General features: G+C 59.5%; 102 protein-coding genes and 1 pseudogene (1 of these 103 running past the window's edge). 69 read left to right on the forward strand and 34 right to left on the reverse strand.

The genetic code is table 11. The features are described from left to right. Positions 1-105: 105 nt before the first annotated feature. Positions 106-2,643 carry a DNA ligase D gene (gene ligD, locus AC07V0_RS19570; protein WP_086944955.1) on the reverse strand — a complete coding sequence of 846 codons (2,538 nt, stop codon included), beginning with the start codon at positions 2,641-2,643 and terminating at the stop codon, positions 106-108. 433 nt (positions 2,644-3,076) lie between these two features. Between ligD and AC07V0_RS19575 the strand changes: the two genes are divergently transcribed. The 10 genes and pseudogenes from AC07V0_RS19575 (at position 3,077) to AC07V0_RS19620 (ending at position 16,984) form a co-directional block, all read left to right on the forward strand. Beyond that, positions 3,077-3,592, forward strand: coding sequence for an Hcp family type VI secretion system effector (locus AC07V0_RS19575; RefSeq protein ID WP_007900657.1), 516 nt, complete (start codon positions 3,077-3,079; stop codon positions 3,590-3,592). Between the two features lie 132 nt (positions 3,593-3,724). Further along, positions 3,725-6,031 carry a type VI secretion system Vgr family protein gene (locus AC07V0_RS19580; RefSeq protein WP_086944956.1) on the forward strand — a complete coding sequence of 769 codons (2,307 nt, stop codon included), beginning with the start codon at positions 3,725-3,727 and terminating at the stop codon, positions 6,029-6,031. Continuing rightward, positions 5,973-6,563, forward strand: coding sequence for a hypothetical protein (locus AC07V0_RS19585; RefSeq protein WP_086944957.1), 591 nt, complete (start codon positions 5,973-5,975; stop codon positions 6,561-6,563). Before AC07V0_RS19580 ends, AC07V0_RS19585 begins: the two co-directional genes overlap by 59 nt. Beyond that, entirely contained in the window at positions 6,523-7,314 is a 792-nt protein-coding gene (locus tag AC07V0_RS19590; protein WP_225609294.1) for a hypothetical protein, read from the forward strand. The genes AC07V0_RS19585 and AC07V0_RS19590 overlap by 41 nt, the downstream gene beginning before the upstream one ends. A gap of 24 nt (positions 7,315-7,338) precedes the next feature. Continuing rightward, a complete protein-coding gene (locus tag AC07V0_RS19595; RefSeq protein WP_086944958.1) occupies positions 7,339-8,076 on the forward strand; it encodes a DUF4123 domain-containing protein in 738 nt (245 codons plus the stop codon). Further along, a complete protein-coding gene (locus AC07V0_RS19600; RefSeq protein WP_086944959.1) occupies positions 8,076-12,734 on the forward strand; it encodes an RHS repeat-associated core domain-containing protein in 4,659 nt (1,552 codons plus the stop codon). Before AC07V0_RS19595 ends, AC07V0_RS19600 begins: the two co-directional genes overlap by 1 nt. Continuing rightward, entirely contained in the window at positions 12,735-13,040 is a 306-nt protein-coding gene (locus AC07V0_RS19605) for a hypothetical protein (RefSeq protein WP_018925589.1), read from the forward strand. 667 nt (positions 13,041-13,707) lie between these two features. After that, positions 13,708-14,112: an Imm50 family immunity protein gene (locus tag AC07V0_RS19610; RefSeq protein WP_064618725.1), complete on the forward strand. Its 405-nt coding sequence runs from the start codon at positions 13,708-13,710 to the stop codon at positions 14,110-14,112. A gap of 228 nt (positions 14,113-14,340) precedes the next feature. Beyond that, positions 14,341-14,579: pseudogene (locus AC07V0_RS19615) on the forward strand (DUF6124 family protein); the annotation flags it as partial. Positions 14,580-15,097: 518 nt separating this feature from the next. After that, on the forward strand, positions 15,098-16,984 hold the full coding sequence (locus AC07V0_RS19620) for an ATP-binding protein (protein ID WP_086944960.1): 1,887 nt from the start codon (positions 15,098-15,100) through the stop codon (positions 16,982-16,984). 7 nt (positions 16,985-16,991) lie between these two features. Here AC07V0_RS19620 and AC07V0_RS19625 read toward each other — a convergent pair whose 3' ends face one another. The 5 genes from AC07V0_RS19625 to AC07V0_RS19645 all read right to left on the reverse strand — a co-directional run bounded on the left by AC07V0_RS19625 (position 16,992) and on the right by AC07V0_RS19645 (position 24,535). Continuing rightward, on the reverse strand, positions 16,992-17,834 hold the full coding sequence (locus AC07V0_RS19625) for a cyclase family protein (protein WP_225609293.1): 843 nt from the start codon (positions 17,832-17,834) through the stop codon (positions 16,992-16,994). A gap of 690 nt (positions 17,835-18,524) precedes the next feature. Beyond that, positions 18,525-19,595 carry a lipocalin-like domain-containing protein gene (locus AC07V0_RS19630; protein ID WP_086944961.1) on the reverse strand — a complete coding sequence of 357 codons (1,071 nt, stop codon included), beginning with the start codon at positions 19,593-19,595 and terminating at the stop codon, positions 18,525-18,527. After that, the gene (locus AC07V0_RS19635) at positions 19,585-22,056 is read right to left on the reverse strand and encodes an ABC transporter permease (RefSeq protein WP_086945148.1); all 2,472 of its coding nucleotides are present in this window, start codon (positions 22,054-22,056) and stop codon (positions 19,585-19,587) included. The genes AC07V0_RS19630 and AC07V0_RS19635 overlap by 11 nt, the downstream gene beginning before the upstream one ends. Position 22,057: 1 nt before the next feature. After that, positions 22,058-22,726: an ABC transporter ATP-binding protein gene (locus AC07V0_RS19640; protein ID WP_018925581.1), complete on the reverse strand. Its 669-nt coding sequence runs from the start codon at positions 22,724-22,726 to the stop codon at positions 22,058-22,060. Positions 22,727-22,837: 111 nt separating this feature from the next. Beyond that, entirely contained in the window at positions 22,838-24,535 is a 1,698-nt protein-coding gene (locus tag AC07V0_RS19645) for a sulfatase-like hydrolase/transferase (protein ID WP_018925580.1), read from the reverse strand. Positions 24,536-25,003: 468 nt separating this feature from the next. Between AC07V0_RS19645 and AC07V0_RS19650 the strand changes: the two genes are divergently transcribed. From AC07V0_RS19650 to AC07V0_RS19725, 16 genes are all read left to right on the forward strand, one after another. Then, on the forward strand, positions 25,004-26,047 hold the full coding sequence (locus tag AC07V0_RS19650) for an NAD-dependent epimerase (RefSeq protein ID WP_086944962.1): 1,044 nt from the start codon (positions 25,004-25,006) through the stop codon (positions 26,045-26,047). Positions 26,048-26,058: 11 nt separating this feature from the next. Continuing rightward, positions 26,059-26,805, forward strand: a complete 747-nt coding sequence (locus tag AC07V0_RS19655; protein ID WP_018925578.1) for a sugar transferase — start codon at positions 26,059-26,061, stop codon at positions 26,803-26,805. After that, positions 26,806-27,450, forward strand: a complete 645-nt coding sequence (locus tag AC07V0_RS19660) for a CpsD/CapB family tyrosine-protein kinase (protein ID WP_064618731.1) — start codon at positions 26,806-26,808, stop codon at positions 27,448-27,450. It begins immediately after the preceding gene. 23 nt (positions 27,451-27,473) lie between these two features. Beyond that, on the forward strand, positions 27,474-28,502 hold the full coding sequence (locus AC07V0_RS19665) for a polysaccharide biosynthesis/export family protein (protein WP_086944963.1): 1,029 nt from the start codon (positions 27,474-27,476) through the stop codon (positions 28,500-28,502). A gap of 17 nt (positions 28,503-28,519) precedes the next feature. Next, complete coding sequence (locus AC07V0_RS19670) at positions 28,520-30,115, forward strand: GumC family protein (RefSeq protein WP_018925575.1); 1,596 nt, start codon at positions 28,520-28,522, stop codon at positions 30,113-30,115. 32 nt (positions 30,116-30,147) lie between these two features. Next, on the forward strand, positions 30,148-31,203 hold the full coding sequence (locus tag AC07V0_RS19675) for a glycosyltransferase family 4 protein (protein WP_086945149.1): 1,056 nt from the start codon (positions 30,148-30,150) through the stop codon (positions 31,201-31,203). After that, entirely contained in the window at positions 31,200-32,567 is a 1,368-nt protein-coding gene (locus AC07V0_RS19680) for an O-antigen ligase family protein (protein WP_019648516.1), read from the forward strand. The genes AC07V0_RS19675 and AC07V0_RS19680 overlap by 4 nt, the downstream gene beginning before the upstream one ends. Further along, on the forward strand, positions 32,564-33,532 hold the full coding sequence (locus AC07V0_RS19685) for a glycosyltransferase family 2 protein (protein WP_018925572.1): 969 nt from the start codon (positions 32,564-32,566) through the stop codon (positions 33,530-33,532). The genes AC07V0_RS19680 and AC07V0_RS19685 overlap by 4 nt, the downstream gene beginning before the upstream one ends. Further along, positions 33,525-34,661 (forward strand): glycosyltransferase, encoded by a 1,137-nt coding sequence (locus AC07V0_RS19690; protein ID WP_086944964.1) that lies wholly within the window; start codon positions 33,525-33,527, stop codon positions 34,659-34,661. The genes AC07V0_RS19685 and AC07V0_RS19690 overlap by 8 nt, the downstream gene beginning before the upstream one ends. A gap of 12 nt (positions 34,662-34,673) precedes the next feature. Beyond that, positions 34,674-35,675 (forward strand): polysaccharide deacetylase family protein, encoded by a 1,002-nt coding sequence (locus AC07V0_RS19695; RefSeq protein WP_086944965.1) that lies wholly within the window; start codon positions 34,674-34,676, stop codon positions 35,673-35,675. Next, positions 35,672-36,976, forward strand: a complete 1,305-nt coding sequence (locus tag AC07V0_RS19700; protein ID WP_064618743.1) for an oligosaccharide flippase family protein — start codon at positions 35,672-35,674, stop codon at positions 36,974-36,976. Before AC07V0_RS19695 ends, AC07V0_RS19700 begins: the two co-directional genes overlap by 4 nt. Then, positions 36,973-38,892, forward strand: coding sequence for a hypothetical protein (locus AC07V0_RS19705; RefSeq protein ID WP_086944966.1), 1,920 nt, complete (start codon positions 36,973-36,975; stop codon positions 38,890-38,892). The genes AC07V0_RS19700 and AC07V0_RS19705 overlap by 4 nt, the downstream gene beginning before the upstream one ends. Positions 38,893-38,923: 31 nt before the next feature. Continuing rightward, positions 38,924-40,147, forward strand: a complete 1,224-nt coding sequence (locus AC07V0_RS19710; protein ID WP_086945150.1) for a GNAT family N-acetyltransferase — start codon at positions 38,924-38,926, stop codon at positions 40,145-40,147. Next, positions 40,119-40,931, forward strand: a complete 813-nt coding sequence (locus AC07V0_RS19715) for a ChbG/HpnK family deacetylase (RefSeq protein ID WP_086944967.1) — start codon at positions 40,119-40,121, stop codon at positions 40,929-40,931. The genes AC07V0_RS19710 and AC07V0_RS19715 overlap by 29 nt, the downstream gene beginning before the upstream one ends. Before the next feature lie 56 nt (positions 40,932-40,987). Next, entirely contained in the window at positions 40,988-41,677 is a 690-nt protein-coding gene (locus AC07V0_RS19720) for an N-acetyltransferase (RefSeq protein WP_086944968.1), read from the forward strand. Between the two features lie 387 nt (positions 41,678-42,064). Beyond that, entirely contained in the window at positions 42,065-42,373 is a 309-nt protein-coding gene (locus AC07V0_RS19725; protein WP_086944969.1) for an addiction module antidote protein, read from the forward strand. Between the two features lie 14 nt (positions 42,374-42,387). Here the strand turns inward: AC07V0_RS19725 and AC07V0_RS19730 are convergent, their stop codons facing one another. Beyond that, on the reverse strand, positions 42,388-43,200 hold the full coding sequence (locus tag AC07V0_RS19730; protein ID WP_086944970.1) for a class I SAM-dependent methyltransferase: 813 nt from the start codon (positions 43,198-43,200) through the stop codon (positions 42,388-42,390). Between the two features lie 116 nt (positions 43,201-43,316). After that, the gene (locus AC07V0_RS19735; RefSeq protein WP_086944971.1) at positions 43,317-44,201 is read right to left on the reverse strand and encodes a LysR family transcriptional regulator; all 885 of its coding nucleotides are present in this window, start codon (positions 44,199-44,201) and stop codon (positions 43,317-43,319) included. A gap of 160 nt (positions 44,202-44,361) precedes the next feature. On the opposite strand from AC07V0_RS19735, the gene AC07V0_RS19740 reads away from it, so the two are divergent. Beyond that, entirely contained in the window at positions 44,362-45,378 is a 1,017-nt protein-coding gene (locus AC07V0_RS19740; RefSeq protein WP_018925560.1) for an alpha/beta hydrolase, read from the forward strand. 63 nt (positions 45,379-45,441) lie between these two features. Beyond that, positions 45,442-46,869 (forward strand): mechanosensitive ion channel family protein, encoded by a 1,428-nt coding sequence (locus tag AC07V0_RS19745; RefSeq protein ID WP_086944972.1) that lies wholly within the window; start codon positions 45,442-45,444, stop codon positions 46,867-46,869. A 64-nt stretch (positions 46,870-46,933) separates the two neighbouring features. Here AC07V0_RS19745 and ycaC read toward each other — a convergent pair whose 3' ends face one another. The 8 genes from ycaC to AC07V0_RS19785 form a co-directional block, all read right to left on the reverse strand. Further along, positions 46,934-47,560 (reverse strand): isochorismate family cysteine hydrolase YcaC, encoded by a 627-nt coding sequence (ycaC, locus tag AC07V0_RS19750; protein ID WP_028941293.1) that lies wholly within the window; start codon positions 47,558-47,560, stop codon positions 46,934-46,936. Positions 47,561-47,627: 67 nt separating this feature from the next. After that, the gene (locus AC07V0_RS19755) at positions 47,628-49,466 is read right to left on the reverse strand and encodes an amidohydrolase (RefSeq protein WP_018925557.1); all 1,839 of its coding nucleotides are present in this window, start codon (positions 49,464-49,466) and stop codon (positions 47,628-47,630) included. 45 nt (positions 49,467-49,511) lie between these two features. Beyond that, complete coding sequence (locus AC07V0_RS19760; protein ID WP_018925556.1) at positions 49,512-50,138, reverse strand: antibiotic biosynthesis monooxygenase; 627 nt, start codon at positions 50,136-50,138, stop codon at positions 49,512-49,514. After that, entirely contained in the window at positions 50,131-50,547 is a 417-nt protein-coding gene (locus AC07V0_RS19765; protein ID WP_064618759.1) for a DoxX family protein, read from the reverse strand. The genes AC07V0_RS19760 and AC07V0_RS19765 overlap by 8 nt, the downstream gene beginning before the upstream one ends. Before the next feature lie 246 nt (positions 50,548-50,793). Beyond that, a complete protein-coding gene (locus tag AC07V0_RS19770; RefSeq protein WP_086944973.1) occupies positions 50,794-51,162 on the reverse strand; it encodes a DUF6124 family protein in 369 nt (122 codons plus the stop codon). A 369-nt stretch (positions 51,163-51,531) separates the two neighbouring features. Continuing rightward, positions 51,532-53,301 (reverse strand): hypothetical protein, encoded by a 1,770-nt coding sequence (locus tag AC07V0_RS19775; RefSeq protein ID WP_173861171.1) that lies wholly within the window; start codon positions 53,299-53,301, stop codon positions 51,532-51,534. A gap of 138 nt (positions 53,302-53,439) precedes the next feature. After that, a complete protein-coding gene (locus AC07V0_RS19780) occupies positions 53,440-54,363 on the reverse strand; it encodes a LysR family transcriptional regulator (RefSeq protein ID WP_018925552.1) in 924 nt (307 codons plus the stop codon). A gap of 47 nt (positions 54,364-54,410) precedes the next feature. Then, positions 54,411-55,406 (reverse strand): MBL fold metallo-hydrolase, encoded by a 996-nt coding sequence (locus AC07V0_RS19785; protein ID WP_018925551.1) that lies wholly within the window; start codon positions 55,404-55,406, stop codon positions 54,411-54,413. Between the two features lie 279 nt (positions 55,407-55,685). Here AC07V0_RS19785 and AC07V0_RS19790 point away from each other — a divergent pair, with 279 nt between their 5' ends. Continuing rightward, entirely contained in the window at positions 55,686-56,150 is a 465-nt protein-coding gene (locus AC07V0_RS19790; protein ID WP_086944974.1) for a helix-turn-helix domain-containing protein, read from the forward strand. Positions 56,151-56,172: 22 nt separating this feature from the next. Here the strand turns inward: AC07V0_RS19790 and AC07V0_RS19795 are convergent, their stop codons facing one another. Next, positions 56,173-56,997, reverse strand: a complete 825-nt coding sequence (locus tag AC07V0_RS19795; RefSeq protein ID WP_064618763.1) for an alpha/beta fold hydrolase — start codon at positions 56,995-56,997, stop codon at positions 56,173-56,175. A gap of 32 nt (positions 56,998-57,029) precedes the next feature. After that, positions 57,030-57,605 (reverse strand): flavodoxin family protein, encoded by a 576-nt coding sequence (locus AC07V0_RS19800; protein ID WP_018925548.1) that lies wholly within the window; start codon positions 57,603-57,605, stop codon positions 57,030-57,032. Between the two features lie 343 nt (positions 57,606-57,948). Here AC07V0_RS19800 and AC07V0_RS19805 point away from each other — a divergent pair, with 343 nt between their 5' ends. Further along, a complete protein-coding gene (locus AC07V0_RS19805) occupies positions 57,949-60,753 on the forward strand; it encodes an ATP-binding protein (RefSeq protein WP_192351565.1) in 2,805 nt (934 codons plus the stop codon). On the opposite strand, the gene AC07V0_RS19810 is transcribed toward AC07V0_RS19805, so the two are convergent. Together AC07V0_RS19810 and AC07V0_RS19815 are read right to left on the reverse strand one after the other, a co-directional pair. After that, entirely contained in the window at positions 60,718-62,196 is a 1,479-nt protein-coding gene (locus tag AC07V0_RS19810) for an ATP-binding protein (RefSeq protein ID WP_086944976.1), read from the reverse strand. The genes AC07V0_RS19805 and AC07V0_RS19810 overlap by 36 nt on opposite strands. Before the next feature lie 184 nt (positions 62,197-62,380). After that, a complete protein-coding gene (locus tag AC07V0_RS19815; protein ID WP_018925545.1) occupies positions 62,381-63,331 on the reverse strand; it encodes a GlxA family transcriptional regulator in 951 nt (316 codons plus the stop codon). Between the two features lie 226 nt (positions 63,332-63,557). On the opposite strand from AC07V0_RS19815, the gene AC07V0_RS19820 reads away from it, so the two are divergent. Further along, entirely contained in the window at positions 63,558-64,280 is a 723-nt protein-coding gene (locus AC07V0_RS19820) for a pirin family protein (protein ID WP_018925544.1), read from the forward strand. 171 nt (positions 64,281-64,451) lie between these two features. Here AC07V0_RS19820 and AC07V0_RS19825 read toward each other — a convergent pair whose 3' ends face one another. The 4 genes from AC07V0_RS19825 to AC07V0_RS19840 all read right to left on the reverse strand — a co-directional run bounded on the left by AC07V0_RS19825 (position 64,452) and on the right by AC07V0_RS19840 (position 67,156). After that, complete coding sequence (locus tag AC07V0_RS19825) at positions 64,452-65,270, reverse strand: helix-turn-helix transcriptional regulator (protein ID WP_086944977.1); 819 nt, start codon at positions 65,268-65,270, stop codon at positions 64,452-64,454. A gap of 5 nt (positions 65,271-65,275) precedes the next feature. Continuing rightward, positions 65,276-65,815, reverse strand: coding sequence for a kinase inhibitor (locus tag AC07V0_RS19830; RefSeq protein ID WP_086944978.1), 540 nt, complete (start codon positions 65,813-65,815; stop codon positions 65,276-65,278). Between the two features lie 122 nt (positions 65,816-65,937). Beyond that, entirely contained in the window at positions 65,938-66,531 is a 594-nt protein-coding gene (locus AC07V0_RS19835) for an NUDIX domain-containing protein (RefSeq protein WP_018925541.1), read from the reverse strand. Between the two features lie 187 nt (positions 66,532-66,718). Further along, positions 66,719-67,156 carry a hemerythrin domain-containing protein gene (locus AC07V0_RS19840; RefSeq protein WP_018925540.1) on the reverse strand — a complete coding sequence of 146 codons (438 nt, stop codon included), beginning with the start codon at positions 67,154-67,156 and terminating at the stop codon, positions 66,719-66,721. Positions 67,157-67,277: 121 nt separating this feature from the next. On the opposite strand from AC07V0_RS19840, the gene AC07V0_RS19845 reads away from it, so the two are divergent. Further along, positions 67,278-67,703, forward strand: coding sequence for a GNAT family N-acetyltransferase (locus AC07V0_RS19845; RefSeq protein WP_064618773.1), 426 nt, complete (start codon positions 67,278-67,280; stop codon positions 67,701-67,703). A 61-nt stretch (positions 67,704-67,764) separates the two neighbouring features. On the opposite strand, the gene AC07V0_RS19850 is transcribed toward AC07V0_RS19845, so the two are convergent. Continuing rightward, positions 67,765-68,115 (reverse strand): hypothetical protein, encoded by a 351-nt coding sequence (locus tag AC07V0_RS19850; RefSeq protein WP_086944979.1) that lies wholly within the window; start codon positions 68,113-68,115, stop codon positions 67,765-67,767. A 147-nt stretch (positions 68,116-68,262) separates the two neighbouring features. Here AC07V0_RS19850 and AC07V0_RS19855 point away from each other — a divergent pair, with 147 nt between their 5' ends. The 8 genes from AC07V0_RS19855 to AC07V0_RS19890 all read left to right on the forward strand — a co-directional run bounded on the left by AC07V0_RS19855 (position 68,263) and on the right by AC07V0_RS19890 (position 72,429). Continuing rightward, positions 68,263-68,511, forward strand: a complete 249-nt coding sequence (locus AC07V0_RS19855; RefSeq protein ID WP_007941139.1) for a hypothetical protein — start codon at positions 68,263-68,265, stop codon at positions 68,509-68,511. 18 nt (positions 68,512-68,529) lie between these two features. After that, positions 68,530-68,859 carry a DUF6388 family protein gene (locus AC07V0_RS19860; protein WP_086944980.1) on the forward strand — a complete coding sequence of 110 codons (330 nt, stop codon included), beginning with the start codon at positions 68,530-68,532 and terminating at the stop codon, positions 68,857-68,859. Between the two features lie 98 nt (positions 68,860-68,957). Then, positions 68,958-69,350, forward strand: a complete 393-nt coding sequence (tusD, locus tag AC07V0_RS19865; RefSeq protein WP_026345734.1) for a sulfurtransferase complex subunit TusD — start codon at positions 68,958-68,960, stop codon at positions 69,348-69,350. Position 69,351: 1 nt separating this feature from the next. Further along, complete coding sequence (tusC, locus tag AC07V0_RS19870; RefSeq protein ID WP_018925536.1) at positions 69,352-69,714, forward strand: sulfurtransferase complex subunit TusC; 363 nt, start codon at positions 69,352-69,354, stop codon at positions 69,712-69,714. Then, positions 69,714-70,007 (forward strand): sulfurtransferase complex subunit TusB, encoded by a 294-nt coding sequence (gene tusB, locus AC07V0_RS19875; protein WP_086944981.1) that lies wholly within the window; start codon positions 69,714-69,716, stop codon positions 70,005-70,007. Before tusC ends, tusB begins: the two co-directional genes overlap by 1 nt. Beyond that, on the forward strand, positions 70,004-70,339 hold the full coding sequence (locus AC07V0_RS19880) for a TusE/DsrC/DsvC family sulfur relay protein (RefSeq protein ID WP_018925534.1): 336 nt from the start codon (positions 70,004-70,006) through the stop codon (positions 70,337-70,339). Before tusB ends, AC07V0_RS19880 begins: the two co-directional genes overlap by 4 nt. Continuing rightward, on the forward strand, positions 70,336-71,337 hold the full coding sequence (locus AC07V0_RS19885) for a glycosyl transferase family protein (RefSeq protein WP_086944982.1): 1,002 nt from the start codon (positions 70,336-70,338) through the stop codon (positions 71,335-71,337). The genes AC07V0_RS19880 and AC07V0_RS19885 overlap by 4 nt, the downstream gene beginning before the upstream one ends. A 90-nt stretch (positions 71,338-71,427) precedes the next feature. Next, positions 71,428-72,429, forward strand: a complete 1,002-nt coding sequence (locus AC07V0_RS19890) for a glutathione S-transferase family protein (RefSeq protein WP_086944983.1) — start codon at positions 71,428-71,430, stop codon at positions 72,427-72,429. 64 nt (positions 72,430-72,493) lie between these two features. On the opposite strand, the gene cysG is transcribed toward AC07V0_RS19890, so the two are convergent. The 6 genes from cysG to AC07V0_RS19920 all read right to left on the reverse strand — a co-directional run bounded on the left by cysG (position 72,494) and on the right by AC07V0_RS19920 (position 80,073). Next, the gene (gene cysG, locus AC07V0_RS19895) at positions 72,494-73,888 is read right to left on the reverse strand and encodes a siroheme synthase CysG (RefSeq protein WP_018925531.1); all 1,395 of its coding nucleotides are present in this window, start codon (positions 73,886-73,888) and stop codon (positions 72,494-72,496) included. Beyond that, positions 73,889-75,169, reverse strand: coding sequence for a serine--tRNA ligase (serS, locus tag AC07V0_RS19900; protein WP_495019824.1), 1,281 nt, complete (start codon positions 75,167-75,169; stop codon positions 73,889-73,891). A gap of 15 nt (positions 75,170-75,184) precedes the next feature. Further along, positions 75,185-75,559 (reverse strand): fluoride efflux transporter CrcB, encoded by a 375-nt coding sequence (gene crcB, locus AC07V0_RS19905; RefSeq protein WP_007941127.1) that lies wholly within the window; start codon positions 75,557-75,559, stop codon positions 75,185-75,187. Then, on the reverse strand, positions 75,559-76,881 hold the full coding sequence (locus AC07V0_RS19910) for a replication-associated recombination protein A (protein ID WP_064618782.1): 1,323 nt from the start codon (positions 76,879-76,881) through the stop codon (positions 75,559-75,561). Before AC07V0_RS19910 ends, crcB begins: the two co-directional genes overlap by 1 nt. Positions 76,882-76,975: 94 nt before the next feature. Then, complete coding sequence (gene lolA / locus AC07V0_RS19915; protein WP_018925528.1) at positions 76,976-77,599, reverse strand: outer membrane lipoprotein periplasmic chaperone LolA; 624 nt, start codon at positions 77,597-77,599, stop codon at positions 76,976-76,978. A gap of 68 nt (positions 77,600-77,667) precedes the next feature. Next, positions 77,668-80,073 (reverse strand): DNA translocase FtsK, encoded by a 2,406-nt coding sequence (locus AC07V0_RS19920; protein ID WP_086944984.1) that lies wholly within the window; start codon positions 80,071-80,073, stop codon positions 77,668-77,670. A 306-nt stretch (positions 80,074-80,379) separates the two neighbouring features. Between AC07V0_RS19920 and trxB the strand changes: the two genes are divergently transcribed. The 4 genes from trxB (at position 80,380) to infA (ending at position 83,201) form a co-directional block, all read left to right on the forward strand. Then, positions 80,380-81,339: a thioredoxin-disulfide reductase gene (gene trxB, locus AC07V0_RS19925; protein WP_018925527.1), complete on the forward strand. Its 960-nt coding sequence runs from the start codon at positions 80,380-80,382 to the stop codon at positions 81,337-81,339. A 67-nt stretch (positions 81,340-81,406) separates the two neighbouring features. After that, positions 81,407-82,087, forward strand: coding sequence for a leucyl/phenylalanyl-tRNA--protein transferase (gene aat / locus AC07V0_RS19930; RefSeq protein ID WP_018925526.1), 681 nt, complete (start codon positions 81,407-81,409; stop codon positions 82,085-82,087). An 87-nt stretch (positions 82,088-82,174) separates the two neighbouring features. Continuing rightward, complete coding sequence (locus AC07V0_RS19935; RefSeq protein WP_018925525.1) at positions 82,175-82,882, forward strand: arginyltransferase; 708 nt, start codon at positions 82,175-82,177, stop codon at positions 82,880-82,882. Positions 82,883-82,982: 100 nt separating this feature from the next. Next, positions 82,983-83,201 (forward strand): translation initiation factor IF-1, encoded by a 219-nt coding sequence (infA, locus tag AC07V0_RS19940; RefSeq protein ID WP_002553999.1) that lies wholly within the window; start codon positions 82,983-82,985, stop codon positions 83,199-83,201. A gap of 143 nt (positions 83,202-83,344) precedes the next feature. Here the strand turns inward: infA and clpA are convergent, their stop codons facing one another. Together clpA and clpS are read right to left on the reverse strand one after the other, a co-directional pair. Beyond that, on the reverse strand, positions 83,345-85,615 hold the full coding sequence (gene clpA / locus AC07V0_RS19945; RefSeq protein WP_018925524.1) for an ATP-dependent Clp protease ATP-binding subunit ClpA: 2,271 nt from the start codon (positions 85,613-85,615) through the stop codon (positions 83,345-83,347). A gap of 30 nt (positions 85,616-85,645) precedes the next feature. After that, entirely contained in the window at positions 85,646-86,008 is a 363-nt protein-coding gene (gene clpS / locus AC07V0_RS19950) for an ATP-dependent Clp protease adapter ClpS (RefSeq protein WP_015094394.1), read from the reverse strand. Positions 86,009-86,232: 224 nt separating this feature from the next. Between clpS and AC07V0_RS19955 the strand changes: the two genes are divergently transcribed. Further along, a complete protein-coding gene (locus tag AC07V0_RS19955) occupies positions 86,233-86,520 on the forward strand; it encodes a cold shock domain-containing protein (protein WP_086944985.1) in 288 nt (95 codons plus the stop codon). Between the two features lie 86 nt (positions 86,521-86,606). Here the strand turns inward: AC07V0_RS19955 and icd are convergent, their stop codons facing one another. Further along, a complete protein-coding gene (icd, locus tag AC07V0_RS19960) occupies positions 86,607-87,863 on the reverse strand; it encodes an NADP-dependent isocitrate dehydrogenase (protein ID WP_019580084.1) in 1,257 nt (418 codons plus the stop codon). Positions 87,864-88,369: 506 nt separating this feature from the next. On the opposite strand from icd, the gene AC07V0_RS19965 reads away from it, so the two are divergent. The 24 genes from AC07V0_RS19965 to AC07V0_RS20080 form a co-directional block, all read left to right on the forward strand. Continuing rightward, a complete protein-coding gene (locus tag AC07V0_RS19965; RefSeq protein ID WP_018925521.1) occupies positions 88,370-90,595 on the forward strand; it encodes an NADP-dependent isocitrate dehydrogenase in 2,226 nt (741 codons plus the stop codon). Between the two features lie 127 nt (positions 90,596-90,722). Beyond that, complete coding sequence (locus AC07V0_RS19970) at positions 90,723-91,169, forward strand: NUDIX hydrolase (protein WP_018925520.1); 447 nt, start codon at positions 90,723-90,725, stop codon at positions 91,167-91,169. Between the two features lie 59 nt (positions 91,170-91,228). Continuing rightward, positions 91,229-92,359: a tRNA 2-thiouridine(34) synthase MnmA gene (mnmA, locus tag AC07V0_RS19975; RefSeq protein WP_026286365.1), complete on the forward strand. Its 1,131-nt coding sequence runs from the start codon at positions 91,229-91,231 to the stop codon at positions 92,357-92,359. Next, the gene (hflD, locus tag AC07V0_RS19980; protein ID WP_007940860.1) at positions 92,356-92,979 is read left to right on the forward strand and encodes a high frequency lysogenization protein HflD; all 624 of its coding nucleotides are present in this window, start codon (positions 92,356-92,358) and stop codon (positions 92,977-92,979) included. The genes mnmA and hflD overlap by 4 nt, the downstream gene beginning before the upstream one ends. Before the next feature lie 128 nt (positions 92,980-93,107). After that, positions 93,108-94,478: an adenylosuccinate lyase gene (gene purB / locus AC07V0_RS19985; RefSeq protein WP_086944986.1), complete on the forward strand. Its 1,371-nt coding sequence runs from the start codon at positions 93,108-93,110 to the stop codon at positions 94,476-94,478. A gap of 86 nt (positions 94,479-94,564) precedes the next feature. Further along, the gene (locus AC07V0_RS19990; RefSeq protein WP_018925517.1) at positions 94,565-95,734 is read left to right on the forward strand and encodes a ribosomal protein uL16 3-hydroxylase; all 1,170 of its coding nucleotides are present in this window, start codon (positions 94,565-94,567) and stop codon (positions 95,732-95,734) included. Then, complete coding sequence (locus AC07V0_RS19995; protein WP_019580080.1) at positions 95,727-96,152, forward strand: GNAT family N-acetyltransferase; 426 nt, start codon at positions 95,727-95,729, stop codon at positions 96,150-96,152. Before AC07V0_RS19990 ends, AC07V0_RS19995 begins: the two co-directional genes overlap by 8 nt. Positions 96,153-96,386: 234 nt before the next feature. After that, entirely contained in the window at positions 96,387-97,148 is a 762-nt protein-coding gene (locus AC07V0_RS20000; RefSeq protein WP_018925515.1) for a secretin N-terminal domain-containing protein, read from the forward strand. A gap of 515 nt (positions 97,149-97,663) precedes the next feature. Next, positions 97,664-98,989: an isocitrate lyase gene (gene aceA / locus AC07V0_RS20005; protein ID WP_018925513.1), complete on the forward strand. Its 1,326-nt coding sequence runs from the start codon at positions 97,664-97,666 to the stop codon at positions 98,987-98,989. 538 nt (positions 98,990-99,527) lie between these two features. Beyond that, entirely contained in the window at positions 99,528-99,941 is a 414-nt protein-coding gene (locus AC07V0_RS20010; protein WP_007940868.1) for an NADH-quinone oxidoreductase subunit A, read from the forward strand. 10 nt (positions 99,942-99,951) lie between these two features. Beyond that, complete coding sequence (locus AC07V0_RS20015; protein WP_007940869.1) at positions 99,952-100,626, forward strand: NuoB/complex I 20 kDa subunit family protein; 675 nt, start codon at positions 99,952-99,954, stop codon at positions 100,624-100,626. A 72-nt stretch (positions 100,627-100,698) separates the two neighbouring features. Then, positions 100,699-102,483, forward strand: coding sequence for an NADH-quinone oxidoreductase subunit C/D (nuoC, locus tag AC07V0_RS20020; RefSeq protein ID WP_018925512.1), 1,785 nt, complete (start codon positions 100,699-100,701; stop codon positions 102,481-102,483). A 2-nt stretch (positions 102,484-102,485) separates the two neighbouring features. Next, the gene (nuoE, locus tag AC07V0_RS20025; RefSeq protein ID WP_007905058.1) at positions 102,486-102,983 is read left to right on the forward strand and encodes an NADH-quinone oxidoreductase subunit NuoE; all 498 of its coding nucleotides are present in this window, start codon (positions 102,486-102,488) and stop codon (positions 102,981-102,983) included. Then, a complete protein-coding gene (gene nuoF / locus AC07V0_RS20030; RefSeq protein ID WP_018925511.1) occupies positions 102,980-104,335 on the forward strand; it encodes an NADH-quinone oxidoreductase subunit NuoF in 1,356 nt (451 codons plus the stop codon). Before nuoE ends, nuoF begins: the two co-directional genes overlap by 4 nt. Before the next feature lie 137 nt (positions 104,336-104,472). Next, positions 104,473-107,187, forward strand: a complete 2,715-nt coding sequence (gene nuoG, locus AC07V0_RS20035; protein WP_018925510.1) for an NADH-quinone oxidoreductase subunit NuoG — start codon at positions 104,473-104,475, stop codon at positions 107,185-107,187. Next, entirely contained in the window at positions 107,184-108,191 is a 1,008-nt protein-coding gene (gene nuoH / locus AC07V0_RS20040; RefSeq protein ID WP_018925509.1) for an NADH-quinone oxidoreductase subunit NuoH, read from the forward strand. The genes nuoG and nuoH overlap by 4 nt, the downstream gene beginning before the upstream one ends. A 12-nt stretch (positions 108,192-108,203) precedes the next feature. After that, the gene (nuoI, locus tag AC07V0_RS20045) at positions 108,204-108,749 is read left to right on the forward strand and encodes an NADH-quinone oxidoreductase subunit NuoI (RefSeq protein ID WP_007940875.1); all 546 of its coding nucleotides are present in this window, start codon (positions 108,204-108,206) and stop codon (positions 108,747-108,749) included. Positions 108,750-108,758: 9 nt separating this feature from the next. Beyond that, positions 108,759-109,262: an NADH-quinone oxidoreductase subunit J gene (gene nuoJ, locus AC07V0_RS20050; RefSeq protein ID WP_018925508.1), complete on the forward strand. Its 504-nt coding sequence runs from the start codon at positions 108,759-108,761 to the stop codon at positions 109,260-109,262. A gap of 2 nt (positions 109,263-109,264) precedes the next feature. Then, positions 109,265-109,573 carry an NADH-quinone oxidoreductase subunit NuoK gene (nuoK, locus tag AC07V0_RS20055; protein WP_007940879.1) on the forward strand — a complete coding sequence of 103 codons (309 nt, stop codon included), beginning with the start codon at positions 109,265-109,267 and terminating at the stop codon, positions 109,571-109,573. Next, the gene (nuoL, locus tag AC07V0_RS20060; protein WP_064618791.1) at positions 109,570-111,423 is read left to right on the forward strand and encodes an NADH-quinone oxidoreductase subunit L; all 1,854 of its coding nucleotides are present in this window, start codon (positions 109,570-109,572) and stop codon (positions 111,421-111,423) included. The genes nuoK and nuoL overlap by 4 nt, the downstream gene beginning before the upstream one ends. 40 nt (positions 111,424-111,463) lie before the next feature. Beyond that, positions 111,464-112,996, forward strand: a complete 1,533-nt coding sequence (gene nuoM / locus AC07V0_RS20065) for an NADH-quinone oxidoreductase subunit M (protein WP_018925506.1) — start codon at positions 111,464-111,466, stop codon at positions 112,994-112,996. Between the two features lie 7 nt (positions 112,997-113,003). After that, positions 113,004-114,467, forward strand: a complete 1,464-nt coding sequence (nuoN, locus tag AC07V0_RS20070; RefSeq protein ID WP_018925505.1) for an NADH-quinone oxidoreductase subunit NuoN — start codon at positions 113,004-113,006, stop codon at positions 114,465-114,467. A 208-nt stretch (positions 114,468-114,675) separates the two neighbouring features. Further along, on the forward strand, positions 114,676-115,107 hold the full coding sequence (locus AC07V0_RS20075; RefSeq protein ID WP_086944987.1) for a type II toxin-antitoxin system Phd/YefM family antitoxin: 432 nt from the start codon (positions 114,676-114,678) through the stop codon (positions 115,105-115,107). Then, positions 115,104-115,343 carry the 5' portion of a type II toxin-antitoxin system VapC family toxin gene (locus tag AC07V0_RS20080; RefSeq protein ID WP_086944988.1) on the forward strand. Its footprint extends 138 nt past the window's final position, so the window shows 240 of its 378 coding nt (coding positions 1-240); its start codon is at positions 115,104-115,106; its stop codon lies beyond the right edge, outside the window. The genes AC07V0_RS20075 and AC07V0_RS20080 overlap by 4 nt, the downstream gene beginning before the upstream one ends.

The raw sequence follows: 115,343 nt of genomic DNA on the forward strand, positions 1-115,343 counted from the left end.
CGCACCCCCCCCCCCCCCCCCCCCCCCCCCCCCCCCTCTCCCCCCCCCCCCCCCCCCCCCCCCCCCCCCCCCCCCCCCCCCCCCCCCCCCCCCCACCCCTGGCTCCTACATCCCGATCCGTCGCCGCATATCGGCGGTAATCGTCTGCCGGGTTTTCTTCAGCTCGGCCCAGGGTTCATCGCCCACCTCGGCCAGGCGCTCATGCACGGTGTGCAGGTTCCATTGATTGGCGCCCTTGAGCTCAGCCACTTCTTCGCGAAAGATCGGTACCGACACTGGCAACCCTTCGCGGCTGCGTACGGCATAAGCGCAGATCGTGGTGGCGCCGAGACCGTTGCGCAGGTAATCGATGAAGATGCGCCCAACCCGGTTTTTCGGCCCCGACACTGCGGAAAATCGTTCCGGCAGCAGCTTGGCCATGTGACTGACAATCGCGTGGCTGAAGTCCTTGACCTCGTCCCAACCGTGTTTGCGGGTCAGCGGTACGACCAGGTGAATCCCCTTGCCGCCGCTGGTCTTGAGAAACGCCTTGAGCCCCAGCTCATCCAGCACCGTGAGGATCAGCCGGGTCGCTTCGACCATGCTCCTCCAGGGCAACGCCGGATCCGGGTCGAGGTCGAGGACGAAGCGGTCGGGTTTGTCCAGATCGACCGACGTGGCGTTCCAGGTGTGCAGCTCCACGGTACTCATCTGCACTGCGCCAATCAGGGCCTCGGCATTGTTGATAACCATCATCGGTTGGCCGGTCAGTGCCTTGTCCAGAGTGATAATGCCGGGTATGGCCAGATTCTCGGCGTTCTTCTGAAAGAACAGTTCGCCGGTGATACCGTCCGGTGCGCGCACCAGCGCCACCGGCCGGTCCTTGAGTTGCGGCAGAATCCACTCGGCGACGCTGGCGTAATACTCCGCCAATTGCATCTTGGTGGTGCCGCTGCTGGCATCGATCACCCGATCTGGATGCGTGATGCGCACCTTGCCCTGCTCCAGGCCGACTTGTGACGGTGTCGCTTGGGAGGTTTTAGTTTTAGTGGTTGAGGTTTTCACGGTTGTCGGACGCTCCTCGGTGATGTCGGTGGCAGGCTTGTCCTCGCGCAGCCCATGGAACACGGCCTGGCGCACCGAGCCGTCCTTGGTCATCTCGGCAAACGCCACTTCCGCCAGCAGAACGGGTTTGAGCCAATGCACACCCTTGGCTTCAACACCGGTGGGCGGGTTCACCACCGGAGGCTTTTTCGCCTGCAGCGGTTTCAGTTGTTCGTAAAGACGCTTGAGGCTCGCCTCGCTGAATCCGGTGCCGACCTTGCCCGCATAGCGCAATTCCCCGCTGTCACGGTCGTGCAGCCCCAGCAGCAACGCGCCAAAGGCACTGCGCGAGCCTTTGGGATCGGTGAAGCCGACCACGATGAATTCCTGCCGATGCTTGCACTTTAGTTTGATCCAGTCACTGCTGCGCCGGGACACGTAAGGCGAGCCCAGGCGTTTGCCAATCAACCCTTCCATGTGCATTTTGCAGACACTGTCGAGTAACGCCTCCGGGGACTCGTTGAACGTGTCGGAGAACCGCAACAGAGGGTTTTCATTGGGCTTGAGCACAGTCGCCAGCGCCGCCCTGCGCGCTTCGACAGGAACTTCGCGCAGGTCCACGCCGTTGAGGTAAGGCAAATCGAACAGGTAGTAAACGATGCTGGCACTACGACCGGCATCGAAGGCGTTTTGCAGCGCCTGAAAGTCCGGAACACCCTGCTCGTCCGCCACCACCATTTCGCCGTCGAGCCAGGCCGATTCCAAGCCTAACGCCGCTAGCGCTGCAGCCTGCTCCGGCAATTTGTGAGTCCAGTCGTGACCGTTGCGGGTGAAGAGTTTGACCTCATCATGGTCGATGCGCGCCATGACCCGGTAGCCGTCGAACTTGATCTCATAGCTCCATTCGCCGTCCGGCGCGGACTCCACCAGTGTCGCCAATTCGGGTTTGAGCAGCTCCGGCAGTCTGGCTTTACGAGCGCCTGTCAGCTGTGATGAACGCTCTCTGCGCGCCCTCGCCGCTGGCTTTTTTACGGGACTGGGTTTCGATTTGGCGACAATGGTGCGATCGCTGAGTACGCTGTCGGGCTCGGCGGCGACCACGTCGTAATCGCTTTCGGGCCTGGCCGCGCCGTCCTGATGCTTGATCAGAAACCATTGCTCCTGCTTGCCCGGCATGTGCGTGCGCACGAGGTTCCACAGGCCGCCGAGCTTCTCCCCTTGCAACTCGAATTTCAGCCGGCCCTTGGCGTACGCCTTGGCCGGGTCGTCCTGGGGAATCCATACCCCACGGTCCCAAACGATCACCTCGCCGGCGCCGTAATGCCCTTCGGGAATGGTGCCCTCAAACGTGGCGTAATCGAGCGGATGGTCTTCGACGTGGATTGCCAGTCGCTTGACCTTGGGGTCCAGCGACGGGCCTTTCGGCACGGCCCAACTTTTCAGCGCGCCATCGAGCTCCAGGCGAAAGTCATAGTGCAGCTGCGAGGCGTCATGTTTCTGAATGCAGAATTGCAGCGCATGATCCTTCACCGCTTTTTTGCCCGAACGCTTGGCGGCGGCCGGTTCCGGAGTCGCCACAAAGTCACGCATGCGGTTGTAATCGTCCAGGGTCTTGTTCATGGCTTACCGGGTGCTCGCTGGCGGACGCTGAATCGGCACGTCTCTACATCAGCAGAGCGACAGGTCCGGAAAAAAATTCCATCGCCACTGGAATTGCCCGGACAGACGGCTGGGTCTATCGGGATGATCGCTCGTAGCCTTGATGCGCAACTTCTTGCGCAGTTATTCGTCCCAAATACACCTCAACATCGCTGAACGCCAGGTGGATCAAGCCCTCCAGCCGAGTGCGCAACTTCTTGCGCACCACTGCGCAAGAAGTTGCGCACTTTTTCAGGTGATCTCTGCCGAACAACCTCTCCACGTTTAAAAAATATCCTCAACCACCTGATTTATATGACAAAAAACATTTATGGCACGCTCCTTGATAACAGTCAGGCACCCACCGGGCGATACCGCCTCCCGGGCACCCTAACTTTTAGCAAGGAGCACATCCATGGCTACACCAGCGTACATGTCCGTTACCGGCGAAAAACAAGGCCTGATCACTGCCGGCGCCTTCACCGCCGACTCCGTTGGCAACACCTACCAGGAAGGTCACGAAGACCAGGTCATGGTTCAGGCGTTCAGCCACGACGTGATCATCCCGCGTGACCCACAGTCCGGCCAACCGACCGGTCAGCGTGTACACAAGCCAGTCGTGATCACCAAGGTCTACGACAAGTCTTCGCCACTGCTGCAAGCCGCCCTGACTTCCGGCGAGCGCATGAGCGAAATCGTTATCCAGTGGTACCGCACTTCGGCTCAAGGTACCCAAGAGCACTACTACACCACCAAACTGGAAGACGCGATCATCGTCGCCATCAACAACAAAATGCACAACTGCCAGGATCCGTCGAACTCGCACTTCACGCATCTGGAAGAAGTGCAATTCACCTACCGCAAAATCACCTGGACCCACGAAGTATCCGGTACTTCGGGTTCCGATGACTGGCGTGTTCCAGTCGCTTAATCGCGGCTGACGGTTCCAAACATCGGCCAGCTCTGCTGGTCGATGTCATTTGCGCCTTCCAGGAATTTTCGCGTCCGTTGATCCGGCTTTCGGGTGTCAACGCGCGCCGCAGCACTGCACGAGGAACAAGGGATGTTCGCGCCGGCCAATCAGACTCACTTTGCCCTGACTGTCGAAGGTCTGGAAAACGATCTCCAGGTCCTTGCCCTGCAAGGTCGGGAAGCCATCAGCCAACCTTTTGTGTTTGAGGTGGAGCTGGTCAGTGAGCAGCCGTCCCTGGACCTCGAAACGCTATTGCACAAACCGGCCTTTTTGCAGCTCTCGCCTGACGGCAGCGGCATTCATGGCCAGATCTACCGCGCCGCCCAGGGCGATTCGGGCAAACGCCTGACCCGCTACGCCGTGACCTTGCGCCCGCAGCTGTCCTACCTGGCGCACCGCATCAACCAACGCATCTTCCAGAACCTCACTGTGCCGAAAATCATCGGGATGGTCCTCGAAGAGCACGGCATCCAGAGCAATGCCTACGAATTCGAAGTCGGGGCGATTTATCCCGAGCGCATTTACTGCGTTCAGTACGATGAATCGGACCTGCAGTTCATCCAGCGCCTGTGCGAGGAAGAAGGTATTCACTACCACTTCCAGCACAGCGCCACGGCCCACAAGCTGGTGTTCGGCGATGACCAGACGGTGTTCCCGAAACTCGCGCCCGTGGCCTACCAGCAAGACTCCGGCATGGTCGCCAACGACCCGGTAATCAAGCGCTTCGACCTGCGCCTGGAAACCCGCACCAGCCGCACCACCCGCCGCGATTACGACTTCGAAAAACCGCGCCTGAAACTGGAAAGCGAGAACCGTGGCGACGCCCTGCCCGACCTCGAAGACTACGACTACCCCGGTCGCTTCATCGACCGCGAACGCGGCAAGCACCTGGCCAAACGCGCCCTCGAACGTCACCGCAGCGACTTCCAGTTGGCCGAAGGCCGAAGCGATCAGCCGTTGCTGGTCAGCGGCCACTTCCTGGCCCTGACCCAACACCCCAAGGCCAAGTGGAACGACCTGTGGCTGCTGACCGAAATCCTCCACGAAGGCAAACAGCCGCAAGTGCTGGAAGAGTCGGTGACCAGCAACACCACCAATCTGAAAGACGATTTCCACCAGGGCTACCGCAACCGCTTCCAGGCCACCCCCTGGGACGTGCCGAACCGTCCGCCGCTGAACCACCCCAAGCCACGGATCCTCGGCAGCCAGAGCGCCGTGGTCACCGGGCCAAAAGGTGAAGAGATCCACTGCGACCAATACGGCCGCGTCAAAGTGCAATTCCATTGGGACCGCGAAGGTCAGGCCGACGACAAGACCAGCTGCTGGCTGCGCGTCTCCTCCGCCTGGGCCGGCGCCCATTACGGCGGCATCGCCATTCCACGCATCGGCATGCAAGTGCTGGTCAGCTTTCTCGAAGGTGACCCCGACCAACCGCTAATCAGCGGCTGCCTGTACCACAAGGAAAACGTCGTCCCGTACGCCCTGCCGGCGAACAAGACCCGCAGCACCTTCAAAACCCTGAGCTCTCCGGGCGGCGGCGGATTCAACGAGCTGCGTATCGAAGACAAAAAGGGCCAGGAGCAGATCTTCCTGCACGCCCAGCGCGACTGGGACGAGAACGTCGAGCACGACCAGAAAATCCGCGTCGGCAACGAACGCCACGACACCGTTGAGCAAAACAGCTACAGCGAATTCAAGGCCGAAGAACACCACACCGTCTATGCCGATCGCAAAGTCGAAGCCCGCGCCAACGACCACCTCACCGTGGGCGTCAACCAGCACATCAAGGTCGGCACCGGCCAATTCATCGAAGCCGGCCAGGAAATCCACCTGAGCAGCGGCATGAAAGTCGTGCTCGAAGCCGGCAGCGAACTCACCCTCAAGGCCGGCGGCAGCTTCATCAAGATCGACGCCAGCGGCGTGACGCTGAGCGGACCGGTGATCAACATGAACTCCGGCGGCAGCCCCGGCAGCGGAACCGGGGCGGCACCGCTGATGCCCGGCGCGCTGAAACAGGCTGATGCCGACAAGGCTGGCGCGGTACTGACGCCGGCGCAGATCAACACCCTGAAACGCAACGCGCCGTTCTGTGAAGAGTGCGAGAGGTGTAAGGCGGGTGTATGCGATATAGCAAAACCTGCCCAAGACACTGAAAAAACCAGCCACGACTTAGTATTTTTAGTCAATGATGAAAAAACGGGTAAACCGAAGCAGAATATTCCCTATCGAATAACGCTTGAATCCGGGATTATTGTTGATGGTGTCACTGACAACAAGGGGATGACCCAAAAAGTCTCATCTAACAAAGCTGAAAAAGCCACTATCGAGGCCCCGTATTATGGCAACACAACAAGCGACGCTCACCCCAACCACGGATCAGACACCTGTAACTGTTAGCATCCCGACCAAGGAGCTAAGCGGTACGCAATGGGTTGCACGATTTCCGACCAGTACAAGTGTGGGCGATCTCACGACTGAGTTCGAAGCCAGTGTGAACAAATTTATTGCAGCGATAAAAGAAGCCGGGGGCAGTGTTTCAATTTCGGCAACTTATCGGCCCAAAGAGCGTGCTTATCTGATGCACTATTCCTCAGCAATATCTAAAGGAATCATTGCACCAGAAGACGTACCTGAAATGGACGGTGTAAATATCGAGTGGGTTCATAGCACCTCAGCGCAATCAATCAGTGCTGCGACCAGCATGGCGTCGGGCTACGGAATTGTGTATCCGCCGGCACTTACAAGTCGCCATACACAGCGAAAAGCCATAGACATGACAATATCCAACATATCTGGAAAAACAATTGTAAATGCTTCTGGCGCCTCCGTTTTGATCACTCACTTAAGCGACTTGAATCCAGTAGGTACTACATATGGAGTTAAAAAGCTTGTTTCCGACCCTCCACATTGGTCAACCGATGGACATTAAACATACACTTTTCTTCATTCTGACTATTTGCTCAGGGTCAGTATTTGCCCAAGACACTGGATTTGGATTCGTTAAAAATAATCCAGACGGGCAAACTTATTTATATACAACCCAGAATATTTCAAGCAACGAAGTCATTTCGGTCCAATTCCCTCAGGATGGAACCGTTGCTTGCTGCAAGTTAACAAAGACAACTGGGGGAAAACAGCAGCAGGGCGATGCAATGGATCTGCTCAACGAATCCGACATGCACATTTATGGGCTTGACATTCAATACTCTGCGCCTTTCATCGGCATAGCTGTAGTTGGTAAAAATGCAACCGGAAACGGCGTCTCAGCCGTTGAGGTCAAGGATCAAGCTACAACTATCAGCACCTGTTTGAGTCAAGAAGGCGTTCATCTCTTCTCGAGAAAAAATGGGAGCTTGAACGGTCATCTCTATTTGAGCCTAGGTTACGATGTAGAGCCAACGTCAAATTCTTGCGAAACGGAAAGTTCTGAGTCCGTTCCGACCGACGTCTCCGGCTACATCAAAAATAGAGACAACTGTGATTCTTTGCGCGGAGATATTCCTGAACGGGACCCCGCCGACCCGAAAATTCTCGATCGTGTCATCAGCGATATAAATAAATATTGCAAGGGCACCGACCAGCAGCTGAAGCAGTTGAAAGAAAAATACTCCGGAAACGAAAACGTTGAGAAGTTGCTCTCGACTTACGAAGAAAACATTGAAGCTGATATGAGTTTTTAGATTCACTCATCAAGGACGGCTGTTGTGACATCTGAAAACACCAATCCACAGGTCTGGTTATCCGAAACCCCGCTACTGCCGGGTGAACGCCTCTACCTGATCATCAGCGCCGCCAGTGATGCCGAAGCGCTCAAGTCGCTTTACCAAAACGAACCCACAACCCAGGCGACCCCGATTTGGGGCGGCACACCTTACGCGGCTTGGCAGCCGGTGATGCCCTACCTCATCGAGCTGAAACCCAACTCAAGTTTTCTAACGTGGATTGCCGATACGGATGCTCAGGACTGGGGCTGGATGGCGGTTTCAACCAGCACACCGGATGTGGTGTTCGAACATCTGCGCAGCCTGACTCAAGTGCGGATGCCGGATGGGACGCAAGTGTTTTTCCGTTTTTGGGATGGACGGCATATCTATCCGATTCTGGAAGGTCTCGGCGATGCCGCCGGTGAGGTACTGCCGGTGTTTGATCGGTATCTGATTAATGGGAAGAGCCTGGAGGTGGGGCCGAGGGTGGTGCCGCCGGCAAAAGACTGGCCGTGGTGGGAGGTGCCGCAGAAACTGCTCGACAGCCTGGCGAAGCAAAACCCGTCGACCCTGATCGGCAACCTGATGCAATGGCTGGAAGAGGAACGTCCAGACATCTACGCCGCTTACCCCGAGAGCAATCTGAAGCTGAAAATCGCACGTTTCGTGAGCCGGCCCGATGCTCCGAAAAACCTTAATGAAGCACTGTTAAACCACCTGATTCTGGAGCAAGGCTGATGGATCGCGTTGCCTACGTTGACAACCAACTGAGCACGTTCAAGGACAGCTTGAAGCTGTATCAAGAACAGACCAAAACCTGGTACGCGAAAGCCGCCGACAAAGGCAGTCGAGCCGCAGACCTGCCCTCCCTGCTGGGCATGGAGCGCGTGATAAAGGTCGGTAACACCAGCAAATCGGTGAGCATGACCGATGGCGACTTCGCCTCGAACGTTGCCCAGTGCCCGCTCAAGGGGCCACTGCTGATCGAGAGCAAATTCGAATCGGTGTATGACATCCCATTGGGTGACATCGAAGTTGAAATCGTTGCGGTGGAAGGCGGCGCAGTCAGCAAAGTCAAACTCGACGCCCAGGGCAAAGCCAGCTGGACGGAGGGTGTTCCCGGCAAGTTCTACAAGATCCGTGTTCACCACGAAGTGACGCCGGCTCAGATCGATACCTTGTTCAAATCCTATGAAGGCCTGACCGGTCAACTGGAAGGTTTCCTGCGCAAGGAATGGGCCGGTTTCAAACCGCAATGGTCGAACATATCCGCCTTGGGAACGGCCTCGGCAATTGGCAACGGCATCCTTGAAGGCGGTTGGGAAGCGATCAAAGGGGTTTGGGACGGTATCAGCCTGGTGCTCGATATCCTGCAAGACCCGAGCAAGTTTGCCAAAGACCTCGGTGCCGGAACCCAAAAACTGATAGCACTGGCAAAAGAAACGCCAGACGTCATGAAGAAGGCCATGCTGCTGGCCAGCGACGAGGCCGCTCTGTTCCTGATGGTACGCAGTGCCGTGATCTGGCTGGCCGGTTTGCCACCGATGAAGATGGCCGGTGACGCTGCAAAAATGACCACGGCAGCGGTAGTCGGCATCGCGATCGACATCGTGATTTCGATCGTGCTGACCGTTGCTGCCGAGGGTACCGGTGTCATCTACCTCGCCGCGCGCTTGAAAAAGTACGGCGAAATCGTCATCAAGGCCGTGACCGGCTTTGTGGAGTCGGTGTTCAAGATCATCAAAGGCTTCATGGAATACGTCGCGAAGTACACCGCGGTAGCGGCTCGTGGTGTGACGGCTCAGGTAAAGAAAGGGATTGCACAGGTTCGTTTTGACGGGAAGCGAGTGACTACCGTAGAAACGCCGAAAGTCCACCACGATGCACCCGCTCAGTCCAAGACTCCCGACGAAAAAAGTGCTAACTGCGCCAAAAACACCTGCACCAATGGCTGTCCGGTTTCGATGGTGACGGGTGAAGAACTGTTGACCCTGACCGATGGTGAACTCGGTGGAATACTGCCCTTCAGTTGGACCCGCCTCTATCGCACCAGCGCCGCGGAAGTCGATTGCGGCCTCGGCTACGGATGGAGTCACGCACTGGCGCAAAGGGTGGACATCAACGGTGATGAGGTGGTCTGGACCGACCACGAAAACCGCATTACGACCTTCCCATTGCCGAGTATGCAACGACCGGCGATTACCAACAGTTTGTCCGAAGCGGCGATTTTCCTCGGTGAGGATCCTTCCGAGCTGATCCTCACTCAAGCTGGCGACCGTTCCCAGTTCTATCATTTTCGCTACAACAGCAAAGGCGCGACGCTGATCGCCATTAGCGACACCTACAACAACCACCTGCACATCACCCGCGACATTCACGGCCGGATCAAACGTGTCGACAATGGCGCCGGTCGCGCCCTGCTCCTGCGTTATGACCGCAAACACATCGTCGCCGTCGATTACCAGCAGTTCAGTCCGGCAGACAATCTGGAAGATGCCTGGGGCACCGTCCAGACCCTGGTCACCTATAGCTATGACACTCAACACCGCCTGATCGAAGCCAAAAACCCGGCGGGCGAAGCCGAGCGCTACACCTACGACGAGCAGAACGTCATTCTTGAGCGCCAACTGGCCGGTGGCGCCAGTTTCTACTGGGAATGGGAAAAAGAAGGCAAATCGGCACGCTGCATCCATCACTGGGCAAGCTTCTCGCAGATGGACGCGCACTACGCCTGGGATGACAAGGGTAGCGTTACTGTCACCAATGCGGACGGCAGCGAAGAGATCTACACCCACGACGATCAGGCTCGACTGATCGCCAAAATTGACCCGGATGGTGCTGAGCACCTCAAGGCCTACGATGACAAGGGTCGCTTGATTGCAGAACAGGATCCGCTTGGCGCAATCACGGAGTATCACTACAACGAAACCGGTCACATGGTGGCGGTTGTTCCACCGGAAGACCAACCTACCGGCTACGAATACAGCAATGGATTCGTAAGCAAAGTAAGTCGCGGCAAGGCGACCTGGAAGTATCAACGCAACGATCAGGGCGATATCACTCAGCAGATCGACCCGGATGGCAACTCCACACATTACAGCTATGACCGCCAGGGTCGCCTGCTGGAGATCCGCCATCCGGACGGCAGTCGCCACAAGCTGGGCTGGAACAACCTCGGCCAATTGCTTGAAGAGCAACTGCCCGACGGCGGTCAGCGCAAGTACCGCTACGACGCCTTAGGCCGCCAGATCACCCGTCAGGAAGAAAACGGCGCCATCACCCAGTACCAGTGGGACGCCGCCAACCGCCTCGCACAAATTACCCTGCCCGGCGGCGCAACCCGTGCGTTCACCTACAACCCTTATGGCCGCGTCACAGCAGAGCGCGATGAACTGGGCCGCATCACCCGATACGAATACGCCGATGGTCTGCATCTGGTTAGCCGTCGTATCAACCCTGATGGCAGCCAACTTCGCTACCGCTACGACAACTCGCGTCTGCTGCTCAGCGACATCGAAAACGAACGTGGCGAGCACTACCACCTCGATTACTACCCCAACGGCCTGATCCAGCAGGAAATAGGGTTCGACGGTCGCCGGACTGCCTACGAATACGACCTCAACAGCCAACTGCTGAAGAAAACCGAATTCGGCGAAGACGGCAGTGAGTTGGTCACCGAATACCAGCGCGATGCCGCCGGCCGCTTGCTGGTGAAAACCCTGGCCGATGGCGAGGAAATTCACTACAGCTATGACGCCCTAGGCCGCCTCGTCAACGTCGACGACGGCCACTGGCCCCTCGCCTACGAATACGACCTGCAGGATCGCCTGATCACCGAACACCAAGGCTGGGGCACTTTACGTTACGAGTACGACAACCTGGGCCAGTTGAGTCATTGCCGCCTTCCCGACGGCAGTAAACTCGACTACCGCTACCAACCCGGCGGACGCCTGAGCAGCATCGACCTCAACGGCTCGCGCCTCACCACCCACCAGTTCAGCGCCGGTCGCGAACAACAGCGCCAACAAGGCCTGCTGCTCAGCCAATACCAGTACGACGAACAAGGCCGACTGCAAGCCCACACCGTCAGTCAGCAAGACCGCAACCTGTTCCGTCGCCGCTACGCCTACGATGCCAACGGCAACCTCGCGGGTATCGATGACAGCCGCAAAGGCAACCGCAGCTACCATTACGATCCGCTCGATCGCCTGATCAACGTCCGTGGCACCACACCGGAAAGCTTCGCCCACGACCCGGCGGGCAACCTCCTGGGCCAAGGCGACCAACCGACCGCGAATCTCGCCAACGTCAAAGGCAACCGCCTGCTGATGCAAGGCGACCGCCATTATGGCTACGACGCCCACGGCAACCTGATCCGCGAACGTCGTGGCGCCGGGCAGAAACTCGTCACCGAGTATCGCTACGACTGCCAACATCGCCTGATCGGCGTCAGCCTGCCCGGCGGCAGCATCGCAAACTACAAGTACGACGCCTTCGGCCGACGCATCGCCAAAACCGTCGATGGTCAAACCACCGAATTCTTGTGGCAAGGCGAACGCCTCATCGCTGAAAGCGCCGACAATCGCTATCGCACTTACATTTATGAACCCGGCAGCTTCCGCCCATTGGCGATGCTCGATGGCGAAGGCCCGCTGAACGCTACGCCTTTCTATTACCAACTCGATCATCTCGGCACGCCACAGGAACTCACCGACTACAGCGGCGAGATTATGTGGTCGGCGAAATACCGGGCCTACGGCAACCTCGCCACCCTCGACGTTGCAGAAGTCGACAACCCGCTGCGCTTCCAGGGTCAGTACTTCGACGCGGAGACAGGCTTACATTACAACCGGCATCGCTACTACAATCCGGGGACTGGACGGTTTTTGACGCCGGATCCGATCAAGCTTGCGGGCGGGTTGAACAACTACCAGTACGTGCCTAACCCTACGGGGTGGGTGGATCCGTTGGGGTTGAATAGCGAATGTCCGGGGGGAGCGAGCTGCAAGCCTGGAACGGTTGAAGATCCGGCGAGTAAGGCCAAGGTAAATGAGGGGACATCAGGAGCACCTGATGTTCAATGGACGAATCACGGTAACAAGCACGTAGCCCCCAAGGCCCCCTGGCCAAATGTTGTTAAATCAACGGCAAATGGAGGCGCGGCAAGGTATTTACCTGGGACAGACATCGAAGCACTCGAGCGGCATGCATTTAAAAATGGCCAAGATGTTAACAACGGAAAGCCTTGGAAAGTTATTGATATGGGCAAGACTATTGGCGCCAACGATGGTAAAGAAACACGCTTCATGAGGGTTGAACTAAGCGCAAACACTATCCACGGCCACCCTATTTCCGAAGAAGCATTTAAAAAACTCACAAAAGCGAAGAAAAACTGAATGGACACTAAAAAAATTATAGAACTTGGCGGAACAGTCACATTTGATGACATCTCCCACCTCAACCAGCTTATTGACACTTCGATGATCGTTGATGACTTAAAGGAGGATCTATTCCAAGCCGTCTTCCCACATGATCAACTTATTGACATAGGTTGGTACCCTGAATTCTGTGAAAACGGCACATTTAGAGTTTCTTTAATTAAAGCCTATGACTGGGAGCACCCAGCTTTCAGCGAAAAAGCAAAAAGCTGGACAGAATTAAACAAGGCAATTTCCAATGCTTTAAACAAACTAGAAAAATGATCGCCCGAGCGCTCAAAAAAAAAAGCCACCTCATTTTGGCCTTTCAGAAGAAAATGCTAGACGCAAATAAAAGAATCATAATCCCCGGAGAGTCGAGAGAAAAGGGGACAGATTTATTTTTCATGCCATAAAATAAATTTGTCCCCTTTTGGCTATCATTACGTGTTTGAGCAATCTAAAATGTGGACATCATCAATATCGAATAAAAAACAGTGAGCTTCTATTTTTGGAGAAGATTACTCCCCTACCAGCATGCGCACTTCTTACGTCATGCTGGACGGAAACTCTACATGCTTAAAACTATACAGCCAAGTAGAACAAGCAGTCACCCCTAAGAAATGGCTGAAAAAAGATTATAACGAGTACGAATTCCAGCCTTACATAATAAATATAGAAAATTTCAATTTCAGCGGCCCTACTACTATAACCGTCACCCAACACGACTCAAACTACAAAGTCACACTTAGATTACCATAGCAAATATTAAGGCATACCATAACTATGGTGTAGCGTAGCAAAAGAACATCCAAATCAGATCACAGCAAGAGAACCTCCTAAAAAATTAACGAAACTCACCTCAACGCTTCAAAGCAAAAATGGGCGTCCCCTTTTGGCTCTTTTGGCTTGGCTAAGGGGTGGTCCCTTTTGACTGTTTCAAGGAGTAAAAATGAAATTCTGGAACGATATCGATGGCAGCATTTTTTTCAACCAGGTTTTCAAGACTTCCGTAGTGATTGGCCTCGTTGAACTTTTCACAGTAAGTATCGACAACAACAGACCAACGATAATACTGGAGTTTGACATCGAAGAACTCCCGGACGCCCCTCCCGCAAAGTGGAAAAAGGCTGAATTCAACACATGCCGCATCTGTTTAAACTGCAGCGAAATCAGCAACCCGACGATCAAAAACATACCTACAAAAGAAAAACTCAATATAACAATCACTCAGAGCGAAAACATTTTCACGATTCATGCTTCGAACAGCAGCTCGATAATTGAATTCTCAACAAAATCCCCGCTACTTTGTGGCCCCTCAGTTTATATGAACGACAAAAAGCCCGTACTCACTTAAAAAATCTAACTCATTTTTCTGCCCTTTGAGTCGTCTGACAAAAGCATCGGACATTTCCCGCAACTCCCATCACCATCCATGAACTTGTACCCCCCCTTCTCCCCAGATAACCTCCCCCAGTCACTGCAACCCCAGCGACCGGTTTTGGCAGACCGAACACGATCAAGGCATGCAAATGCCGCTTTGCGGCTCCGTTGATTCAGGAGCTTCACGATGAAAAAGTTTCCACCCGAGTCTCTCGACCCCATCAGCCACGTCGTCACCCTCCCCCCAACATCCGCACCGAAACCCTGCTAAGCCACGCCTGCGAAACCCTCGCTTCGCTCAACGTCCTGAACACCGACCTTGCCTGTGAACTCGAAGGCTCGCACCGCAGCCTGGCGCTATCGATTCAGCAATTGGCTGTACCGGGTAAGTTGTTGGTAAACCGGGTGCTGGACAACCTCGACCCACCCGGTGGGGCGTCCGACACTCGGGAGTGTTCAACCATGACTCGATACATGTCGATTACCGGCATCGACTGCACGATCCCTTCCCTCCCGATCGACACCGCAGCGCCTGTCGATGTGCTGCAGGACACGGCCGCATATCGCATTCGTTGTGTCACTCAACTGTTGGAAGAGAGCTGTCTCCGGGCGACGTGCTGGATGTGGTCGGGTGGCGGTTACGGGCCCAGCTTTAATTCAGCCAATAAAAATGGGCGACTCCAGGGTCGCCCATTTTTATATCCGACGTTTAATATCATCCCTCAATTTTATACACAGAGCATTTGGCAAGAGGCTGCTAAAACTTCGCCCGCAAATTTCTTGATATAGGAGCAAAATTCTTCCAACTTCCACTATGGTGGGCTCTTCCGCAAAATCGCGACCTTCCCAAAAACCCAGAAAAACTGGCTACTCGGTCAAGTAACTTCCTCACTGATAAACAATGGTTTTCAACCAGTCTTCAATCTATGCTTGGGCTGACAGTATGGAGGCTGTGATGAATGTTCAAACTCAGACGGAAAACATGGGCTTTACTTTTGGTCTACATCGTAGGTGTCAGTGGCTATATCTACTACCTCTACGTCGAGACTCAGGGAATTCTCACTGACAACATTAATAACAAGCTGCTGCATGCCGCGCTGGGCGCGTCAGCCATCCTCGGCGACCGCTACCATGACAATCTGATCGACAAACAGTCGAAAACGGAAGCGCAAGACTGGGATACCATTCAGCGGCTTTCCAGATTCAACGAGTCCATGGGCACCGCCTTTGTCTACAGCGTGGTCAAACGCGATGGGGAAGCCTATCTGATCAGCTCCAGCGCCTCGAAAAAAGAGATTCAAGAGCAGAATTACGTACGCTTTTTCGATCCTTATCCAGATGCCAGTCAGGCCCTGCTCGACAGTTTTGAGCGTACCGAGCCCACCTGGATCGATTACTCGGATCACTGGGGAGACTTTCGCGCCGTCTTCGTCCCAATGAAATCCCAGGACGGGACGGTTTATGTGGCAGGTGCGGAGATGACGTTGGCGAACTACAACCAACAACTTAATCAGGACTCTCTGCACCATATCATCCTTGCCATTCTGGTATTTCTCGCCTTCAGTCTTTTGTTCGTGATCGACTTATTGCGCATGCGTGCTCATCTTCAGCAACTGCAAATAAACGAACAGGTATTGAGTCAGGCAAAAGATGCCGCCGAAGACGCGGATCGTTCCAAGACCCGTTTTTTAGCCACCATGAGTCATGAAATCCGCACCCCCATGTACGGTGTCATCGGTGCGACCGAGTTACTGGCCGGCTCCGCCCTGAATCCCGAGCAAAGCGCTCTGGTCAATACGATTCATACCAGCGGACGAACCCTGCTGTCGCTTATCGACAACATTCTCGACCTGGCAAAGATCGAAGCGGGCAAACTTGAATTGAGGCCTCGTGTATTCGAAGTGAGAGCATTGGTTTCATCCAGTATTGAAATGATCCGGCAAAACACTCAGGGCAAACCAATCATCATTGAGGCTCAGGTATCACCGGATGTACCGCACTGGGTCAAAACCGATACCGATTGCCTTCGCCAGATACTGATCAACTTGTTGGGTAATGCGGTCAAGTTCACCGAAACCGGAACAGTATCGCTCGTGGTCAAAACGAGCGGTGACAGCCCTCGAGCCCGACTCGAGTTCTCCATACGCGATACCGGCATAGGTATCCCTTTGGCGCGGCAAGACAGCCTGTTCAAGCCCTTTGTTCAGTTCAAAGGGCCAGCCAGTCAACGCTTTACCGGAAGTGGGCTAGGTCTTTCAATTTGCAAGAATCTGGTCGAGGCGCAACAGGGGACTTTATCCTTTACCAGTCAGCCTGGTATCGGATCGACGTTTTCCTTCTCACTCCCCATGGAGCCTTTTTCCGTCTCGGAAATCCCCCTCGGGGACGATCATGCAACGGTTGGTTTCGACTCATCTTTTGCCGGGGATTACCCGCTCGATATCCTGTTGGTGGAGAACCATCCCATTAGTCAGAAAGTTGCCTTGGCGATGTTACAGGCGTTGGGTTATACACCCGCCCTTGCGTCAGATGGTCTGGAGGCGATCAACGAGTGCATGACGTCGATTCCAGATATCATTTTCATGGATATCAATATGCCTGTTATGGATGGGCTGGCGGCCATCCGTAACATCCGCGAACTACCACTGGGCGATACGTGCTACATCGTTGCGTTCACCGCGAGCGCTTTTTCGAGCGAGATAGAACGTTTCAGGGCCGCCGGTGCCAATGACATTTTGACCAAACCGGCAAACTTCCAGGCCTTGACCCAAGTACTTCAGCGTGCAGCCAACTACCGGCGACAGCTCCAGGCCAGTACTCCGGTAGTGGATGCAATTTCAAGTTGAAATGGGCTCAGGGTACAAACGCCATTACGGAAACAGGAGAACCCGACCCCTCTTTGAGTCGAAGCACGCCAATGACCAGTGTCGTGCCTTTCGCAGGTAGCTGATCGAGATTAGTCAGGCACTCCAGGACAATGCCATCTTTGGCCAGAATCTGGCTGTTGGTGGCATAAACCGTATCCTGACCTGGATCAGCGCCATGTGTATCGATACCGACACCAGCGATTTGGCGTTCTTCAAGCAGAAACTGGGTCGTAGCAGCGCCCACACCGGGAAAGTGTGGGCCTTTCGCGTCTTCATTGATAAAGCGCTTGGGATCGTTCCACAAGGCTTGCCATCCCGTATAAAACAGCACAACAGAGCCTTGGGCGATGCGCCCATTAGCCTGTTCCCATTTTTCGATGTCCTGGACGCCAATCACATAATCCGGGTTATCCCGAGCCTGGGTTCGTATATCAATCACAACGGCCGGGCGCACCAGGGACTCTGGTTTATAGGCATCAATCCCGATGGCATTGGGGTGAAAACTATTGGGCGCGTTCATATGGGTAGCGCTGTGCTCGCCGATGCTGAAACGCCGCAGGTAATAACCGTCTTTTTCCTGTGAAGCCACCACGTCGAATGTCACTGGAGGGTCGTTAGGCCACAGTGGAATCGTCGTGCTAATGACATGGCTGAGGTCAATGACCTTTCGAAACTGAATACTCTGCATTCCTTTGACTTCCTTATCCTCTGCGAAACTTTTAGCGACGCCGACCGACAGCAAAGCGGCCAGTACGCCGATGGATACCCGTTTAAAACAGCTCTTGTTTTGCTTTGATCTCGCCATAACGATTGGCTCCCCTTTGATCATTAAGGACTCCTACCCTCGAGCCCAGCTGTGGCTCCAGCCATTCTCTACTCCCTGTTCGTTGATCCTGAAGAGGTTTGTGTATTGGAGAGTATCAATATTGATCGTTTCAATGCATCACCGTAACCGTCCAGGCGCCCCACTATGCATCGACTCGCGGCACTTTACGCGGGTTGGCCATCCCGTTGCAGGACGGTTGCGATTTGATGGATGTGGTCGGACAGCGCTTGCGGAAGCAGCTTTAGATCTTCCAATAAAAATGGGCGACCCCAAGGTCGCCCATTTTTATATCCGAAACTTTTAAACAGCACCTCCCAAAGAAGGTGTTCGCCCAGTGTAATGGCCTTGGCAATCCATGCACCGGTAAAGAGCCCTGACACCGGGCGAACGGGAAGGATTTTAATAGAATTTGGCAGATATGTCCTCGTATACAAACATGAAATTTATGCACGTAATATTTCGTAAGGCCCCGCTTACACAACGTCTACAAACTTCTTAAAATCACCAGTTCGACCATTAAAATTGATTGTTCTTATACAGCTATCCGCACAAGAACAATCAATACGTACAAGTAATGATCAGCTTGGGTGCCGGCTGGTCACTTTCAGCACATCGTTACAGGTCAGCACAACGCTCTGCCCTGCTTTCAGATCTTTCAATTTCACCAAATAGTGTCGCGCCGAGAACTCCAACTCAATACCCGGTCATCTCCAGATACCCCTGCCCCCCATGACTGCCGCTCAGCCGCACCGGCCCTTCCCAATAAGGAATGCGCAAGTCCATCCAGGCCTTGGGGTTGAGGGCATCGATGGTGATTTCGAGGTGCTTGCCCGGGATGTTGATCGACCAGCGCACAGGCATCGAACGCCCGGCAACCTTGGCGGTGTCTTGTGGTGTGAGTTGGATGTCGTCGGCGTGCAGCAGCTGTGCCTGCCCTTGAGCGTCGATCCAGGTGCCGGTGAGGTATGGCGCGCCGTCCTTTTGCCGCATGCGGTAGAGCATCACCTGCGCGCCGCTGTCCAGGTGCAGGGAGAACCAGTCCCAACCGGTCTGGTTGGCGGTCAGCGGTTGGCTGCTCCACTCGCGGTCGAGCCAGGCCGGACCGCTGACGGTGTAGGTTTTGCCGTCGATTTCGAGGGTGCCGCTGGCCTGGAAAAACGGTTGGCTGTAGTAGTACGACGCCTGGCCTTGTTCGGATTTCTGGCTGAAGCCTTTGTCTCCTTGAAGTACCAGTGGCCGGGTTGAGGTCAGTCGAAGCTGGTAGCTGAACACCTTGTCGCGGGCACTGAGTTGCAGGTCTGCCAGCGGGTTTGCGTCGGTGGCCTGACTGCTGAAACGCCAGTCATCGATCCATGCGTTGAACGGCTTAAGGATCACTCCGGCCTGGCCGACGCCACCTCGGGCGTAGCGTTCGGCGGCATGGTGTGCGGTGGCGGATGTCACGGCCGCATGACCCAGCCAGATAGTCTGATTGGCCCAGCCAGGTTGCTCGGGCGTCGCTTTCAAGGCGCTGCGAAACAGCGTCCATTGCGCACCGAACTCGCGCCCCTGATCGTCCTTGAGGTTGGCGGTGACGTACCACCATTCGATGCGAAAGCCATCGTGGGCGCCGTGGTCCGCCGGGAAACTGAATTCTCGCCCGGGCACCACCGGGGTAAATGCGGAGGCCTGATGGCCGAGGCCGGCGAAGCCTTTTTCCGGCGCAGGCGTGTTGTCGCAGCCGCTCAGCAACGCCAGCAGCAACACGCAGATCTTAATCTTCATGAGCAAACGTCCGCAGCAGATCCGCCGGTTGCGTGCGATACAGCGAGTACAACGGCCACGCCGACGCGAGCAACGTGGCGAGCAAGGCCAGGCCCATCAACTGCAACAGTTGCAGTGGAAACACCCGTAGCGGCAAGCGCCAGCCGAAGGCCTGCACGTTGATCACCGTGTCCAGGCACCACGCCAATGCGATGCCCAACGGCAATGCCAGCACCAATGTCAGCACCGCGAGCAACCAGGTCTGCCCGAGGTTGAGCAGCATCAACTGTCGCCGCGTCACGCCCAGCGCCCACAACGGCGCGAGTTGTCCGAGGCGACTCTGGCTCTGGGTCAGCAGGCTGATGAACAGCGCCACGCCCGCGACGCAAAGCGTCAGGCTGTTGAGTGCGGCGGTGGCGGCGAAGGTACGCTCGAACACTTGTGTGGACCAACCCTTGAGCCGGGCCTGATCGACGATGCGGCTGTCGTCCAGGGCGAAGCGCGCTTGCAGCGCGGCCAGGAACGCGGGAATCGACGCGGGCTCGATGCGCAGGTTGAAACGGCTGGGTGTCAGCTGCGGCCAGCCGCGCAGCAGGTGATTGATGTTGACCAGCAGATGGCCCTTGGGATTGCCGTAGTCGGCGTAGATCCCGACGATCCGTGGCGACCATGGACCGTTGGGCGTGGCAATGGTCATGTGATCACCCAGGCGCACCTTCAACCGCCGGGCCAGTTGTTCGCTGAGCATCAGCGCGTCGTCCTTGGCCAGTCGTTCCCAGGGGTCGTCGCCCAAGGCTTCCAGCAACGGCCAGTGCTGGCGATAGGTCGGGTGATCGATCACGCCGAAGACATCCGCCGGCCAGCCCTGTAACTGAATCGACACTTGCCAGTTGGGTAGCACCGCGCTGACTTGGGGTTGTTGTTTGAGCCATGTGTAAAGCTCTCGGGCCTGGGCCGGATTTTGCGGATTGACATACAACTCGGCGGTCAGGCGTTGTTCGAGCCAGTTGTTGAAGGTCTGGCGGAAACCGGCGGTCATGCTGCCGGCGCCGATGTTCGCCGCCAGCGCCAATAACAGCGCCATCAAGGCCAGGCTCAGGGCCGGCAACTGCTGACGGCAATCGGCGACAAACCATTGGCCGAGCACCGAGCGACTGCGCCGCAGCACCCGGTTGAGCACGCTGTTCAACACCACCGGCAAGGCCAGTGCGGCGCCGATCAACAACGCGGCCATCAGCACGAAACCACTGCTCAGGCTGTCGCCGAACATCAACGCCAATACCGCGATCAGCGCAGCCATCGCCGCGACCCAGCCCTGGCGCCGCAACCAGCGCGCGTGGGCCTGATGCCAGGCTTGCGGATCGGCCAGCGCCAGCAACGGCAAACGCGCCGCTCGCAGCAAACTGTTGGCACCGGCCAGCAACGCGCCGAGCAGGCTCAGACCGATGCCGCTGAACCACCACAGCGGGCTGAGGCTCAAATGTCCCGGCACTTCGGCGCCGTACAAGCCGCGCAAACTGGCGGCGACGTCCGGCAACAGCACGCCGGCCAGCAAGTAGCCGCTGACCACGCCAGCGACACCACCGATCAACGCCAGACCACCCAGCTCGACGGCGAGGCCGGCAATCAACATTCGCGCACTGACGCCACAGGCGCGCAGGGTTCTGAGCAAGCCTCGACGTTGCTCCAGCGCCAGACCGATCGCCGCGTGGACGATGAACAGGCCAACCACGAACGACAGAAAGCCCAAGGCATCGAGGTTCAGATGGAAGCTCTCGGTCAGGCGTGCAAGATTGTTTTCTTCGCCGCTGCTGATGAGCTGGAGTTGGCCCTTGAACTGATCAGGCAGGGTCGCGGTGAAATCCTTGGGCAGCAACAGACGTGACAGTTGATCGGGCAATTGCAGAATTTGCTGGGCGAAGCCGATGTCCACCAGCAACACACCGGGGGCCATGTCGGGTTGGGCACGCAGTGGCGGCAAGGCGATGCCGCTCTCGGCCGTCGGTGTTTCACCTTCGTGCAAGCCCAACGCCTGCAAGGTCTGCGGCGAAATCCAGGTGCTGCCCGGCACCGTGAAGAACTCGACGACCTGCTCGATCGGCAACGACCGGCCGGCCACTGCGGAACCGGCCGGCAGCGACACCGGTTCAATGCCCATCAACTGCAAGCGCTGGTCTTCATGGCCCTTGAGCGTCACCCGGCCTCGCAACACGGGCGATACCGGCCAACCTGCGCGACGCAGGTCGATAAACAATTGCTGAGGGAACACCCCGCCGCCGGGTGCGCTCAGGCTGGCTTGAGGTTCGCCACCGATCAACTGACTGGCCCGTGCGTAGCTTTCCCGTGCCTGACTGTTCAGCGCTTGCACGCCGGTCAGCAGGCTGGTGGCGAGCCAGAGCCCGGTCAGCACACTGAAAAATTGCACCGGATGTTGCCGCCAATGGCTGAGCAGCGCCCGCAATGTCTCGCGAAAAACCCGCACTTCAGCGCTCGTCCGCGCCAGCCAGACGGCCATTGTGCAGCACCACTTTTTCCGCCAGCCGCGCGGCGACCCTGGGGCTGTGGGTGACCATCAACAACGTCGTCGGGCTGTCGTCGAGCAACTCCAGCAGCAACTTCAACACCTCATCGCTGGTGGCTTCATCGAGGCTGCCGGTGGGTTCGTCGGCCAGCAGCAGTTTCGGTTGCGAGGCCAACGCCCTGCCAAGCGCAACTCGTTGCTGTTGCCCGCCAGACAGTTGTTCCGGATAGCGCTGCAACAGATCCACCAACCCAAGACGCTGCACCAGATGCGCTTGCCAGCGCGGGTCGTGGCGCCCGGCCAGACGCGCCTGAAACGCCAGATTGTCCTCGACCCGCAAACTGCCGATCAGGTTGAACTGCTGAAACACCAGGCCGATTTCGGTGCGCCGCCAGTGGGCCAATTGGCCTTCGTTCATCTGTTCCAGCCGATGCTCGCCACTGCGAATGCTGCCGCGATCGACCTTGTCCAGGCCGGCGATCAGGTGCAGCAAGGTACTTTTGCCACTGCCCGACTCGCCCATCAACGCCAGGCTGCTGCCGGGTTTCAACGTGAGGTCGACGCCTTGTAATACCGGCAATGGGCCTTGGGGGGTGGCGTAGCTTTTGAAGACGCCCTGGACCGAAAGCATGAGAGGAGGCTCGTTGAAGGCAGTTGGCCTAGGATAGCGGACGGCAGCAAGACCGCGTTATCGTTTATCGCGAGCCTGCTCGCGATAAGGCCAGGCCATTTCATCAAAATCTCACTGCCCCACCGCCACACTCGGCACCACCGGCCCCGGCGTCACAATGCTCTTCAGATCGATGTACTTCCACGCAGGCACAGCACCGAGCCGCGCATTGAAGCGATAGTTGAAAGTGAAGTCATCCGCCGTCGACACGCTCAACGGTTTGCCATACACCGCCTCGATCCCCGCCAGGTCATAGCCCATCAACTGCAACAACGTCGGGAAGATGTTGTAGTGACTGGAGCGGTCCTTGTTGGCCGGCAACTGCGCCTGCCAGTCCATCGTCTTCAAATCGCTGCCCGAGATCACCACCAACGGCACCAACCCCTCTTCCTCCACCGGGTCACTGCCACAGTGGGTGTTGAGCCCCGGGTTACCGCGCTCATGCAGATCCTGCCCGTGGTCCGAGGTGTAGATCATCAGCGCATTACGCATATCCGCCTGGGCGAAAACCCGTGAGAAGAACTCGCCGACATTCCACAGCACCGTGTTTTTGTAGGCATTGCGGTACAACACCCAATCGTTCGGCTGCCCATTGAAACCCTCGCGCGTGCCCGTGTCCGCCACCTCGACAAACTGCCCCCGAGGCAAGGTCGGGCGATACGCCATAAACGCGTCCGGGTATTTGTCGTGTACCGGGAAATGCGCGCCGACCTTGTTGATCACCACCAGCTCCGGTATGCCGTCGTTGAGCAGATCGATCAGCTTGGCCGCCGCAGCCATGTCTCGCTCACGCACGCTGGTCTGGTCGAATTGCACGAACTCGTCGATGTCCTGTTTCTCGGCATTGCTCATCAGATTCTGCAAGTTGCCGCCCGTGCGCTGGGCATCGATGTAAACCGTGCGCAGCCCGGCTTTTTTCGCGTACTGCCAGATCGACGGCAGTGTGGTGTTGATCCGCATGTAATCGCCACGGGTGCCGCCATAGCGCAACGTGACGTTGGTGTCGGCGCTGCAATTGGCGATGGACGCGGCGTAGCCGTAATTGAAGATGTCCACGCCCGGGTGTGCTTCCTTGAGGTTGCTGTGCACACCGAATGGCGTGTTGATGTCCAGGTAATTACCGGAAATGCTCTCGTCGATGATCAGTACGATGTCGTAACCCACCGGCCGATCGATGCGCGCCAGGCTCACCGGCTCGCGCGGGCCGACGGTGTTGTGCAACGCTTCATAGGTAAACAGATTCAGATAGGCCAACGGCGTGTACATGATCGGCAAGCCACGGGCGCCCTCGCCGGCCCGCACGAACAGCACGACACTGAGCAGCAGCACGCCGAGCACCGGTGCCGCCGCCAACAACGCCCCCGGCAACGGCAACCGTCGACGCGGCTTGAGCCCGATACCCAACAGCAGCAACAAGCCACTGACCGTCGCACTGATGATCGCATCGCGGTACTGGTAAGCCGCTTCCTGAATGAACCCACCGGAATACACCAGCGACACAAAGCTGCTGTAGGTCAGGTAACTGGCGGTCACGTGCGTATACACGTCAAAGAAAATCGCCGAGCCAAACAGCGCCAACGCAAACAAATGACGGACCAGTGTCTGACGAATATAGGCGGTCATGAACAGCGCGATCGTCAGCACAACGAACATCCCGCCATACAGCAACATCGGCAAACCGATGCCCAATGCCTCGAGACGATCGAGGTAATAGTCGTAGCTTTTGAGTAAATACAGAACCAGCAACAGTTCCTTGAAGTATCGGATCATGGTGGATGCAGTACCTCCATGGCTGCCATTGGCAAATGGAAACCAATGATTATCAGCCATTTTCTGACACTAGCACCGAGCCATGAAAGCGCAAGAAATGCCGGTTTTTTGCCAAAAGCGTCAAAAAAACATTAACTCAAATCTGACGCTTCAAAACGCCTGTAACCCTTGTAATACAGGCCTTTCGACCGTTTATCGTTTTCTTGAAACCCCTCAAAACCGCGACAAATCCAGCAACGGCAAGCACTTGATACCAAATAGCCCATGAAATCAGGGTTTCCAGCCCGCGCTACCCGTCATTTTGCTGACACGCTTTCCCAAGGCTGGGCTATACCCCTTTTGACAGTCTCATTTCAGTTACATCCACCGTCTTACGAGGCACGCCAATATGGACGTGAACGTATTGGGTACGTGTTGCGTCGGCCTCATCCAAGCTGCGGCATTGGCAGCTCCAGAGGCGCCACGATCATGAAGATACTCGTCACTGGAGCCGCCGGCTTCATTGGTGCCCATTGTGTGTTGCGGCTTTTGAGCGACGGGCATCAGGTGTGCGGGCTGGACAACTTCAATGACTACTACGACCCGCAACTCAAACATGACCGCGTGGATTGGGTACGCGAGCAGGTCGGCGATTTCCCCCTCGCGAAAGTCGACCTGGCCGATGCCGAGGCCCTCGACGCACTGTTTGAGTGTGAACAACCGCAAGTGGTGATTCACCTCGCGGCGCAGGCCGGGGTGCGTTACTCCCTGGAAAATCCTCGGGCCTACCTCGACAGCAATCTGAGCGGGTTCCTCAACATTCTCGAAAGCTGCCGTCACCACCCGGTCAGGCACTTGATCTATGCCTCGTCCAGTTCGGTGTACGGCGCCAACCAGCACACGCCATATTCAGTCAAAGACAACGTCGACCATCCGTTGTCGCTGTACGCCGCGACCAAAAAAGCCAACGAGTCGATGGCCCACAGCTACAGCCATCTGTTCGGCATTCCCTGCACCGGTTTGCGTTTTTTCACCGTGTACGGCCCCTGGGGCCGGCCCGACATGTCGCCGATCCAGTTCGCCCGGGCGATTGCCGAAGGGCAGCCGTTGAAGCTGTTCAACTACGGCCAGCACCAGCGGGATTTCACCTACATCGACGACATCATCGAGAGCATCGCCCGCCTGGTCGAGCGCGCGCCGCAGCCGGCACCGGACTGGAGCCGCGAGCAACCGGACCCGGCCAGCAGCATGGCGCCATGGTGCATTTACAACATTGGCGGACAGCAGCCGGTAGCGCTCAAGGACTACCTGGCACTGCTAGAAAAGCACCTGGGGCAAAAGGCCCTCGTCGAGTTGCTGCCCCTGCAACCGGGCGACGTGCTCAACACCTGCGCCGATGCCAGCGATCTGGCACTGGCCACCGGTTTCCAGCCACGGATAGAGCTGGATGAAGGACTCGGACGATTCATCGCCTGGTTCCGTGACTACTACCCACTGCGTAGCGCCCACTCGCCATTCATGGCCGGGCTTTAGCGGAGGACTCTATGACTGGACATGAAAAAGGCATGTTGCTCGATCACATGCAGCATGATAACCGCCTGGATCCCGAGCACCGGATGCGCCTCGACAAGGCGATCCACGTGCAGGGTCACGGCTGGGTGACCGGCCGCAACGGCGGTCGGCCCTGGACCCTGTCGCGCACCAATCGGGTGCTCGCCTGCCTCGGTGCACTGGTGATCTTGCTGTTGATTTCCCCGGTACTGCTGGGGCTGGCACTGGCGATCAAGTTCAGCAGCCCGGGGCCGGTGATGTTCGTGCAACAACGCACCGGCTACCGCGGCCGCATGTTCGGCATGTACAAGTTCCGCACCATGGTGGCCAACGCCGAGGAGCTCAAGGAGTCCCTGCGGCATCTGAACAAGCACGGCGCCGACGCCATCGACTTCAAGATCGACAACGACCCGCGGATTACCCCCATCGGCAGCTTCCTGCGGCGCAGCAGCCTCGATGAATTACCCAACCTGATCAATGTGGTGAGCGGCGACATGCGCCTGGTAGGTCCACGACCCACCTCGTTCAATGCCCGTCGTTACAAGGACAGCCACCTTGCACGCCTGAGCATCTACCCCGGCATGACCGGTCTGTGGCAGATCTCCGGGCGCAGCAATATCGACTTCGACCAGCGCGTTGAGTTGGACCTCACGTACATCGCCGAGCAGAGCCTGTTGCTTGATCTGAAGATTCTGTTGAAAACCCCCTTCATCGTGTTCAACGGCCACGGAGCGAGTTAAATGGACGGTTCATCGAATAACAGCCTGACCATCGCCAGCCCGAGCGAGTCCAACCTGACCTCGACCGTGCTCGACCTGGATCTGCGGATCCTTTTTCTGACCGCTGCCAACGCAGGCACGGGCACCACCACCAGTGCCCTGGCGCTGGCCACCCAATTGGCGTCAATGAGCAGCGGCCAAGTGCTGCTGGTGGACGCCAGCCAGTCGGCGAGCAACCTCACGCATCAGCTGGGGTTGAGCAAAGAGCGCGGCTTTCGCGATCTGCTGTTCAACGACTCCCCGCCGCTGCTGCAGGACTGCCTGGTGACCGTCTCCAGCCTGCCCTTCCACATCCTGCCGAACGGGCGGCACATCCGCGGCACCGAGCACCTGACCCGCGAACAACTGAGCCCGTTGCTCGAGCAACTGGGCGATCGGTATCGCTTCGTGGTGATCGACGGCGATGCGGTGTATGAGGCCGTCGACACCCTGGTCATCAGCACTTTGGTGGACGGCGTGATCATGGTGGTGCGCGCGGAAGACACCCGCTGGGAAGTGGCCCAGGCCGCGGCCCAGCGCCTGACCCAGGCCGGCGCGAAACTGGTGGGCAGCGTCTTCAACCGGCGCAAGTACTACATGCCCAAATGGCTCTACAAAAACCTGTAAGCACCCACCTGAAGGATGAAGTCATGAATGCCAAAGTGCTTGTCCTGCTGTTGCTACCGCTTGCAGGTTGCTCCAGCACCAGTGAAACCCAGAACATGCCGGTGCAGATCCTCACGGCCGAGCCGGCCAACGCCCAGGCCACCGATATGCCCAAGGTCGAACAGACCTTGCGGCCCAAGGACGTGCTGGACGTGATCTTCCACGTCAGCACCAGTGGCTCGGAGGCTTACCGCATTCAGTCCGGCGACCAGGTCGCGCTGAACTTCACTGCGGCCAGCCAGCTCAACGGCACGCAACTGGTGCTGCCCGATGGCACCATCGAACTGCCGGGGGCCAACACCTCAGTGAAAATCGCCGGGATGACCTCGGTCCAGGCCCGGGAGGAAATCCAGCGCGCCTATAACCGCAAATCCCTGTTCCAGCCCAATCGCAACCAGTTGACCGTGCAGGTCACCAGCCCGCTGAGCAACGAGCAAAACCTCAAGAGCGCCTTGAACCACCCCGCTACCGGCATGAGCCGGGAGATCACCGTGGGCAACGACGGCTATGCGAGTTTTCCGGAAATCGGCTCCGTGCCGCTGCAAGGCATGACCGTCAACCAGCTCGAAACGTTCCTCAATCAACGCTACGCGCAATTGCCGGGACGGATGACAGTCGACGTCATGCTCAAATCCACGTCGGGCAACGAAATCTATGTGCTGGGTGAAGTCGGGCAGCCGGGCTCCTACCCGATTCGCCGCCCGGTCTCGGTGCTCGAAGCGTTGACCCTGGCCCGTGGCACCAGCATCAAGGCCCGGCTCGATTCGGTGGTGATCATGCGCCGCAACGGCAACCAGGTGCAGGCTGTGCACTACGACGTGGAGAAAGCCTTGTCCGGTGACGCGTCGCAGATTGCTTACCTGCAACCGGACGACATGCTCTATGTGCCCAAGACCAAACTGGCCAGCGCCGGTGAGCTCGCACGGCAGCTGGCGGACGTGGTGCTGTTTCAGGGGGTGGGCTTCAGTTTCGCCTACCGCGTCGACAACAAAGGCAGCAACCGCAGCAACTAACTCTCAGGTGACCCATCATGAATCCAAAGGAAAACTACCTGCATGAGTTCTTCAGGATCTTCTTCGCCAACAAGCGGTTGGTGAAGCGAATCTTCCTGATCTTTGCAGTGATCGCCCTGCTCCTGCCACTGGTGCTCAAACAGAGCTTCGATATCACCGCGCAGGTGCTCGTGCAGTCCAAAAAACTCTCTCAGGGCGACGCCACCACATCCCTGACCCAAGGCGATGCCTCTTTCATTCCGCCATCACTGGCGGATATGGAAACCGAGAGCAATATCCTGCGCTCGCCGGCCCTGATCCGTCAGACCATCAGTGACCTTCAGGCCAAAGGCGAATACACGCCCAACCCCGGGGCCTTCAACAAACTGGTGACCGTACCGATCCAGCGTTTCGTGACCAACCCCTTGCGTGAATACGTGATCAACCCGGTGCGCGGCGCGCTCGGGCTTGCAATCGATCCGGTGCGGGACACCTCCCTGGATACCTTCACCCAGGAGGCCATCGATAACCTGAAGATCGACACCCTGCCCGGCTCCAACGTGATTTCCATTATCTACAGCTCAAGCGATCCGGCCCAAGGCACCCGGTTTGTCGCAACGATGTTGCAAAACTACCTGGCCAGCCGTCAGGAACTGCAATCGATCGATCTGCCACAGAGCTTCTACGAAACCAAGAAGAAGCAGTATCAGGTGCGGCTCGATGGCCTGGAAGGCACTCGACTGGCGTTGCTCGAAAAGATCGGTGCGTCCGATCCGAAGGAAGAAATCACCTTCCGCCTCAACGCCATCAACACCGAGGAAGAGAACCTGAACCAGTATCAGGATCGCTTGCTGCAAAGCCAGCGCTGGCTCGACTACCTGAAAACCGCGCTGGCGGCGGCCAACAATACCTCTCGGCTCAACGACTACACCTTCCCCTTCACCTTCACCACCACGGTGGACAACATTGCCTTCGAAGACCGGGAGATCCGGCAGATCGGTGAGCAACTGACGACTCAAGTCAGTCGCTACATGAATGACCTGGCGGTGTTCCAGCCGGGCAGCGAACCGATGCTGCTGGCCCGTGAGCAAATTACCCGCACCCGTCAGCAGTTCCTGAAAATCGTCAGCAACCGGATTCAGGAACGCACCAGCGACCTGGCGATTGTCACCTCGGTGATCAACCAGAAAACCGCGCGCATCGCCGAGTTCAAGAACCGTATCCACCAGTTGCAAGTGGCGCAGAGCAAGTTGCAGCAGATGGATACCGAGATCAATGCCTTGCACGCGGCGTTCTCCACCTACGCCCAGCGCTTTGCCGAAAGCAGCACCGCCCGCGCGCTGGACAGCGATTTGTCCAACGCCCGGGTGCTCAGCCCGCCGTTCGAACCGTCCGAGGTGGCGTTTCCCAAACCGCTGCTGATCATTCCGTTCGGCATGCTGACCGGTCTGCTGCTGGCGATTGCCTTCGTCTACGTGCGTGAGTTCTTCGATCACAGCTTCAAACATCCAGCGCAAATCACCCATGAACTGGGCTTGCCGGTGCTGTTGGTGATCAACGATCAGGACGTCCTGCCGAACAACCCGCACAAGAACTGGACCGTGCCTAGCTTCATGTATTGGGTGCGCCATTGAACGGGCCGCTCAACGCCAGCGCGCTGCCGATCATGCATTTGATCAGCAGCGGCGGCTTTTATGGCGCTGAGCGGATGTTGCTGGACCATTGCCTGGCGACGCCAGGGCACCACCAGGTGCTGTTTCTGGATGCGCCGCCGGCCCTGATCGACCGGTTCCGCGAGGCCGGGGTCGATTGCCGCGCTTTCGCGGGACTGGGGCAATTGCTGGGTCATTTACGTTATCGGCGGGCTGAACATCCGCTGATCAATACGCACAATTTCAAAGGCCTGGTGTTTGGCTGGGTCGGCGCGACATTGTTTGACTTGCCATTGGTGATTACCCAGCACGGTTTCACCCCGCGCAGTCGCAAGCAACGCTTCTACGGCTGGCTGAGCCTGCAACTGTGCCGCACCGCGTCGGTGAATCGGGTGGTGTGCGTGGCCGAAAGCATCGCAGCGCTGCACCGCAAGGCCAGTGTTCGGAAGGAGAAGCTGCAAGTGATTCCCAATGGTCTGCCAACCGCCAACGGCCTGCTGCCCCACAACGCCAGACACCCACGCTGGCTGGCGGGCTACGTCGGTCGGCTGACCCATGAAAAAGGCCCGGACCTGTTTCTCGATGCGCTGATTGCGCTGTGTCAGCGACATCCGCAACTGGACGCGGTGATGCTCGGCGATGGCCCGGAACGGGAAACCCTGCTGGCGCGAATTGCCGCCGCCGGCTTGCACAACCGCATCACCCTGCCGGGTTACCAGACCGACATGAACCGCTGGTGGCCGCAACTCGATGCGCTGGTGATCAGCTCGCGCACCGAGGGCACGCCGATGATTTTGCTCGAAGCAATGCAGGCCGGAGTGCCAGTGGTGGCATTCAGCGTCGGCGGAATTCCCGATGTGCTGGAGGATCGGCACAACGGTCTGCTAGCGCCCCCCACCGACAGCGTCGCCCTCGCCCGGCAGCTCGACACGCTGCTGAGTGAGCCGGTACTGGCTCGCGAACTGATCGACAACGCAAGACGTACGCAACAGGACCGTTACGACCTGAAGGCCTTGGCCGAACGCTGGTCGCAGCTTTATATCCGTACTGCACGGGAGGCACGCGCGTGATCTTTCCGCTCTCGATCGTCAGTCTGCTCGCCCTGGTCTGCCTCGGTTTGCTGGCCAGCCCTTACCCCTATCTGGCGCCCGGCGCGGTACTGGGCATGGTCGCTGTCGGTGTGCTCTACCGAAAACCCGCCTGGGGGTTATTGGGCATCGCGGCGCTGGTGCCGTTCGAAGGTTTCTTCAAGGGCAACGCGCTGTCGGGCACCAAATTCATCGGTGCGTCACTGGCACTGGTCCTGATGTTGCAACTGGCCATTCACCAGATTCCGTCCGAGCGCCTGCGCAGCAACATCTGGCGCTACCTGATCGGATTCATGGTGTTGTACGGGTTGAGTATGATCAATACCGACAGCATGGACATGTCCCAAAGTCATCTACGGGATTTGAGCGTCGGCCTGGTGCTGTTTGTGATCACCTTGCTGATTGGCCGTGATTTGAACCTCGATCTGTTCGCCCGGCTGGTGACCCTCAGCGTCGCCGCAACCTCTGTGCTGGCCATGTTCTCCACCAAGTATCAGGACCAGGGCCGTGCCGCCGGGCTGCTGGAAGACGCGAATTCGTTTGCCCTGCTGATCGCCTTCGCCGTGCCGTTGGCCCTGCTGCTGGTGATCCGCGGCCCGAACCTGTTGCACCGATTGTTCTGGGGCGGCTGCTGCATTTTGCTGCTGGGCGGCATGACCAAAACCGATTCCCGTTCCGGGCTGGTAGTCCTGTTCCTGAGCTTGATGATCGGCGCCTGGCACTACCGCGCGCAGTTGCCACGCATCCGGCCGCGCCACTTGGGTTTTGCCATGCTCAGCCTTGCGCTCGTGATCCCGGTGGGGATTTATTCGATGCCGGCCGGTTACCTCAAGCGCATCCAGTCCTTGAGCGTCTTGAAAGAAGGCGCCAAAAGCCAGGACGAATCCCTCGGCCGCCGCACGTCATACCTTGTGGTCGGCAGCCAGATCATTCGTGAACACCCGTTACTCGGCTCCGGCCCCGGTACCTTCCCGCTGCACTACGCCACCTCCGGTTACGCCAAGGTGTTTTCCGCCAACCGCAAACCCGGCGACTTGTACCGCCGTGCTCACAACACGTACATGGAAATCTTCAGTGAACTGGGGATTCCCGCCGGGCTGTTGTTCGTCGGCATGCTCGGCCTTGGGATGTACAACCTGGTCCGCGCCCGTCAAGCCTGGATGCTGCGACGGGATTGGGAACAGGCCGACCTGATCACCCACCTGGGCATCAGTTATCTGTCGTTGACACTGTTTTTGATGTTCCTCAGCGCACCGAATCACAAGTACCTGTGGATCATGCTCGCCCTGACCTGGGTGTTGCGCCTCAAGGCGGAAGAACGTCCGCCGACGGAGGCCAGGGCATGAACCGCATCAGCATTGCCATCCCGATGTACAACGAGGCCAGACACATCGGCCGCACCTTGCTTGCCGCGAAAAAAGCCGCGCAGGCTGCCGGGATGGAATGCGAGCTGATCGTGGTCGATAACGGCTCCAACGATCAGGGCCCGCACATCGCTCGCCAGCTCGGGGCGCAGGTGCTGGTGCTGCCCGGGCTGCTGATCGGCGCCCTGCGCAATCGCGGGGCGGCGATGGCGACAGGCGAATGGCTGGGCTTCATCGATGCCGATATCGAGATGCCCGAGGACTGGCTCACGCTGTTGTTGAGCATCCAACACGCGGTTCAGGTCGACGTCCTGGGACTGGACCTGCACACCCCGGCCGAAGCCCCGTGGTATGCCAATGCCTGGCAACGCCGCACGTTGCGCCCGAACGATGAAACCATGAAAGCAGTGCGATGGCTGCCCAGTTCCAACCTGTTGATGCGTCGTCCATGGTTCGACAAGGTCGGCGGCTTCAACGAAAACCTGCGCACCGGCGAAGACAAAGATTTCACCATGCGCCTTTCCCACTCTGGCGCACGCCTGCTGGCCGTCAACCAGAGCGTTGCCCTGCATTGGGGTTACGAGAGCAGTTGGCGCGAATGGATGGGCAAGGAGTTCTGGCGTCAGGGCAGTCACCTGCAATTACTGCGCAGCCACGGCATGAATCTGCGTTTACTGCGTTTCCCGATGCTGTCGATCATCGCCTGGGTGTTGGATTTCATGGCGCTATCCGCCCTGCTCAACGGTTTCCCCCTACTGGCGCTATTCATGCTGTTCGTCACCAGCCTGCCAGCGCTCGCCCAAAGTCTGCGCCAGAGCCTGATACACCGCGACCTGCGCCTGATGCTGCAACTCTGGGGCCTGCATTGGGTGCGTCTGCACCTGGCGGGTGCCGCGCTCATCCTGAGCCTTTGTCGCTGGAATGCCAGGAGACCCGCCCGTGGCTGAATTCATTTTCTGGTGGTGCCTGTTATTGCCGGTGTACGCCTGGTTCGGCTACCCGCTGCTGCTGACGCTGCTCGCACCGTTATTTCCCGCGCGGCGTCATGGGCCGGCACAGCCGATGAACGTGAGCATCGTCATCGCCGCGCACAACGAGGCCCAGTACATCGAAGAAAAGTTGCGCATCCTGCTCGCCCAGGATTATCAGGCGCGCTCGCTACAGATCATTCTGGCCAGCGACGGCTCCACCGACGACACCGTGGCCTGCGCCCGCAAGGTCATCGACCCGCGCATCAGCGTGCTCGACCTGCCCCGTCAGGGCAAGGCAGCCACCTTGAATGCCGCCGTTGCCCTGAGCACGGGCGAGATTCTGGTGTTCACCGATGCCGACAACCAATGGTCGACAGACACCCTCGGCCAATTGCTCGCGCCCCTGGCCGATCCACAGGTCGGGGCCTGCGCCGGGCACATGTTGATCCCGGTGGCGGGCCAGGGCCTGAGCCTGGGCGACAGCCTTTATCGGCACTACGAAGGTTGGCTGCGCATGGTGGAAAATCGTACCGGCTGCATGGTCTCCGCCGACGGCGCCCTGCTCGCCCTGCGTCGCGAGTTGTTCCAGAACGTGCCGTCGGAGGTCAACGATGATTTCTTTATCAGTACCTGCGCGCCGGTGGCGCACAAACGCATTGTCTATGTGCCCACAGCCCGGGTGATCGACCAGGGCGTCGATGAGATCGACAAACAATGGCGCCGTCGTCTGCGCGTCACCGTCGGTGGTTTGCAGAGCCTGGCCCAGCGCCGGGAACTGTTGAACCCATGGCGCCATGGCTTGTATGCGATTGCGCTGATCAGCCACAAACTGATTCGACGCCTGGCACCGATCCTGTTACTGCCGTTGTTGCTGAGCAACTTCTGGCTGTGGAACGTCCATGGCTTCTATCGCCTGAGCCTGGTCGCGCAACTGCTCGGTTATGCGGTGGCCATCGCCGGCCTGCTGGATGTGCAACACCGTTTGCCCAAACCCTTTCGCCTCGCCGGCTTCTTTCTGGTGACCCTTGCCGGGATGAGTATCGGTCTGTGGCAGTTCCTGCGTGGACAGCGGTACGCGCAGTGGAACCCCGAGCAAAATCGTTGAAAGGACCGCGTCATGGCGATCAGACAATTATTAAAACGCACCAGTGGCTGGCTCTATCTCAACTCGCCGGTAGGCCGCCACCAACTGCACGGTGCCGGGGTGATCCTGATGCTGCACCGGGTGCTGCCCAATGACCGCGCCGCCGACCTGCCTCATCGAAATGAACTGTGCGTGGGGCCGAAGGCCTTTGCCCATCTGCTGCTCTGGTTGAAAAAACACTTCGACTGCGTGCCGCTGATGGAAATTCTGCAACCCGGCACCGCCATGTCGGAGCGCCCCAAAGTCGCACTGACCTTCGACGATGGCTGGCGCGACAACGCGCTGAATGCCTTTCCGTTGTTGAAAAGGTATCAGATGCCGGCGAGTATTTTTCTCTCCACCGATTTCATCGGCAGCCGGCAACGCTTCTGGTGGGAAAGCCTGGGGGAAACCCTGTGGCACAGCCATGGTGAAAAAGCCCGGACGCACTTGATTGAATGCCTGCGACAGATCGGGCGACCGTTACCGGTGCTGCTCGATGACCTGGATGTGCAGCGCCGTAGCCTGGCGCTTTTGCATTTTCTGCAAAGCCTGAAAAACCTGCCGCCGGGCGAACTGAACCGGCTCACCAATCAATGCCCTGAAGTGTCGTTGCCCCAGGCCCTGGACTGGCATCAAGTGCGCGCGCTGGAAGCCAGCGGGTTGATCCGCTTTGGCCCTCACGGCGCCAGCCACACGCTACTCACCGAGCTTGACGATCAACACCTGGATGAAGAGTTGAGCCGCAGCCGCAATGCACTGTTGAACGGCTGCATCCGGCCGCTGCCGGTCTATTGCTACCCCAATGGCGACCACGATGCGCGGGTGCGCGAGCATGTGGCCGACCACGATTTTGCGTTTGCCCTGGGCACCGCCAGCGGGATTTACCGTGGCGTCGAAGATCCATTGGCCTTACCACGGATCGGCATCAGCCAGCGCACGGCACGCAACCCGGAGTTGCTGTCGTGGCGCATCTACCGCGGAGCCCGGCCATGAGTCGCAGCCACTACCTCAAACACCTGGCCCTGAGCATGGGCACCAAACTGGCGATGATCGGCCTGCGCCTGCTGCGTAACGTATTGCTGGCGCGGATTCTGGGGCCCAGCGAGCGCGGCCTGTTTGCGCTGCTCAGTACCCTGCCCGATTTGATCAGCGCCGCCACCAGCGGCGGGCTGAATTCGGCGGTGGGTTATCAGGCGGCCAAGCAACGGCCCATGGGTTTGCTGCTGAGTCAGGTGCTGGTATTCGGTTGCCTGCTGGCGGGTTTGCTGACGTTGCTGGTGGTGGCGCTGACCCGCGAGTTCGGCAGCGAACTCGACATCACCACACAACTGGGATTGCTCGCCTGGCTGTTGCTGCTGGCGGTGCCGTTGACCGTGCTCAAGAGCGGCCTGCTGACCTTGCACAACGCGTCGGGCGGTGTGGTGGCGTTCAATGCCTTGCGGCTGGTGGAGTCGCTGGCGCCACTGCTGCTGTTTATCGCCTTGTTCTGGATGTGGAAAGACGCCGCGCTGGAAGCGGCGCTGATCAGTTGGCTGGCCGGCATCAGCCTGGTGGTGCTGGCTGGCTGGGTCTGGCTCAACCGTGCGCAACCCCTGACGTTGCAATGGGACCGCGCCAGCCAGAAAGAACTGTTGCGCTACAGCGCCCGTAGCCATCCCGATTTGTTGTTCCAGCAAGTCATTCTGCGCTCCGACTACCTGTTCATCGGTGCCTTGCTCGGCAGTACGGCATTGGGTCATTACGCCATGGCCAGCGCTGCCGCCGAGTTGCTGCTGATCGTCCCGGAAGCGGTGACCACACCCCTGATGAAACGCCTGCTGCAACAGGACGAAGGCATGGAACGCCTGACGCCGTTGGCCTTGCGCCTGACCGCCACGGTGATGCTCGGTGCCTGCCTGACCATGGCCGTGATCGGGCAATGGCTGATCGTCACCCTGTTCGGCATTGCCTATCAACCGGCCTACCCGGCCTTGCTGGCCCTGCTGCCGGGGCTGCTCGGTCTTTGCTATGCGAGCATCCTGCGCCTGGACTTGCTGGGCAAAAATCGACCCGGCACGGTTTCGCTGCTGGTGGGCCTCGGCGCGCTGCTGAACCTGGCCCTGAACCTGTTGCTGATCCCGCTGTATGGCATCGTCGGTGCTGCGGCGGCATCGTCCATCGCCTACCTGGCGGTGACCGTCGCGCTGCTGGTGATGTACTGCCGGTTGAGCGGCGTACCCTTCTGGCAAACCCTGATCATCCTGCCCAGTGATGTGGCACCGATGCTTCAGATACTGCAACGGAAATCAGCATGAAACCCCTGGTGCTGCTGTTGAGCCTGGGCCTTGGTTTGAGTGCTCAGGCGGCGCCCATGCGCTGGACCGACATTCGCGACGGCAGCCTGTACCTGCAAGCGGATCGCCCCGACACGTTGACCATCCAGTGGGTCCCGGCGTGGCAGGCCGATGCCAACGAAGAACACCTGTACCTACTCGACGGCAACGGCAACCTGAAGGGTGATCGCCGGATCGCCGCCAGTGAAACACGCGGCAAGCAGAGCTGGCCGCTGGCGCCGGGTGCCGCCAGTTATCGACTGGAAATTCCGGGCTACAGCTTCCGCCGCTACACCGTCGAACATGACGAACACACCGTGGCGTTATTCGCCCCGGCCAAGGTGCATTTCAGCGCCGAAGCCCGTGGCGGCGATGAGCTGTATTTCAAAATCGCACCGGGGGAACACGCGGTACTGGCCGGCAAGTTTCATGGTGGAGTCGGCGCCCTGCAGGCGCAGCGTGTGGGTGATAACAAACAAGTGTCGCTGATGCTCAAGCCCTATCGCGCCTATTGGCAATTCGATCAGCTCGAACTGCCCGTCACCCAGGACGAACAAGTCTGGCGCCTGCGCCTGCAAGGCAGCGGCAAGGTCGCGTTCTGGCTCGATGGCACGGCAAACCTGTTCGCCCAGAACCCGCAGCAACTCAAGCCGCTGCGCGAGGACGCTGGCCAGACCCGGCTGACCCTGCATAAAGAGACGCTCGGCCCGACCCCGAACCTGGGCATTTATTTGCCCTACGTGCTGCCGCCGCAATCCAGTTTCGCGGCGCTCGACGCCCTCAAGCCTCAGGCGGGTTCCTACTACAGTTTCGTCGACGTCACGGCGCAAAATCCGCACCACGAAGATGCGTTCCGCCAGCTCTATCAGAACCGCTTCGGCATTACGCAGGACATTACGCTGTTGGCCGGCAGCCAGCGTCAGGCCGATCTGCGCGCCGACACCGTGAGCAACGCCGGCCTCGACGCCTGGCTCGCCGCCACCCGTGCCCTCGGTGGTGGCGGCACTCACTACATCGCGTTCGCCGACGAGCCGAATCTCAACTACTCGAGCTACGCCAACTACCAGGCGATCTTCAACAGCATGGCCCGGCAAGTGCGCAGCGATCCGGCCAACGCCAAGGCCGGCATTCGCATTGCCATGCCCGCCAGTTCACGCTTCGTCAACGGCCCGTTCACCGACGATGCTGCCGACAAGCGCGGTATCGACTGGGCACGGCGCCTGCTGGCTGAATCCGGCGAGCAGATCGACGCCCTCGCCTGGCATGAATGGATGGTTCGCGACCTGCTGGCGACCCGGGTCTACCGCGACAGCGTGCGCCGCGCCGCCCAGCTGGTGGGCCTCGATGCCAAGGGCCGGCCACGCAAGGCCTTGCTGCTGGACCAGACCAACCTGTCCAGCGGCTCAAGCCTGAGCCCCTACGATCAGGAAACCCATTTCGCTTCGCTGTGGTGGGCCTCGGTGGTCATCAACTCGGCGCAGGACGGCTTGCTGGACATGCTCAACTGGTTCCAGGCCGCCGACGAACCGAACTACCCCAAAGGCATGGTGCGGGTGCTGGGCGGCGATCGTTTCGAGCTCAAACCGGTGGGCCTGGCCCAACAATTCATCCGGCAGCACTGGCTGAAAAACGTCATGCGCCTGGACAACGACGCCTTCGAAGTCGACGTGCTGGCGATGGCCACCGAACACCAACGCAGCCTGTTGGGCGTCAATAAGGGCGCGCGCTTGCAGCGTGTCGATCTGGCCGGGGCGACCTGCCCGCTGACCAAGGGAGCGCTGGTGTATTTTGGTGCCGACAGCCGCAGTCGCGAAGGCAAATTCAACTGTCAGGACGGTCGCGTCAGCTTCGACCTGCCAGGGCAAACCCTGTTCGCCCTGAGCTGGAGCGCCTCATGAACGTCCATGAGTTATGCGGCGGTCTGAACCTATGATGGCTCGATTCGAATGGCGCACGTCGTTGTGCGCTCCGGACTTTCCAACAGCCGCTTATGAGGGGTTGCGCTGGCGCGTGACGGACAATACGCCGTTCAACACCCTCGCCTGGCTGCGCGCATCGGAACAGGCACTGCTTGCCGGGGAACGCTTGCACGTTCTGCTCGGCTGGCACGGCGATGAATTGGCCTTGTGCCTGCCGCTGGTGGTGTCCGTGGAGCGCTTTGGCGGGCTACCGTTTCGAGTCCTGCATCACCTCGGTTACCCCCTCACCGATCGCCTGGCCCTGCTCAGTTGCCTCGATGCCGAGAGCATGCGCAAGGCGCTGGTGATCATCCGCCGTCGCGTGCCCCATGCGATGCTGCAACTCAATGAATTGTGCGAACCCATCGGCGAAGAAAGTGCACTGACCACCTGGATGGCCCACAGCTCGACCGGCGAGCGCCGCCTCAGCTGTCGGGTGCCGGTGCACCTGATCAGCGAGGCCGACCATCAGGAAGTGTCCGGCGACCCCCGCTACAAACTGCGCCGTGCACGTAAACGCATCGCGGCTTGCGGTGCCGAGATCCGACGGATAACCCCCGACGCCGCCACCATCAGGCCACTGTTGCGGACCCTCGGCAAAGTCGAAGCGCTGAGCTGGAAAGGCCTTCAAGGCGTTGGGATTTTCACCAATGACCGCTACCGGCAATGGATCGAGCAAGCCTTCACCGCCCTCGCCGAAGAAGGACTAGTGCGGGTGGTGGTGCTGGAACTGGACGGGCGTTGCATCAGCTACCGCATCGGCTTGCTGGAACAGGGTCGGCTGTACGACTACAACCTGGCGTTCCTGCCGCAACACGCTGATCTGGGCAGCGGTCGTGTGCTGCTTGAAGAGTGGATCCACTGGGGGCTGGACGACAACTGGCACTGGGTCGATGCCTCGCGGATCAGCCTGGAAAACTCCAGTCATCAACTCCTGGAGCGCATGACCGGCCAACTGGAGCACTGGCGCTGGAGTTTCTACTCCTGGCGCCCCAGCGGCCTCGCCCTGGGGCTGGCCCTGCGACTCTGGCACCGAATCAAACCCGGGTTAAAAAAGTGGCAGGCCAGGCGTGCAGCAACGCTGGTTGCTCCTACGCTTACACCTATACAGGCACCTATTGTCGCCAAAGACGCTGCACCCACCGAACAAGAAAGAGAGGGCAGCCATGCCTCGCCAAGTCATAGTCAACGCTGACGATTTCGGCCTCAGCCCGAGTGAAAATGCGGTGATACTGGGTGCCTTCCACGCTGGAGTCATCAGCTCCGCAACCGCCATGGCCAACATGCCGGCCTTCGAAGCGGCCTGCGTCCTGGCCCGGCAACCATTGCTCAAGGGGCGGATCGGGCTGCACTTCAACCTCACATACGGCCGGCCGTTGAGCCTGTCGATTCGCGCGCGCTCGACATTTTGCGACAGCCAGGGTGAGTTCGACCTCAGCCTGCCCCGCCACAGCCTCTGGCTCAACCGCCTGGATCGCGACGCGGTGCTGGAGGAACTCGAAGCCCAATGGCAACGCTGCCTGGACAACGGCCTGCACCCCAGCCACCTCGATTCCCATCAGCACGTGCACAACATCTGGCCCATCGGTGAAATCGTCGCGCGGTTTGCTGCCCGCCAAGGGGTGCCCGTGCGACTGGCGCGCGATCTGGGAAGTAACCTGAGCGTGCCCAAGCGAGTGTTCAAGACGTTGCTCAACCATCGCCTGAACAGCCTGTCCGGAGCGACCGCCCAGAACGTCTGCACCCCGGTCGACCTGCGCACCGTGGCGATGCCAATCGACGGCCTGCTGGAAATCGTCGTCCATCCGATCCATATCGGCGCCGATTTTGGCGATGCCTACCTAGACCCGGGCGAGTCGCTGAGCCTTGTGCTGGATCAGCGTCTCGGGGGTGTTCCGAGGGTGTCCTATGCCGTGGTGCCAAGGGCATCCAAAGAGGAGCCGCACTACCCGACCGAACTGCACCCGTTGAAATCCTGATTTTCGCCATCGAAAACGTTACCCACCACACCCAGGCTTCAGCCTCGGAGGACTTCATGAGCGCCATCGACAAGATTCGCGAACGCATCAAACAAAAAGGCCTGCTCCACACGCTCCAGTCGCTCTGGAAGCGCTACGTGTATTTCCATAGGGAGCTGCTGTGGCTGGGGCGCGACCTGGTGACCCCGGTGGCGCCGCAAAATCTGCGGCCCTATTCGGGCCTGCGCCTGGTGATCATCACCCCGGAAAACGCCACCGCGTTCACCAAGTACTACGGCAATCGCGTCAAGGCCATGGCCGAAATCGCCGCCGAGGGTCACACCGGACACATGTACGTGAACGAGGAAGGTGATGCCATCGGATTCATCTGGGGCAGTGCCAGGGACTACTTCGACCGGCACTATTACGGCTGCTGGTTCCGGATCAACCCTGGTGAGTTTTTCGAGTTCGGCGGTGAAATGATCCCTCAATACTTCGGCACCAGCCTGTCGATGGACGCCCAGTTCAAGCTCTGGGACGCGATGCGGGCCAAAGGGTGCAACAAGATCGTCGACGTCTGCGATACCCGCAACATCCAGGCGATGAAAATGCACATCCGCATGGACTACCAGGAGCAAGGGCGCATCACCCACGTCTACGACCTGTTCGGCCGCTGGCGCTTCTTCCGCGAAACCTACTACACCGGCTCGCGGCTGACGGCACTGCGCAAACCGGAACAACGGCCGGTGACGGCGGCGCAGGCGTGATTGGCTTCCGCTCCCACATTTGGCCGCATCTCCCTGTGGGAGCGGGCTTGCCCTAATGCCAGTCAGTTAAACAATTTCAGCCGCGACGCACTCCTTGTAGCAGCTGGCGAAGCCTGCGTTCGGCTGCGCAGCAGTCGTAAAACCAGAGATTGTGGTGCATCAGGCTGACCGCGTTAGTCCGACTCACGACTGCTGAGCAGCCGAACGCAGGCTTCGCCAGCTGCTACAGATTGCATTACGGCTTAACTGACTGACATTAGGGCTTTCCCGCGATGGGGTCAGTTGCCTACACAGTTCAGGGAAAAATACACCCATCATAAAAGAACCAACTGACTCCTCATGCCTGCGCTAACAGATACATTCGCACAGGAACGAGGAGCCAGAAGCATGAATCACAAACTAACAAACTTCGACATGGCGGCACTGCTCGACAGTGACGAAGCCATCAGCGAATACCTCTCTCAGGTATTGGCAGACGGCGACAACGAAGAGTTTCTTCGTGCTATCGGCTACGTGGTAAAGGCTCGCGGCATGACACAAATTGCCAAAGATTCCGGAATGGGGCGCGAAAGCCTGTACAAGGCCTTCGCACCCGGGGCGAAACCACGTTTTGATACTGTTCTAAAGGTCATTCATGCCTTGGGCATTGATCTCTGCGCGCAACCAGGGCACGCGGCAAATCACTCAACGCTCTGAAAATACCCCAGGCACTACGTCGCTCGCTTCACCGCCACCAACGTGTAACACAACGGCAACTGCGCCTTTTGCTGCTGATACTTGTCGTAGAGTTCTTCGCGATTGGAATGCGGGTACTCCTTGAAATGGCATATCTGCAACCCCGCTTCGACGGCACCGGTGAAGATCGCGCCCAGGGTGTGGACGAACCAGTAGGACGCCGAGGCCTGCTGTTCGACTTTGCCTTCGTAGACGATCGGTTGGTCCTGGACGAAAGGCTCACTGCGAAAATACGAGCTGTCCGGGCGATAGGGATCGGCTGACTCGGGGTCGAACATTTCCAGGAACGGGTGGGTTTCGTAAATCACCAGGCTGCCGCCGGGCTTGAGGGTTTGCGCGGCATGGCGCAAGAACTCGCCGATGTCCGGCATCCAGTTCAATACGCCGATGGTGATCAGCGCCACGTCGAAGCGTTGGTGCAGCTCTGTCGGCAGGTGATGGATATCAGCCTCGATGAATTCGGGCTGATGAGGCGAACGGGATGCCAGCTCCCGGGCCTGATCGAGAAAGGCCCCGGACTGGTCGACGCCCACTGCGCTGCGGGCCCCCAGCGCAAACAGTGAAAGGCTTTCCCGGCCATTGTTACAGCCCAGTTGCACCACATCCTTGCCGTCGACACCGACCTGTTGGAGCAACCTAGTGAGGGTGTCATCCAGGCAGGAAAAATCGCCATGGCTCACCGCACTCAAACGGGCCTGCCATTCGGGGGTGTCTTTGTGGTGTTGGGCGGAGTCATTCCATGCATCGCGATTGCTGGCGATGGCTTTTTCTTTTGTCGGCATTTCCATTGCACGCTCCAGATTCCGGGCCTTTGATTGACCGGCACGAGTCTAGATCAGCGTCAGGAAAAACCACATCAGGGGTTTGTTGCGATCTTGTAATCAACGATACCGCTACTAACCCCTTATTGTTGATTCAACCGCTCACGCAAGAACTCGATCAACGCCTGCACCGGTCGCGAGGCCTGACGGTGCTGCGGGTAGACCGCCGATAAGGTCAGCGGCTCGGGGCGGAAATCATCCAGCACCGGCACCAGCCGACCGTCCTCCAGGGCCGAATCGACGATGAAGGTCGGCAAGTACGTGATGCCCATGCCGGCGATGGCCGCGTCCTTGAGCAGTTCACCGTTGTTGACCCGCATCCGCCCGGTGACATTGACGGTCAGCGGTTTGCCCCGCCCTTCGAACCGCCATTGCACCTGGCGGCCATGGCCGTACGGCAGGCAATCGTGGCTGTGCAACTCCTCGGGTTCAAGCGGCGTGCCACGTTCGGCCAGATACGCCGGGCTGGCGCAGTACACCCGCTCGATGACGGCAATGCGCCGGGCGATCAGTGTCGAGTCTTCCAGCACGCCGATGCGCAAGGCCAAATCGTATCCCTCACCGAGCAAGTCCACCGGCCGATCACTCAGGTCGACCTCGACGGTGACGTCGCGATAACGCTGCAAAAATACTGGCAGCAAGCAGCCCAAATGCGCCACGGCAAACGACAACGGTGCACTCAGGCGAATGGTCCCGCGAGGCTCGATGGTCTGGCCGGCGATGCCCTGCTCCACTTGCTCGACTTCACTGAGCAGGCGCAGGGCCGATTCGTAATAACTCTGCCCCAGCGGGGTGACGTCCAGCCGTCGGGTGGAGCGATTGAGCAGGCGCACACCGAGGCGCTCTTCGAGTTGCATCAGCCGACGGCTGACGAACTGCTTGGACAGGCCCAACTGATCGGCCGCCGCCGTGAAGCTGCCGGAGTCCATGACCTGGCAAAAAATACGCATGTCTTCGAACGGGTTCATTGTCACTCTCTGGTTGACAGTTAATCGCTTTATAGCCGCTTTTTCGCTTTCAGACATCTTATTAATCTGTGCTCACGGTGTTGCTGAGGCCTGAACCCCAGCGCCACAGCAGCCCGATCCCAAGGCATAAAAACTCAAACGATTTAAAAAGGATTTGCACATGAACATCAAGAAAACCCTCGCCACTTCCGTCCTCGCCCTGTCCATCGGCAACGCATTCGCCGCCGGCAGCCCCGGTGTCGAACACAACACCCAGGCCTTCCTCGATGCCCTCGCCGCCGGCGGTGGCAAACCGCTGGAACAACTGAGCCCGAAAGACGCCCGCGCGGTGCTGACCGGTGCCCAGGCTTCGGTGAAGGTAGATCTGTCGGGTGTTGAAGTCAGCGACAAGGCGATCAAGGTCGACGGCCAGACCATCAACCTGAAAGTGGTGCGTCCGGCCAAGGTCAAGGGCGAGTTGCCGGTGTTCATGTTCTTCCACGGTGGCGGCTGGGTATTGGGCGACTTCCCGACTCACCAACGCCTGATCCGTGACCTGGTGGTGGGCTCCGGCGCAGTCGCGGTATACGTCGACTACACGCCGTCGCCCGAAGCGCACTACCCGACCGCCATCAACCAGGCCTACACCGCGACCAAATGGGTGGCCGAGCATGGCAAAGAGATCGGTGTCGACGGCAAGCGACTGGCGGTGGCCGGCAACAGCGTCGGCGGCAACATGGCGGCAGTCGTGGCGCTGATGGCCAAGGAACAGAAAACCCCTGCCCTGCGCTTCCAGCTGTTGATGTGGCCGGTGACCAACGCACAGTTCGACGACGGCTCGTACCAGCAATTCGCCGAAGGGCACTTCCTCACCAAAGGGATGATGCAGTGGTTCTGGGACAACTACACCACCAACCCGGCCGAGCGTGCGCAGATCCATGCCTCGCCGCTGAATGCCAGCGCCGAACAACTCAAGGGCCTGCCTGCGGCACTGGTGCAGACCGCCGAATTCGACGTGCTGCGTGACGAAGGCGAAGGCTACGCCCGCCACCTCGATGCGGCCGGTGTGCCGGTGACCTCGGTGCGCTACAACGGGATGATTCATGACTTTGGCCTGCTCAATCCGCTGAATCAGATTCCGGAAGTCAAAGCGGCGGTACGTCAGGCCGCGGCTGAGCTCAAGACGCATCTGAACTAAGCCCAACCTCTCGCCACACCTCAGGGTGTGGCGAGTTTTTTTGTGCCCGCTGGAGTGCAATCCATGAGCCTTTTCTCTGCCCACCTGTTGCCTTGGAGCGCCCTGCTGCTGGTGCTCGACGCCCTGCTCTGGCACCTCGTCCCGTTCAAGCATCGCGCGCCAAAGGTCGGTGTGCGGCTGGTGCTGTTTCTGGCGTTCAGCGCGCTGATTATCAACGCTGGCGTCAGCCCGTTGCAGACACCGTTGGTTGCCGATGACCCGGTGGCGCAACTCGGTGCAACGGCGCTGGGGATTATCTGGTGGTTGTACGCCGCACGAGTGCTCACCGAGGTGTTCGGTCTGGTGCTGATGCGTCGCATAGGTCACAGCGGCCGTTTGCTGCAGGACGTGATCGGTGCGCTGGTGTTTCTGGCCTCTATCGTCGCGGCCGCCGGTTATGTGCTCGATCTGCCGGTCAAGGGTCTGCTGGCGACTTCCGGCGTGTTCGCCATCGTGGTCGGTCTGGCGCTGCAAAGTACGTTGGCTGACGTGTTCTCCGGCATTGTGCTCAACACCACCAAACCCTATCAGGTGGACGACTTTGTGGTGATCGATGGCGTCGAAGGCAAAGTGCTGGACATTAACTGGCGCGCCACGCACCTGTTGAGCAGCGCCGGCACGATGGCCGTGGTGCCGAACTCGGTGGCGGCCAAGGCCAAGATCGTCAACCTCAGCCGCCCGAACAACCTGCACGGGGTGTCGATCAGCATCAAGGTGGCGAACCACATCCGCCCACGCCGGGTGCTCGACGCCCTCGACCGCACGCTGCAAGGCAGCAGCAGTCTGTTGCTCTCGCCCGCGCCAAAAGCGGTGCTCAAAGAGGCTGGCGAAGAGATGTCCGAATACGTGGCCAGCGGGTTCATCGCCGAACTGGGCAAAAAGAGCGACGTGCGCAATCAACTGTTCGACCTCGCCCATCGCCATCTGGAAGCGGCCGGCATCTCGCGACACCCCGACGGCGTGATCGAGCCCTCGACCCGCGCCCGCGCACTGCTCGATGAAGTGAAGATTTTCCGCTCGCTGAGCCATGAGGAACGCGACCGCCTCGCCGAATCGATGGTCGCGCAACAATACGCCGCCGGTGAGGTGGTGCTGGATCTGGCTGAAGTGCCGGACAGCCTGTTCGTGATCGCCACTGGCGTCGTCAGCGCCAGCGTGCCGGACGGCAATGGTTTCACCGAGGCCGGTCGCATGGGGCCAAGCGAAGTCATGGGCGAACAGAGCATCCTGGCCGATACGCCGTCGCAGGCAACGTTCACCGCGCTGACATCTTCGATCATCTACCGTCTGGACAAGAACCTGACCCGCCAGTGCATGGAACAACGCAGCGAAGTGGGCCGGGCGTTGAACAAGTTGCAGGCGGTGCGCCAGCAAAACAGTCGGCTGGCGTTGATGGCCAAACCGGTGCCGATCAGGAAAGGTGGGTTTCTGGGATGGTTGCAGAAGCGCTGATGCAGAGGACATTCGAGCAGTACAAAAAAATGCCCGCACATCGCGGGCATTTTTCTTCAATGCCTTACTTGGCAGTGAACTTGGTGTAGCTGTTGATCAGGTTGCGGTAGTTCGGCAGACGCTGGGACAACAGGTTGGCCAGGCCTTCCATGTCGTTGCGCCAGTCGCCTTGCAGCTCGCAGGCCACGGCGAACCAGTTCAGCAGGTGTGCACCCGCCGCCGACATGCGTGCCCACGCCGCTTGTTGCACGGTGGTGTTGAAGGTACCGGAAGAGTCGGTTACCACGAATACTTCAAAGCCTTCGGCAATGGCCGACAGGGTTGGGAACGCCACGCAGACGTCAGTCACCACGCCAGCGATGATCAGTTGCTTGCGACCGGTGGCCTTGATGGCTTTGACGAAGTCTTCGTTGTCCCAGGCGTTGATCTGGCCTGGACGCTGAATGAACGGCGCGTCCGGGAATTGCTCGCGCAGTTCAGGCACGATCGGGCCGTTCGGGCCTGCGTCGAAACTGGTGGTGAGGATGGTCGGCAGGTTGAAGAATTTGGCGATGTCGCCCAGGGCCAGCACGTTGTTCTTGAATTCGTTGGGCGAGAAATCCTGCACCAGAGAGATCAGGCCGGTCTGGTGATCGACCAGCAGCACAACGGCGTCATCTTTGTTCAGACGTTTGTAAGGAACGTTGCTCATGTGAAACTCCTCGGAGGGTGGTGAGTGAAGCGTCGACCACACATGGCCGACGCTTTTGTTGCAAGACTCAGAACGCGAAGCAGGAACAGCCGAAGGCGCCCCAGAAACCGGCGAAGTCACTCACCGGCACGTTCGACATACGGGCCTTCTCATGGCTGTGGGTATGCACGGCGCACGGGCCGCTGCACTGGTGCACCTGCGCCTGCATCGGCGCGTTCGGCCGCCAGTGTCCCGGAACCTTCGCCACCGGCGACCAGTCCGGCAGCACCGGCAGGCTGACAGGTCCGAGTTTTTCGAAGTCGCCGGCGGCGTACACCACCTTGCCGCCGACCACGGTCAATACCGACTCGATCCACTTGATCGCTTCTTCCTCGACGCTGAAGAAGTCCGCGCTCAGTGCTACCAGGTCCGCCAGTTGCCCGACCTTGATCTGGCCTTTCTTGCCTTGTTCCGACGAGAACCAGGCGCTGCCGTGGGTGAACAGTTCCAGTGCAGTGGTGCGCGGCAAACCTTCCTCATACAGCGCCAGACCACCGACGGTACGGCCGCTGACCATCCAGTACAGCGAGGTCCATGGATTGTAGCTGGACACTCGCGTGGCATCGGTGCCGGCGCCGACCGGTACACCCTCGGCCAGCATGCGCTTGATCGGTGGCGTAGATTCGGCAGCCTGCTTGCCGTAGCGGTCGACAAAATATTCACCCTGGAACGCCATGCGGTCCTGGATCGCAATGCCACCGCCCAGCGCCCTTACCCGCTCGATGTTCTGTGGGGTGATGGTTTCAGCGTGGTCGAAGAACCATGGCAGGCCGTTGAACGGAATGTCGCGGTTGACCTTCTCGAACACGTCGAGCATGCGGCTGATCGATTCGTTGTAAGTGGCGTGCAAACGGAACGGCCAGCGCTGTTCCACCAGGTGGCGAACCACCGGCTCCAGCTCCTGCTCCATGGTCTGCGGCAGGTCCGGACGCGGTTCGAGGAAGTCCTCGAAGTCCGCCGCCGAGAACACCAGCATCTCGCCGGCGCCGTTGTGCCGCAGGTAGTCGTCGCCCTGGTGCAACTTGACGCTGCCAGTCCAGTTCTGGAAATCGGTCAGCTCTTCTTTCGGCTTCTGGGTAAACAGGTTGTAGGCGATACGCACGGTCAGTTGATCATCTTTCGCCAACTGCTCGATCACCTGGTAATCGTCCGGGTAATTCTGGAAACCACCGCCGGCATCGATCGCGCTGGTCAGACCGAGGCGGTTGAGCTCACGCATGAACTGGCGGGTCGAGTTGACCTGATATTCCAGCGGCAGCTTCGGCCCCTTGGCCAGGGTCGAGTAGAGGATCATCGCGTTCGGCCTTGCGACCAACATGCCGGTCGGATTGCCGTTGGCATCACGCACGATTTCGCCACCCGGCGGGTTCGGCGTGTCGCGGGTGTAACCGGCAACCCGCAATGCAGCGCGGTTGAGCAAGGCGCGGTCGTACAAATGCAGCACGAACACCGGGGTGTCCGGCGCCGCCTGGTTGAGCTCTTCCAGGGTCGGCATGCGCTTCTCGGCAAACTGGAATTCGTTCCAGCCACCGACTACCCGTACCCATTGCGGCGTTGGTGTGCGGTCGGCTTGCTCCTTGAGCATGCGCAACGCATCAGCCAGGGACGGCACGCCTTCCCAGCGCAGTTCGAGGTTGTAGTTCAAACCGCCACGGATCAGGTGCAGGTGCGAGTCGTTGAGGCCAGGGATGACACAGCGACCCTTGAGGTCGATCACCTGGGTGCCCGAGCCGCGCAGGGCCATGGCTTCGGCGTCGGTGCCGACCGCGACGAAGCGGCCGCCCTTGATCGCCACGGCGCTGGCGAGGGGCTTTTCGCGGTCTACGGTATGAAATTGACCATTGAACAGAATCAGATCGGCGTTCATCGCAGTTCCTTCGTCATCAGTGAAATGAAGCAAAAAAGCGCCGGTTCAGCGCGGCGAATTTGCGTTGGATTCGAGGTGCTCCCGTGGCTGACTGGCCGTCAGCCACGGCGCAAACAAGCGAGTCGCGGCCGGCATGCACACGTACACCACCGACACCACGATGGTCAGGGTGATCAGGAACGTGGCGACCAGGTAGTTGGAGAGAAAAGCGTTGAGTTTGAGCAGCGGCCCCCAGAGCAGCGGCACCAGCAAGGTGTGCGGCAGAATCACCAGCAACGACACCACGGCCTGCTTCCAGCGCGGTGGCGGTGAGGCGGCATCGGCCAGCGGCGCGAACCAGAATTCGTTGACCGGGTTGACCTCGGTCTGGTCGCCGTCGGCCAGCATCGGCGCGGCTTCATCGATCAACGACTGACGTTGCGGCGAATCGAGCCAGTGCTGCATGGCCTCGGTGGAGCAAAAGCGCAGCACGCAGGTGAACATGTCCAGGCCCGCGTTCTTGCCGCGGATCACGTCCACGCCCAGATGCCCTTCCGTGCGCCCCGCTACGCTGACGATGTTGCGCAGCCAGGCTTCATAGGCTGCTTCGAAACCGGCCTTGACCCGGTGCTTGACGATCAGCGTCACGATCTCATCGGACCCCGGCGCTTTTTGAGTTTGGGCTTCAGACATAACGGAGCACTCCGGGCAAACGAACATTGAGCGCCAGCCGTCCAGGCCCGGCGATAAACACAGAGGTGAAGATGATCAACAACAGCCAGCCGAACTGCCCTTCGGCCACACTCCATTGCGGGTGCACGACCAGCAGCGCCACCAGCAGCACAAACAGAATAGGCAAGCACGCCAGACGCGCCAGAACACCAGCGACAATCAGCAGCGGGCACAGCACTTCGGCGAAAATCGCCAGGCTGAGGGTGAGGTGGGCACCGAGGTGGAACGGGTCTTCGATCAGTTGCAGTTGCGCACTGAAGTCCAGCAGCTTGGGCAAGCCGTGAACCCACAGCAGAAACAGACCACCGCTGACCCGCAGAAACAGCAGCCCGACATCCCGCGCCTGTTCATCCCTTTGCGAAGCGTTCATGACTCACCCCTGTTCAATCATTGGATTGAATAGTGCCGCCAAGGGGTAGGGAAAAATTGAATGTACGTGCTCTCTTTGTACCGCGGGAATTGTGGCGAGGGAGCTTGCTCCCGCTGGGCTGCGAAGCAGCCCCAAAACCATTCGACCCAATTGCATCAGGTAGACCGCATGTACAGGGTTTACGACTGCTGCGCAGCCGAGCGGGAGCCAGCTCCCTCGCCACAGGGGTCAGCGTTTGACCTCAGGTCATAGGGCCGGGTTGGCCTTCAGCTCCAGACTGTCCAGCGCCCGACTCACCGCCAACTCGCCGAACATGATGAGCTGCGCGACGCCCAGTATCGTATTGCGCTGCGGCCCCTCCAGAAATCCGGCGCAGTCACTGGCGATCACCTTGGCCGAGGCAAAGGACTCGCAGGCATTGGTCAGCAGCTCTTCGATGTTGATGTCCGGGGCGACGGTGTAAATCGTGCTCGGTTTGCGTGGGGACTTGGTGTCAGACGGTTTGAGGTAGTGATCGAGGGCGCGTTCGGCGGCTTCGTTGAGTTTTTTGGGATCGAGGGGATCGTAGGGGGAAACGTCATCGGTTGCTGGCGGATTAGGTGTGGCTTTGAACATGGTGAATCTCCGTTATACCTGATGGAACCACCAGTACCTGTCGCTAAACAAGTAAGGGTGGCGGCTGTACGCAGGTTAGCGAACCGAGAGGTATAAGACCCGGCAGACCCGAGGGCCTCCCGCGCACAGCCACCATATCGAAACTGCAGACATGGAATGCCTGCAATATGACGGAGCGTTGTTGCGCTTATACCTGTTCAGGTCGCTAAACCCGATCGCTGATTGGCAGCGATACGGAAACGATAAAGACCAGGCCCAAAGCGCACAAGCCGGCGGATTCTGGCGCAGTCGTAGGCAACGGCGCAAGGATCTGTAGCTTTCATCAAGTAACGATAAACGCCGTTAAACACACCTCCCGCCAGCCCTTCTTCAAGGAATGGCCCGAATGGTGTACTGACGTGCGGCGAAGACCACCGCCGTCGCCGGATTCGGGACCTGATCCAAATTGACCCTGAAGTGAATGGACAACAGGCTGCCTTCCGCCAGATCCTTCAAATAACTGTACAAAACGGTAACGCTGTAGCGGCCGTTCAACACCCAACTTCGATGGACTGCGAAGTTGGGGCCCGTCCACATGGTGAGATTGTGGCTGCCCCCACTGGCGTTCTGGCCCTCAAAATCCAGCCAGATCGGCTGACCGGAGGCAATAAGCGGCCAACCGCCAAACAGGAGCGTTGCCCCGGCTTGCACATTGGCCAGATTCAGCACCGTCGTACCGTTCGCCTGGGTGATTACCGGAGGGACGAACCAGTTTGCCGGAATAGTCCCGATGTTCAGGACAAGCGGCCGTGAAACCACCGGGAGTGCTGTTCCGCGATCATATTCGAAGCTCACCGTCACCCGTTTGCCCAAGCTGAAAGCCAACAGCGAAACGGGCAGCTGGATTATCCTGGGTCGGATGGTAGTGCCGGCCTGAACGGTATTGGTGGTGTGTGAGCCCGCAGCGGGTGTTCCTGGCGCAGCAGTCCAGATGACCCTGATCCTGTCATCGGCCTGCATGTTGTAATCCAGGACAGCCGTCAGCCTCGTCAATGCCGCAATAGGATCCAGATTGCCGTTATCAGGCGCCTCTGCAATCGTCAGCTCCAGGTTTTGCAGCACAACGTTGATTGTCCATGGGCTGGACGCCCCTCCACTGCCATCCGCCAGCTTAACCGTGAAAACGTGCAAGCCGCCCGTCAATACAGCCACCTTATACGTCCAGGCGCTACCAACAGCTATGACCGTGCCTTGGGGGGTTGGCCCATCAAAAATTTCCACTTCACCGCCAGCCCCGGCACTGCCGCTTAACGTAACGCTAGTGTGAGGGGTGTCTGCGCCATCGGCGATGTCCTGGCCGTCGGGACCGGTGACCGACAAGATCGCGGGCGGGGTCGCTGCGTTTGTCAGGACGATATAGTTTCGATGGGCAAACGGCTGGGCAAGGGACTCATCCGGGCTCCCTTGCAGCCCCACCATCAACTTCAGGGTCAGTACGCTGCGGTCCTTGAGCCCTTGCAAGGCATTGGCGGAGTGGCTTCGCTCGTAAAAACCGAAACGGATGAATTCGTCAGTGATGACATTGCTCGGCGCACTCCAGTACCTCATACGGAAATCGCTGCCGTCGGCGTTCTTGCCCTCAAGCCACAACCAAAGGAATTGACCCCGAGCGCTCAAGGGCCACGCGTTGATACGCAGGGTAATGTCGGTCAGGCCATTGATGTCCAGTATCGGACCTTCCCCGGACTGTTCTGCCTGGGTGATGAAGGGACGAGGCAAATCGCGTTGCGCCAGAGGCAGCACGTACACGACCTGTGGCTCTGAAGTCACGGGTGCAGCGGTGCCGCGAATGATGGTGTAAGTCACCGTCACCGTCTGGCTCAGATTGAAGAGTACTAGCGAAACCGGGATTCGAATCACCAGCGGCCGAGTGTTACCGGCGTTGATGAAAGCCGTAGTGAGAGAGCCGTTTGCTCCGGAGCCCGGTGCACCTGTCCAGGCCACACTCACCTGGTCGGTGGGCTGCAACGTCGGATCGGTCACCTCGATCGTGAGGGTATTCCTCACGTCCACCGGATTGAGGAGGGACTGATTGGCGCTTTCCTGGATGACAGGAGGCGGTGGGCTGCCGGCGTTCACTGTGGCGGTAGCGATGTTCATTGTTCTGTCCCTGTGCATGATCGATCCGGCCCCCGAAAGAGCATTGAATGAATCACACACCGACGCGCGGGCACGCGCTACTGTCAGAACTTATAGGTGTGCGGCTGTTTCGGACGAACGGCGCGGCGCGGTTTCGCCTTACACAGCCGGAATATCCAGCGAGGCCGACATGAACTGGCTGATCCGCGACCGCAGCCATTTCTCGGCAGGATCGTTGTCATGCACCCCGCTCCAGGCCATCGACAGTTGCGCCGCGTCGATGGGGAACGGCGGATCTTCAGCCCGCAACGCACAGCCTTCCACCAACGCGCACGCGGCATAGTCCGGGACAGTGGCAATCATTTCCGTGCCAGCGAGCAACGCGCGCAAACCACTGAATTGCGGTACGCCGAGCACCACGCGGCGGGTGCGGCCGACCTTGGCCAAATCGACGTCGATGTTGCCGCTCAAGTCGCCGGAGAACGACACCATCGCATGGGGTCGTGTGCAGTAATCGTCGAGGGTCAGCGGCTCCGGGCGGTCATCGCCGCGCAGGACTTTGCAGGGAATGTCGCGCAGTTTTTTGCGTTTGGCATTGGCCGGCAGATCCGTGGTGTAACTCACCCCCACCGAGATTTCCCCCGACGCCAGCAACGTCGGCATCAACAGATAATTGGCACGGCGTACCACAACCACGATCCCCGGTGCCTCTTCCTGCAACTGGCGCAGCAACGGCGGAAACAGCCCGAACTCGGCGTCGTCCGACAGCCCGATACGAAACACATCGCAGCTGCTGGCCGGGTCGAATTCCTTGGCCCGGCTGACCGCCCCCGAGATGGTGTCCATCGCTGGTTGCAGCTCCTTGAGAATCGCCAGCGCCCGCGCCGTCGGCTCCATGCCGCGACCGTTGCGCAGCAACAACGGATCGTCGAACAAATCACGCAACCGGCCCAGTGCCGCGCTCACCGCCGGTTGGCCCATGAACAGTTTTTCGGCGACGCGGGTCAGGTTCTTTTCGAACATCAGCGCTTCGAAAATCACCAGCAGGTTCATGTCGACACGGCGCAGATCGTTACGGTTCATGGGCACGGTTCCCTTTTGTGTTCAGCCAGGCGCAAGTGTGTCGGACTTTACTCGATCATCGGCACTTTCGCCGCTCGTTTGTAAGGCCCGTACTCGATCGGTACCCACTGGAAATGCTTGTCCACCGCGGTGATATGGCCGACACCCGGAAACGGCAAATGCGCCGCCGTGACCCAGATCTTGCTGGCCGCCGCATCGCTGAACACCTTGGCGCGGCTCTTGATCGCCTGCTGATTGTCGACGTCGAAACGAATTGACACCTCAGGATGCTCGAACTGCACCGCCAGGTTATGCACCAGATCGCCCATGAACAGAATGCTCTGACCTTGGGAGTTGAACCGATACGTGGTACTGCCCGGTGTGTGCCCGGCCTCCAGCTCGGCATCGACAACGCCCGGCACTGGCGACTGCCCGGCAGTAAAGGTTTTGAAACGGCCCGCCGCGATATACGGCGCGGTTGAGTCCTGGGCGATCTTGAAGAATTCCCTGGCACCGGCCGGTGCCTTGGCCATGGCCTGGGGATCAAGCCAGTAATCGGCTTCTGCCTTGGCCGCGTACACCGTTGCGTTGGCGAACACGGGCTTTTGCTGCCCATCCACCAACCCGCACACATGATCCAGATGCAGGTGAGTGAGCAGGATGGTATCGACCTGTTCCGGCTGGTAACCGGCGGCTTTCATGTTCGCCGACAGTTGGCCCGCCGTGGCACCGATGCACTGCCCTGCTCCGGTATCCACCAGAATCAATTGTTTGCCGGTATTCACCAGAAACGCATTGAACGCGGTTTGCACCCCCGGCGTTTCAATCGAACGACGAGCCAGCAACGCGCGGATCTGGTCTTGGGTCAGCCCCTCGAGCAGTTTGGGCGACAGGTCGTTGTAGCCATCGAACAACGCCGTCACCTCGTAGTCGCCCACCGCGAGCCGGTAATAACCGGGCACCTGAGTGTTCACCTGAGCCGGTGCCTGGGCCAGGCTGATGCCAGACATCAGCGCCAATGCCAGGCCAAGTCCGCCAAGTGTGCAAACGCGGGATTGCTTCATGAGATCACCCTTGATCGAGCCAGAAAAAGCGGCCCAGTCCAGGCCGCTACACGTCGCCCATCTTGCATGACCGTGCATCGGCGCGAATTGCAGTGATGTGCTCAGTTGGCGCATTTTCACCCTTAAGCCTGACTGCGGAATTAACAACGTTTAACTCGCAAGCCAAAGTCCTCGCGGCCAAGAATGAAGCCTTCTGCGCAGACTTGTTTTTCAGACAAGGGAACGTGCTGACCCACCGTGCAGTGCATCCGCGCGCGCCCATCGACACGGACATTGGCCATGGCTCTCATTCAGCAAAACGCGATCAAGGCGTGTGCCATTGAAACGCAAAAAAAAACCACGGGGGGCCTTAGCCCCTGGCGCGAAACTCTGGTCAAGCAACTGATCCTCGACCACCTCGACGACACCCTGGAAGTGACCGAACTGGCACGGGTCTGTGCCCTGTCGCGCAGTCATTTTTCCCGTGCGTTCAAATGCAGCACCGGTGTTTCGCCGCAGGACTGGATCCGACAGCAACGCATTGCCCGAGCCAAACAATTGATCCAGAACACCGACCTGACCCTGACGCAAATCAGCCTGGAATGTGGCTTCTGCGACCAGGCGCATTTCTCCCATATCTTCACCCGCAGCGAAGGCATCACACCGTTTGCCTGGCGCTGCCGTGCCATGCGTACTCTTCCCTCTCACAACAGCAAAAGATCGCAGCCTTCGCCAGCGCCTACAGGTGCTCACATGTCCCTGTAGGCGCCGGCGCCTTTGATTTTGATCAGCCCTTGATGAACGCCAGCAGATCTTCGTTGAGTTGATCCTTGTGGGTATCGGTCAGGCCGTGTGGAGCTCCCGGATAGACTTTCAATGTGGAGCCCTTGACCAGTTTTGCCGAGGCGATGCCCGAGGCTTCAATCGGCACCACCTGATCGTCGTCGCCATGCACCACGAGGGTCGGCACGTCGAACTTCTTCAGGTCTTCGGTGAAGTCGGTTTCAGAGAACGCCTTGATGCAGTCGTACGCATTCTTGTGGCCGGAAGCCATGCCCTGCAGCCAGAACCAGTCGATCATGCCTTGCGAAGGTTTGGCACCCGGCCGGTTGAAACCGAAGAACGGACCGCTGGCCAGATCCTTGTACAACTGCGAACGGTCGACCAAAGACGCCTGACGAATACCGTCGAACACTTCCATCGGCAGGCCGCCCGGGTTGGCCTCGGTCTTGAGCATCTGCGGCGGCACCGATGAAATCAGCCCGGCCTTGGCCACGCGTCCAGTACCGTAGCGACCGATGTAGCGCGCCACTTCGCCACCGCCAGTGGAGAAACCGAACAACACAGCGTTTTGCAGATCCAGATGCTCGATCAACTGCGCCAGGTCATCGGCGTAAGTATCCATTTCGTTGCCGAACCATGGCTGGCTCGAACGACCGTGACCACGGCGGTCATGGGCGATGACCCGGTAGCCTTTGGAGGCCAGGAAGATCATCTGCGACTCCCAACTGTCGGCGTTTAACGGCCAACCGTGGCTGAAGACGATCGGCTGACCGGTGCCCCAGTCCTTGTAGTAAATCTCGGTGCCGTCTCGGGTAGTAAAGGTGCTCATTACGACTCTCCTGATGCATGGGTTTACGACGATTAACAAGAGGTTTGAGCCAGGCGTTCGGCCAGGCGCGCCACCCGCTCGCCCAAATGTGCGGCGGTGCGGCGGTCTTCCAGGGGCGGAGCAAATTCGGGGGATTGCTCGACGTTCGATTGGGCCATCGCCCCCAGCGAACTGCCGAGCCGGTTCAACTGCCCGTCGAACAGGCCGAGGCTGCTGCGCGCCGGCAGCAGGTCGAGGCCGACCCAGATCATCGAGTGCTGGGCGGCGAACACCGCCATCTGCAGCAAGGTATTGAGCTTGTCGCCACACAGGCATCCGGAGTTGGTAAACCCGGCAGCGAGCTTGTCGCGCCAGGGCTGGGCCAGGTAGAACGAGGCGGTGGCCTCCATGAAACCCTTGAAGGCTGCCGAGGCGCTGCCCATGTAGGTGGGGGCGCCGAAGATGATTGCATCGGCACGGTGCAAGCGCTCCCAGTGATCGTCCACTTCCTCCACCGGAATCAGCCGACAGGTGCTGCCCAAGTGTCGTTCCACCCCCAGGCCCACGGCTTCGGCCATGACCCGGGTGTGCCCGTAACCACTGTGATAGACCACCACCACGTTGCTCATTCCGGCTCCTCCAGAAGTGTTCGTCCTTTTTGCGGCACGCTTTTTGTTGCACTTTCTGTTGCAAAAAGGCCGATACCTTCGGCTACTTGAAGAAATGGATTTTTGAGCGTAGACCGGATCGGTACGAGTTAAACGTTGTTAATTTTCTGCCGTACACCCATGGCCACGGCGTGCCGTTCACCAGCGCCGAGTCCAATAAATACGGGGCCGCCGGGCACCGACGGCAAGGCCACAGCCGTTGCACCTGCTGCCGAGATGTATGACGCCACGTTGCGCTACCGAAAAAACCTTAGGAATATGCCTGGATACCGCGCGATAGACGGATGCAAGCAGGAGTGACCCGTTGACCCTTACCCCCGAACAGGCCATCCATTTCGGCCCCTACCGGATCTACCCTGGCCAACGCCTGGTGATGGAGGCCGACCAGCCCCTGCGCCTGGGCAGGCAAGCCATGGACATTCTGTTGATGTTGCTGGAGCACGCAGGCCAGGTGGTGAGCAAGCAGCAACTGATCGCGCGGGTCTGGCCCAAAAGCGTAGTGGAAGACACCAACCTGCGCGTGCACATGGCGGCACTGCGCAAAGCCCTCGGTGACGGTCAGGCCGGCCAGCGTTACATCGTCACCGTCGCCCAGCGCGGCTACAGTTTTGTCGCGCCGTTTTCCCTGGAGTCCATCGAACAACATCCCCAAAACGACGCCAATGAACCGGGCGGCCATAACCTGCCGGTGCGCCGGACTCGCATGATCGGCCGTCAGGCCCTGGTCGACAGACTGCTGGCGCAACTCTCACAGCAACGTTTCATCACCCTCGTGGGCCCCGGCGGGATCGGCAAGACGACCGTGGCGCTGCGCGTCGCCGAGCAACTGATCGGTCGCTATCGAGACGGCATTCGCCTGGTGGACCTGGCACCGATCAACTGCCCTTTGATGATCGGCGCGCACCTGGCGACAGCGCTGGGCTTGCCGTTGCATGACGCCGACCCCATGAACGGGCTCGCCACATGCTTGCGCGAACGGCAGATGCTGCTGGTCATCGACAACTGCGAACACCTGATCGATGCCATTGCGTTGCTCAGCGAAAGCATCCTGCGCGCGGCACCCCAAGTGCACATTCTGGCTACCAGTCGCGAAAGCCTGCGGGCCGAAGGCGAATACGTGCAGCGCCTGGAATCACTGGACTGCCCGCCGCCCATCGCCCTGCTCGACCGCGCTCAGGCCCTGACGTTTTCGGCGCTGCAATTGTTTGTCGAGCGGGCGATGGCCAGCCACGACAGCTTCGAACTGAGCGAAGCCGACCTGCCGCTGGCGATTGAAATCTGCCGACGTCTGGACGGCATTCCGTTGGCGATCGAACTGGCGGCGGCGCAAGTTGGCAACCTGGGTTTGAGCGGCTTGCTGTCGCAACTGCAAGACAGCTTTCGCCTGCTCGCCCAAGGCTGCCCGACCACCATGGGCCGCCATCAGACCCTTCGCGCCACGCTGGACTGGAGCTTCGAACTGCTCAATGCCTGCGAGCAGACGTGCCTGCGCCGACTGGGGATATTCCGGGGCGCTTTTACCCTGGAATCGGCGGCTGCCGTGATTGTCGGCCAGTACGTCGAGCCCGATGTGGTGTTTGCCTCGATTACCCAATTGGTGGCCAAGTCATTGCTGAACGTGGAAGTCGGCGATGAAGAAGTGTTCTACCGTCTGCTCGACACCACGCGTGGCTATGCGCTGGAAAAACTCGACCAGGCCCAAGAGCTGGCGGACACCCGAGAGCGCCACGCCGAATGCTGCCTGGCCTTGATGCAGCAGGCGCAAAGTGAATGGGAACACACCCAGAGCGAGCGCTGGACCGAGCGTTACGCCCGCAGCCTGGACGACATTCGTGCAGTCCTGGATTGGGGCTTGAACGCTCAAGGGCCGCAGGCCTTGGCCATCCGTCTCGCCGCGACCTCGGCACCGCTCTGGCAAGAGCTGTCGCTGCTCAAGGAATACGGCGCGTACGTGCGCAAAGCCCTGGCGTTGCTCGAAACGACGCACCAGCCCTGTCCGCGTTTGACCATGAACCTCAAGCTTGCCCTCGGCAGTTCCTGCTACCACACCCAGGGCAATAGCACCGAAGCCGTCGAAGCCTTCGTCAGCGCCAAACACCTGGCCGAACACTGCAACGATATGGCCGGTCAGCTCAAAGCGATTTCCGGGCACCTGGCGGTTGATCTCAGTTGCGGCAACTACCAACTGGCCCTGGAGCAGAGCCGCCAATTCGAGCGGTTGAGGCCGCACGACGACGCGATGACGGCCCTCAGCACCCAACGCTTGCGGGTCCTGGCCCTGCATTTTGCCGGGGATCAGGCACTGGCGCGGGAGAATGCCGAACAGGTCATTCAACGTCTGGCCCAGAGCGGCCAGCTCAACCGCTTCACCCATGGCTTTGGCGTGCAATACGACCAGAGCGTGGCGGCCCTGACGATTCTGGCGCGCATTCTCTGGCTGCAAGGGCTCCCGGAAAAAGCCTGGCATACCGCACGACAGGCGCTCGACATCGCGATGCAAATCAATCATGGCACGTCCATCTGCTACACCCTGGCGCTGTCCGGTTGCCTGATCGCCCACTACAACGGCAACACGCCGGTCGCCCGCGAGCTCCTGGCCTTGCTGCTTGAGCAGGCGAAGAAACACTCGGTGTTGCTGTTCTACACCTGGGCCAAACATTACGCGCAGGTGATCGACGGAACTGATGCGCCCTCATCCCCGCGAACGGACACCGGGTTGGTCAAGGAAATCATGGTCACTCTGGGCAGCCGTTTCATCGATGATGCGTTGCTGGAGCGGGCCGAAAACGGCGCGGCGGGCTGGAGCACGGCAGAAATTCTGCGGGCTCGGGCCGACGCGTTACTGGCGCAGGATTGCCCGAGCAGTGCTGACGCGGCCGAGGCGGTGCTGCTCAAGGCTTTAGCCGTGGCAAAAAACCAGGGAGCGCTGGCCTGGGAACTGCGCAGTGCGACATCGCTGGCCCAGTTGTGGCAGCGTCAGGGCCACTTCCGGCAAGCCCATGAGCTGCTGGCGCCGATTTACCAGCGCTTCACCGAAGGCTTCGCCACACCGGACCTGATCAAAGTCCGGCGGTTACTCGACGAGTTGCAGCACGACCTGCCCGACTGATGTCCCGTGGGCCCGGCTGATGTAGCGCTCATAACGCAGTTCGAAGGCACGCAAGTAACCGCTGTTTTCGAGTTTCTCCAGGGCGTAGGTGCGCGTGGTATTGAGGAAACGGTAGCGCGTCACGCCGCTGCCCTGCTCCACCGACAGCAGCGATTTATTCGCCAGACTCTCCACCACGTTAACCAGGCTTGCGGGCAGTAACATCGCGCCACTGACCACGCCAATCGCTGCGTCCAGGGAGAACGCCATCTTGAACACCGCCAGCCGCTGCAACACGATCTGTTCCAACGGGCTCAGCCGTTCATAGCTCCAGTCCAGTGCGGCTTTGAGATTCTGATGCCGTGGCACGGCGGTGCGTCGACCTTGGCTCAACAGCTGAAAACAGTTGCCCAGTTGCGCTTGCAACCCCACCAGCGCCAATGCATCGATCTGCGCCGCCGCCAGCTCAATGGCCAGGGGCAAGCCATCCAGCCGACGACAGATTTCACGCACAGCCTTCAGATCCTGTTGACGCAAGGCAAACCCTTGCTGACGGGCTCGGGCGCGGCTGACCAACAGCTGCACCGCTGAATACCCCATGGCCTCGTCCACGCTATAAATCACCGAGGCTGGCGGCACCGTCAGGGGCGGTAACCGCAGCAGCGTTTCCCCCGCTGCTCGCAGCGGTTCGCGACTGGTGGCGAGGATCGACAGTCGAGGTGCCGAGGCCAACAGATCGTCCACCACTGTCCTGCAACGTTCGAGCAGGTGTTCGCAGTTGTCGAGCACCACCAAGGCATGCCGTTGCGCCAACGCCTTTGCGCCAATGTCCAGTTCCAGCGTGCGCGACAGATGATCGACAAGCTGCGACGGGTCATCGATGGCCGCCAGGTCAACCATCCAGACACCATCCCGATAGTGCTGCAACAGCAACTCGGCCACGCGCAACGCCACGGTGGTCTTGCCGATACCAGCAGGGCCGATCAGGGTCATGAAGCGTCGAACCGGCAACTGCCGAACCACGCTGCCGACGATCGAGTCGCGACCGGTCACCGGTGTGAGCCGCGCAGGCAAGTTGTGTTGAGGCTTGTGCACGGTTTCGACCAGCACCGGCGTGCCCGCCCGATCGTGCTGCACCGGGGCGATGAAGCTATAACCGCGCTGGGGAATATTAACGATATAAGGCTGCCCGTTCGGCCCATCGCCGAGCGCTCGACGCAGGGCGGCGATGTGGACGCGTAAGTTGATTTCCTCGACCACCGAGGTCGGCCATACGTGGGCAATCAGCGCCTCTTTGCTGACCACCGCACCAGCGTGCTCAACCAGCACCTGCAAAATGTCCAGGGCTCGCCCGCCCATGCGCAGCGGCCGATTACCGTCCAGGATCAACCGCTGATGCAAGTGGAATGCGTAGGGCCCGAACCGCAGCACCGTGTCACTGTTTATCTCTCTGAGGTTGTTCATGCACGTTCATATGCTGAAAACCTGGCTCGGCTCAAGGAACTGCAAGCTCCATCGATCCCGCCCATCCAGGCTCCGCACCTCCCAAAAAAGAGTTCACGGGTATCTTGGCAGGCATGGTTGACGGTACAACGGCCATGGGAGGAGCGTCACGGTCATCGCGGTGCGCACGACGGACAACAGCGCGTTAACTGAACTGCTCGCGGTACTGGGTGGGGGTCAGGCCGAGCTTTTCACTGAAAAGAAATCGCATGTGCCGCACGCTGCCGAAGCCACTTTTATAGGCTACGGTCTTGAGCGGCAGCTCGCTGGTTTCCAACAGATTCCTGGCGTGATCGATGCGCGCGCTTTGCAGAAACTCCATCGGCGTCATATTCACTTCCCGGGTGAAAACCCTGGCGAAGTGCCGCGCACTCATGTTCACCAGACTGGCCATACGCTCGATACCGAACGCTTCGTCGAGGTGTTCGAGCACATGGTTCTGAACCCGGGTGACTGGCGTTTCCTGGGGGCCCACCGCGGCCATCAACGGACTGAACTGCGCCTGCCCGCCTTGGCGCTTCATCACCACCAGCAGCACTTTGGCCACATCCTGGGCGACTTTCTTGCCGTGGTCCTGGGCAACCACCGCCAGCGCCAGGTCGATACCGGCGGTGACACCGCCGGAAGTGATGAGGTTGCGGTCCTGCACGAAAATCTGATCGGTCTCGACGACAGCCTTGGGGAAGCCTTTGATCAGTCGTTCGGTGTAATGCCAGTGAGTGGTCACGCGAAAGCCGTCCAGCAATCCGGCATGCCCGAGCACGAACGCGCCGGTGCAGATCGACCCGTATCGGTCAGCACGGCTGATGGCTCCCCGAAGCCAGTCGAGCAGCGGCGGATACTTTTCGTTGTAGGCCCCCGGCCCGCCTGGCACCAGCAACAGGTCATAGTGCTCGTTAGCCTGATCGATGTGCAGATCCGCCAGTACGCTCACGCCGTTGGAGGCCCGCAATGCGCCCTGCACGGTGCCGATGGTCAACAGCTCGTATCGGTCCGCCGGTTGCAGATAACGATTGGCGATGGAAAACACTTCCATGGGGCCGGCCATGTCGAGCAGGAGAAAGTCTGGGAACAACACCATTGCCACGGTTTTCATGGGTTCAAGGTCACTAATAGAGAACTGTTCAATACCATTGCGCCGCCCACGGGTCTGGCGCCCGACATTATGGCCACATGTAACAACAAGCATACATGAACCCGTTCACACAACTGTCAACCTATGCGAGACAGTATTTCAATTTTCATCTACTTACTGCACTTTAAGGTAAACATTAACCTTCTCCTCACTCGGACGAATTCACGTCCTGACAGGAGATTTCATCATGCTGACCCTTCGCAAAGCTTCGGATCGCGGTGCGGCCAATCACGGTTGGTTGAAGTCGTTCCATACCTTTTCCTTTGCCAACTACCGCAACCCACGGGAACAGGGCTTTTCCGACCTGTTGGTGATCAACGACGACCGCGTAGCCGCAGGCAAAGGCTTTGGACAGCACCCTCATCGCGACATGGAGATTTTCTCCTACGTGCTCGAAGGCGCGCTGGAACACAAGGACACGCTGGGCACCGGTTCGGTGATCCGCCCTGGCGACGTGCAACTGATGAGTGCCGGCAGTGGCGTGGCGCACAGTGAATACAACCACTCATCGACACGCCCGGTGCACTTCCTGCAAATCTGGATCGTGCCTGACGTCAGCGGCGCCAAACCGCGTTATCAGCAAGAGCATTTCAGCACCCAGAAAAAACGCGGCCGCTTGCAGTTGATCATCTCCCCCGATGGGGCCAAGGGCTCGTTGAAAGTCCGGCAGGATGCGCGGGTGTATGCCGGCCTGATCGACGGCAAGGAAAGCGCCACGCTGGAACTGGCTGCCGATCGCTACGCCTATGTGCATGTGGCGCGGGGCAGTGTCGAGCTGAACGGCCTGCAGCTGCAGGAAGGCGACGGCGTACGGGTTCGCAAAGAACAGGTGCTGACCTTGAGCAATGGCGTGGATGCCGAGGTACTGGTGTTTGATTTACGGCCGCAGGAATTGCCGGAAATGCCGTGATCCCATTGTTCAACGCCCGCAAAAAAACGGCCTGATCAAGGCCGTTTTTTGGCCGCGACAAAAATCCTGTAGGAGCGAGGCTTGCCCGCGAAGAACGATGACGTGTAATACCTGAAAAACCGCGGCGCATTCTTCGCGGGCAAGCCTCGCTCCTACAGGCCACAGGAATACCTAAATCGCCGCGCGCAATTCCCGTGGCGACAGACCGTAATGTGAGCGAAAGCGCACGGCAAAACGTGAGGCCGAGGCGTAGCCGCTGGCACCGGCAATTTCACCGATGGGCCGGGAAGTGGTTTGCAACCATTGCAACGCGGTCGCCAGTCGAACGCTTTCCAGAATATTCCTGAAGCTGCTCCCCTCATTGGCCAGTTGGCGACGCAAAGTCGACTCACCGAGATTCAGGTGTTGAGCGACGCTCGCAACCGTCCAGTCGCTCTCAGGGCTGCCCATCAGCAACTGCTGCACACGCTCGCACAGTGGATCATTGCGATCCATCAGCAGCGGTCCGGCCTGGCCATTGAGGCCCAGGCTGAGCAGAACCGCTTCCCCATAGTGGGTGCGTAATGCATCCGGCGCGTTGGCATTGATGGCGGCCAGTAATTGATCCCATGCCTGCGTCGTGTGCCTGTCCAGAGGAACACACAGATCTGTCTTCGGGGCACGGTGACCATTCATGATCTGCCGGCCATATCGGCTGCTGAAGTTGCGCAGTGTCGAACCGGGAAAGGTCACGACATCGGCGATGTAGTGACCGTGAAGACCGGGGAAGTTCGAGATACCAAGCTCACGCCCGGCCGGCAACAGAATCAGATGTTGCGGCCCTGCGCGCATCTCCCGGTCATCCCATTGCAACAGTTTTTCCCCCTGTCGCACTCGACACAAGGCAGTCGCGAAGATCGGCACCCGTTGCAAGGTATGAGGCTGCCGCGCCCGGATGACACACGCATCGATAATGTTTTCCCGGTGCTGGATGCCGTCACAAGGGCGCATCGTTCTTAACGTCCGTAAGTTGAAGTGATGGTCGCTTTGGCCAAGGCGTTGGCATTGAGCATATAGCCTACCAAGGCTCCGCTGGCCTGGCTGTCGAGTGGCAACTTGTCGACTTTCAACGCCCATACAGTGAATTGATAGCGATGGGGCTTATCCCCCACAGGAGGGCACGCTCCGCCAAATCCCGGTTGGCCATAATCGGTTCGTCCTTGTACGGCTCCGGCAGGCAGGTTCGAACCGACCCCGCTTGGCAGACTTTTGGTTGAAGCCGGTAAGTTGACCACTGTCCAATGCCACCAGCCGCTGCCGGTCGGCGCATCAGGATCGTAGACCGTGATCGCGTAACTTTTAGTCTCCGCCGGGGCGTTGGACCAGGACAGTTGCGGAGACGTATTTCCCCCTTCGCAACCGAAGCCCTGGAACACCTCGCGACTGGTCAGCGGGTGATTTTCAGCGATATCCTGGCTTGTCAGCGAGAAGTCGGCTGCGTGCCCTGTGAGGACGACCCCCATGGACAATGCGGATAGGATAATTCGGATGTTCATCGTGACCTCATCGGTGTCTTGGCGTGAAGCACGAGTCTAGAGAGAGCAAAGGCTGATTACTGTGCCGAAACGCTCGACCATTGTGCCTGAACGCTCTCTCGATCCAGGCACACCCCGCCGACTCAGACCGGTCCGAAAATGTCCTTCATCGCCGCATACTGCAGCAGCATGATGGTCTTGGCATCGCAGATCTCCCCGCGATAAAACGCCTCAAGGGCGTCGTCGAATTTCCACTCCAGCACTTCCAGTTCTTCGGTTTCGTCTTCCAGCCCACCGCCCTCGCTGACTTTCGAAGAGGCGTCGTACTCGGCAATAAAGAAATGCAGTTTCTCCGTGACCGAACCGGGGCTCATGTAGGACTCGAACACCTTCTGCACATGGTGGACGCGATAGCCGGTTTCTTCCTCAGCTTCAGCGCGAATGCGCTCTTCAGGCGCAGCGCCTTCCAGCAGCCCCGCCGCCACTTCAATCAACAAACCATCATGGCCGTTGACGAACACCGGCAACCGGAACTGGCGAGTCAGCACGACGGTTTTCTTCTCGCGGTTGAACAGCAGAATCGCCGCGCCGTTGCCACGGTCGTAGACCTCGCGGCTCTGGCGCTGCCAGTCGCCGTTGTTGCGCAGGTAATCGAACGTGATTTTCTTCAGCAGATACCAGTTGTGGGACAACACCTGAGACTCGATGATGTTGACCCGCTCGGCTGTGTTCGACATGACAATCCATCCCTATTTTCGTCAGAAGACGTCCATGTTAGGCGAAAACAGAAAAGCCCGGCATGGTTGCCGGGCTTCTTTTTTTCTAACGCTCTGTCCAATCCTTCAGAACGGATTCAGAGGGTCGGTGTTACTTGAAATCCAATTGGCCTACACGCCAAAGCAACAAATGATTGCGTGCTTCAGGTCAGGGCAACTGCGCCTTATATTCTTTCTGGTACTGCCCGGCGAGTGATTCCTTTTGCTTGTTGTCGAGCAGTTTGCCGGCCATTTGAAAGAACTTCTGCTCTTCCTCTTTCAGGTGGTGATGGACCTTTTCCGAGAGCTTTTTGGCAGTGATCAGCCAAGCGGCGCTGGACATCTCAGTCTCGTCCAGTTCCTCCATCATTTCGTCCATTTCATGGTGTTCGGAAATGGCGTGGCGACTCAGGTCCATGCCATTGTCGAATGCCATCAACGGGATGTAGAAATGGCGTTCTTCGGCCGTTGCGTGGGCGTGCAGTTCGGCTTTGAGCTGTTTGTAAGCCTCTAGCCGTTCTGGGGTGTCGCCGTGGGTCTTGATCAGGGCGACGGCATAGCTACGCTGGCGATCATGGCTTTCGCGCAAGGCTTCAAAGATATCCACGGGCGGTCCTCATGGGTGCATTGCGAATGACATTATTGAGGCTAGACCTCCCGGCGCACCCGGGAGTTCCAAACAAACTGCGATCGCGATAGGCTCCCTCTTTGCCATATGGATGTAGCCCATGACCCTGCGAATTGAACTGTCGACAAACGCCACTCAGGAAGAGCGCGAAGCAATCCTCACACCGCTGCGCGCCTACAACGCCTCAAAGGCCGGGCCCACGGTGTCAGAGCAGATTGCCTTGCTGGTGCGCGATGACAACGACGAGATTCTCGGCGGGCTTTATGGCCGGGTGTTTTACCAATGGTTTTTCATTGAGTTGTTGTCGGTGCCGGACCAGGCACGGGGCCAAGGGCTGGGCTCGAAGCTGATGCAGATGGCCGAAGACCTGGCGCGGGAGAAAGAGTGCATCGGGATCTGGCTGGACACCTTCGACTTCCAGGCGCCGGAGTTCTACAAAAAACACGGCTTCAGCGAACTGGGGCAGATTGCCGATTATCCGCCAGGCCATAAGCGTTTCTTTTTCCAGAAGCGTTTGATTGATTAAAACGCAAACGTTGTGGGAGCGAGCCTGCTCGCTCCCACAGGGGGACTGCCTCATAAACCTCTTACAGGCAGGTCGCCAACGCCGCCAAACGACGCTTGGCAACAAAATCATCATGCTGGGCGTAGTAGCTCAAGGCCGTGCCTGAAGCATCGCTGGTCACGTCCACGAAAGATTCGGCCGAACGGGTGTAGACCGTCGAGCCGCCCTTCTTGCCCGGCTGCAAATACGCACCGGCATCGACGCCGAACACCGCCTCGTCCTGCCAGGCAAACTGCACGCACTGGGCGACGACTTTTTCCGGTTTGTCCGAGGTCAGGGTTTTGTACGGGGTTTTGCTGCGGGCATCGTTCATCGCCGATCCGGCGCAGCCCGCCAGCAAGGTTGCGGCCAGCGCCACCATCAGAATTCGCATTGCGTTCGCTCATCAGGAAAAAGCGGACTGTACCACCGCGGCGCGGCGTATCGTTCTGCTTTACTTCATTTATACCGCGACACCGCGCAACGATTCGCGCACCCTGTCGCGCCGATAGCCTCGCATCGCCCACTTTTCAGGAAAGCCATGACACCCAACGCCGAGTTCTACAAACCCTCCACCGACTACGCCGACAAGCTGATCAGCCAGATCGGCCAGACGCCGGCCTGGATCGCCAAGCGAATTGGCGTCACCGACAAGCGGATTCGTTACATTCTCGACGGCGAAAGAACCGTCAAAGGCGAAACCACGCCAATCCAGATGACCTACACCGAGCAGTTTGCCCTTGAGTGTCTGGCCGCGGCTGCCAAGGCGAGTAAAAAGCAGTCTTCGTAATCCCCTCAAGGAGTGACCATGGCGGCAACCGAACAGCAACACGAACAGGCGCTGAGAAAATTTCTCGATGAACGCCCTGAGCTGCGCCTCGAACTGGACAACCTCAACCCACTCTTGGCCCAGGCCAAAGGCGAGACAGTGGCGCAGTACCGCGACGAACGCTTGCATGAAGCGTTCGAAGCCGAGGCCGAGCGCCTGGGTTTGTTTGCCTGGGAGCTGACACTGCAACTGACCACCGCCACGCCCGAGGAATATCAGGCCCAACGCATGGAAGTGCACAAGGAAGTTGCAAAGATGGCCGGCATGGACTGGCTTGAGTATTGCGAGTTGTACGGGCTGACCAAATAATCCTCGCGATGGCAGCGACTCGGTCTGCGAGTAAACGCCCTTCGCCGCCCTGCCGATAAAGCTTTATCATGGCCGCAGTTTTGCTGATCGAGTCCGTCATGAAATTCGCCATTGCGCTGTTTTCCGCCGCCCATGCGCCCTCCTCGCGCCGTGCCTTGCTGTTCGCCCAGGCCGCGCTGGCCGGCGGGCATGAGATTGTCCGGCTGTTTTTCTATCAGGATGGCGTCTACAACGCGTCCGGCAGTGTGGTCACGCCTCAGGATGAGCAGGACTTGCCCAAGCAATGGCGCACCTTTGTCAGCGAGCATCAACTCGATGGCGTGGTCTGCATCGCCGCCGCCCTGCGTCGTGGCGTGCTGAACGAGGAAGAAGCCCAGCGCTATCAGCGTGAAGCGGTCGCCGTGGGCGCGCCGTGGGAATTGTCCGGCCTTGGCCAGTTGCATGACGCGGTGCAGGACGCTGACCGTCTGATCTGTTTCGGAGGTGCGTGAGATGGCTAAATCCTTGCTGATTATCAGCCGTCAGGCGCCGTGGTCCGGGCCGAATGCGCGGGAAGCGCTGGACATTGTATTGGCCGGCGGCGCCTTCGATCTGCCGATCGGGCTGCTGTTTCTTGATGACGGCGTGTTCCAACTCGCCGCGAAACAGGACGCCAAGGCATTGCAGCAGAAAGACCTGAGCGCCAACCTGCAAGCCTTGCCGATGTTTGGCGTCGAAGACCTGTTCGTGTGCGCTGAAAGCGTAGCGGCCCGAGGCCTGGACCCCAAAGGTCTGTCGCTTGAAGAAGCCCGGGTACTGAGCGCCCAGGACATCACCGCCCTTATTGACCGTTACGACCAGGTGATCACCCTCTGATGTCGACTTTGCATGTGTTGTCTCATTCCCCTTTCGGCGACGAGCGCCTGGGCAGTTGCCTGCGCGTGATCGGCCCCAACGATGCGCTGCTGCTGAGTGGCGATGCGACCTATGCCCTGCAGCCAGGCACCGCGCCATTCAGCTCTTTGCATGCTCGCAACCTGAAACTGTTCGTACTGGCCGAAGACGCGCAGGCCCGGGCTCTGCAAGTTCCGGACTGGGCCAGTGCCATTGACTACCCGGCCTTCGTCGAACTGTCGATTCACTATGACAAGGTCAACAGTTGGCTATGAAATCCCTGACCGTTGGCGCCCGCGCCATTGAACTGGACAAGGACGGCTTCCTGGTGGAACTGAGCGACTGGTCTACCGAGGTGGCCACCGCCCTCGCCGCCGCCGAAGACATCGAGTTGAGCCCGGAACATTGGGAAATCCTCGAACTGCTGCGCAGTTTCTACGACGAATTCCAGTTGTCCCCGGCCACCCGCCCGCTGATCAAGTACACCGCATTGAAGCTCGGCCCCGACAAGGGCAACAGCCTGCACCTGAACCGACTGTTCAAAGGCACCCCTGCCAAACTCGCCGCAAAACTGGCGGGCCTGCCCAAACCGACGAATTGCTTATGACCGACTATCCAGCGCTGACCCTCGAAACGCCCGCCGAGCACCCGTTCGCCCAATTCGTGCGGATCCTTGGCAAAGGCAAACGCGGCGCCCGCGATCTGACCCGCGAAGAAGCCCGCCAAGCCATGGGCATGGTGCTCGACGACAAGGTCGAGGACACCCAGCTCGGCGCGTTCCTGATGCTGTTGCGGCACAAGGAAGAGAGCGCCGAGGAAATGGCCGGGTTCACCGAAGCCTTGCGTGAACGCCTGAACCCACCGGCGCTGGCGGTCGATCTGGACTGGCCGACGTACGCAGGCAAGAAGCGGCATTTGCCGTGGTATCTGCTGGCGGCCAAGTGCCTGGCGCAGAACGGCGTGCGCATCTTCATGCACGGCGGTGGCGCGCACACGGCGGGGCGGCTGTACAGCGAGCAACTGCTCGAGACGCTGAACATACCGTTGTGCCGCAACTGGCAGCAGGTCGGTGCGGCCCTCGATCAGGGCGGTCTGGCGTTCATGCCATTGGTGGACTGGGCCCCCCAGCTTCAGCGAATGATCGACCTGCGCAACACTCTGGGCCTGCGCTCGCCGATCCATTCCCTGGCGCGGATTCTCAACCCACTGGGCGCCCGTTGTGGCCTGCAAAGCATTTTCCACCCCGGCTACCAGGCGGTGCATCGCGATGCCAGCGGTCTGCTCGGGGACATGGCAATCGTCGTCAAGGGCGATGGCGGCGAGATTGAGATCAACCCGGACGCCGACAGTCACCTGTATGGCACCACCGGCGGCGAAAGCTGGGATGAAGAATGGCCGCAGCTGTCGAGCCAGCGCCACGTCAAACCGGCGAGCCTGGACCCGGAGCACTTGAAAGCCGTATGGCGTGGCGACGTGGTCGACAGCTACCCGCAAATGGCGCTGATCTCGACCATGGCCCTGGCCTTGCGCGGCCTCGGCCAGCCCCGCGAACAAGCCTTCGAAACCGCCCAGCAATATTGGGACGCCCGGGACCGATCGATTTAATCGATCATAACAGCCCAACCTTTGCGCTTTTTGTTCGAACCTATGCGCATAGACTCCTCTCCAACGCTTATAGGTTGAGGAGTCAGGCACATGGGTTTGTTAGTCGAAGGTCGCTGGCAGGATCAGTGGTACCAAAGCAGCAAGGATGGCGCGTTCCAGCGTGAACAGGCGCAGCGTCGCAACTGGCTGACCGCCGATGGCAAGCCAGGCCCGAGCGGCGTCGGTGGTTTTGCCGCCGAGGCCGGTCGCTATCACCTCTATGTGTCCCTCGCCTGCCCGTGGGCCCACCGCACGCTGATCCTGCGCAAACTCAAAGGCCTTGAAAGCCTGATCGACGTGTCGGTGGTCAGCTGGTTGATGCTGGAAAACGGCTGGACCTTCGATAAAAACCTCGGATCGACCGGCGACAAGCTCGATCATTTCAATTTCATGCACCAGCGCTACACCGCCGATACCGCCGACTACACCGGCCGCGTCACCGTGCCGGTGTTGTGGGATAAACAGACCAACCGCATCGTCAGCAATGAATCGGCGGAGATCATCCGCATGTTCAACAGTGCGTTCGATGACTTGACCGGCAATGACCTGGATTTCTACCCGGCACCGCTGCGCAGCGAAATCGACGCCCTGAACGAGCGGATTTATCCAGCAGTGAACAACGGCGTCTATCGCGCCGGGTTTGCCACCTCGCAGCAGGCTTATGAAGAGGCGTTCGATGAGTTGTTTGCCGAGCTGGATCGGCTGGAGCAACTGCTGGGCGCGAACCGTTACCTGACGGGTGAATACCTGACCGAAGCGGATATTCGCCTGTTCACCACGCTGATTCGTTTTGATGCGGTGTATCACGGCCACTTCAAATGCAATCTGCGGCGGATTGCCGATTATCCGAACCTGTCGAACTGGCTACGGGAGATTTATCAGTGGCCCGGGATTGCCGAGACGGTGGATTTCACCCACATCAAGAACCACTACTATGGCAGCCACAAGACCATCAATCCGACCGGGATTGTGCCGAAAGGGCCGGCGCAGGATTTTACCGCGGCCCATGATCGGGGGCGGTTGAGCGGGAAAGGGGTTTGGCGCAAGGCCTGATGTTAATCGTTCCCACGCTCTGCGTGGGAACGATCACAACGGGGGCAAGCCCCCTCGCCACAGGTCAGACCTGCGCCTGAGCCCCTTCGAACCACGCCAGTTTCTCGCGCAGTTGCACCACTTCCCCAACGATCACCAGTGTTGGCGCATGCACTTCATGCTCCGCCACCAGCCGTGGCAGGTCGGCCAGGGTGCCGGTAAATACCCGCTGATTGACCGTGGTGCCCTGCTGGATCAACGCCGCCGGGGTATCAGCCGCGCGACCGTGCTTGATCAACTGCTCGCAGATGATCGGCAAGCCCACCAGCCCCATGTAAAACACCAGGGTTTGCGCCGGCGCGACCAGGTCGGCCCACGGCAAATCGGTGGAACCGTCCTTGAGGTGCCCGGTGACAAACCGCACTGACTGCGCGTAATCGCGGTGAGTCAGCGGAATCCCGGCATACGCCGCGCAACCGCTGGCAGCGGTAATGCCCGGCACGACCTGGAACGGGATGCCATGGGCCGCCAGTTCTTCGATCTCTTCGCCGCCACGCCCGAAAATGAACGGATCGCCACCCTTCAAGCGCACCACGCGCTTGCCGGACTTGGCCAGATCCACCAGATGCTGGTTGATCTGTTCCTGAGGCACGGCGTGATCGGCGCGGCGCTTGCCGACGTAGACCCGCTCGGCATCACGACGGCACAAATCCAGAATCGCCGGCGCCACCAGACGGTCATACAGCACCACGTCGGCTTGCTGCATCAGGCGCAAGGCACGGAAGGTCAACAGGTCGGGATCACCCGGCCCGGCGCCCACCAGATAAACCTCGCCGGTGGCGACAGGCGCCTCGCCATTGATTTTCGCCAGCATCAAGCGCTCGGCCTCGGCGCCCTGCCCGGCCAGTTGTCGGTCGGCAATCGGTCCCTGGAACACATCCTCCCAGAACGCCCGACGCTGCTGCACATCCGGAAACAGGCCTTTGACCTGGTTGCGGAAACGCGCCGCCAGACCGGCCAGTTGACCGTAAGTGGAAGGAATCCAGGTTTCCAGCTTGGCGCGAATCAACCGCGCCAGCACCGGTGCATCACCGCCACTGGACACGGCAATGATCAGCGGCGAACGGTCGACGATCGCCGGGAAGATCACGCTGCACAGGGCCGGCGCGTCCACCACGTTGACCGGCACGCAACGCCGATGTGCATCGGCGGAGACTTGCGCGTTCAGCGGTTCATCGTCGGTGGCGGCGATGATCAGCCCGCAACCGTCCAGATCCGCCTCGACGTAGCCACGCACCAGGCACTCGCCGCCGCTGCCAGCTACCAGCTCACGCAACTGCGGTTCGATTTCAGGCGCGACCACACGCAGCAGCGCACCGGCTTCGGCCAGCAGGCGGGATTTGCGCAAGGCAATCTCCCCCCCGCCGACGACCAACACACGACTGCCGCGAAGGTTATGGAACAGCGGCAGATAGTCCATTTAGCCGATGACCTCAAGGCCACCCATGTACGGCTTGAGCACTTCAGGGACACGGATCGAACCGTCGGCCTGCTGATAGTTCTCGAGTACCGCCACCAGGGTACGACCGACCGCCAGGCCGGAACCGTTCAGGGTGTGCACCAGCTCAGGCTTGCCTGTTTCCGGGTTGCGGAAACGCGCTTGCATACGGCGGGCCTGGAAGTCGCCACAGTTGGAGCACGACGAAATCTCGCGATACTTGTCCTGGCTCGGAATCCACACTTCCAGGTCGTAGGTCTTGACCGCGCTGAAGCCCATGTCGCCGGTGCACAGCGCCAGGGTGCGGTATGGCAGCTCCAGCAGTTGCAGGACTTTCTCGGCGTTGGCGGTCAGGTTTTCCAGCGCTTGCATCGAGGTCGACGGCTCAACGATCTGGACCATCTCGACCTTGTCGAACTGGTGCTGACGGATCATCCCGCGAGTGTCGCGACCCGACGCGCCAGCCTCGCTGCGGAAGCACGGCGTGTGTGCCACGAACTTGATCGGCAGCAGTTTCGAATCGACGATTTCGCCAGCCACAATGTTGGTCAGCGACACCTCAGCGGTCGGAATCAGGTACAGATCGGCTTCGCCGTCGCGGCTGATCTTGAACAGGTCTTCTTCGAATTTCGGCAACTGACCGGTGCCCTGCAGGGCCGGCGCTTGTACCAGATAAGGCGTGTAAGCTTCTTCGTAACCGTGTTCGTTGATGTGCAGGTTGATCATGAACTGCGCCAGTGCACGGTGCAGGCGAGCAATCGGGCCGCGCAGCAGGGCGAAACGGGCGCCGGACAGTTTGGCGGCGGTTTCGAAATCCAGCCAGCCGAACTTCTCACCCAGGGCCACGTGGTCCTGAACCGGGAAGTCGAACGCCTTCGGCGTGCCCCAACGGCGCACTTCAACGTTACCTTCTTCATCATCGCCGACCGGCACCGATTCGTGCGGCAGGTTCGGAATGCCCAGCAGGATCGAATCCAGCTCGGTCTGGATCGCGTCCAGCTCGACTTTACCGGCGCTCAACTCGCCCGCCATGCGCTCGACATCCGCCATCAGCGGCGCGATGTCTTCGCCGCGCTGCTTGGCCTGGCCGATGGATTTGGAGCGCGCGTTACGTTCAGCCTGCAGAGCTTCGGTGCGGGTCTGGACGGTCTTGCGCTGTTCTTCCAGCGCTTCGATGCGCGCAACATCCAGGGCAAAGCCACGGGATGCCAGGCGGCCCGCTACGTCCTGAAGGTTGCTACGTAACAGTTTGGAATCGAGCATGTCGGTTTCTCGTTATCAAAGTTTGGTCAAGGACAGGCCAGCCCAGGTGGCGAGCAGCCCGCCGAATACGCTGATGGCCGCATAGCCCAAGGCCAGCGGCACTTGCCCGGTTTCCAGCAGGCGCACCGTATCCAGTGAAAAGGATGAAAAAGTCGTCAGCCCCCCGAGGAAGCCAACGATCAACCCGGCGCGTACCGCAAACGATACCTCCGGGCGAATCAAAAACAGGCCGTATAGAACGCCGATCAGCAAACAGCCCACGATATTAACGGCCAGCGTCGCGGTATAGAAGTGCCGCGGCCAATTCGCGTTGATCCAGTTACCGGTGGCGAAGCGCAACAGCGTGCCGGCGACACCACCGACAGAAACCGCAACAATCAAGGGAATCACTATTTTCTCCGCTGTCGGGGGCTTAGACGGTCAAGCTGCGCGAGGTGGTTGAGCTTTTCGCCGATCTTCAGCTCCAGGCCGCGGGGCACGGGTTGATAGAACCGTTGAGGCTCCAACTCGTCCGGGAAGTAATCTTCGCCAGCGGCGTAGGCATCCGGTTCATCGTGGGCGTAACGATACTCATCGCCATAGCCCAATTGCTTCATCAACTTGGTCGGCGCATTGCGCAGGTGCAGCGGCACCTCCAGCGAACCGTGTTCGGTAGCGCTGCGCATCGCGGCCTTGAAGCCCATGTACACCGCGTTGCTTTTTGGCGCGCAAGCCAGATAGGTAATGGCCTGGGCCACCGCCAATTCGCCTTCGGGGCTGCCGAGGCGCTCCTGCACTTCCCACGCCGCCAGGCACAGGCTCAGGGCGCGGGGGTCGGCGTTGCCGATGTCTTCGCTGGCCATGCGCACCACGCGTCGGGCCAGGTACAGCGGGTCGCAGCCGCCGTCGATCATTCGCGCGAACCAGTACAGCGCGCCATCAGGGTTGGAACCGCGTACCGATTTATGCAGCGCGGATATCTGGTCGTAGAAGGCTTCGCCGCCCTTGTCGAAACGCCGCCGGGTGTCGCCGAGCAGGCTTTGCAGCAGGTCGATGCCGATTTCGCTGTGGTCTTCGGCCAGGTCCGAGGCATTTTCCAACAGGTTGAGCAGACGCCGGCCATCGCCATCGGCGGCGGACAGCAGCATCTGGAAGCCCTCGTCGCTGAGGGTCAGTTGCCGCTTGCCCAGCCCACGCTCTTCGGTCAGCGCGCGATGCACCAGCTTGCGCAGGGCGGCTTCGTCGAGGCTTTTGAGCACATAGACACGCGCCCGGGACAGCAGCGCGTTGTTGAGTTCGAACGAGGGGTTTTCCGTGGTCGCGCCGATGAAAATCAGCGTGCCGTCTTCAACGTATGGCAGGAACGCATCCTGCTGGGACTTGTTGAAGCGATGCACTTCGTCGACGAACAGGATGGTGCGTTTACCGTACTGCCCGGCCTGCTGCTTGGCGACTTCCACCGCCTGACGAATCTCTTTGACCCCGGCCAGCACCGCCGAAACCGTTTCGAAGTGCGCATCCGAGACTTCCGCCAGCAGCCGCGCCAGGGTGGTTTTACCCACGCCCGGTGGCCCCCAGAAAATCATCGAGTGCAGGGCACCCTGCTCCAGGGCTTCGCGCAAAGGTTTGCCGCGAGCGAGCACGTGTTCCTGACCGACGTACTCGTCCAGATTGGCCGCACGCAAACGGGCGGCCAAGGGCTGAGCAATCGGGGCACTGCGAAACAGGTCCATCACGTACTTTTAAAACCTCGAGTCAATTCTCAAGTTTGGCGAACACCCTGTGACAAGAGCAGCCCCCTCGCCACACAAGCCCGCTTCTACAGGTTTACTCCTGGATCACATCGGCACCCTTGGGGATGTCGAACTTGAACTTGGAGGCCGGGATCGGCTCGTTGGCCTTCACGCCGGTGAACAGGATGTTGGTGCGCTGGCCGACGCTGTCGATCATCTGCATATCATTGACCAGACCATTGCGGAACGACAGGCGCAGGCTGTCGAACAAGGTGTCCTTGGTTTTCGGCTTCAGGGTGAAGTCGATCACGCCGCCGGCTTCCTTGGCGCTGATGTCAAAGCTCTGGCTGATCTTGGACACGTCACCGGACAGCAACAACGCCGGGGTCTGGGTCAGACGCTGATCAAGAGTCTTGATGGTGGCCTGTTCCAGATCCGGGTCCCACAGGGTCACTTTCTTACCGTCCGAGACCATGGTTTGCTCGGCCGGCGCGTTGGTGTGCCAGTAGAACAGGCCCGGGCGCTGCAAGGACATTTCACCTGCAGTTTCTTGTAACTGGGTGCCGCTGCCATCGAGGGTCAGCTGGGAGAAGCGCGCGGTCAGGGTCTGGGATTTTTCCAGCAGTTGAGTCAGACGCGCCACGTCCTTGTCGTCGGCGTGGGCCGAGAGCGTGGTCAGAGCCAGTACCGGCAGCAACAGCATGCGGATAAGACGCATGGGAGTCCTCATAAACATTCGTGGGAGTGCGGGCGGCGTCTCAAGACGCCGCCCCTTTCAATACCGGATCAGTCGCGCACCGGGCCAGGGGCCAGGACTTCACGCGAGCCGTTGGTGTTCATGGACGTCACGACCCCGGCCATTTCCATGGCTTCGATCATGCGCGCCGCGCGGTTGTAGCCGATTTTCAGCTTGCGCTGAACCGCGGAGATGGACGCACGGCGGCTTTCCAGGACGAACTGCACCGCTTCGTCGTAGAGCGCATCGGTTTCGGCATCATCGTCACCACCACCGCCGCCGTTTTCAAAGCCGCTACCGGCTTCTTCGACACCGGCCAGGATGTCATCGTTGTATTCCGGCGCGCCGCGCAGTTTCCAGGCTTCAACCACCCGGTGCACCTCGTCATCGGACACGAATGCGCCGTGAACACGAATCGGCAGGCTGGTGCCCGGCGGCATGTACAACATATCACCGTGGCCCAGCAGTTGTTCGGCGCCGCCCTGGTCGATGATGGTCCGCGAATCGATCTTGCTCGATACCTGGAACGCCATACGGGTCGGGATGTTCGCCTTGATCAGACCGGTGATCACATCCACCGACGGACGCTGGGTCGCGAGGATCAAGTGGATACCCGCCGCACGCGCCTTCTGCGCGATACGCGCGATCAGCTCTTCAACCTTCTTGCCGACGATCATCATCATGTCGGCGAATTCGTCGACCACCACGACGATGGTCGGCAGCTTCTGCAGCAGCGGTGCCTCATCGTGGATGCTTTCGCGCTTGTACAGCGGATCGCTCAACGGCTCGCCGGCGTCCTGGGCTTCCTTGACCTTGGCATTGAAGCCCGACAGGTTACGCACGCCCATCTTCGCCATCAGTTTGTAGCGCCGTTCCATCTCGGCGACGCTCCAGCGCAAGGCGTTGGCGGCGTCCTTCATGTCGGTGACCACAGGGCACAGCAAGTGCGGGATGCCTTCGTAGATCGACAGCTCAAGCATTTTCGGGTCGATCATGATCAGCTTGGCGTCTTCTGGGCCAGACTTGAACAGAATCGACAGGATCATCGCGTTCACACCCACCGACTTACCGGAACCGGTCGTACCGGCCACCAGCAAGTGGGGCATTTTCGCCAGGTCAGTGATGACCGGTTTGCCGCCGATGTCGTGACCCAGGGCCAAGGTGACCGGAGACTTGAAGTTATCGTACTCGGGGGTCGACAAGACCTCGGAGAACCGCACGATCTGCCGGTCTTCGTTAGGGATCTCGATACCGACCGTGGTCTTGCCCGGAATCACTTCCACCACGCGCACGCTGGTCACGGCCAGGGAACGGGCCAGGTCTTTCGCCAGGTTGGCGATACGGCTGACTTTCACCCCGGCGGCAGGCTGGATTTCGTAACGGGTAATGACCGGACCCGGGTGAATCGAATCCACCGAGACTTCGACGCCGAATTCCTTGAGCTTGATCTCCAGCAAGTGGCCGACGGCCGCCAGGGATTCAGGCGAATAATTGAGTTGTTTCTTTTCCGCCGGGTCGAGAATCGAAATCGGCGGCAAGGTGCCTTCCACGGCGCTGTCGACGAACAACGGCGCCTGTTTCTCTTTTTCCACGCGCTTGCTCGGAGCGGCCGGCTTCGGCGGTGCGGGAGCAATCACCGGCGGCACCTGCTTTTCACGCTCGGACATGTGCTTGCTCAGGGCCTGCTCGCGCTCGATCAGGCGCTCCTTGACTTTGGCCTGCTCACGTTTATCGGTGACCGTCGGCGCAACCACGTCATGCACGCGATCGTCGACCTCACGCAGCTGGGCGACCAGTTGCTTGCGTTCGGTACGGGCTGCCCACCAGCGATTGGCCGCGCCCTGAAACAATTCGAACAAATCGAGGGTGATCTTGCCGGTGACGTCCATCACCTTGAACCACGACAGATCGGTGAATACCGTCAGGCCGAACAGGAACAGCGCAATGAACAACAGCGTGCTGCCCTGAATGTTCAGCGCATTCTTCGCCAGGTCGCCGAGGCTTTCACCCAAAGCGCCGCCGGCGCCGGCCGGCAGACCGGTCGCCGCATGGAAATGGATATGGGCCAGCGCCGCGCCCGACAGCACCAGAAACACCAGGCCGATCAGGCGCCAGGAAAACAGCCAGCCGCTCCACTGCCATGGCTCGTGGCGCTGACGGAAGATCTGATAGGCCTTGATCGCCAGCAATAGCGGGAAAATGTAGGCGAAGTAACCCAGGACCATGAACAGGATGTCGGCGCTGTAAGAACCGGCAGGCCCGCCGAAGTTCTGTACATCGTCGATCTTGCTGTTATGGCTCCAGCCCGGATCGTCCTTGCCATAGGTCAACAAGGCCATCATCAGGAACAGGCACAAGGCGCCGATGGCGATCAATGCACCTTCCTTGAGCCGGTAGTGCAATTGCTGGCGCCAGAGCGGAACGACTGTTTTAGGTGCTGCGGTGGATTTCTTCAAAACGCTTCTTTTCCTGCGCCCTTGGCGCGTCCATCTGTTGAATGACTATAAAAACTGCCCAATCCAGGCAGGTAAAAAAGTTAACAGTCCCAACCGGGACTACTTTTAACACTGTGCCCCGGCTTTTCGAAATACGGCACGCAGCGCTTTTTTGATACAAACACTGTTACAAGCGGGCATTGTACGGGTTTGTTCGCCCAATGCCATGCTTGAGACCCTTGGCTCCAGCATAGCCAACAGCACAATACGCGCAGTCCAATTTGAGCATGCATTCTCTTTTGTGACAAAGGCTTATGAGGTGTTTTTATGAGTGAAGCGAAGCATTCCCGCCTGATCATTCTGGGTTCCGGCCCTGCCGGTTACAGCGCAGCCGTTTATGCCGCTCGCGCCAACCTCAAACCCGTTGTCATTACCGGCATACAGGCCGGTGGCCAGCTGACCACTACCGTCGAAGTCGACAACTGGCCCGGCGACGTCGAAGGCCTGACTGGCCCGGTGCTGATGGAACGCATGCAGAAACACGCCGAACGCTTCGACACCGAGATCGTTTACGACCACATCCATACCGCCAAGTTGCAACAGCGCCCGTTCGAGCTCATCGGCGACAGCGGCACCTACACCTGCGATGCGCTGATTATCGCCACCGGCGCTTCGGCCCAATACCTGGGGCTGCCATCGGAAGAAGCCTTTGCCGGCAAAGGGGTTTCGGCCTGCGCCACCTGCGATGGTTTCTTCTATCGCAACCAGGTGGTCGCAGTGGTCGGCGGCGGCAACACCGCGGTGGAAGAAGCCCTGTACCTGTCGAACATCGCCAAGGAGGTTCATCTGATTCACCGTCGCGACAAACTGCGTTCGGAGAAGATCCTGCAGGACAAGCTCTTCGAAAAAGCCGCCAACGGCAATATCCGCCTGCACTGGAACCAGAACCTGGACGAAATACTCGGTGACGCCAGCGGCGTGACCGGCGCCCGCCTGCGTCACAGCCATACCGGCGAAACCGCTGAACTGTCGCTGGCCGGCGTGTTCATCGCCATCGGCCACAAACCCAACACCGACCTGTTCCAGGGCCAGCTGCAGATGCGCAACGGCTACCTGCTGGTCAAGGGCGGCAGCGAAGGCGACGCCACCGCCACCGCCATCCAGGGTGTATTCGCCGCCGGCGACGTGGCCGACCACGTTTACCGCCAGGCAGTGACCTCTGCCGGAGCCGGTTGCATGGCTGCGCTGGATGCCGAGAAGTATCTCGATGACATTCCCGGCGTTTGACGGTTAACCTTCTATCTGGCGGGTTTATCGCCCGCCACCGCCCTCCCCTTCTGCAAGCCCGGATGCCATGCTGACTTGGTTACAACGCAATACCCTGACTTTTCCGCCGCTGGAAAAAGCCATGCGCGACCCCAACGGACTGCTGGCCGCGGGCGGCGATCTGTCCGCCGACCGTCTGATTCAGGCGTATCGCCATGGCTGCTTTCCGTGGTTCTCGGAAGGCCAACCGATTCTCTGGTGGTCACCGGATCCGCGCACGGTGCTGTTTCCCGACGAACTGCATGTCTCCCGCAGCCTGAATAAACTGCTGCGCCAACAACGCTATCAAGTGACCTTCGATCGGGATTTTGCCGCGGTCATCAGCGCCTGCGCCGCGCCGCGCGAGTACGCCGATGGCACCTGGATCACCCAAGCGATGCAGGACGCCTACGTCGAACTGCACAGGCGCGGCTACGCCCATTCGGTGGAGGTCTGGGACGATGGCGTGCTGGTCGGCGGGCTCTACGGCCTGGCCATGGGACAGCTGTTTTTCGGTGAGTCGATGTTCAGCCGCGCCGACAACGCCTCCAAATATGGCTTTGCCACGCTGGTGCGACATCTGAAAGACTCAGGTTTTGTGCTGATCGATTGCCAGATGCCTACCGATCATCTGCATAGCCTGGGCGCCCGAGCGATTCCCCGCACCGAGTTTGCCGGCTACCTTGCCCGGCACCTGGATCAACCCGGTCGTGCCACCTGGGTTTGCTGAGCGACATTGGCCCGTGTGGCTTACACTTAATGCGGGGAGACGAATTGAGAAAGTCCCCTTATCAAAAGTTTATCCCGAGGGTTGATCATGACCGAGTTGGCGCGTTTGAAGTTCTATGCCACTCAGCCCCACTCTTGCAGTTATCTGCCCGAGGAGCAGGCCACTACGCTGTTCCTCGATCCCAGTCAGCCCATGGATGTGCATGTCTACGCAGATCTGTCGGAAATGGGCTTTCGTCGCAGTGGTGATCATCTCTACCGGCCCCATTGCCAGAATTGCAATGCGTGCGTACCGGCGCGTATTCCTGTGGCGCAATTTACCCCCAACCGTCAGCAGAAACGCATTCTCAAACGCAATGCCGACTTGCAGGTACGCCCGGCCCGACCAACGTTCAGCGAGGAGTATTTCGACCTCTACCAGCGCTACATCGAACAACGCCACGCCGACGGCGATATGTATCCGCCGAGTCGCGATCAGTTCTCGACCTTCCTGGTGCGTGACCTGCCGTTCTCCCGCTTCTACGAATTTCGTCTCGAAGGCCGACTGGTGGCGGTGGCCGTCACCGACTTGCTGCCCAATGGCCTGTCAGCGGTGTACACCTTCTACGAGCCCGGCGAGGAGCGTCGCAGCCTGGGGCGTTACGCGATTCTCTGGCAGATTGCCGAAGCCGGGCGCCTGGGGCTGGAAGCGGTCTATCTCGGCTACTGGATCAAAAACTGCAAAAAAATGAGCTACAAGACCCAATATCGCCCTATCGAACTGCTGATTAATCAACGTTGGGTCATCCTGAACTAGAACCCCTTGGCTTAAACCCCACTTTTCGGGCACAATGCACGCCGCTTTTGCCTGGCGCAGTTGCACCGGGCCATTCATTGGACACCGAGGGCTTTACTGCATGTCGAAAGAAGACAGCTTCGAAATGGAAGGCACTGTCGTCGACACCCTGCCCAACACCATGTTTCGTGTGGAGTTGGAAAATGGGCACGTCGTAACCGCGCATATCTCCGGCAAGATGCGCAAGAACTACATTCGTATTCTTACCGGCGACAAAGTGCGCGTCGAGCTGACGCCCTATGACTTGAGCAAAGGGCGCATCACCTACCGCGCTCGCTAATCAAGTCAATACAAAACGCCCGGCTATGCCGGGCGTTTTTGTGTGCGGATCGTTCCCATCGTTCCCACGCTCTGCGCGGGAACGATCATGGCAGACAGCAAAAAGGCGCCTTTCGGCGCCTTTTGGCTTTGTTGCGGTTAACGTCAGGCCATTTCAGCCGTGGTCTCGAACTCGAAGGTCAGCTCGCCATCCTTGATGTCGATGTGCACCACACCGCCATGTTCGGCCAGTTCGCCAAAGAGAATCTCCTCCGCCAGCGGACGCTTGATCTTGTCCTGAATCAAGCGCGCCATTGGTCGAGCACCCATGGTCACGTCGTAACCACCGGCCGCCAGCCAGCTGCGAGCAGCGTCGGTGACTTCCAGCAGCACACGCTTGTCTTCCAGCTGCGCCTGAAGCTCGGTAAGGAACTTGTCCACCACGCTTTTGATGACCTCATGGCTGAGGCGACCAAACTGGATAATGGTGTCCAGACGGTTGCGGAATTCCGGCGTGAAGCTCTTCTTGATCACTTCCATCGCATCGGACGAGTGGTCCTGATAGGTGAAACCGATCGAAGCACGCGCTGCAGTCTCGGCACCGGCGTTGGTCGTCATGATGACGATCACGTTACGGAAATCTGCCTTGCGCCCGTTGTTATCGGTCAGCGTACCGTGGTCCATGACCTGCAACAGCAGGTTGAAGACTTCCGGATGCGCCTTCTCGATTTCATCGAGCAACAATACGCAGTGAGGCTGCTTGGTGATGGCTTCGGTCAGCAGACCGCCCTGGTCGAACCCGACATAGCCTGGAGGCGCACCGATCAGCCGCGATACGGTGTGGCGCTCCATGTACTCGGACATGTCGAAGCGAACCAGCTCGACCCCCAACGCCTTGGCCAGCTGCCGCGCAGCTTCGGTTTTACCGACGCCGGTCGGGCCCGCGAACAGGAACGAACCGACGGGCTTGTCAGGCGACTTGAGGCCGGCACGGGACAGCTTGATCGCGGTCGACAGTGAGTCGATCGCCGCATCCTGGCCGAATACCGTGAGCTTCAGGTCACGCTCAAGGTTACGCAGCAACTCTTTGTCGGAACTGGTGACGTGTTTTGGCGGAATTCGCGCGATTTTCGCAACGATATCCTCGACCTGAGGCACTTCGATGCGTTTCACGCGCTTCTCGACTGGCTGCAGACGCTGATAGGCGCCCGCCTCGTCGATGACGTCGATGGCCTTGTCCGGCATGTGCCGATCATTGATGTAACGCGAGGCCAGTTCAGCAGCGGCGCGCAGGGCTTCATCACTGTATTCAATGTTGTGATGGAGCTCGAAACGCCCTTTCAGGCCACGCAGGATGCCAATGGTGTCTTCCACCGAAGGCTCCGACACATCGACCTTCTGGAAGCGCCGGGCCAAGGCACGGTCCTTCTCGAAGATCCCGCGGAATTCCTGGAACGTGGTCGAACCGATGCAACGGATATCGCCCGACGACAGCAACGGCTTGAGCAGGTTCGAGGCATCCATGACGCCACCGGACGCAGCGCCCGCACCGATGATGGTGTGAATCTCGTCGATGAACAGGATCGCCTGCGGACGTTTTTTCAGCTCATTGAGCAACGCCTTGAAGCGCTTCTCGAAATCGCCGCGGTATTTGGTTCCGGCCAGCAAGGCCCCCAGATCGAGGGAATACACCACGCTGTTGGCCAGCAGGTCCGGCACCTGGTTATCGACAATGCGTTTGGCCAGGCCTTCGGCAATCGCGGTTTTACCCACGCCCGCCTCGCCCACCAGCAGCGGATTGTTTTTGCGACGACGCGCCAGGATCTGCGCGACGCGCTCGACTTCGAGCTCACGGCCTACCAACGGATCGATACGACCCTGGCGCGCAAGTTCGTTGAGGTTGCTGGCATAAGCATCCAGAGGATTGCCTGAAGAAGAAGACTCACCGCCCTCGTCGTCCTGCATATCTTGTTCACCTTCAGAGTGATCGCCATGCCCCGGCACTTTGGAAATGCCATGGGCGATGTAGTTGACGACATCGATGCGCGCAACGCTCTGCTGTTTCAGCAGAAACACTGCCTGACTCTCTTGCTCACTGAAGATCGCGACCAGCACGTTGGCGCCAGTCACTTCGCGTTTGCCCGAGCTCTGTACGTGAAAGACAGCACGTTGCAGTACACGCTGGAAGCCCAGGGTTGGCTGGGTTTCACGATCCTCGTCATGCAAGGGGATCAATGGCGTGGTGGAGTCGATGAACTCCTGCAGGTCATGCTTGAGTTTGTCGAGGTTTGCGCCGCAGGCACGCAAAACGGTAGCGGCAGCCTCATTATCCAATAGGGCCAGCAGCAGGTGTTCGACGGTCATGAATTCATGACGCTTCGAACGAGCCTCCTTGAAGGCTAGATTGAGGGTGACTTCGAGCTCGCGGTTTAACATAGCTTCACCTCATACCCAAGTGGTCGGCGATTAACCGTCCTTCTCGATTTCACAGAGTAGCGGATGCTGGCTTTCCCTGGCGTACTGGTTGACCTGCATGGCCTTGGTCTCGGCGATGTCGCGGGTAAACACTCCACATACTGCCCGTCCTTCTGTATGAACGGCCAGCATGACCTTGGTCGCCAGCTCGCGATTCAGGTTAAAAAACACCTCGAGCACTTCGACGACGAAATCCATCGGTGTGTAGTCATCGTTGAACAAAACCACCTTGTACATAGGCGGCGCCTGTAAAGCAGGCTTAGCCTCCTGAACAGCAATGCCTGCGGAATCGTCGTCGTGTAAATCAGGGCGATCCTGATTGAATGTTAGTCGAATCTGGCTGATTGCATGCATGGAAAGAAAGGTTCGTCAGTTGTGCAAATACAGTGGTGGGGGCGGCCATCAGCGATTTCAACTCCGACTGCCCGGTCACCTTGACTATCGGGAAAACGGTGTTACAACCAATAGAGCCCACAGTGGGTAAAAAAGGTCCGCGGAGTCAATCTATTTACAAGATTAGACTGCGGATTAACTGGATGATACTCCAGTGATGGAGTCTGTTGCAGAGGGATATGAGTATGGCTGTCGGTAAGGTGAAATGGTTCAACAATGCCAAGGGGTTCGGTTTCATTAACACCGACGCCGGAGAAGGTCGCGACGAGGATGGCAAGGATATCGATTTCTTTGCCCACTTTTCGGCAATCAAGATGGATGGATACAAGACCCTCAAGGCCGGGCAAGCCGTATACTTTGACATTATTCAAGGCCCCAAGGGGCTGCACGCCGTCAACATTACGGACAAAGTGGCCATTGACGCAGTAGCCGCCGCAGCCGCTACCAGCAGCCACGCCAAAGCCGTGAGCTGATTCATACCACCCAAGGCATCCAGTCATAATAAAACCGCCCGACTCGATCACTCGAGCCGGGCGGTTTTATTGCAGCCGCTCTTCGCTTACATGTGCGAGATCAGCGCATCACCGAAGCCCGAAGACGACACCAGTTTGGCACCGTCCATCAGACGCTCGAAGTCGTAGGTCACGGTTTTCGCACCAATGGCGCCATTGGTGCCCTTGATGATCAGATCGGCCGCTTCGGTCCAGCCCATGTGACGCAGCATCATTTCGGCGGACAGGATCAACGAACCCGGGTTGACCTGGTCCTTGCCGGCGTACTTCGGCGCGGTACCGTGGGTGGCTTCGAACATGGCCACGGTGTCGGACAGGTTCGCACCCGGCGCAATACCGATACCGCCCACTTCTGCCGCCAGGGCATCGGAGAGGTAGTCACCATTGAGGTTCAGGGTGGCGATCACATCGTACTCGGCCGGACGCAGCAGGATCTGCTGAAGCATGGCGTCGGCGATGGCGTCCTTGACGATGACGTTCTTGCCGGTTTTCGGGTTTTTGAACTGCATCCACGGACCGCCGTCGAGCAGGGTCGCGCCGAATTCTTCGGCAGCCACTTCGTAGGCCCATTCCTTGAAGGCACCTTCGGTGAACTTCATGATGTTGCCTTTGTGCACTATAGTCAGCGAGTCGCGGTCATTGTCGACCACATACTGCAGGGCCTTGCGCGCCAGACGCTTGGTGCCTTCCAGGGAAACCGGCTTGACGCCGATACCGCAATTCTGGTCGAAACGGATCTTGGTGACGCCCATTTCTTCTTTAAGGAACTTGATGACCTTGGTCGCTTCCGGCGAACCGGCCTTCCATTCGATACCGGCATAAATGTCTTCCGAGTTTTCGCGGAAGATGGTCATGTCGACGTCGCCTGGTTTCTTGACCGGGCTCGGCACGCCTTCGAACCAGCGCACCGGACGCAGGCACACATACAGGTCGAGTTGCTGGCGCAGCGCCACGTTCAGGGAACGGATGCCACCGCCGACCGGCGTGGTCAGAGGGCCCTTGATGGAAACCACGTAGTCCTTGACCGCGTCCAGGGTTTCCTGAGGCAGCCAGGTGTCCTGATCGTAAACCTGAGTCGCTTTCTCCCCGGCGTAGACTTCCATCCAGGAAATTTTGCGCTCGCCGCCGTAGGCCTTCTTAACAGCAGCATCGACAACCTTGATCATGACCGGGCTGATATCAACGCCAATACCATCGCCTTCAATGAAGGGAATGATCGGGTTGTTAGGAACATTGAGAGAATGGTCCGCGTTGACGGTGATTTTTTCGCCGACGGCTGGAACCTGAATCTTCTTGTATCCCATGCTGAACTCCATTGTTTGGATTGAACATCTGGCTTCGTCCGAGCGTACCCCAGTTGAATCGGCGCGCAAACCCTATGTTCCGTCCATCTGCCGCGAAGCTGCACAGTTCGTGACGTACAAGCCTGAAAGTAAAGGGAAAAGCGCCAAACTCAAGCACACCATACAAGGCTACTCCCCACGCCTGCCTGCGACCTTTAGACCAATGGACGAGAATCGTTGCATATGAACCATCGGCAGATTGCCAGCTACCTATGTATAATGCCGCCGCTGACCACAGAGTCACGACGGCCGACCTCTCTGCCACTGGAAATGTAGCCGAGACTCTGGGCCCGGAAAAGCAGGATTGTTACCGCAGTCCACCCGCTTGACGCTCGACCGATGCACCCAACATCACCGCAAAGAAACCTCGACATTCGGCTCATGGATGACTTTGAACGAACGCGCTTACCCGGCGCCCCTCGAGTTTCTATGCACGCTTTAGCAAAGAAGAGAGAGTTAATCCGAATATGCCCACCCGCTCGAAGATCATCTATACCTTCACCGACGAAGCCCCAGCCCTCGCCACCTATTCACTGTTGCCTATCGTAGAGGCCTTCACCGCCTCCGCTGATATCGCCGTTGAAACCCGCGATATCTCTCTTGCAGGGCGCATCCTGGCCAGCTTCCCCGAGCAATTGGGTGACAAAGCGGTAGCCGACCACCTCGCCGAACTGGGCGACCTGGCCGTTACACCTGAAGCCAACATCATCAAGCTACCGAACATCAGCGCTTCGGTTCCGCAACTGCAGGCCGCGATCAAAGAGTTGCAAGCCCAGGGCTATGCACTGCCGGACTACCCGGAAACCGTGACCAGCGACGCCGACAAAGAAGCCAAGGCCCGCTACGACAAGATCAAGGGCAGCGCCGTAAACCCGGTTCTGCGCGAAGGCAACTCCGATCGTCGTGCACCGCTGTCGGTCAAGAACTATGCGCGCAAGCACCCGCACAAAATGGGCGCCTGGGCCAAGGACTCCAAGTCCCACGTAGCCCACATGAGCACCGGCGATTTCTACGGCAGCGAAAAAGCTGCCCTGATTGACGCCGCTGACGCCGTTAAAATCGAACTGATCGCTCAAGACGGCACCACCACCGTCCTGAAAGAAAAAACCACCGTACAAGCCGGTGAGATCCTCGATTGCGCGGTCATGAGCAAAAACGCGCTGCGCAGCTTCATCGCAGCCGAGATCGAAGACGCCAAGGCCAAAGGCGTGCTGCTGTCGGTTCACCTCAAAGCCACCATGATGAAGGTCTCCGACCCGATCATGTTCGGCCAGATCGTTGCCGAGTTCTATAAAGACGCACTGGCCAAACACGCTGACGTGCTGGCGCAGATCGGCTTCAACCTGAACAACGGCATCGGCGACCTGTACGCTCGCATCAAGGCCTTGCCTGCCGAGCAACAAGCGCAGATCGAAGCGGACATCCAGGCGGTTTATGCCGTTCGCCCATCGTTGGCCATGGTCAACTCCGACAAAGGCATCACCAACCTGCACGTGCCGAGCGATGTCATCGTCGACGCCTCGATGCCGGCCATGATCCGTGACTCCGGCAAAATGTGGGGCACCGACGGCCAGTTGCACGACACCAAAGCGGTGATCCCGGATCGCTGCTACGCCACCATCTACCAGGCGGTGATCGAAGACTGCAAGGCAAACGGCGCCTTCGATCCGACCACCATGGGCAGCGTGCCGAACGTTGGCCTGATGGCGAAAAAAGCCGAAGAGTACGGCTCGCACGACAAGACGTTCCAGATCAAGGCCAACGGCGTTGTTCGTGTCACCGACAGCAAAGGCACCCTGCTGCTGGAACAGTCGGTTGAAGCCGGCGACATCTTCCGCATGTGCCAGACCAAAGACGCGCCGATCCAGGACTGGGTCAAACTGGCCGTCAACCGTGCTCGCGCAAGCAGCACTCCAGCGATTTTCTGGCTGGACCCAATGCGCGCCCACGACGGCGTAGTGATCGAGAAAGTTCAGGCCTACCTGAAGGATCACGACACTTCCGGCCTGGACATCCGCATCATGTCGCCAGTCGACGCGATGAAGTTCACCCTGGAGCGCACTCGCTCCGGCCTCGACACCATTTCGGTGACCGGCAACGTATTGCGCGACTACCTGACTGACCTGTTCCCGATCATGGAACTGGGCACCAGCGCCAAGATGCTGTCGATCGTTCCGCTGATGAATGGCGGCGGTCTGTTCGAAACCGGCGCTGGCGGTTCGGCACCGAAGCACGTTCAACAGCTGCTGGAAGAAAACTTCCTGCGCTGGGACTCCCTGGGCGAGTTCCTGGCCCTGGCCGCCTCCCTTGAGCATCTGGGTGTGACGTACAACAACCCTAAAGCGCTGGTGCTGGCCAAGACCCTGGATCAGGCCACTGGCCAGTTCCTGGACAACAACAAGTCGCCATCGCGTAAAGTCGGCAACATCGACAACCGCGGCAGCCACTTCTACCTGGCACTGTACTGGGCTCAAGCCCTGGCCGCCCAGACCGAAGACGCTGCACTGCAAGCGCAGTTTGGCGAACTGGCCAAAACCCTGACCGCGAACGAAGCAACCATCGTTGCCGAGCTCAACGCCGTTCAGGGCAAGCCAGTGGACATCGGCGGTTACTACCACGCCAATGCCGAGCTGATCAGCAAGGCCATGCGCCCGAGCGCAACCTTCAACGCTGCGATTGCTGCGTTGGTTTAAGGTTGTAAGGGAACATCACAAACCCCGGCCATGCGCCGGGGTTTGTGCTTTCAGCGTTGACAGCATTCAAATGTGAACACCGCCCCCCACAGGGAAAGCGCTTCAAATTCAACATCGAGGACATTTCATGGATTGGCTACCCCACATCACCGTCGCCACCATCGTCGAAGACAACGGTCGCTTCCTGATGGTCGAAGAATCCAAACACGGACGAACGGTGCTCAATCAGCCCGCCGGTCATCTGGACCCGGACGAAACCCTGATCGAGGCTGCCGTACGCGAAACCCTCGAAGAAACCGGCTGGGACGTCGAGCCAACCGGCGTAATAGGCATTTACCTCTACACCGCCCCGAGCAACGGAGTGACCTATCAACGCGTCTGCTTCACCGCCAAAGCGCTGAAACACCATCCCGACTATCAATTGGACGACGGTATTGTCGGCGCAAAATGGCTGACGCGTGACGAACTGCTGCAACAGCGCGCAAACTGGCGCAGTGAGCTGATCATCCGCTGCATCGATGATTATCTGGACGGTAAACACTTCAGCCTCGAGCTGATCCGCCCTTCTCTTTAGCCTTGCAGGCTTGAGCCTGCTAGAATCGCGTCCTTTTTCAAGACACTCATTAAATCCCTATGCGTGATCCAGCCCCTTCTGCCACACAAAAGAAGCGCGTCATTGTCGGTATGTCCGGCGGCGTGGACTCTTCCGTTTCCGCTCTCCTGCTGATCGAGCAAGGCTATGAGGTGGAAGGCCTGTTCATGAAGAACTGGGAAGAAGACGACGGAACGGAATACTGCACCGCCATGGATGACCTGGCGGACGCGCAGGCCGTTTGCGACAAGATTGGCATCAAGCTGCACACCGCCAACTTCGCCGCCGAGTACTGGGACAACGTGTTCGAGCACTTCCTGGCCGAATACAAGGCCGGCCGCACGCCGAACCCGGACATCCTGTGCAACCGCGAGATCAAGTTCAAGGCGTTCCTCGACTACGCCATGATGCTCGGCGCCGACCTGATCGCCACCGGCCACTACGTGCGTCGCCGCGACATCGATGGTCGCACCGAATTGCTCAAGGGCCTGGATCCGAACAAGGACCAGAGCTACTTCCTGCACGCCGTCGGCGGCGAACAGATCGCCAAGACCCTGTTCCCGGTCGGCGAGCTGGAAAAACCCGAAGTCCGCGCAATTGCCGAGAAACACGACCTGGCCACCGCGAAGAAAAAGGACTCCACCGGAATCTGCTTCATCGGCGAACGCCGCTTCAGCGACTTCCTCAAGCAATACCTGCCGGCACAGCCCGGCGAGATCAAGACCACCGACGGTGAAGTCATCGGCCGCCACCATGGCCTGATGTATCACACCATCGGCCAGCGCCAGGGCCTGGGCATCGGCGGCCTGAAAGACGCCGGTGAAGAACCGTGGTACGTATTGATCAAGGACCTGGAACACAACGAGCTGATCGTTGGCCAGGGCAATGCCCACCCGCAGCTGTTCTCCCGCGCCCTGCTCGCCTCGGACATCTATTGGGTCAACCCGATCGACTTGACCGAGCCGCGCAGGCTGACCGCCAAAGTGCGTTATCGCCAGAGCGACCAGCCTTGCACCCTGGAGAAGACCGCCACCGGCTACCGCGCCACCTTTGATGACCCGCAACGCGCGGTCACTCCGGGCCAATCCGTGGTGTTCTACGACGGTGAAATCTGCCTCGGCGGCGGCGTGATCGAAGTGGCCGAACCCTGGACCAGCAAGGACCATTCATGAGCCCGACTCAGGAGCAACTGACGGCCCTGGGCGGCGTGTTTCTCGCCGCCGTGCTGGTCGACAAGATAGCCAAGACCGGGCAGACCAACGAAGCCGGCCTGACTTGCATGCTCGGCAGCCTGTTGATTCGCGACCCCAAGGACACTCTGGAAGTGTATGGCGGCGACGACATCAATTTGCGCGAAGGCTATCGCGCATTGATCGGCGCCCTGGAACGCGATCCCAGCACCCTTCAGCGCGAACCGCTGCGCTACGCCCTGGCGATGCTGGGACTGGAGCGCCAATTGGCCAAGCGCAATGACATGCTGGACGTGATCGGCAAACGCCTGCCGCAGATTCAGTCCCAGGTCGAACACTTTGGCCCGGCCCACGAAAACGTGATCGCCGCTTGCGGTGCGCTGTACCAGGACACCCTGAGCACCTTGCGCCAACGGATTCAGGTGCATGGCGACATGCGCAACCTGCAGCAACCGAGCAATGCCTCGAAAATCCGCGCACTGTTGCTGGCCGGGATTCGTTCGGCACGCCTGTGGCGGCAGTTGGGCGGTCATCGCTGGCAGTTGGTGATCAGCCGACGCAAGTTGCTTAAAGAGCTTTACCCGCTGATGCGCAGCAGCTGAACCGCGCCTGCAATACCGTTTTGTAGTCAGTAACGCGTAATACGCCGGTCAGTTGGCAACGGACCGGCGGATATTTTTCATGTATGATACGCGCCCCATTTCGTTGCCCGACTGTCCGAGAACACCCCATGCAGCTCTCTTCGCTCACTGCGGTTTCCCCTGTTGACGGCCGCTACGCCGGCAAAACCCAGGCCCTGCGCCCAATTTTCAGCGAATACGGCCTGATCCGTGCTCGCGTTCTGGTTGAAGTGCGCTGGCTCCAGCGCCTGGCCGCTCACCCTGCCATCAGCGAAGTGCCGGCGTTCTCCGCCGAAGCCAACGCTGTGTTGAACACCCTGGCGGAAAACTTCTCTCTGGAGCACGCCGAGCGTGTCAAAGAGATCGAGCGCACCACCAACCACGACGTCAAAGCCATTGAATACCTGCTCAAAGAGCAGGCGGCCAAGCTGCCGGAACTGGCCAAGGTCAGCGAGTTCATCCACTTTGCCTGCACCAGCGAGGACATCAACAACCTGTCCCACGCCCTGATGCTGCGTGAAGGCCGTGATGACGTGATGCTGCCGCTGATGCGCCAGACCGCCAACGCCATCCGCGAACTGGCCCTCCGTTTCGCTGAAGTGCCGATGCTGTCGCGCACCCACGGCCAACCGGCATCGCCGACCACCCTGGGCAAAGAGCTGGCGAACGTGATTTACCGCCTGGAGCGTCAAATCGCCCAAGTCGCCGCCGTTCCGCTGCTGGGCAAGATCAACGGCGCCGTCGGCAACTACAACGCTCACCTGTCGGCCTACCCTGAGATCGACTGGGAAGCCAACGCCCGCGCCTTCATCGAAGACGAGCTGGGCCTGGGCTTCAACCCGTACACCACGCAGATCGAACCGCACGACTACATCGCCGAGCTGTTCGACGCGATCGCGCGCTTCAACACCATCCTGATCGACTTCGACCGCGACATCTGGGGCTACATCTCCCTGGGTTATTTCAAACAGCGCACCATCGCTGGCGAAATCGGTTCGTCGACCATGCCGCACAAGGTCAACCCGATCGACTTCGAAAACTCCGAAGGCAACCTGGGCATCGCCAACGCACTGTTCCAGCACCTGGCGAGCAAACTGCCAATCTCCCGCTGGCAGCGCGACCTGACCGACTCCACCGTGCTGCGCAACCTCGGTGTCGGCTTCGCCCACAGCGTGATCGCGTACGAAGCCAGCCTCAAAGGCATCAGCAAACTGGAGCTCAACGAGCAAAAGATTGCCGCCGACCTGGACGCTTGCTGGGAAGTATTGGCCGAGCCGATCCAGACCGTGATGCGTCGCTACAACATCGAAAACCCGTACGAGAAGCTCAAAGAGCTGACGCGCGGCAAGGGCATCAGCCCTGAAGCACTGCAAACTTTCATCGACGGCCTGGACATGCCAGCCGCCGCCAAGGCTGAGCTGAAACTGCTCACCCCGGCCAACTACATCGGCAACGCTGTAGCACAAGCCAAACGCATCTGATCGACCGCTCTACCCGTTTGAGACGCCCGGCGCCGCCGGGCGTTTTTATTCCCGTCTGAAAAGTGCATTTTTTCAATAGGTTACACATGAATCCTGACATTCCTCTTCAACTTCTGGGCGGCATCACGGCACGGGAATTCCTGCGCGACTACTGGCAGAAAAAACCCCTGCTGATCCGTCAGGCGATTCCTGATTTCGAAAGCCCGATCGACGCCGACGAACTGGCCGGCCTGGCGCTGGAAGAAGAAGTCGAATCGCGCCTGGTGATCGAGCACGGTGAGCGCCCTTGGGAATTGCGCCGCGGCCCGTTCGCCGAAGACGAATTCAGCAAACTGCCGGAACGCGAATGGACCCTGCTGGTGCAAGCCGTCGACCAATTCGTGCCGGAAGTCGCCGAACTGCTGGAAAACTTCCGCTTCCTGCCGAGCTGGCGCGTCGACGACGTGATGATCAGCTTCGCCGCCCCAGGTGGCAGCGTCGGCCCGCACTTCGATAACTACGACGTGTTCCTGCTGCAAGGCCACGGCAAGCGCAACTGGAAAATCGGCCAGATGTGCGACACCGAGAGCCCGCTGCTGCAGCACGCGGACCTGCGCATCCTCGCCGAATTCGAAGCCACCGATGAGTGGGTACTGGAACCGGGCGACATGCTCTACCTGCCGCCGCGCCTGGCTCACTGTGGCGTGGCTGTCGACGACTGTATGACCTACTCAGTCGGTTTCCGCGCCCCGAGCGCCGCTGAAGTGCTGACCCACTTCACCGACTTCCTCAGCCAGTTCCTGTCGGACGAAGAGCGCTACACCGACGCCGACGCCCTGCCGGCGGTCGATCCTCATCAGATCCAGCACGATGCCCTTGATCGCCTCAAAAGCCTGCTGGCCGAGCACATGAGCGACGAGCGCCTGCTGCTGACCTGGTTCGGCCAGTTCATGACCGAGCCGCGCTACCCGGAACTGGTGGTCGGCCCGGAAGAAGTCGAAGAGCAAGACTTCCTCAGCGCTCTCGAAGAAGGTGCCGTGCTGATCCGCAACCCGAGTGCGCGTCTGGCCTGGTCGGAAGTCGACGACGACCTGCTGCTGTTCGCCAGCGGCCAGAGCCGCTACCTGCCGGGCAAGCTGCGCGAGCTGTTGAAAATGATCTGCGCCGCCGACGCCCTGCATGTCGATAACCTCGGCTCATGGCTGAGCGACGAAGACGGCCGTGGCCTGCTGTGTGAACTGGTCAAGCAGGGCAGCCTGGGGTTTGCCGATGAATAAGATTCACGTACGTGTCGCAGACTGGCAAAAGGACAACGCCGAGATCCGGCGCATTCGTGAGGCAGTATTCGTCGCCGAGCAATCCGTTCCTCCTGAACTGGAATGGGATGCCGATGACGCCACGGCGGTGCATTTCCTGGCCTTCGAAGGCGACTTTCCGATCGGCACCGCCCGCCTGTTGCCCGATGGCCACATCGGCCGGGTATCGGTGCTCAAAGACTGGCGCGGCATGAAGGTTGGCGATGCGCTGATGCAAGCGGTGATCGGTGAAGCCGAGAAGCGCGGACTGAAGCAGCAGATGCTGAGCGCGCAAGTGCAAGCCACGGCGTTCTATGAGCGCCTGGGCTTCAGCATGGTCAGTGAGGAATTCCTGGAAGCCGGGATTCCGCATGTGGACATGGTGCGTCACTCGACTTGATTCCCTGTGGCGAGGGGGCTTGCCCCCGTTGGGCTGCGCAGCAGCCCTGATAATTTTGGGGCCGCTTCGCGCCCCAGCGGGAGCAAGCTCCCTCGCCACAAAAGCCATCAAGAACTCCACAAAACGCCCCGCCATTCTCGGATGCCGGGGCGTTTTGCTGTCTGTGATTCAACTCGCACCACGCCGGGCCGACAAACTGGCAATATCAAACCTTTGATTTGCGGAGAAACGGACATGTCCCTACGCACCCTGCTCACCACGCTGCTGCTGACCTGCAGTTTTTCGGTCATGGCCGCCACCGAGATCGTGCCCCTGAATTACCGCACCAGCGCCGACCTGCTGCCAGTAGCGCAGAACTTCATCGGCAAGGACGGCAAGGTCAGCGCCTACGGCAACCAGCTGATCGTCAACGCCGAGCCCGACAAGATCGATGAACTCAAGACCTTCCTCGCGCAACTCGACACCGCCCCCAAACGCTTACTGATCACCGTCGACACCAACGAAAACAACTTTCAGGGCGATCAGGGCTACTCGGTCAACGGTGCCGCACCGAATCAAACCCGCATCATCAATCGCAGCACCGACAGCCGTGAAGGCGGTATCCAGCAGATTCAGGCCAGCGAAGGCGCACCGGCGCTAATCCAGGTCGGCCAAAGCGTGCCGCTCACCAGCACTCAGACTGACGGCTATGGCGACCTGCGCAGCCAGACCGAATACCGCAATGTCACCCAGGGTTTCTACGTCACCGCCAGCGTCACCGGCAACATCGTTCACCTGGCTATCAGCACCAACCGTGACCGGATGAGCCAGGAACGTCCCGATGTAGTGAACGTGCAAAGTACCGACACAACTGTCAGCGGTCGACTGGGCGAGTGGATCACCCTGGCCGGCGTGAATCGTCAGACTCAGGCCGACAAACAGGGCCTGACCCGCAGCTACTCGACTCAGGGCCGGGATGACATGACTTTACGGGTGAAAGTCGACACCTTGGACTAAAGCACCAAAAACTGACTGATTAGTCGTATTAGACCAAAGATGTAGTGCTTGAAAAAAAGCACTACAAAACGTTTGACGAGCCAAAAAAGCAAAGGCATGATGGCCTCGCTCCCGCTAATCAGAGGCCCTGGCAAGGGCTTTCGAGTCGCTGTTCGCACCCTACCCCGCGAGCCGATTCGTGTCTGTACCGCCCACAAGGTGTGTTTGACGAGGTTGCCGACTGGAACGAAGTTGTCCCGAGGGACGGAAGCGTAATTAGGTAACCCGGCTCCACACTGAAGTTCGCACCAAGGCCCACGACGCCCGAATGCGCTCGCCAGTTCGCCCTTACCTGCTCACCTCCCCCTCGAGCCCATCGTTCATCCCGTCGCCATCCCCGCCGAACCCGACTTGACCGCCTAAGCTTCTGGTCAGCGAGCAGCCATGTACGCCCCCAACTGAATGAGCGTATTTGGCACGCAGGAATTGTTCACCCAGAACCATTTTCGATTAAAGACGCGACGAGGTTTATCTCCATGGCACTGACACGCGAACAGCAAATTGCAGCCCTCGAAAAAGACTGGGCTGAAAACCCACGCTGGAAAGGCGTGAAGCGCAATTACTCCGCTGCTGACGTCGTCCGTCTGCGTGGCTCGGTTCAACCTGAGCACACCTTTGCAAAAATGGGCGCCGAGAAGCTCTGGAACCTGGTGACCCAGGGCGCCAAGCCGTCCTTCCGTCCTGAGAAAGATTTCGTCAACTGCATGGGCGCCCTGACCGGTGGCCAGGCGGTACAGCAAGTCAAGGCCGGCATCCAGGCGATCTACCTGTCGGGCTGGCAAGTGGCTGCGGATAACAACTCCGCCGAATCGATGTACCCGGACCAGTCGCTGTACCCGGTGGATTCGGTTCCAACCGTGGTCAAGCGCATCAACAACTCGTTCCGTCGCGCTGACCAGATCCAGTGGAAAGCTGGCAAGAACCCGGGCGACGAAGGCTACATCGACTACTTCGCCCCGATCGTGGCTGACGCTGAAGCCGGTTTCGGCGGCGTGCTGAACGCTTACGAGCTGATGAAAAGCATGATCGAAGCAGGCGCCGCCGGCGTTCACTTCGAAGACCAACTGGCCTCCGTGAAAAAATGCGGCCACATGGGCGGCAAGGTACTGGTTCCGACCCAGGAAGCCGTGCAGAAGCTGACCGCTGCTCGTCTGGCAGCCGACGTCGCCGGCGTACCGACCATTATCCTGGCCCGTACCGACGCCAACGCTGCTGACCTGCTGACGTCCGACTGCGACCCGTACGACCAGCCATTCGTGACCGGCACCCGTACCCAGGAAGGCTTCTACAAGGTTCGCGCCGGTCTCGACCAGGCCATCGCTCGCGGCCTGGCCTACGCGCCGTACGCCGACCTGATCTGGTGCGAAACCGCCAAGCCGGATCTGGACGAAGCCCGTCGCTTCGCCGAAGCGATCAAAAAGGAATACCCGGACCAACTGCTGTCATACAACTGCTCGCCTTCCTTCAACTGGAAGAAAAACCTGGACGACGCGACCATCGCCAAGTTCCAGCGCGAACTGTCCGCCATGGGTTACAAGCACCAGTTCATCACCCTGGCCGGCATTCACAACATGTGGCACAGCATGTTCAACCTGGCACACGACTACGCCCGCAACGACATGACTGCCTACGTGAAGCTGCAAGAGCAAGAGTTCGCTGACGCCGCCAAGGGCTACACCTTCGTGGCTCACCAGCAGGAAGTGGGCACCGGCTACTTCGACGACATGACCACCGTGATCCAGGGTGGCACGTCTTCGGTAACCGCACTGACCGGCTCGACCGAAGAAGAACAGTTCCACTGATCTGCTTCGCTTAAACAAACGGCCCTTGCGGACCGAATAAAAAGCTAACCGCAAAGCCGCTCATCTGACGCCCCGACTGGTTCGGGGCGTTTTTTTGCCTGCGATTCTCCCCCTCTGTAGGAGCGGGTGCAGGGAAAAACCTTGATCCAGAGCAGTTTCACGATCAGGAAAAAAAGGTAAAACCACCCCGCGCGCTACTTGCAGTAACGCGCATATAAGACAACTTCCCAAACCGCTGCTCGCTAAACAGTTTGAAAACCACACCAAATAACATTGATTATCATTTAGCGAAAACTATGTTCGTTACATTCCCTACAAAACATATTTGACAAAACCCCCGCTAATGCCCGAACCGTATGGGCTGCAGGGCTTTGGAGATGCGCCATGTCCTTATTCCAATAAATAATTTCGCTATAGGAATTTTACTTGCAGGGTGTTTAGCCATAAAATCAGCGGGATTGATTGCTGCGACATATCGTCACTGCCTTATTTCTTTATCAAGCTCAGAGACCTTTGCTCTCTGTTAAGGATTACCAGCATGCCCGAAGCGACCGGACTCATGGCCCACAACTGGGGCTTTGCCATTTTCCTTCTGGGTGTCGGCGGCCTTTGCGCCTTCATGCTCGGCGTCTCCAGCCTCCTCGGGTCAAAAGCCTGGGGCCGCAGCAAAAACGAACCGTTCGAGTCCGGCATGCTACCTACAGGTGGCGCCCGCTTGCGGCTCTCAGCCAAATTCTATCTGGTCGCGATGCTCTTCGTGATCTTCGATATCGAAGCCCTCTTTCTCTTTGCCTGGTCTGTGTCCGTCCGCGAAAGCGGCTGGACCGGATTCGTCGAAGCTCTCGTTTTCATAGCAATTCTGTTGGCAGGTCTTGTCTACCTATTTCGAGTGGGCGCCCTTGACTGGGCTCCGGCAGCTCGTCTTAAGCGGCAAGCGAAGCTGAAACAATGAGGCTTTGGCAATGCAATACAATCTCACCAGGATCGACCCCGATGCTCCTAACGAGCAGTATCCGATTGGCCAACGGGAAACCGTTTCCGATCCGTTAGAAGATCAAGTTCACAAAAACATTTTCATGGGCAAGCTCGAAGACGTGCTCAACGGCACGATCAACTGGGGGCGCAAGAACTCCCTGTGGCCGTATAACTTCGGTCTTTCGTGCTGCTACGTGGAAATGACCACCGCCTTCACGGCGCCCCACGACATCGCGCGCTTTGGCGCCGAGGTAATCCGGGCATCGCCGCGTCAGGCGGATTTCATGGTTATCGCCGGTACCTGCTTCATCAAGATGGCGCCGATCATTCAGCGTCTCTACGAGCAGATGCTCGAACCTAAATGGGTCATTTCCATGGGTTCGTGCGCCAACTCCGGTGGCATGTACGACATCTACTCCGTCGTTCAAGGGGTGGACAAGTTCCTGCCCGTGGACGTCTACGTGCCTGGCTGCCCACCCCGCCCTGAAGCTTTTCTGCAAGGCTTGATGCTGTTGCAGGAGTCGATTGGCCAGGAGCGTCGCCCACTTTCCTGGGTCGTTGGCGATCAAGGCGTTTACCGCGCCGAGATGCCTTCGCAAAAGGAACAGCGCCGCGAACAGCGTATTCAGGTAACCAACCTGCGCAGCCCCGACGAAGTCTGATCCAGATCTGCTTCTTTTATAGAACGAGAACCTGGCTTCATTCTTTACGTTGACCGAAAGCGATAAATAACCATGACTGCAGGCAGTGCTCTGTACATCCCGCCTTATAAGGCAGACGACCAGGATGTGGTCGTCGAACTGAACAACCGTTTTGGCCCAGAGGCGTTCACCGCCCAGCCTACCCGCACCGGCATGCCGGTGCTTTGGGTTGCCCGTGCCAAACTCGTCGAAGTCCTGACTTTCCTGCGCAACCTGCCCAAGCCGTACGTCATGCTCTATGACCTGCACGGCGTGGACGAGCGTCTGCGTACCAAGCGTCAAGGGCTGCCAAACGGCGTCGACTTCACTGTGTTCTATCACTTGATGTCGATCGAACGTAATAGTGACGTAATGATCAAGGTCGCCTTGTCCGAGAGCGACCTCAACCTGCCGAGCGTCACCAGCATCTGGCCGAACGCCAACTGGTACGAGCGTGAAGTGTGGGACATGTACGGCATTCACTTTGCCGGCCACCCGCACCTGAGCCGCATCATGATGCCGCCGACCTGGGAAGGTCACCCGCTGCGCAAGGACTTCCCGGCCCGTGCCACCGAGTTCGATCCGTTCAGCCTGACCCTGGCCAAGCAACAGCTTGAGGAAGAAGCCGCGCGCTTCAAGCCTGAAGACTGGGGCATGAAGCGTTCCGGCCCGAACGAGGACTACATGTTCCTCAACCTGGGTCCGAACCACCCTTCGGCCCACGGTGCGTTCCGTATCATCCTGCAGCTGGACGGTGAAGAGATCGTCGACTGCGTGCCAGACGTCGGCTACCACCACCGTGGTGCCGAGAAGATGGCCGAGCGCCAGTCCTGGCACAGTTTCATTCCGTACACCGACCGTATCGACTACCTCGGCGGCGTAATGAACAACCTGCCGTACGTGCTCTCGGTCGAGAAGCTGGCCGGCATCAAGGTGCCCGAGAAGGTCGATGTCATCCGCATCATGATGGCCGAGTTCTTCCGGATCACCAGCCACCTGCTGTTCCTGGGGACTTACATCCAGGACGTCGGCGCGATGACTCCGGTGTTCTTCACCTTCACCGACCGCCAGAAGGCGTACACGGTGATCGAAGCCATTACCGGTTTCCGCCTGCACCCGGCCTGGTACCGCATCGGTGGCGTCGCCCACGACCTGCCACGCGGCTGGGAAAAACTGGTCAAGGATTTCGTCGAGTGGATGCCAAAGCGTCTGGACGAATACCAGAAAGCCGCACTGGACAACAGCATCCTGCGTGGCCGGACCATCGGCGTCGCCGCCTACAACACCAAGGAAGCCCTGGAATGGGGCGTCACCGGTGCCGGCCTGCGTTCGACCGGTTGCAATTTCGACCTGCGTAAAGCTCGCCCCTACTCCGGCTACGAAAACTTCGAATTCGAAGTCCCGCTGGCGGCCAATGGCGATGCCTACGACCGTTGCATCGTTCGCGTCGAAGAAATGCGCCAGAGCATCAAGATCATCGAGCAGTGCCTGCGCAACATGCCGGAAGGCCCGTACAAGGCGGATCACCCGCTGACCACGCCGCCGCCTAAAGAGCGCACGCTGCAGCACATCGAGACCCTGATCACGCACTTCCTGCAAGTTTCGTGGGGCCCGGTCATGCCGGCCAACGAATCCTTCCAGATGATCGAAGCGACCAAGGGCATCAACAGTTATTACCTGACGAGCGATGGCGGCACCATGAGCTACCGCACCCGGATTCGTACCCCAAGCTTCCCGCACCTGCAGCAGATCCCTTCGGTGATCAAAGGCAGCATGGTCGCGGACTTGATCGCGTACCTGGGTAGTATCGATTTCGTTATGGCCGACGTGGACCGTTAAGCATGAACAGCACGCTTATCCTGACAGACCGTTTCGCCCTCAGCGAAACCGAGCGCTCGGCCATCGAGCACGAGCTGCATCACTACGAAGACCCGCGCGCGGCGTCGATCGAAGCCCTGAAAATCGTCCAGAAGGAACGTGGTTGGGTGCCTGACGGCGCGCTCTACGCCATCGGCGAAATCCTCGGCATCCCGGCCAGCGACGTTGAAGGGGTGGCTACTTTCTATAGCCAGATTTTCCGTCAGCCAGTCGGCCGTCACATCATCCGCGTCTGCGACAGCATGGTCTGCTACATCGGCGGCCATGAGTCGGTGGTCAGCGAAATCCAGAGCAAGCTGGGCATCGGCCTGGGCCAGACCACCGCCGACGGTCGCTTCACCCTGCTGCCGGTCTGCTGCCTCGGCAACTGTGACAAGGCGCCGGCGTTGATGATCGACGACGACACATTCGGTGATGTGCAGCCTGCCGGCGTTGCCAAATTGCTCGAGGGCTACGTATGACCCTGACTTCCTTCGGTCCAGCCAACCGCATCAAGCGTTCGGCCGAGACTCACCCGCTTACCTGGCGCCTGCGTGACGACGGCGAAGCCGTATGGCTCGACGAGTACCAGGCCAAGAACGGTTACGCCGCTGCACGCAAGGCCTTCGCCGACATGGCCCAGGACGACATCGTCCAGACCGTGAAAGACTCCGGCCTCAAGGGTCGCGGCGGCGCAGGCTTCCCCACTGGCGTGAAGTGGGGCCTGATGCCCAAGGACGAATCCATCAACATCCGCTACCTGCTGTGCAACGCGGATGAAATGGAGCCGAACACCTGGAAAGACCGCATGCTGATGGAGCAACTGCCCCATCTGCTGATCGAAGGCATGCTGATCAGTGCTCGCGCGCTGAAAACCTACCGTGGCTACATCTTCCTGCGTGGCGAGTACACCACCGCTGCCAAGCACCTCAACCGTGCAGTGGAAGAAGCCAAGGCAGCGGGGCTGTTGGGTAAAAACATTTTGGGCAGCGGCTTCGATTTCGAGCTGTTCGTCCACACCGGCGCCGGGCGTTACATCTGCGGTGAAGAAACCGCACTGATCAACTCCCTCGAAGGCCGCCGCGCCAACCCGCGCTCCAAGCCGCCCTTCCCTGCCGCCGTCGGCGTGTGGGGCAAGCCGACTTGCGTGAACAACGTCGAAACCCTGTGCAACGTGCCGGCGATCATCGCCGACGGCGTGGACTGGTACAAATCGTTGGCTCGCGAAGGCAGTGAAGACATGGGCACCAAGCTCATGGGCTTCTCCGGCAAGGTCAAGAACCCGGGCCTGTGGGAATTGCCGTTCGGCGTTACCGGTCGCGAGCTGTTCGAAGACTACGCCGGCGGCATGCGCGACGGTTACAAGCTCAAGTGCTGGCAGCCAGGCGGCGCCGGTACCGGCTTCCTGTTGCCGGAACACCTGGACGCACAAATGTACGCCGGCGGCATCGCCAAAGTGGGCACCCGTATGGGTACCGGCCTGGCCATGGCGGTGGACGACAGCGTCAACATGGTTTCCCTGCTGCGCAACATGGAAGAGTTCTTCGCCCGTGAATCGTGTGGTTTCTGCACCCCATGCCGTGACGGTCTGCCGTGGAGCGTCAAGCTGCTGCGCGCGATCGAGAACGGTGAAGGGCAAGCCGGCGATATCGAGACCCTGCTGGGTCTGGTCGGTTTCCTCGGCCCAGGCAAGACCTTCTGTGCTCACGCACCGGGTGCCGTGGAGCCGTTGGGCAGTGCCATCAAATACTTCCGTCCAGAGTTCGAAGCCGGCATCGCGCCTACCCGCGCCGTCGTCCCGCCTCTGGCAAAGCCGATCGTAGTCGGCGCTTAACGCTTTAAAAAAGGCGAACGGTCCGTGCCGTTCGCCTTTCGTCCGATGACGCCTTTCGAGGCTGTTTGGATTTGGACGGATAACAAGATTCCATTAGCCACGCCCGCTGACACCGGGCCAACGAAGAACTTTGAACCATGGCCACTATCCACGTAGACGGCAAAGAGCTCGAAGTCGATGGGGCAGACAACCTGTTACAGGCATGTCTGTCGCTAGGCCTCGATATCCCTTATTTCTGCTGGCACCCAGCCCTTGGCAGCGTTGGCGCTTGCCGCCAGTGCGCGGTCAAGCAGTACACCGACGAGAACGACAAGCGTGGTCGGATCGTCATGTCCTGCATGACCCCCGCCACCGACGGCAGCTGGATCTCCATCGACGACGAAGAAGCGAAAGTGTTTCGCGCCAGCGTCGTTGAATGGCTGATGACCAACCACCCTCACGACTGCCCGGTCTGTGAGGAAGGCGGTCACTGCCACCTGCAAGACATGACGGTGATGACCGGCCACAACGAGCGCCGTTATCGCTTCACCAAGCGTACCCACCAGAACCAGCAACTGGGCCCGTTCATTTCCCACGAAATGAACCGCTGCATCGCCTGCTATCGCTGCGTGCGCTTCTATAAGGACTACGCCGGTGGCACCGATCTCGGTGTGTTTGGCGCCCACGACAACGTGTACTTCGGTCGCGTTGAAGACGGCACCCTGGAAAGCGAGTTCTCCGGCAACCTCACCGAGGTCTGCCCGACCGGTGTGTTCACCGACAAGACTCACTCCGAGCGCTACAACCGCAAATGGGACATGCAGTTCTCGCCGAGCATCTGCCATGGCTGCTCCAGCGGTTGCAACATCTCCCCGGGCGAGCGTTACGGCGAACTGCGCCGCATCGAAAACCGCTTCAACGGTTCGGTGAACCAGTACTTCCTGTGCGACCGTGGCCGTTTCGGCTATGGCTATGTCAACCGCAAGGATCGCCCACGTCAGCCACTGCTGGCCAACGGCGCGAAACTGAGCCTGGACGAAGCACTGGATAAAGCCGCCGACCTGCTGCGCGGTCGCAACATCGTCGGTATCGGTTCGCCACGCGCCAGCCTCGAAAGCAACTACGCGCTGCTCGAACTGGTCGGCGCCGAGCACTTCTACTCCGGTATCGAAGCCTCGGAGCTGGAACGCATTCGTCTGGTCATGCAGGTGCTCAAAGACAGCCCGCTGCCGATCCCGAACATGCGCGACGTCGAAGACCACGATGCGATTTTCGTCCTCGGCGAAGACCTGACCCAGACCGCTGCGCGCATGGCCCTGGCCCTGCGTCAATCGGTCAAGGGCAAGGCCGAAGACATGGCCGACGCCATGCGCGTTCAGCCATGGCTCGACGCCGCGGTGAAGAACATCGGCCAGCACGAGCTGAACCCGCTGTTCATCGCCAGCCTGGCTGAAACCAAGCTCGACGACATCGCTGAAGAATGCGTTCACGCCGCACCAGACGACCTGGCCCGCATCGGTTTCGCCGTGGCTCACGCCCTCGACGCCAGCGCACCGGCCGTTGAAGGTCTGGACGCTGAAGCTCTGGCGCTGGCCAAGCGCATTGCCGACGCCCTGCTCGCCGCCAAGCGTCCGCTGATCATTGCCGGTACCTCGCTGGGTTCCAAGGCGCTGATCGAAGCGGCGGCAAACATCGCCAAAGCCCTGAAGCTGCGCGAGAAGAACGGTTCCATCAGCCTGATCGTGCCAGAGGCCAACAGCCTCGGCCTGGCCATGCTCGGCGGCAACTCGGTCGACGAAGCGCTGCAAGCGGTAATCGACGGCCGTGCCGACGCCATCGTCGTGCTGGAAAACGACCTGTACACCCGCACCGACAAATCCAAGGTCGATGCTGCCCTGAACGCCGCGAAAGTGGTGATCGTGGCGGACCATCAGAAGACCGCCACCAGCGATCGCGCGCACCTGGTACTGCCAGCGGCCAGCTTCGCTGAAGGCGACGGTACGCTGGTCAGCCAGGAAGGCCGCGCCCAGCGCTTCTTCCAGGTCTTCGACCCGACTTACCTCGACGCGAGCATTCTGGTTCACGAAGGCTGGCGCTGGCTGCACGCCCTGCGTTCGACCCTGCTGAACCAGCCGATCGACTGGACCCAACTGGACCACGTCACCGCTGCCGTTGCTGCAAGCACGCCGCAACTGGCGCGTATCGTCGATGCCGCACCGTCCGCCGCATTCCGGATCAAAGGCCTGAAACTGGCGCGCGAACCGCTGCGTTACTCCGGTCGTACCGCCATGCGCGCCGACATCAGCGTGCACGAACCGCGTACTTCCCAGGATAACGACACCGCGTTCTCGTTCTCCATGGAAGGTTACTCGGGCTCCGCCGAACCGCGCCAGCAAGTACCTTTCGCCTGGTCTCCGGGCTGGAACTCGCCGCAAGCCTGGAACAAGTTCCAGGACGAAGTCGGTGGTCACCTGCGCGCTGGCGACCCGGGCACTCGCCTGATCGAAAGCACCGGTGATTCGCTGAACTGGTTCGCCAGTGTTCCGCGTGCGTTCAACCCGGCGCCAGGCACCTGGCAGGTCGTACCGTTCTTCCACCTGTTCGGCAGCGAAGAAAACTCTTCCAAAGCCGCACCGGTGCAGGAACGCATCCCGGCCGCCTACGTGTCGCTGGCCAAGTCCGAAGCCGATCGCCTGGGTGTCAATGACGGTGCCCTGCTGAGCTTGAACGTTGCCGGCCAGACTTTGCGTCTGCCGCTGCGCATCAACGAAGAGCTGGGTGCCGGTCTGGTCGCATTGCCTGCAGGTATCGCCGGCATTCCACCAGCCATCTTTGGCAAATCCGTTGACGGTCTGCAGGAGGCAGCGCTATGACCTGGTTCACTCCTGAAGTGATCGATGTAATCATCGCGGTCCTCAAGGCCATCGTGATTCTGCTCGCCGTAGTGGTTTGCGGCGCGCTGCTGAGCTGGGTCGAGCGTCGTTTGCTCGCCCTCTGGCAGGACCGTTACGGTCCGAACCGCGTCGGCCCGTTCGGCGCGTTCCAGATTGCGGCCGACATGATCAAGATGTTCTTCAAGGAAGACTGGACCCCGCCGTTCGCCGACAAAGTGATCTTCACCCTGGCACCGGTCGTGGCCATGAGCGCCTTGCTGATTGCCTTCGCGATCATCCCGATCACCCCGACCTGGGGCGTGGCGGATATCAACATCGGCATCCTGTTCTTCTTCGCCATGGCGGGTCTTTCGGTCTACGCGGTGCTGTTCGCCGGCTGGTCGAGCAACAACAAGTTCGCCCTGTTGGGCAGCTTGCGGGCCTCGGCACAAACCGTGTCGTACGAAGTGTTCATGGGCCTGTCGCTGATGGGCATCGTGATCCAGGTTGGCTCGTTCAACATGCGCGACATCGTTGAATACCAAGCGCAGAACATGTGGTTCATCATTCCGCAGATCTTTGGTTTCCTGACCTTCTTCATCGCTGGCGTCGCCGTGACTCACCGTCACCCGTTCGACCAGCCGGAAGCGGAACAGGAACTGGCCGACGGTTACCACATTGAATACGCCGGCATGAAATGGGGCATGTTCTTCGTGGGTGAGTACATCGGCATCGTGTTGATCTCGGCGCTGCTGGTCACGCTGTTCTTCGGTGGCTGGCACGGCCCGTTCGGCCTGCTGCCGCAGATCCCGTTCATCTGGTTCGCACTGAAAACCGCGTTCTTCATCATGTTCTTCATCCTGCTGCGCGCCTCGATTCCGCGCCCACGGTATGACCAAGTGATGGACTTCAGCTGGAAGTTCTGCCTGCCGCTGACCCTCGTCAACATGCTGGTGACCGCTGCGATCGTGTTGCTCAACACGCCCGCCGTCGCGGCTCAGTGAGGATAGAGAATCATGAAGTACATTTTTGACATCGTGCATGGCTTCTTCACCCAGCTTCGCAGCCTGGTGATGATCTTCGGCCACGCCTTCCGCAAGCGCGACACGCTGCAGTACCCGGAAGAACCCGTGTACCTGCCGCCGCGTTTCCGTGGCCGTATCGTCCTGACCCGCGACCCCGACGGCGAAGAGCGTTGTGTAGCCTGCAACCTGTGCGCCGTGGCGTGCCCGGTGGGTTGCATCTCGCTGCAGAAAGCTGAAACCGAAGACGGTCGCTGGTACCCGGACTTCTTCCGCATCAACTTCTCGCGCTGCATTTTCTGCGGCCTCTGCGAGGAAGCCTGCCCGACCACCGCGATCCAGCTGACACCGGATTTCGAAATGGCCGAGTTCAAGCGGCAGGACCTGGTTTACGAGAAAGAAGATCTGCTGATCTCCGGTCCCGGTAAAAACCCTGACTACAACTTCTATCGTGTTGCAGGTATGGCGATTGCCGGTAAGCCAAAAGGCGCCGCGCAGAATGAAGCCGAGCCGATCAACGTGAAGAGCTTGCTGCCTTAAGGAAGAACGATGGAATTCGCTTTCTATTTCGCATCGGGTATCGCTGTTGTGTCCACGCTTCGCGTGATCACCAACACCAATCCCGTGCACGCCCTGCTCTACCTGATCATTTCGCTGATCGCCGTGGCCATGACGTTCTTCGCCCTTGGCGCACCGTTTGCCGGTGTACTGGAAGTGATCGCCTACGCCGGCGCCATCATGGTGCTGTTCGTGTTCGTGGTGATGATGCTGAACCTGGGCCCGGCCTCGGTTCAGCAAGAGCGCGTCTGGCTCAAGCCCGGTATCTGGCTGGGCCCGGTCGTACTCGGCGGCCTGCTGCTGGCTGAACTGCTGTATGTGCTGTTCAGCCACTCCAGCGGCCAGGCCCTCGGCCACACCACCGTAGACGCCAAGGCCGTGGGCATCAGCCTGTTCGGTCCTTATCTGCTGGTGGTCGAACTCGCCTCGATGCTGCTGCTCGCCGCAGCCGTCACGGCGTTCCACTTGGGCCGCAACGAAGCCAAGGAGCAATGACGATGCCTGCTATCCCTTTGGAGCATGGTCTGGCGGTCGCCGGCATCCTGTTCTGCCTCGGTCTGGTCGGCCTGATGGTCCGGCGCAACATTCTCTTCGTGCTGATGAGCCTGGAGGTCATGATGAATGCCTCCGCACTGGCGTTCATCGTTGCCGGTAGCCGCTGGGCGCAGCCGGATGGACAGATCATGTTCATCCTGGTGATCAGCCTGGCAGCCGCCGAGGCCAGTATCGGCCTGGCGATTCTGTTGCAGCTGTATCGCCGCTTCCACACTCTCGATATCGACGCTGCCAGCGAGATGCGCGGATGAACCTTCTCTATCTGACTTTCCTGTTCCCCCTGATCGGTTTTGTGCTGCTGGCGTTCTCCCGGGGACGCCTCTCGGAAAACCTCTCGGCGCTGATCGGCGTCGGCTCCATCGGCTTGTCGGCGATCGTCGCGGCTTATGTGATCTGGCAATTCAACGTTGCACCGCCGGAGGGTGGCCACTACACCCTGGTGCTGTGGCAATGGATGGCGGTGGAAGGCTTCACGCCGAACTTCGCCCTGTACCTGGATGGTCTGTCCGTGACCATGCTCGGTGTGGTGGTGGGCGTGGGCTTCCTGATCCACCTGTTCGCGTCCTGGTACATGCGCGGTGAAGCCGGTTACTCGCGCTTCTTCGCCTACACCAACCTGTTTATCGCCAGCATGCTGTTCCTGGTCCTGGCCGATAACCTGCTGTTCGTGTACTTCGGCTGGGAAGGCGTGGGCCTGTGCTCGTACCTGTTGATCGGTTTCTACTACAGCAACCGCAACAACGGTAACGCGGCACTCAAAGCCTTCATCGTGACCCGCGTCGGCGACGTGTTCATGGCCATCGGCCTGTTCATCCTGTTCCAGCAACTGGGCACGCTGAATATCCAGGAACTGCTGGTCAAGGCGCCTGAGCACTTCAAGGCCGGTGACTTCTGGATCGTTCTGGCGACCCTGATGCTGCTGGGCGGCGCTGTCGGTAAATCCGCGCAACTGCCGCTGCAAACCTGGCTGGCGGATGCGATGGCCGGCCCTACTCCGGTTTCGGCACTGATCCACGCCGCGACCATGGTAACCGCCGGTGTCTACCTGATCGCCCGTACCCACGGCCTGTTCGCACTGGCGCCGGATATCCTGCACCTGGTAGGTGTCGTGGGTGGCGTGACGCTGGTGCTGGCAGGTTTTGCCGCACTGGTTCAGACCGACATCAAACGTATCCTCGCCTACTCGACCATGAGCCAGATCGGCTACATGTTCCTGGCCCTGGGCGTCGGTGCATGGGATGGCGCGATCTTCCACCTGATGACCCACGCCTTCTTCAAGGCGCTGCTGTTCCTTGCATCCGGTGCGGTGATCGTTGCCTGCCACCACGAGCAGAACATCTTCAAGATGGGCGGCCTGTGGAAGAAACTGCCACTGGCCTACGCCAGCTTCATCGTCGGCGGCGCGGCCCTGGCGGCCTTGCCTCTGGTGACCGCGGGCTTCTACTCCAAGGATGAAATCCTCTGGGAAGCGTTCGCCAGCGGTAACGAAGGCCTGCTGTATGCCGGTCTGGTCGGTGCCTTCATGACCTCGCTGTACACCTTCCGCCTGATCTTCATCACGTTCCACGGTGAAGCGAAGACCGAAGCCCATGCCGGTCACGGTGTTGCTCACTGGCTGCCGCTGTCGGTGCTGATCGTACTGTCGACGTTCGTCGGCGCGATGATCGTTCCACCGCTGCACGGCGTACTGCCGGAAAGCGTCGGCCATGCCGGCGGCGAAGCCAAGCACAGCCTGGAAATCGCTTCGGGCGCCATCGCCCTGTCCGGTATCCTGCTGGCCGCGCTGCTGTTCCTCGGCAAGCGTCGCTTCGTCACGGCTATCGCCAACAGCGGCATCGGCCGCTTCCTTTCGGCCTGGTGGTTCGCTGCCTGGGGCTTCGACTGGATCTACGACAAACTGTTCGTCAAGCCATACCTTGCGATCAGCCACATTCTGCGCAAAGACCCGCTCGACCAGACCATCGGTCTGATCCCGCGTATGGCCAAAGGCGGTCACACCGCCCTGAGCCGCACCGAGACCGGTCAATTGCGTTGGTATGCCGCCTCGATGGCTGCTGGTGCCGTGCTGGTAATCGGCGCCGTCGTGCTGGTAGCGGTCTGACTATGAACCTTGCGAACTTGCGAAAGGAAACGAGCCCGTCATGATTCTGCCATGGCTAATCCTGATCCCCTTCATCGGCGGCCTGCTGTGCTGGATGGGTGAGCGCTTCGGCGCCACCCTCCCCCGCTGGATTGCGCTGATCACCATGTCCCTGCTGCTCTCCCTCGGCCTCTGGCTGTGGGCCAACGGTGACTATTCATTTGCACCAAAACCTGGCGCCGATCCGACCTGGGCGCTTGAGTTCAAACACGTCTGGATCCAGCGCTTCGGCATCAACGTGCACCTGGCCCTCGACGGCCTGTCGCTGTTGATGATCCTGCTGACCGGCCTGCTGGGTGTCCTCTCGGTACTCTGCTCCTGGAAAGAGATTCAGCGTCACGTGGGCTTCTTCCACCTGAACCTGATGTGGATCCTGGGCGGTGTCGTTGGCGTGTTCCTCGCCCTCGACCTGTTCATGTTCTTCTTCTTCTGGGAAATGATGCTGGTGCCGATGTACTTCCTCATCGCGCTCTGGGGTCACAGTTCTTCGGACGGCAAGAAAACCCGGATCTACGCGGCGACCAAGTTCTTCATCTTCACTCAGGCTTCCGGCCTGATCATGTTGGTGGCGATCCTGGGCCTGGTACTGGTCAACTTCAACGACACCGGCGTGATTACCTTCAACTACGCCGATCTGTTGAAAACCAAGATGTCGCAGACCACCGAGTACATCCTGATGCTCGGCTTCTTCATCGCCTTCGCGGTCAAGCTGCCCGTCGTACCGTTCCACTCCTGGTTGCCTGACGCTCACGCCCAGGCACCGACCGCGGGTTCCGTGGACCTGGCCGGTATCTTGCTGAAGACTGCTGCGTACGGCCTGCTGCGTTTCGCCCTGCCGCTGTTCCCGAATGCCTCGGCCGAGTTCGCGCCGTTCGCCATGACCCTGGGTCTGATCGGGATCTTCTACGGTGCGTTCCTGGCCTTTGCGCAAACCGACATCAAGCGTCTGATTGCCTTCTCGTCCGTTTCCCACATGGGCTTCGTGTTGATCGGCATCTACTCCGGCAGCCAACTGGCGCTGCAGGGCGCGGTCATGCAGATGCTGGCTCACGGTCTGTCGGCCGCGGCACTCTTTATCCTCTCCGGTCAGCTGTACGAGCGCACCCACACCCGCGATATGCGCGAGATGGGTGGCCTGTGGTCGAAGATTGCCTACCTGCCAGCCCTAAGCCTGTTCTTCGCAGCGGCGTCGCTGGGCCTGCCGGCGACCGGTAACTTCGTCGGTGAGTTCCTGATCCTGATCGGCACCTTCGCCAGCGCGCCATGGGTCACCGTGATCGCCACGTCCGGCCTGGTATTCGGTTCGGTCTACTCGCTGATCATGATCCACCGCGCCTACTTCGGCCCGTCGAAATCCGACGCGGTGCTGCATGGCATGGACGGTCGCGAACTGATCATGGTGGTTGGGCTTGCGGCACTGCTGCTTTACATCGGCGTGTACCCGCAACCGTTCCTCGATACCTCTGCCGCGACGATGCATGGCGTGCAGCAGTGGCTCGGCTCCGCCTTCACTCAACTCGCTTCGGCCCGGTAAGAGCGCTATGGAATTCACGACTCAACACTTTATCGCGCTTGCGCCGTTGTTGATCACCAGCGCCACGATCATCGTGGTGATGCTGGCTATCGCGTGGCGCCGCAACCACTCGCAAACCTTCCTGCTGTCGGTGGCAGGTCTTAACCTGGCCTTGCTGTCGATCCTGCCAGCCCTGAAAGTCGCGCCATTGGCCGTGACCCCGTTGCTGCAGATCGACACCTTCGCTTGCCTGTACATGGCGCTGATCCTGGTCGCCACCCTCGCCTGTGTGACCCTCGCCCACGCCTACCTGGGCGATGGCGGTACGGGCTACCCGGGCAACCGTGAAGAACTTTACCTGCTGATCCTGATGTCCGCCGCCGGTGGCCTGGTGTTGGTCAGCGCGCAGCACCTGGCCGGCTTGTTCGTCGGTCTGGAACTGCTCTCGGTACCGGTCTACGGTCTGGTGGCTTACGCCTTCTTCAACAAGCGTTCACTGGAAGCCGGCATCAAGTACATGGTGCTGTCGGCCGCCGGTTCCGCGTTCCTGTTGTTCGGCATGGCCCTGCTCTACGCCGAAGCCGGCAGCCTGAGCTTCAACGGCATCGGTCAGGCCCTGGCGGCCACCGGCCTGCCTAGCCCGATCGCGCAACTGGGCCTGGGCATGATGCTGATCGGCCTGGCGTTCAAACTGTCGCTGGTACCGTTCCACCTCTGGACCCCGGACGTTTACGAAGGGGCTCCGGCACCGGTGGCAGCGTTCCTGGCCACGGCCTCCAAAGTGGCTGTGTTCGCGGTGATGGTGCGTCTGTTCCAGATCTCGCCAGCGGCGAGCAGTGGCGTGCTGAGCAACGTGCTGACCGTCATCGCCATCGCGTCGATCCTGTTCGGTAACCTGCTGGCACTGACCCAGAGCAACCTCAAGCGTCTGCTGGGTTACTCGTCCATCGCACACTTCGGTTACCTGCTGATCGCCCTGGTGGCGAGCAAGGGCCTGGCCGTGGAAGCCATCGGCGTGTACCTGGTCACCTACGTGATCACCAGCCTCGGCGCGTTCGGTGTGATCACCCTGATGTCCTCGCCGTACAGCGGCCGTGACGCGGATGCCCTGTACGAATACCGTGGCCTGTTCTGGCGCCGTCCGTACCTGACCGCCGTCCTGACCGTGATGATGCTGTCCCTGGCTGGTATCCCGCTGACCGCGGGCTTCATCGGCAAGTTCTACATCATCGCCACCGGCGTCGAGTCGCACCAATGGTGGCTGGTCGGCTCCCTGGTACTGGGCAGCGCCATCGGCGTCTTCTACTACCTGCGTGTGATGGTCACCCTGTACCTGATGGAACCGAACCTGCGTCGCCACGATGCGCAACTGCACTGGGAACAACGTGCAGGCGGCGTGATGCTGCTGGCGATCGCCGTACTGGCGTTCTTCCTCGGCCTGTACCCACAACCGCTGCTGAACCTGGTTCAACAGTCGGGGTTGGCGGGTTGATCGCTTAAGCGATACTCGGTAGAAAACAGAAACGGCACCTTCGGGTGCCGTTTTTGCGTTTGTGGGATTTGTTACCGCTGCCCTCCCCTCCTTCTGCAATCCCCGAAACCTCGCGCAGGAATGTCCGTTTCGTCCTACATCCAGCACTGCGCACTTGGCTCTATCTTGAATGACTGGCTGGATCGATAAATCAACGCGAGAAAGAACAATGAACCGTGACATCTTTTCCGAACTGGTAGACGGCCTCGACGCCTTGGCCGCTGAGCGCCAGGGTAATGTCACGCTGCTGACCCATCGAGTGAAACGCTCCAAATCGCCCCCCGTCCCACTTGAAGAATCGCGCATCTTTACCGCCCCTCAAATTTCTGGCTATATTTGTCCAGAATATGGGAGAGACACCATGATCGTCGTTCCGTTGGCCGAAGCAAAAAATAACCTGTCCAAGCTCGTCGATGACGCAGCCGCCGGGCAGATCATCACGATTGCCAAACATGGCCGGGCCCTTGCGCGTCTGGTTCCGGTGGGAAAAACCCGCGGCCAGCGTATCGGAGCGATGAAAGGCAAACTGGTGCTCCCCGAAGACTTTGACGCCTCATTGCCTGACGACATGCTCGATGCTTTTGAAGGCACTCAAGAATGAGGCTTCTGCTCGACACACATATTTTGCTCTGGACGCTCAGCGATGACCCCAGGCTATCCAGCAAAGCCAGAAAGCTCATTGAGAGCGCTGCCGACATTTACATCAGCGCAGCGACATTCTGGGAGATGGCGATCAAGGTTGGACTGGGAAAGCTGAACGTTGACTTGGAAGAAATCCGCCAGTGCTGCCTCGACAGCGGGTTCATCGAGCTGCCTGTGACCTCAGAACACGCCATT

It is taken from the genome of Pseudomonas sp. GW821-FHT01E10, assembly GCF_059422365.1.

Coding starts and splice junctions, on each gene's coding strand:
- hflD (WP_007940860.1), top strand. CDS start 92,356: ATGAGCCCGACTCAGGAGCAACTGACGGCCCTGGGCGGCGTGTTTCTC.
- AC07V0_RS19810 (WP_086944976.1), bottom strand. CDS start 62,196: ATGAACAACCTCAGAGAGATAAACAGTGACACGGTGCTGCGGTTCGGG.
- AC07V0_RS19955 (WP_086944985.1), top strand. CDS start 86,233: ATGGCTGTCGGTAAGGTGAAATGGTTCAACAATGCCAAGGGGTTCGGT.
- AC07V0_RS19685 (WP_018925572.1), top strand. CDS start 32,564: ATGAACCGCATCAGCATTGCCATCCCGATGTACAACGAGGCCAGACAC.
- cysG (WP_018925531.1), bottom strand. CDS start 73,888: ATGGACTATCTGCCGCTGTTCCATAACCTTCGCGGCAGTCGTGTGTTG.
- AC07V0_RS19710 (WP_086945150.1), top strand. CDS start 38,924: ATGATGGCTCGATTCGAATGGCGCACGTCGTTGTGCGCTCCGGACTTT.
- AC07V0_RS19780 (WP_018925552.1), bottom strand. CDS start 54,363: ATGAACCGTAACGATCTGCGCCGTGTCGACATGAACCTGCTGGTGATT.
- AC07V0_RS19970 (WP_018925520.1), top strand. CDS start 90,723: ATGGATTGGCTACCCCACATCACCGTCGCCACCATCGTCGAAGACAAC.
- AC07V0_RS19650 (WP_086944962.1), top strand. CDS start 25,004: ATGAAGATACTCGTCACTGGAGCCGCCGGCTTCATTGGTGCCCATTGT.
- AC07V0_RS19720 (WP_086944968.1), top strand. CDS start 40,988: ATGAGCGCCATCGACAAGATTCGCGAACGCATCAAACAAAAAGGCCTG.
- AC07V0_RS19965 (WP_018925521.1), top strand. CDS start 88,370: ATGCCCACCCGCTCGAAGATCATCTATACCTTCACCGACGAAGCCCCA.
- AC07V0_RS19705 (WP_086944966.1), top strand. CDS start 36,973: ATGAAACCCCTGGTGCTGCTGTTGAGCCTGGGCCTTGGTTTGAGTGCT.
- nuoN (WP_018925505.1), top strand. CDS start 113,004: ATGGAATTCACGACTCAACACTTTATCGCGCTTGCGCCGTTGTTGATC.
- AC07V0_RS19815 (WP_018925545.1), bottom strand. CDS start 63,331: ATGAAAACCGTGGCAATGGTGTTGTTCCCAGACTTTCTCCTGCTCGAC.
- aceA (WP_018925513.1), top strand. CDS start 97,664: ATGGCACTGACACGCGAACAGCAAATTGCAGCCCTCGAAAAAGACTGG.
- AC07V0_RS19640 (WP_018925581.1), bottom strand. CDS start 22,726: ATGCTTTCGGTCCAGGGCGTCTTCAAAAGCTACGCCACCCCCCAAGGC.
- AC07V0_RS19885 (WP_086944982.1), top strand. CDS start 70,336: ATGACCGACTATCCAGCGCTGACCCTCGAAACGCCCGCCGAGCACCCG.
- AC07V0_RS19825 (WP_086944977.1), bottom strand. CDS start 65,270: ATGCGCCCTTGTGACGGCATCCAGCACCGGGAAAACATTATCGATGCG.
- AC07V0_RS19660 (WP_064618731.1), top strand. CDS start 26,806: ATGGACGGTTCATCGAATAACAGCCTGACCATCGCCAGCCCGAGCGAG.
- clpS (WP_015094394.1), bottom strand. CDS start 86,008: ATGCATGCAATCAGCCAGATTCGACTAACATTCAATCAGGATCGCCCT.
- nuoK (WP_007940879.1), top strand. CDS start 109,265: ATGCCTGCTATCCCTTTGGAGCATGGTCTGGCGGTCGCCGGCATCCTG.
- nuoJ (WP_018925508.1), top strand. CDS start 108,759: ATGGAATTCGCTTTCTATTTCGCATCGGGTATCGCTGTTGTGTCCACG.
- nuoF (WP_018925511.1), top strand. CDS start 102,980: ATGACCCTGACTTCCTTCGGTCCAGCCAACCGCATCAAGCGTTCGGCC.
- nuoG (WP_018925510.1), top strand. CDS start 104,473: ATGGCCACTATCCACGTAGACGGCAAAGAGCTCGAAGTCGATGGGGCA.
- infA (WP_002553999.1), top strand. CDS start 82,983: ATGTCGAAAGAAGACAGCTTCGAAATGGAAGGCACTGTCGTCGACACC.
- AC07V0_RS19800 (WP_018925548.1), bottom strand. CDS start 57,605: ATGAGCAACGTGGTGGTGGTCTATCACAGTGGTTACGGGCACACCCGG.
- mnmA (WP_026286365.1), top strand. CDS start 91,229: ATGCGTGATCCAGCCCCTTCTGCCACACAAAAGAAGCGCGTCATTGTC.
- AC07V0_RS20015 (WP_007940869.1), top strand. CDS start 99,952: ATGCAATACAATCTCACCAGGATCGACCCCGATGCTCCTAACGAGCAG.
- AC07V0_RS19755 (WP_018925557.1), bottom strand. CDS start 49,466: ATGAACGCCGATCTGATTCTGTTCAATGGTCAATTTCATACCGTAGAC.
- AC07V0_RS19760 (WP_018925556.1), bottom strand. CDS start 50,138: ATGTCTGAAGCCCAAACTCAAAAAGCGCCGGGGTCCGATGAGATCGTG.
- AC07V0_RS19745 (WP_086944972.1), top strand. CDS start 45,442: ATGAGCCTTTTCTCTGCCCACCTGTTGCCTTGGAGCGCCCTGCTGCTG.
- AC07V0_RS19830 (WP_086944978.1), bottom strand. CDS start 65,815: ATGAACATCCGAATTATCCTATCCGCATTGTCCATGGGGGTCGTCCTC.
- AC07V0_RS19605 (WP_018925589.1), top strand. CDS start 12,735: ATGGACACTAAAAAAATTATAGAACTTGGCGGAACAGTCACATTTGAT.
- AC07V0_RS19630 (WP_086944961.1), bottom strand. CDS start 19,595: ATGAAGATTAAGATCTGCGTGTTGCTGCTGGCGTTGCTGAGCGGCTGC.
- AC07V0_RS19835 (WP_018925541.1), bottom strand. CDS start 66,531: ATGTCGAACACAGCCGAGCGGGTCAACATCATCGAGTCTCAGGTGTTG.
- nuoC (WP_018925512.1), top strand. CDS start 100,699: ATGACTGCAGGCAGTGCTCTGTACATCCCGCCTTATAAGGCAGACGAC.
- AC07V0_RS19890 (WP_086944983.1), top strand. CDS start 71,428: ATGGGTTTGTTAGTCGAAGGTCGCTGGCAGGATCAGTGGTACCAAAGC.
- AC07V0_RS19910 (WP_064618782.1), bottom strand. CDS start 76,881: ATGGACCTGTTTCGCAGTGCCCCGATTGCTCAGCCCTTGGCCGCCCGT.
- AC07V0_RS20010 (WP_007940868.1), top strand. CDS start 99,528: ATGCCCGAAGCGACCGGACTCATGGCCCACAACTGGGGCTTTGCCATT.
- AC07V0_RS19740 (WP_018925560.1), top strand. CDS start 44,362: ATGAACATCAAGAAAACCCTCGCCACTTCCGTCCTCGCCCTGTCCATC.
- AC07V0_RS19880 (WP_018925534.1), top strand. CDS start 70,004: ATGAAATCCCTGACCGTTGGCGCCCGCGCCATTGAACTGGACAAGGAC.
- AC07V0_RS19665 (WP_086944963.1), top strand. CDS start 27,474: ATGAATGCCAAAGTGCTTGTCCTGCTGTTGCTACCGCTTGCAGGTTGC.
- aat (WP_018925526.1), top strand. CDS start 81,407: ATGCTGACTTGGTTACAACGCAATACCCTGACTTTTCCGCCGCTGGAA.
- AC07V0_RS19700 (WP_064618743.1), top strand. CDS start 35,672: ATGAGTCGCAGCCACTACCTCAAACACCTGGCCCTGAGCATGGGCACC.
- AC07V0_RS19765 (WP_064618759.1), bottom strand. CDS start 50,547: ATGAACGCTTCGCAAAGGGATGAACAGGCGCGGGATGTCGGGCTGCTG.
- icd (WP_019580084.1), bottom strand. CDS start 87,863: ATGGGATACAAGAAGATTCAGGTTCCAGCCGTCGGCGAAAAAATCACC.
- tusB (WP_086944981.1), top strand. CDS start 69,714: ATGTCGACTTTGCATGTGTTGTCTCATTCCCCTTTCGGCGACGAGCGC.
- AC07V0_RS19725 (WP_086944969.1), top strand. CDS start 42,065: ATGAATCACAAACTAACAAACTTCGACATGGCGGCACTGCTCGACAGT.
- lolA (WP_018925528.1), bottom strand. CDS start 77,599: ATGCGTCTTATCCGCATGCTGTTGCTGCCGGTACTGGCTCTGACCACG.
- AC07V0_RS19585 (WP_086944957.1), top strand. CDS start 5,973: ATGGCAACACAACAAGCGACGCTCACCCCAACCACGGATCAGACACCT.
- nuoL (WP_064618791.1), top strand. CDS start 109,570: ATGAACCTTCTCTATCTGACTTTCCTGTTCCCCCTGATCGGTTTTGTG.
- clpA (WP_018925524.1), bottom strand. CDS start 85,615: ATGTTAAACCGCGAGCTCGAAGTCACCCTCAATCTAGCCTTCAAGGAG.
- AC07V0_RS19610 (WP_064618725.1), top strand. CDS start 13,708: ATGAAATTCTGGAACGATATCGATGGCAGCATTTTTTTCAACCAGGTT.
- AC07V0_RS19785 (WP_018925551.1), bottom strand. CDS start 55,406: ATGAAGCAATCCCGCGTTTGCACACTTGGCGGACTTGGCCTGGCATTG.
- AC07V0_RS19770 (WP_086944973.1), bottom strand. CDS start 51,162: ATGTTCAAAGCCACACCTAATCCGCCAGCAACCGATGACGTTTCCCCC.
- AC07V0_RS19620 (WP_086944960.1), top strand. CDS start 15,098: ATGTTCAAACTCAGACGGAAAACATGGGCTTTACTTTTGGTCTACATC.
- AC07V0_RS19990 (WP_018925517.1), top strand. CDS start 94,565: ATGAATCCTGACATTCCTCTTCAACTTCTGGGCGGCATCACGGCACGG.
- AC07V0_RS19730 (WP_086944970.1), bottom strand. CDS start 43,200: ATGGAAATGCCGACAAAAGAAAAAGCCATCGCCAGCAATCGCGATGCA.
- AC07V0_RS19855 (WP_007941139.1), top strand. CDS start 68,263: ATGACACCCAACGCCGAGTTCTACAAACCCTCCACCGACTACGCCGAC.
- tusD (WP_026345734.1), top strand. CDS start 68,958: ATGAAATTCGCCATTGCGCTGTTTTCCGCCGCCCATGCGCCCTCCTCG.
- nuoE (WP_007905058.1), top strand. CDS start 102,486: ATGAACAGCACGCTTATCCTGACAGACCGTTTCGCCCTCAGCGAAACC.
- AC07V0_RS19935 (WP_018925525.1), top strand. CDS start 82,175: ATGACCGAGTTGGCGCGTTTGAAGTTCTATGCCACTCAGCCCCACTCT.
- nuoI (WP_007940875.1), top strand. CDS start 108,204: ATGAAGTACATTTTTGACATCGTGCATGGCTTCTTCACCCAGCTTCGC.
- AC07V0_RS19795 (WP_064618763.1), bottom strand. CDS start 56,997: ATGAGCACCTTTACTACCCGAGACGGCACCGAGATTTACTACAAGGAC.
- AC07V0_RS19695 (WP_086944965.1), top strand. CDS start 34,674: ATGGCGATCAGACAATTATTAAAACGCACCAGTGGCTGGCTCTATCTC.
- nuoM (WP_018925506.1), top strand. CDS start 111,464: ATGATTCTGCCATGGCTAATCCTGATCCCCTTCATCGGCGGCCTGCTG.
- AC07V0_RS19670 (WP_018925575.1), top strand. CDS start 28,520: ATGAATCCAAAGGAAAACTACCTGCATGAGTTCTTCAGGATCTTCTTC.
- AC07V0_RS19860 (WP_086944980.1), top strand. CDS start 68,530: ATGGCGGCAACCGAACAGCAACACGAACAGGCGCTGAGAAAATTTCTC.
- AC07V0_RS19850 (WP_086944979.1), bottom strand. CDS start 68,115: ATGCGAATTCTGATGGTGGCGCTGGCCGCAACCTTGCTGGCGGGCTGC.
- AC07V0_RS19775 (WP_173861171.1), bottom strand. CDS start 53,301: ATGAACATCGCTACCGCCACAGTGAACGCCGGCAGCCCACCGCCTCCT.
- tusC (WP_018925536.1), top strand. CDS start 69,352: ATGGCTAAATCCTTGCTGATTATCAGCCGTCAGGCGCCGTGGTCCGGG.
- AC07V0_RS20075 (WP_086944987.1), top strand. CDS start 114,676: ATGAACCGTGACATCTTTTCCGAACTGGTAGACGGCCTCGACGCCTTG.
- AC07V0_RS19625 (WP_225609293.1), bottom strand. CDS start 17,834: ATGATCAAAGGGGAGCCAATCGTTATGGCGAGATCAAAGCAAAACAAG.
- serS (WP_495019824.1), bottom strand. CDS start 75,169: ATGCTCGATTCCAAACTGTTACGTAGCAACCTTCAGGACGTAGCGGGC.
- ycaC (WP_028941293.1), bottom strand. CDS start 47,560: ATGAGCAACGTTCCTTACAAACGTCTGAACAAAGATGACGCCGTTGTG.
- trxB (WP_018925527.1), top strand. CDS start 80,380: ATGAGTGAAGCGAAGCATTCCCGCCTGATCATTCTGGGTTCCGGCCCT.
- AC07V0_RS19645 (WP_018925580.1), bottom strand. CDS start 24,535: ATGATCCGATACTTCAAGGAACTGTTGCTGGTTCTGTATTTACTCAAA.
- AC07V0_RS19790 (WP_086944974.1), top strand. CDS start 55,686: ATGGCTCTCATTCAGCAAAACGCGATCAAGGCGTGTGCCATTGAAACG.
- ligD (WP_086944955.1), bottom strand. CDS start 2,643: ATGAACAAGACCCTGGACGATTACAACCGCATGCGTGACTTTGTGGCG.
- AC07V0_RS19675 (WP_086945149.1), top strand. CDS start 30,148: ATGCATTTGATCAGCAGCGGCGGCTTTTATGGCGCTGAGCGGATGTTG.
- nuoH (WP_018925509.1), top strand. CDS start 107,184: ATGACCTGGTTCACTCCTGAAGTGATCGATGTAATCATCGCGGTCCTC.
- purB (WP_086944986.1), top strand. CDS start 93,108: ATGCAGCTCTCTTCGCTCACTGCGGTTTCCCCTGTTGACGGCCGCTAC.
- AC07V0_RS19655 (WP_018925578.1), top strand. CDS start 26,059: ATGACTGGACATGAAAAAGGCATGTTGCTCGATCACATGCAGCATGAT.
- AC07V0_RS19600 (WP_086944959.1), top strand. CDS start 8,076: ATGGATCGCGTTGCCTACGTTGACAACCAACTGAGCACGTTCAAGGAC.
- AC07V0_RS19845 (WP_064618773.1), top strand. CDS start 67,278: ATGACCCTGCGAATTGAACTGTCGACAAACGCCACTCAGGAAGAGCGC.
- AC07V0_RS19715 (WP_086944967.1), top strand. CDS start 40,119: ATGCCTCGCCAAGTCATAGTCAACGCTGACGATTTCGGCCTCAGCCCG.
- AC07V0_RS19575 (WP_007900657.1), top strand. CDS start 3,077: ATGGCTACACCAGCGTACATGTCCGTTACCGGCGAAAAACAAGGCCTG.
- AC07V0_RS20000 (WP_018925515.1), top strand. CDS start 96,387: ATGTCCCTACGCACCCTGCTCACCACGCTGCTGCTGACCTGCAGTTTT.
- AC07V0_RS19580 (WP_086944956.1), top strand. CDS start 3,725: ATGTTCGCGCCGGCCAATCAGACTCACTTTGCCCTGACTGTCGAAGGT.
- AC07V0_RS19820 (WP_018925544.1), top strand. CDS start 63,558: ATGCTGACCCTTCGCAAAGCTTCGGATCGCGGTGCGGCCAATCACGGT.
- AC07V0_RS19995 (WP_019580080.1), top strand. CDS start 95,727: ATGAATAAGATTCACGTACGTGTCGCAGACTGGCAAAAGGACAACGCC.
- AC07V0_RS19735 (WP_086944971.1), bottom strand. CDS start 44,201: ATGAACCCGTTCGAAGACATGCGTATTTTTTGCCAGGTCATGGACTCC.